The following is a 114152-nucleotide window of genomic DNA, read 5'->3' on the forward strand; positions in this document are numbered from 1 at the left end:
CGTCGACTCCGAAGCACAGCTGAGTGTGTTCCGAACGCACTTGCGTAGATTGGAGTCGGCATCACTCGACCCACGCCGGTCGCGTGACTTCATCCACAGGCTGACGAAGGAGCTGTGAGGCGCCCATGACCGACCTCGAAAACTGGCGCAAGTCGTCCTATTCCGGCGGCGGCGACGGCAACGCCTGCGTAGAGGTCGCCCCCCACCCCACCCACATATCCGTCCGCGACTCCAAGGCCCCCACCAGAGCCGTCCTCACCTTCCCCGCCGCCGCCTTCGCCGGTTTTCTCTCCGGAATCAAATCCGCGGCCTCCAGTCGAAGTTGATAGAAGCTCAAGAAGAAGGCCGTTCCTGACCCTGCGTTCAACATCGTGTGGCACACTGCCGCGGTGGTCGATCATTCGTACACGGATCTCTCGCTCGCCGCGCTCTACGAGAGCCTCAACCCGTGGGGACCGGGTGACGACTTCTACCTGGACCTGGTGATGTCCGCCGGGTCCGTGCTCGATGTCGGCTGCGGGACCGGACAGTTGCTGCGCGCGGCGCGGGCCGCAGGCCACGGCGGGCGGCTGACGGGGCTCGAGCCGGCCGCGGCGATGCTCGTGCAGGCGCGTCGAGCCGAACCCGGTGTCGAGTGGGTGCTCGGTGATCTGCGTACCCGTCGCTGGGACGACCACGGCTTCGATCTCGTCGTGATGACCGGTCACGCCTTTCAGGAGCTGGTCGGCGACGAGGATGTGCGCGACGCGCTGACCGCCGTGCGCACCGCTCTGTGCCCCACCGGTCGGTTCGTGTTCGAGACCCGGAACCCCGCCGCCCGCGCCTGGGAGACGTGGACGCCGGACCGGGTGCGCCGGCTCACCGACGCGGACGGGCGTCAGGTCCGGGTCTGGCACGAGGTCGAGGGATCACCGGTGGGAGACCGGGTGACCTTCACGGAGACGTACGAGGGCGAGGCCTGGGCGAGGCCTCAGGTGTGCCGCTCCACCCTGCGCTTTCTCGGCCCTGCCGCGCTGTCCGGTTTCCTGGGCGGTGCCGGTCTGGAGGTCGCCGAGCAGTACGGTGACTGGGCGCGCGGGCCGGTCACCTCGGGCAGCCCCGAGATCATCACCGTCGCACGGCAGGGCCGGCGGCACGGCCAGGTGTTCTGACCCGCGGCGTTGTTGACGCGGCCGATGGGTGGATCGCCGCCGAGTGCGGCAGGTCATGGCGCAGATGGATCAGCGTGGCCACCAGCCGGTCGACGAACACCAGCCGGTGCCGGGCGCCGGCACCCGCAGCCCGTCAGCGGACGCTCTGTCCGACCAGTTCGGTGGAGCGTTCCCACAGGCGGCGGGCGAGGTTGTCGTCGCCGGCTTGGGGGTGGGTGCGCTTGGCGGGCCGGTGCTTTTCGTAGTAGGTGCCGGAGACCCAGTCGGTGCCGGGCGTGGACTCGGCGAGCCACACCAGCTGTTCGGCGCCCTTTTCGGGGGACACCATGAAGGCGCGGCCGATGCGGTTGTTGTAGATGCGCTTCATGAAGCTGTCGCTTTCGGTGGCGAAGCCGGTTGCCACGGCGCCGGGGTGGAAGGCCGCGGTCGACAGGCCCCGGGCGTGGTAACGCCGGTGCAGTTCGCGGGTGAAGAGGATGTTCTCGAGCTTGGCCGTGCCGTAGGCCAGTTGAGGGGTGAAGTCCTTGTCGTGGTCGAGGTCGTCGATGGCGAGCCTGCCGAACAGCCGAGCTCCGGAGCTGGAGGTCTGGATCACGCTCGCGTGACTGGCGAGCAGCTTGTCCAGCAGGAGGCTCGTGAGCAGGAACGGGGCGAGGTGGTTGACCTGGAAGGTCTTCTCGAATCCGTCGGTGGTCCTGGTGCGGTCGCCGAAGATCCCGCCGGCGTTGTTGGCGAGCACGTCGATGCGCGGGTAGGCGCGGTCGAGGTCGGCGGCGAGGCGGCGGACGTCGCCGAGGTCGGCGAAGTCGGCGAGGAAGTGGTCGGCGCCCAGCTCATGGGCGACGGCCTGGGTTTTGCGTGGCGAACGGCCGACCACGACGACGTGGTGGTCCCTTGCGAGATGGCGGGCGGCGGCCGCACCGATCCCGCCGCTGGCGCCGGTGATGACGATGGTCTTGGGCATGGTTCCGGTCCGTCCTGACGTCTCGAGTGGTCGCGCCGGCAGGAGCCCGTCCTGAGCGTTTCGGGGGTTCCTCGCGCGTTCACACCTGCTCAACTCCATCAGTATGTGCCGAACCTGTCAGAGACTGTCAAGTTAGGCCTTCGATGTTATTCTGGGGGCCATGACTGACTCGCAGCCCGGCCTCAGGGAGCGCACCCGCCGTGCGGTCCAGAAGGAGATCACCGACGCCGCGAACGCCCTGTTCCTCGAGCGCGGCTACGAGGAGACGACGATCGGAGACATCGCCGCGGCGGTCGGCATGTCGCAGCGCAGCGTCTTCCGCTATTTCCCGACCAAGGAAGACCTCGTCGTCGGCAAGTTCGACTTCGTCGCCGACGACATGCTGCAGGCGCTGCGCGAGCGGCCCGCCGGCGAACCCGTGTGGGAGTCGATGCGCCGCATCTTCGATCTTCTCGTGCCCTACGTGGACGCACCGGGCAGACGCCAGGTGGCTGAACCGATGCAGCGCATCGTCTTCTCCACTCCGACACTCCTCGCGAGCTATCTGCAGAAGCTCCAGCTCCTCCAGGACACGGCCGACACCGCGCTGCGCGAACGCGCCGCCGCTGCGGGGGTGCCCTACCACGACAGCGACCCGACACCGCGCGCGATCGTCGGGGCCGCGTTCGCCTGTCTGCTCGCGGCCCAGCACGCCTGGCTCGCCGGCGGCGCCGAAGGCACGTTCGCCACAGCGATCGACCGCGCGATGGCCACCATCACCCCCCGGTCGGGCAACGGTGCGTGCTAGCGGGTGAGGCCGGGGAGCCCCGTTTCAAGGGTCCGGTTCAGATGGCCGCGGTGCGGTCGGACACCAGGCCGGCGATGGCGCGGTAGGTGTCGGGCAGGTTGCCACGCCGGTGGGTGAATCGGAGCCCGAGACCCTTGGGGGGATCGAACCCGTGGCCGGACCGCGCGGACCCGGTCGGCCCGGTAGGTGCGGATCGCGTCCGCGCGATGAGAATGGCACAGCAGCGCGCGGTGGGGCTGAGATCGTTCGGCACGGAGGCAGGCCAATCCACCAGCAGGCCGGTCCAGAAGCAGGTCGGTCGGCTCCGCCGGGTATCGGGGTTGAGGAACACCGGGACGAAGACCGGCGCCGAGCCGTCCTCGGCCCTGGTGGACGGCTGACGGGACGCCGGTCGCGGGACCGGTCCGAAGCCGTGCCCACGGACAACTCCCTGTCGCGGTCAGTGCCGCAGGGGTGACGCGTGCGATGCGGCTACGTCGCCGAGCACGCCGCCGGGGCGTTCTCGTACTCGGCGGAGAGGCGGATCAGCTCATCGAGCCGATCGTGCGCCCTGGTCAGGGCGTCGATCTGGTCCCTGATGCGGGCACGCTCGTCCATGAGCCGGCGTGTCATCTGCGGGGTCGCGACGAGGGTGTCCAGGAACGGAAGGATCTGCCGGATCGCCTTACTGGCCAGACCGGCCGCGTAGAGGAGCTGGATGAACCTCACCCGCTCGACGGCGGACTCCGGGTACCGCCGGTGGCCGCTGGGAGTGCGGTCGGCGATGACGAGCCCCTGCTCTTCGTAGTACCTCAGCGCACGGACGCTGACTCCAGCGCGTTCGGCCACCTCTCCGATACGCATGACACCTTCCGTCACTCCGGACTTGATCCTCACGTTGACGTGAGGTTCTAGCGTACGGCTCATGAACATCAACGGAGCCACCGCGCTCGTCACCGGAGCCAACCGCGGCATCGGCCGCCACCTCGCCGCCCAGCTCGTCGAGCGAGGCGCGAAGGTCTACGCGACCGCCCGTCGTCCCGAGTCCATCGATCTCGACGGCGTCGAGGTCCTCGCCCTGGACATCTCCGACCCGGACGCCGTCACGGCCGCGGCCCGCACCGCGGGCGATGTGAACCTGCTGGTCAACAACGCCGGTATCGGAGGCGGGCCCCTGCTCGGCGACCTGCGGGAGGTCCGTGCCGCACTGGACGTGAACTTCTGGGGCACGCTGTCGATGGCCCGCGCCTTCGCACCGGTCCTTGCCGCAAACGGCGGGGGCGCGATCGTGAACATGGCTTCTTCGGCATCATGGTTCGTCTTTCCCGGCAGCAGCGCCTACGCGGTCTCGAAGGCAGCCGTCTGGAGCATGGGTCAAGCGCTGCGCCAGGAGATGGCCGGTCAGGGCACGCTCGTCACCTCGGTGCATCTCGGGGCGGCCGACACCGACATGATGAAGGGCTACGACCTGCCCAAGATGGACCCGGCCGATGTCGCCCGGATCACCCTCGACGGCGTCGAGGCCGACGCCGTCGAGGTGGTGGTCGATGAGTTCACCGAAATGGTCAAGGCGTCGCTGAGCGGGGACCCGCGGGAGTTCGGCAAGCAGTTGCACCGGTTGCTGAATCCCTGACCGCCGTCCAGGAGCGGATCAAGGGCGGCGGCTTCCCGGAGCTCGCACGGGCCGGGCGCCTCGGCTTCGCCGACATCGACCCGGGCCAGCGGCCGATGGTGAGCCGGGCCGCCGAGCCGGCCCGGATCCCGGCCACGACGGCGGGCACGACGGCAGGCACGGCGGCGGGCACGGACTGACGGCCCGCCACCGTCCGGCATGAAGGGCTACTCCTCCTCCAGCGCCGCCAGCGCCGGGTCCAGGATGATGTCCTCGTCGCGGGCCTCCGTCGTCGGGTCCTCCGGGAAGTGGCAGGCCGTGAGGTGGCCCTCACGGTTGCCGGAGATCTGGATCAGCGGGGGTTCCTCCGCCGCGCACTTGTCCTGGGCCTTCCAGCAGCGCGTGCGGAAGCGGCAGCCCGAGGGCGGGGAGATGGGGGACGGGACGTCGCCGGCCAGGCGGATGCGTTCACGGCCGGCCGCGCCCGGCTCGTCCGTGAGGCTGACCTCGGGGACCGCCGACAGCAGGGCGTGGGTGTAGGGGTGGCGGGGGCGGGTGTAGATCGCCTCCCGGTCGCCGACCTCGATGATCTTGCCGAGGTACATGACCGCGACCCGTTGTGAGAAGTGCCGTACCACCGCCAGGTCGTGGGCGATGAAGAGGAACGCGATGTCCAGTTCGCGCTGGACTTCCTGGAGGAGGTTGACCACCTGGGCCTGGATGGAGACGTCGAGGGCGGAGACCGGTTCGTCGGCGACGATCAGCTTCGGCTCCAGGGCCAGGGCGCGGGCCACGCCGATGCGCTGGCGCTGGCCGCCGGAGAACTCGTGCGGGAAGCGGTTGTAGTGCTCGGGGTTGAGGCCGACGATCTCCAGCAGTTCCCGTACGCGCTTCTCGCGGCCGCCCTCCGGTTCGATCCTGTTGATCTCCATCGGACCAGAGATGATCTTGCCGACCGTCTGCCGCGGGTTCAGCGACGAGTACGGGTCCTGGAAGATCATCTGGATCTCGGAGCGGATCGGGGCCAGCTCCCGACGCGACGCGTGGCTGATGTCCTGGCCGCGGTAGCTGATCGTGCCGTCCGTCGGTTCCAGCAGGCGGGTGATCAGGCGGCCGGTGGTGGACTTGCCGCAGCCCGACTCGCCGACCAGGCCGAAGCTCTCTCCCACCCGTACCGTCAGGTCGATGCCGTCCACGGCCTGGACGTGCCCGATCGTCCGCCTGATCGGGAAGCCGCCCTTGACCGGGAAGTACTTGGTCAGGCCGGATACCTCCAGCAGCGGTTCGCCGGCAGCCGCCTCGCGCGGGGCGGGAAGGACCATGTCCTGGGTCATGACGTGTCGTCTCCTAGCCCAGACGGGGCTTGATCTCTTCGATGAAGATGGTGTGCTTCTGGTCCGCCGTGAGGTGGCAGGCCGAGGCCCGGTCGGGGCCGAGCAGCGGGCGTTCGGTGACACAGCGGTTGCCGCCGACCCGGTCCTGGAAGGTGCAGCGCGGGTGGAAGCGGCAGCCGGAGGGCGGGGTCAGCAGGGAGGGCGGGGCGCCGGGGATCGGGGTCAGCGGCATGGCCAGGTCCGAGTCCAGGCGTGGCATCGAGTTCAGCAGGCCCCAGGTGTACGGGTGCTGGGGCGCGCGCAGGACCTCGTCCGTCGTGCCGCGCTCCACCGCGCTGCCCGCGTACATCACCATGATGTCGTCGGCCATGTCGGCGATCACCCCCAGGTCGTGGGTGATGAAGATGATGCCCGATCCGAACTCCTGTTGCAGGTCCTTGAGCAGGTCCAGGATCTGCGCCTGGACGGTCACGTCCAGGGCGGTGGTCGGCTCGTCGGCGATGAGCAGGTCGGGGTCGCAGACCAGGGCCATGGCGATCATCGCGCGCTGGCGCATGCCGCCGGAGAACTGGTGCGGGTAGTCCTTGGCCCGTTCCTTCGGGTTGGGGATGCCGACCTTGGCGAGCATCTCGACCGCCCGGTCCCAGGCCGCCCGCTTGGAGGCGCCCCGGTGTTTCATGAACGGCTCGGCGATCTGGCGGCCCACCGTGTAGTACGGCGACAGCGCGGTGAGCGGGTCCTGGAAGATCATGGCGGCCTTGTTGCCGCGCACCTTCTCCAGCTCGGACTCGCGGGCGGTGATCAACTCCTGGCCGTCCAGGAGGATCTCGCCCTCGACCGTGGTGAACTGGGGATTGTGCAGGCCGAGGATGGTCAGGTTGGTGACCGACTTCCCGGACCCCGACTCGCCGACGATCCCGAGGGTCTTGCCTCGCGCCAGGTCGAACGACAGCCCGTCCACGGCCCGGACCACGCCGTCCTCGGTCTTGAAGCTGACGTGCAGGTCCCGCACGGAGAGGAAGGCACCCGCGTCGGCCGGTGCGGGGGTGCCGGCGTCCTTGGTCAGAGTGGTCACGACAGTTCTCCTCTTACCCGGCCTAGGCCAGCCGGACGCGCGGGTCGATGAACGCGTAGGCCGCGTCGACGATGATGTTGAACAGCAGGATCATGGCGGCTGAGAACAGCATCACGCCGAGGAGCAACGGCAGGTCGCTGAAGAACACGGACTGTACGGCGAGTTGGCCGAGACCCGGCAGACTGAAGGTGTACTCGGTGATGATGGCGCCGCCGAGCAGGGAGCCGAGGTCGATGCCGAAGATGGTGACGATCGGGATCAGCGAGCCGCGCCAGGCGTAACGGAAGAAGACGTACTGCCGGGACATGCCCTTCGCGCGGGCCGTGCGGACGTGCTCCTCCTGGAGCTGCTCGATCATCGACGAGCGCGCCATACGGGTGTACTGCGCTGCGAAGATCGTGGACAGCACCACCCAGGGGATGATCAGCCCGGTGAACCAGGTGACGGGGTCGCCGGTGAAGTTGTTGTACGCCGGTTTGTCGAACCAGTGGGTCTGGTAGACGAGGACGGCGAGCGCGAGCGGGCCCAGGAAGTAGATCTGCATGGAGCTGAGCACCATGGCTCCGCCCGTGGCGGTCTTGTCGATCAGCGTGCCGCGTTTCCAGGCGGCCAGGAGACCGGTGCCAAGGCCGATGATCAGAAAGCAGACCGCGCCGCCCAGGGTGAGGGAGACCGTGGTGGGCAGCCGGTCCATGAGCGTCTGCCAGACCAGGTCGTTGGTGTGGTACGAGTACCCGAAACACGGGGCGGGGCAGGGGCCCTGGTCGAACTGGTTGCTGCCCAGCACCAGGTTGTGCAGGAAGATCCAGTACTGCTCGGGAACCGGCTTGTCGAGCCCGAGCACATGGTGGATGTTCGCGAGCGACGTCGGGTTGCACGTCTTGCCGCACATCAGCAGGGCCGGGTCCCGGGGCATCCCGAAGAACAGCAGGAACGTGACGATGCTCAGCAGGAACAGGATGACGATCGCACCGAGGGTCCGGCGGACGAGGAAACGCAGCATGACAGGGGCAGCTCTCTCGCGTCTGCGGGCCGGGCGGTACCCGGTACGCCGTGACCCGCGCGGGGCGGGCGGACGTACCGGGTACCGGACCGATGGCGGCGGTTACTTGATGTAGAGGCGACGCGGGTCGATGCCGCCGATCACGTTGTCGTAGACGAGCCCGCCGACCTTGGAACCGGCGATCTGGACCTGCTTGTAGTACGCCGTCGGAACGACGTTGACGAGGTCGGTGAGCAGGTACTTGTCGATCTTCTCCCAGGCCGCGGCCGACTTCGCCGGGTCGGTGATCGCGTTGGCGGCGTCGATGTCGCTGTTGACCTTGGGGTCGTTCACGTGCGAGTAGTTCGGCGAACCGTCGGCGATCGCCCGGCCGTCGTACAGCGGCGGGATCACGGTCGAGGCGGACGGCCAGTCGGCACCCCACGCGGTGTGGTAGATGTCGTAGTTGTTGGTGACCTTGCCGATCTGGTCGTAGTACGTCTCGGCCGGGATCTCCTGGCGCTGAACGTCGAAGCCGGCCTTCTTCAGACCAGCGGCCATGGCCGTGGAGTACTGCTGGCCCTCGGGGGTGTTGATGTAACCGAAGGTCAGCTTCATGCCGACCTTGCCGGCCTCCTGGAGCAGCTTCTTGGCCTTGACCGGGTCACCGGCGGGCTTCGCCTTCTTGCCGAACGGGTCGAACGAGGAGTCGTAGCCGGTGACGGTCGGGGAGATCAGACCGCCGGCCACCTCCATGGCGTCGTTGCCGCCGTAGGCGCGGATGAACGGCGTGATGGGCAGCGCGTACGCGATGGCCTCGCGGATCTTCTTGTCCTTGATGTGGTTCATGTTGATGTTCATCTGGCCCACGTACGGCTGGTAGCCGGCGACCGTGCGGGACTTGAGGGTCGAGTCGCTGAGGACCTTGGACAGGTTGCCCGCGTCGACCTGGTTGTTGAAGCTGACGCCGGTCTGGTCGGCGCCGGTGTCCGCGAGCAGTGCCTTCGTGGACGTCTCGTACTGCTGGTTGAAGGTGAAGTCGAGCTCGTCCAGGTACTGGTGGCGGATCGGGTCCGTCTTCGGGTCCCAGTTGGTGTTCTTGACGAGGACCATCGACTTGCCGGACTTGAACGACTGGATCTTGTAGGGACCGCTCGTGACCGGGCTCTTGTCGTACTTCGCCTGGGTGTCGCCCTTCTTGGACACCACCGCGTAGCCCGCCATGGCGAGCGCGTACGGCAGGTCCGGGTGGGCGGTCTTGAAGTGGAAGACGACGGTCTTGGCGTCGGGCGTCTCAAGGACGCTGTCGGGCAGGTGCTTGCCCTTGTACGGGCCGTCCGGCAGCAGCTTGCGGTAGTCCGCGCCGGTGGTGTCGGCGAGCCACTGCTGGAGGTACGTCGGGCCCTGGTTGATGAACGGCGCGAAGAGCCGCTCGAAGGTCTGCCGGAAGTCCGCCGACGTGATGGGCGTGCCGTCCGCGAACTTGACGCCGTCCTTGAGGGTGTACTTCCAGGTCTTGCCGCCGTCCGTGGTGGTGCCGGAGTCGGTGGCGAGGTCACCGACGACCTCGTGGCCCTCGCCCTTGTCGTCGGTCGACTTGTACCCGGTCAGGCCTCTGTGGAGCAGGTTGGCCAGCGATCCCTCGTCGGAGACGTAGATCTGGGCCGGGTCGAGGTGCGCGTAGCTGTCCCGCTGGAGCACCTCCAGCTTGCCGCCGCTCTTGGCACCCGGCACCTCTTTCGCGGGCCCCGTGGAGTCCGCCGCGTCGCCGAACTTGATGGCCGCCTGCTGTGCCTTGGCGTTCTTCTGGTCCTGCTTGTTGTTGTCGCTCGCATCACTGCCCCCCTTGCTGCAACCGGTGAGCACGAGAGCTCCGGCCGCGAGCACTGAGACCGCCGTGTATACGTGGCGTTCGCCCCTACTCATCACTGAAATTTCCACCTATCTCCGTGTCACCGGTACACAAACGGGAATTGCCGTGCGGTATCCGGGCGAGGACGCCCACGATCAGTTGGTCAGCGCGCCGTCTTCGGGTCGAAGGCGTCGCGGACCGAGTCCCCGAGCAGGTTGAAGGCCACGATGAAGATGATCATCGAGACGCCGGGGAAGAACATGTAGGTGATGTCGTTCTGCAGAACGAGTTCGGTCGATGCCTTGGAGAACATCTGGCCCCAGTCAGGGGTCGGTTCGACCACGCCGACGCCCAGGTAGGACAGGCCCGCCTCGATGGTCACGAAGCTCGGCAGGAGGTAGGTGGCCTGCACCAGAAGGGGCGTGACGACGTTCGGCAGGATCTCCCTGCGGATGATCCGCCAGGGGGTGGCCCCGCTGACCCGGGCCGCCTCGATGAACTCCCGTTCCCTGATGGCCAGCGTCGTGCCGCGCAGGATGCGGGCGAGGCTCATCCAGCCGAGCACCCACTGGACGACGATCAGCGCGACCACGCGCACATAGGTCGGCGTCTCGTCACGCGGGCTGACGAAGAGGGAGACCACGACCGGCATGCTGGCGATGAAGAACAACTGCGAGGGGAAGGCGAGCAGGAAGTCGATCAGCCGGCCGATCCAGTAGTCGGTCCTGCCGCCGAGGTAGCCGGCCGTGACGCCGAGGAGGATGCCGGTGAGCACCACCGCGACGGTCACCGCGAGGGAGATGAACAGTGAGGTCCGGATGCCGTAGATCAGCTTGGTGAACACGTCGTAGCCGTTGCCGGGTTCGAGGCCGAACCAGAACTCGCTGCTGATGCCGCCGTTGGGCTGCACCGGGACACCCGCGCTGTCGAAGAGTTCGGGACGTTCGTCCGCGTACACGGTGTACGGGTTCTTGCCGTACACCTTCGCGATGAGCGGGGCGAACAGGGCGATCAGGAAGAAGAACCCCACGACGAACGCCGAGATGACGCCGGTGCGGTCGCGCTTGAAGCGTATCCACATCAGCTGGCCGGGTGAGCGGCCTTCGAGCTTCACCGTCCCGGTGTTCGTGTCGGGCTCCGGTCCGCCGTCCACGACGACCGACCGTCCGCCACCCTCAATGTCCGTAGGACTTGTCACAGTTCGTCCAATTCACAGGTGTGGGTGTGCCGAACCGGCGGCCGGCACGGGTGCGCGACCGCTGTGGCATGATCCGATGAGGCGTGATCCGATGAAGCGTCAGGGCGTCCCCGCGGTGCGCGGGAATGCCGCAGCCGGACGCGCGTAGGCGGGCGACGACGCTACGCGGCCGACCGCCGCTTCAGGACCAACCGCCGGACGGACAGGGGCAGTCGGACGCAACGGACGGCGTGGCCGACGATGGAACCCACCTCGTGCCTGTGACACTGCACATGGGACTTCTCCTCATGACTTCACGTGTTCACCAACAGGAGGTTTCCGTCCATACCCTCCGACACCCCTGACGGAGGGTCAGACACCCCCTGGTGCTCGTGAGTCGAGCGCTGTCCCCACAGCGCGAGACCCATTGACCCGAGCGCTACGCGGCTAACTATCTGCCATGAGCCAGGTGCCGACCACTGTCTTTAAATCTCAATTCAGTCACAGCTAGCGCGTAGTTCTTCCGAAAAATGGACAAAGCGTTCGACGGGAGAAGGCCGCGAAACGGACTTGTTACATGGGTATCGGGCGCGGATCTCCGCATGTCGGACACCGGCCCCAGGATGGCTGACTCTCGCCCACCCGAAAACGGGTTGCAAAAAGCCCGGGCACCCCCATCATGGGGGTGCCCGGGCTCGGCTGTCCTGCGGTCAGGCCCGATCAGCCGTGCTTGGCGCGGCTGGCGGCGCGCGCCCGCTCGCGGGCGTCCAGGTTCACCTTGCGGATGCGAACGGCCTCCGGGGTCACCTCGACGCACTCGTCGTCGCGGCAGAACTCCAGCGACTGCTCCAGCGAGAGCTTGCGCGGCGGCACGATCGCCTCGAACGAGTCGGCCGACGACGACCGCATGTTCGTGAGCTTCTTCTCCTTGGTGATGTTGACGTCCATGTCGTCGGACCGGGAGTTCTCGCCGACGATCATGCCCTCGTACACCTCGGTGCCGGGATCCACGAACAGCACGCCGCGCTCCTGGAGGTTCGTCATCGCGAACGCGGTGACGGCACCGGCGCGGTCGGCGACCAGCGAGCCGTTGTTACGGGTCTGCAGGGGTCCGAACCAGGGCTCGTGACCCTCGTGGATGGAGTGCCCGATGCCCGTGCCACGCGTCTGCGTCAGGAACTCGGTACGGAAGCCGATGAGGCCGCGGGAGGGCACCACGAACTCCATGCGGACCCAGCCGGATCCGTGGTTGGACATGTTGTCCATCCGGCCCTTGCGGACGCCCATGAGCTGCGTGACCGCGCCCATGTGCTCCTCGGGCACGTCGACCGTCATGCGCTCGACCGGCTCGTAGACCTTGCCGTCGACGAGCTTGGTGACGACCTGCGGCTTGCCGATGGTCAGCTCGAAGCCCTCGCGGCGCATCTGCTCGACCAGGATGGCGAGCGCCAGCTCACCACGGCCCTGGACCTCCCACGCGTCCGGACGCTCGGTGTCGAGCACCCGGAGGGAGACGTTACCGATCAGCTCGCGGTCGAGGCGGTCCTTGACCTGGCGGGCGGTGACCTTGCGGTCCTTGACCGCGGCCTTGTTGTCGGCGCCCTTGCCGGTACCGCCACGGCCGACCAGCGGCGAGGTGTTGGTGCCGATGGTCATCGAGATCGCGGGCTCGTCGACCGTGATCAGCGGCAGCGGGATCGGGTTCTCGGGGTCGGCGAGGGTCTCACCGATCATGATGTCCGCGATGCCGGCGACGGCGCAGATGTCGCCCGGGCCGGCCATCTCGGCGGGCTTGCGGGTGAGCGCCTCGGTCATCAGGAGCTCGGTGATGCGCACGTTGGACATCGTGCCGTCACGCCTGATCCACGTGACGGTCTGGCCCTTGCGCAGCTCGCCCTGCTCGACGCGGAGCAGTGCGATACGGCCGAGGAAGTTGTCGGCGTCCAGGTTGGTGACGTGCGCCTGGAGCGGGGCCTCCGCGTCGTACTCCGGAGCCGGGACGTGGGAGAGGATCGTGGAGAAGAACGGCTCCAGGCTGTCGCTGTCGGCCGGGACCGTGCCGTCCTCCGGCTTGGTCAGCGAGGCCACACCGTCACGCGCACAGGCGTAGACGATCGGGAACTCGATCTGGTCCTCGTCCGCGTCCAGGTCGAGGAAGAGGTCGTAGGTCTCGTTGACCACCTCGTCGATCCGGGAGTCCGGGCGGTCCGTCTTGTTGATGCACAGGATGACGGGCAGGCGCTGCTGGAGGGCCTTGCGCAGCACGAAGCGGGTCTGCGGCAGCGGGCCCTCGGAGGCGTCGACCAGCAGGACCACCGCGTCCACCATCGACAGACCGCGCTCGACCTCGCCACCGAAGTCGGCGTGGCCCGGGGTGTCGATGATGTTGATGGTGATGACGTCGCCGCCATCCTTCGGGTGGTATTTCACGGCCGTGTTCTTGGCCAGGATCGTGATGCCCTTCTCACGCTCCAGGTCGTTCGAGTCCATCATGCGGTCGTCGAGCGACTCGGCGGCGTGCGCCGCGAAGGCACCGGCCTGCTTCAGCATGGCGTCTACGAGGGTCGTCTTGCCATGGTCGACGTGGGCGACGATGGCGACGTTACGGATGTCGTGGCGCGTGGCCATAGTGCGGCGTACTCCCGGGGTGTTGAGAAGGCCCTCTGCGTACGTCCGTGTGACGCGGGCCTGCCGGGCAAACACGCCACGGCCTCACCCCATGGTACGGGGCCGCCGCCACTGGGGCGCGCCGGGATACGTCAGTGCACTTCAGCTTGGCTTCCGCGGACTCGGCGCGGCGGTCATCGACTGGGGCTCGGCGACGTCTTCGCCCCCTTCTTCAGGAACCCCATGTCCTGGTAGACCGGCGTCTGGAAGCCGAAGGCGCCCACGTTCACCAGGCCCTTCCGGGCGCCCACGATCTGCGGCCGCTGGTACAGCGGCAGCGACCCCGCAGACGCCCAGATCCTGGAGTCCGCCTTGCGCAGCAGCCCGTCCGCCTCGTCCTCGTCCAGGGTGCCCAGCGCCTGGTCGAAGAGCTGGTCCACCTGGTCGGTGCCGATCCGCGTGTAGTTCTGCTCGATGTTCAGCGACCCGTCGGCCGCCACCGCCGGCTTCGCGTAGATCGGCCGCGCGTCCGTCGCCGGGAACGCGGACGACGGCCACGAGTACAGCGCGAGGTCGTACTGCCCGGCCGCGATGTGGTCCTTGAAGTAGCTGTCGTCCGGCACCTTCTTGATCTCGGTCGCGATCCCCACCCGGTCCAGCATCTTCGAGATCTGGCCGGCCACCGACTGGAGCGTCTCCGAGCCCGGCCCCGAGGGCAGCACGAACCGCAGCGAGAGCGCCTTCCCGTCCTTGGCCAGCGGCCCGGCGGGCGCCCCCGCGCCCCTGGGCGCCGCCGTGCCCTTCGGCGCGTACGCCCCCGGCGCCCCGTGCGCGTGGTCCTTCTGGTGGTCGCGGGTGTCCTTGTCGTACGAGTCCTTCGAGTTCTTGTCGTCCTCTCCGACGATGAACTGCCCGTCGTGCCCGCCGTCCGACTCGTCGCCCTGCTCGCCGTCGTCCTTCTTCTTGTCGCCCTTCTTCTCGTCCTCCGCGCCGGCCGCCTTGCCCGGGTCCTTGACCGGCCCGCCGGCCACCCAGCCGGCGTCGGCGAGCAGCGCCTCGGCCTCGTGGGTGTCGAGGCCGCCGATCGCCCCGCTGCCGTCGGTGTAGGCGGTCTGCCCGGACAGGGCGACGTGGCTGCCGACCGGTACGGCGGGCAGCCCGAGCGGGGCGAGGACCAGTCTGGCGAGCGCCTGGCGGTCGAGGGCGCGGGCGACGGCCCGGCGTACCCGCTCGTCGGCGAGCGGGCCCTGGGAGCCGTTGAGGGCGAGCTGGGTGTAGGCGGGCTCCAGCGACTTGCGGACGTCGAAGTCGCGCAGCTCATGCTGCTGCTCCAGCCACTTTGCGATGCTCCTGCGGAGCTTCTTCGGGCCCTCGGGCAGCTTCTCCTCGTCCATGCCGAGGGTCAGCGCCCAGGACCTCAGCTTCTTGGCGGAGGTCTTTCCGGCGCCCTGCAGCGGCAGCTCGGTGCCCTTCTCGCGGCCGGCGACGTTGATCCGCTCGGCCTCGGCGGCGTCGATGTCGGCGACGTCGACCGTGCCGGCGGCGAGCGCGGACGCCCGCTTCTCGCGGTCCACGGCGTGCAGGTCGATCTCGTCGAGCTTGGCCGGGCGGCCCCACCAGCGCGGGTTGCGGGTGAGGACCACGTCCTTCGTGGCGGTGTCGACCTTGTCGACCCGGAAGGGGCCGGCGGTGACGGTGAGCTTGCGGCGGGCGCCGTCGTTGAAGGTGTCCGGGGTGCCCATGACGTCCATCGGGTACAGCGGCGAGAACAGCGACTTCCAGTCGGCGTACGGCCTCTCGAAGGTGACCCGGACCTCCAGGTCGTTGGCGCCGCGCTCGATCTGGGCGATGCGGTCGTAGCCGGCGTTGCGGGCGGTCCAGTAGGCGGAGTCCTTGCCGGACAGGGCGCGCCACTGGGCGGCGAAGTCGGCGGCGCCGATCTCCCGGCCGTCGCTCCAGACGGCCTGCTGGTTGAGCTTGTAGAGGACGACCTGGCGGGGCTCGGTCTCGATGACCTTGGCCGACTCCAGGTAGTCCGGGTTGCGGACCGGCCTGCCGGTCCGGTCGATGGTGAACATCGACGGCAGGACGGCCTGGGCGACCCGGGTGGTGCCCGCGTCGGCGTCGGCCTGGAAGGTGTTCAGGGTCTCCGGTACGGCGTCCACGGCCATCTTCAGGGTGCCGCCCTCGGCGACCGCGTCCCGGGCGACCGGCACGATGTCCTGGCCGGCCAGCGGCTTGCTGCCCTCGTCGTCGGAACCGCAGCCGGCGAGGAGGGGGACGGCGAGGGCGCCGGCGGCCAGGAGGGCGACGGCGTTTCGCTGGTGGCGCCGCGACGGGCCGTGCTTCGGCCGCGGCTCCGGCGTGGTTGCTCGCGCCCGCGCGGCGGCAGCGGCGGATCCAAGGGGGCCCCGCGCCCCTGCGGGGCGCTGCCCAGCGCCGACGCCGTGGTGAGACATCTCTGCTTACCTCCGGGAGTCCCCGTGACACGGGTGCGATCTGTTCACATTTGGGGGTATTTTGGAGTTGATCACATGTACGTCAGAAGTACGGACCCCACTGAAATGGACGAGGTCCGTCGGCCCGGGACGACACGGCGGCGGGGGCTCCCAAACGCCACCCGTGCGGCGCAATGTCGTGCTCTTCCCGGCGCACACAGAGCGCGTGCGGGCGTGCGGCGGAGGCGTGCGATCCGCCAATCGCTGCACATGCCTTCACATCGGCAGGTGTGACGCGCAACACTCGCAGGCGCATGAACGTTGCCGCCTTGGACCACCGAGTCCGCGGAAGTGAGGTCACGTCATGTCCGTGCACGACGACCTGACGTCAGTACAGCGTTGCCTAGAAGACCTGAACCGGTCCGTCAGCCGCCTGGAGCAGCAGCTCGGGGGCGGTGGACTGGAGATGCGCCGCGTCCGTGCCGACGCCGATCACCTGCGCGAGAGCGTGGCCCTGCTGCGGGAGGCGGCCAGCACCGGCGCCCCGGGCAAGCGCCCCGAGCTCGTCACCATCTCCGACGATCCGTACGACATCAACCTGTGGACGGACACGGACGACGAGGGTCTCGGCGCCCGGCACGCCCCCTAGGAGCGCTGACCGCAGGCCACCCACCCCCACCCCGACCGGAGTCATCCATTGGCCACTGGTACGGAACCACATCCGAACAGCGGCGGCGTACGCACCCGTACGCGCGCCGCGATCTCCGCCCCGCACCTGCGGACCGACCGCTGGTGGCTGGCGCCCGCCGTCACCGCGGCCGGTCTGTTCGCGTTCGTCGTCTACTCGACCTGGCGGGCCTTCGCGAACGCGCACTACTACTCGGCGCCGTACGTCTCGCCGTTCTACTCGCCGTGTCTGGCCGAGAACTGCAAGGCCATGCCGTCCGGCCCGAACGCCGACGTCTTCGGCAGCTGGTGGGCGATCTCCCCGGCGATCATCATCCTGGTCTTCCCGCTGGGCTTCCGCCTGACCTGCTACTACTACCGCAAGGCGTACTACCGCAGCTTCTGGGCCTCCCCGCCCGCCTGCGCGGTGGCCGAACCGCACGCGAAGTACACCGGTGAGACCCGCTTCCCGCTGATCCTGCAGAACCTCCACCGGTACTTCTTCTACTTCGCCCTATTGGTCGCCGGCGTGCTGACCTACGACACGGTGCTCTCCTTCCGGGACCCGCACGAGCGCTGGGGCCACATGGGCCTCGGCACCCTGGTCTTCCTGGTCAACATCGTGCTGATCTGGGTGTACACGCTGTCCTGCCACTCCTGCCGGCACATCGTCGGCGGCAAGCTCAAGCACTTCTCCAAACACCCCGTGCGCTACAAGGCATGGCAGTTCGTCGGCCGGCTCAACGCCTGGCACATGCAGCTCGCCTGGGCGTCGTTGGTGAGCGTGGCGCTCGCCGACTTCTACGTCTATCTGCTCGCGTCCGGTGTCTTCGACGATCCGCGATTCTTCTAATGAGTGGGGCTTGTGATGGCAGCGGTGGAGCGGCAGCAGTGGGACGTCGTGGTCGTCGGCGCCGGCGGGGCGGGCCTGCGCGCCGCGATCGAGGCGCGCGAGCGGGGCGCCCGTACGGCGGTGATCTGCAAGTCGCTGTTCGGCAAGGCGCACACGGTGATGGCCGAGGGCGGCATCGCGGCGGCGATGGCCAACGTCAACGAGCACGACAACTGGCAGGTGCACTTCCGCGACACCCTGCGCGGCGGCAAGTTCCTCAACCAGTGGCGGATGGCCGAGCTGCACGCCAAGGAGGCCCCGGACCGCGTCTGGGAGCTGGAGACCTGGGGCGCCCTCTTCGACCGCACGAAGGACGGGAAGATCTCCCAGCGCAACTTCGGCGGCCACGAGTACCCGCGCCTCGCCCACGTCGGCGACCGCACCGGTCTTGAGCTGATCCGGACCCTGCAACAGAAGATCGTCTCGCTCCAGCAGGAGGACCAGAAGGAGACCGGCGACTACGAGTCCCGGCTCAAGGTCTTCCAGGAGTGCACGGTCACCCGGATCCTCAAGACTGTGCCCGACAGCCGCTCCGCCGCGGGCTCACGGGTGAGCGGCGTCTTCGCGTACGAGCGGGAGACCGGCCGTTTCCTCGTCCTCGAAGCGCCCGCCGTGGTCGTCGCGACCGGGGGCATCGGCAAGTCCTTCAAGGTGACCTCGAACTCGTGGGAGTACACCGGCGACGGGCACGCGCTCGCGCTGCTGGCGGGGGCGCCGCTGCTCAACATGGAGTTCGTGCAGTTCCACCCGACCGGCATGGTCTGGCCGCCGTCGGTGAAGGGGATCCTGGTCACCGAGTCGGTGCGCGGCGACGGCGGGGTGCTCCGGAACTCCGAGGGCAAGCGGTTCATGTTCGACTACATCCCGGACGTCTTCAAGGAGAAGTACGCCGAGTCCGAGGAGGAGGGCGACCGCTGGTACGAGGACCCGGACCACAACCGGCGTCCCCCCGAGCTGCTCCCCCGCGACGAGGTCGCCCGCGCGATCAACTCCGAGGTGAAGGCGGGCCGCGGCTCCCCGCACGGCGGGGTCTTCCTGGACGTGTCGACGCGGATGCCGGCCGAGGTGATCCGGCGCCGGCTGCCCTCCATGTACCACCAGTTCAAGGAGCTGGCCGACGTCGACATCACGGCGGAGGCGATGGAGGTCGGGCCGACCTGCCACTACGTGATGGGCGGGGTCGCGGTGGACTCCGACACCGCCGCCGCCCGCGGGGTGCCGGGGCTGTTCGCGGCCGGCGAGGTGGCCGGCGGCATGCACGGCTCCAACCGGCTCGGCGGCAACTCGCTCTCCGACCTGCTGGTGTTCGGGCGCCGGGCGGGCTGGCACGCGGCCGACTACGCGGCGGACACGGACGCCCGGCCGGCCGTGGACGACCAGCAGGTCGACGCGGCGGCGGCCGAGGCGCTGCGGCCCTTCTCCGCGGAGAGCCAGCAGCCGGACGCCGGGCCGCCGGAGAACCCGTACACCCTCCACCAGGAGCTCCAGCAGTCCATGAACGACCTGGTCGGCATCATCCGCCGGGAGGGCGAGATGGAGCAGGCCCTGCAGCGGCTCGCCGAGCTGCGGGTGCGGGCGCGCCGGGCGGGGGTGGAGGGGCACCGGCAGTTCAACCCGGGCTGGCACCTCGCCCTGGACCTCAGGAACATGCTGCTGGTCAGCGAGTGCGTGGCCCGGTCGGCGCTGGAGCGCACCGAGTCGCGCGGCGGGCACACCCGCGAGGACCACCCGACGATGGACCGCCGGTGGCGCCCCGTGAACCTGCTCTGCCGGCTGGCCGACCCCACCGGCGGGCTCGCGGCCGCCGACCCGGTGCGCGGCCAGATCACTCTCACCCGCGAGACCACCGACCCCATCCGAGCCGACCTGCTCGCCCTCTTCGAGAAGGAGGAGCTGGTCAAGTACCTCGCCGAAGAGGAGCTGTACGAATGAGCGGCTACACGGCCCACTTCCGGGTGTGGCGGGGCGACGTCGAGGGCGGCGGCCTGGAGGACTTCAAGGTCGAGGTGAACGACGGCGAGGTGGTCCTGGACATCATCCACCGCATCCAGGCCACCCAGGCCGCCGATCTTGCCGTCCGCTGGAACTGCAAGGCGGGCAAGTGCGGTTCGTGCTCGGCCGAGATCAACGGCCGCCCGCGCCTGATGTGCATGACCCGCATGTCCGTCTTCGAACAGGGCGAGACCGTCACGGTCACCCCGCTGCGCGCCTTCCCGGTGATCCGCGACCTGGTCACGGACGTCGGCTTCAACTACCAGAAGGCCAGGGAGGTCCCGGCGTTCGTACCGCCGGCCGGCCTCGGCCCCGGCGAGTACCGGATGTTCCAGGAGGACGTGGACCGCTCGCAGGAGTTCCGCAAGTGCATCGAGTGCTTCCTGTGCCAGGACGTCTGCCATGTCGTGCGCGACCACGAGGAGAACAAGGCGGCGTACGCGGGCCCGCGTTTCCTCATGCGGGTCGCGGAGCTGGACATGCACCCGCTGGACGCGGCGGAGGCGGCCGGCCTGGACCGCAAGCGCGCGGCCCAGGACGAACACGGCCTCGGCTACTGCAACATCACCAAGTGCTGCACGGAGGTGTGCCCGGAGGGCATCCACATCACGGACAACGCCCTGATCCCCTTGAAGGAACGGGCGGCCGACCGCAAGTACGACCCCCTCGTCTGGCTCGGCTCGAAGATCAGGAGGCGCCCGGCAGGAGGCTGAGCACCCGCCGGAGGTTGGACTCGGCGATCTCCCGCATCGGTTCGCGCTCCGGGAAGTCGCCGTCGAGCAGCCTGAGCGGCCCTGCGACGAGGTTGAGGTGCATCGCCAGCCGGTACAGCTCCGTGCGGTCCTCGTCGAGGCCGGCGGCGCGCAGCACGTCGTAGGCGGGCCCGAAGCGCAGCTGGAGGAAGACGTGCTCCCATTCGGCGTCGAAGTACATCAGGCCTTCGACGTCGATGAGCGCGGGGTCGCCCTCCTCGGTCACCAGGACGTGGTCCGGGCCGAGTTCGCCGTGCACGAGGGAGGCGTGCTCGCGCGGTTCGACCGCGTCGTAGAGCTGCCGCACCCGCTCGGCCAGCGCCTGCCGCACCTCGCGCAGGCGAGGGTCGCGCTCGGCCACCTCGGCGATGTCACGCATCGCGCAGTCCGCGACGACCTGCTCGCAGGAGCTGCCGAGCGGCTTGCCGCCCTCCTCCACCAGGGCGGCCTTGCCGTATCCCGGCGAGACGCGCTCACGGAGCACGCCGAGCGTGGCCGCCAGGCGGGCCAGCGGCACCCGTGCGGCGCCCGGGTCGCTGCGCAGCAGCATCTCCAGGCTGCCGCCGCGGACGTCCTCGACGACAGCGGCGTAGGCGGGCAGGTGGGCGGCGTCCTCGTCGGCGAAGAGCAGGCGTGGGGTGCGCACGCCGAGTTCGGTCAGCAGGTCGTGGGCGGACAGGAAGAGGCCGAGACCGGACGCGTGCGCGAAGGGGTCGCGGATGTCGGCGTCGGCCGGCCCCCAGTAGTCCTCCTCCGGGGACCAGACGTACGCGATCGCGCTCCGGCCGTTGTCGAGGGCGAGCCGGTAGACGCCCTTCTTGCTCCCGCCGCGCAGGCGGGTGACGGCGGCGGGAGCACGGCCGAGGGCCTCGCGGGAGAGCGACGCGAGGTCGTCACGGGTGAGGTGGGCGCGAGCGGTTGTCATGACGTACGAACCCAGTCCTTCCGATAGAAAGTCCAGTCGTCCTCGGTGGCATGCTCCACCGCATCGACACCCGTCGCTCCGGTCAATGCCGACACCCCCGCCCTCGTCCGGCCCTCTGCCTGCGTTGTCGCGCGACTATATGGGCGAGACTCGCACACTCACACGTGACTTCCGGCGCAATCACCCTCACCAGTGATCCGGGGACACACGTTCGCCTTCTTGTCGGCGCCCGCGGGCCTGGTGCGCCGGGGCCCGACGGGCCTGAATCCTTCCGTCGCCGAGCCCTCCCCTGCCCCTCTGATCCCGTCATCACCCGCCTGTCCCCGCCCGGTCGCGAAGCCGGCCGGATGCCCATACGCTCCGAAATGTGACGTCATCCTTGATCCGGGGTCGGCCGAGACGTGCCACCGGGCACATAGGTGTGCGGGTGGGGCACGCGGTGCTGGGCGGGGTGACCGGGGTGGTCTGGCTGGTGCTGCCGGTGATGACGAGCACCGTTCGAGATCCGGTTCCGGTGGCCGAGGGCGGCACGGTCGCCGCGGCCGACGTGGCGGACGGGGTACCGGCCGTCGATTACGTGCTGCCGCTCGCGGTCGTGGCCGCGGCCGGCGCGCTGGGCGGCTACGGATACGTACGGCGGATACGGCGGGCCCGCTCGCGCACCACGCCGGGGATCGTCTCTCCCGCACCGCCGGTGCCGTCGGCCCTCGACGTCGAGCGGCAGGCCCGGTCCTCCCTGGTCCTCGCCGACGACTGTGTGCGCGCGAGCCGGGAGGCCCTCGGGTACGTCGACGGGGGCGAGCCCGTCGTACGGGCCCTCAGGGCGGCCGAGACCGAGCTGGCGGCCGCGTTCGCGATATGGCGCCGGAACGAGGAGGGGGTGCCCGGGGACGACGCCGGCCGGCGGCAGGCACTGGTGGGTGTGGTCGGGCGGTGCGCCGAGGCGGGACGGCAATTGGACGCGGCCGCGGCTGAGTTCGACGCCGCGTGGGAAGCGGGGGGTGCGCTGGCGGTGGCCGAGGGGCGGTTCCGGAAGCTGGCGGGGCGGACCGGCAGGGTGGCGGGCGCGCTGGCCGAGGCGGGTGCGCGGTACGGGCCGGCCGCCCTCGCCCCTGTGGTCGGGTACGTCGAACAGGCCAAGGACCGGCTGGTGTTCGCGACGTCCCGGCTCAACCAGGCCCGCCAGGCAGGGGATTCAGGTGACCGTGAGGGGTCCCGGCGGGGGGTGCGGGCCGCCGAGGGGGCCGTGGCGCAGGCCGGGGTGCTGCTGGGCGGGGCGGAGCGGCTGGCGCGGGAGCTGCGGACGGCGGCGGAGCTGGTGCCGGCCGCCCTGACGGGCGCGGAGGCGGAGCTCGCGGGGCTGCGGGGGACGACCCCGTCGCCGCGGCTGACGCATGCCGACGCCGTGCTGGCCGCCGTGAGGGAGGAGGTGACCGGCGGGCCGTACGACCCGTTGGACGCCCTGCGCCGGGTCGTGCGCGCGGTGGAGGGAACGGGGGGCGGGCGGTCCGGGGTGATCGCGGCGGGGGCGGAGCTGGTGGCGCGCGGCGCGCTGGAGGCGGCGGACGACTTCGTGGGGACGCATCGGGGGGCGGTGGGGGTACAGGCCCGCGCGTTGCTGGCGGGCGCGCGGGGCGTGGCGCCGGCGGACACGGACCGGCTCGCCCGGAAGGCGCGGGAACTGGCGGAGCGGGACGTACGGGTGCACGGGAACCCGTACGCGGGGGAGGCCGCCCATGGCAGCGGGGTGACGGGGGCGGTGCTCGGGGGTGTGCTGCTGGGCGAGGAGGGGGACGGGGGGCCGGTGGTGGCCTTCGGGGGGCCGGAGAGCAGGGGGAGGCTGGGGTGACGCCCACGGGGGTGCCACGACCGGCCGTCGTGCGACTGCGGGCGCACGGGGGCTGGCCGCGCAGTTCCCCGCGCCCCTTACGGGGCGCTTGAGCCGGGCGGGGTGACGAGTCACCGTCGCTGGTCGCGCCCACGCGGCGGAGCCGCACGTCAGACACAGCCCCGCGCCCCTTACGGGGCGCTGCCGCTGGCGCCTCTGAAAAGGAAGCGGGGCGGGTTAGCGTACGCCCAGCAGGGCGCCCCAAAGGGGCGCGGGGAACTGCGCGACCAGCCCCCACGGCGCCGCACCGGACGGACGGCCGGTACCACCCCTCCTCAGAACAGGCTGAGCAGAGCCTCCGCGGGGTCGGTCAGGCCCGTCTCGCCGTCCGGCAGCGGGAGTTCGAACCACACCGTCTTGCCCCGCGGCGTCCGGCGTGAGCCCCACGCCGCGCTGAGCAGCCCGACCAGTTGCAGCCCACGCCCGCCCTCGTCGGTGTCCCGCGCCCTGCGGCGCCTCGGCTGGACCAGACCGGAGTCCCAGACTTCGCACACCAGGGTGCGGTCGAGCAGGAGGCGCAGCCGTATCTCGCCCTCGCCGTACCGCAGCGCGTTGGTGACCAGCTCACTGACCAGGAGTTCCGTCGTGTCGACCAGCGGCTCCAGGTCCCATGTGAGCAGCTGGCCGCGCGCGTACTCGCGGGCGCGGCCCACACTGCGCGGCTCGCGCGGCAGCGTCCAGTCGCCGACCGACTCGGCCGGCAGCCCCTGGACCCGTGCCATCAGCAGCGCGATGTCGTCCTCGCCGTGATGCGTGTCGAGGGTGCTGAGGACGTGGTCGCAGACGTCCTCAAGCGGCTGGGACGGGTCGGTGAGGGCCCCGACGAACGCCTGGAGGCCCTCGTCCAGGGGGTGGTCGCGGGATTCGACCAGGCCGTCGGTGTAGAGAGCGAGAAGGGATCCCTCGGGAAGGTCCACCTCGACCTCCTCGAAGGGCTCGCCGCCGACGCCGAGCGGCATGCCGGGCGGCACGTCGAGCATCAGGGCGGCCTCGCCGGGTTCCACGAGGACGGGCGGCAGATGGCCGGCGTTGGCGAACGTACAGCGCCTGGTGACGGAGTCGTAGACGGCGTACACGCAGGTCGCCAGGTAGACCTCGGAGAGGTCGGCGTCGCGGGGCTGGCGGGCGGTGCGGGTGGCCTGCTGAACCCCGCCGGGGGTGCCGAGGCCGCGGGCGATCTCGTCCAGTGCGGAGAGCACTTCGGCCGGTTCGAGGTCGAGCAGGGCCAGCGTGCGCACGGCGGTGCGGAGTTCGCCCATCGCGACCGCCGCGCGAAGACCCCGTCCCATCACGTCGCCCACCACCAACGCCGTGCGGTGGCCGGGGAGTTCTATGACGTCGAACCAGTCGCCGCCGACCTCGGTGGCCGCGTTGCCGGGCAGGTAGCGGCAGGCGATGTCCAGGCCGGAGGCCTCCGGGTCGCCGGGCGGGAGCAGGGACCGTTGCAGTATCAACGCGCGTTCGTGCTCGCGCCGGTAGAGGCGGGCGTTGTCGATGCACACGGCGGCGCGCGCGGCCAGCTCGACGGCGAGGTCCCGGTCGCGGTCGCCGAACGGTTCGCTGCCCTTGGTGCGGGCGAACTGGGCGAGGCCGACGACCGTGTCGTGGGCGACCATGGGCACGGCCAGCGTGGACTGGACCAGGCCGCCCTCCGCCGCCGGCACACGCTGCGGGCGGGCGGTGCGCAGGGCGTCCGCGCAGGGGGAGTTGAAGGGGTAGTGGTGGACCGCGCCGACGGCGACGGCGGCCCCGCCGCCCACGAAGGGGGCGTCGGAGACCGCGCTGGCGAAGGCGACCCGGCGCAGCTCGGCGCTGCCGTCGGCAAGACCGGGCGGGGCCTCGTCGCCGGCCAGCAGGCCCTGGTAGAGGTCGACGGTGGCGAGGTCGCAGAAGCCGGGGACGACCACGTCGAGGAGTTCGCGGGCGGTGGTCTCCAGGTCGAGGGAGTTGCCTATGCGGGCGCCGGCCTCGTTGAGGAGGGCGAGATTACGCCGGGCGGCGGCGGCCTCACGGGCGGCGGCACGGCGGGCGGTGATGTCCAGGCCGAGCCAGGCGACGCCGATGGGGCGGCCGGTGCCGCTGTGCACCCGGTAGAGGTTGATGGACCAGTGGCGGCGCTCCTGGGAGCCTGGCACGAAGCCCGTGACGTGCATGTCCGTGATGGAGTTGCCGGTCTCCAGGACCCGCCGCAGGGTGGCCGCGACCCGCTCGGCCTCGGAGCGCGGCAGATAGTCGTGGACGCCCTTGCCGCGGTGGTCCTCGGGAGTGCCGCCGAAGACGGAGGAGAACTGCACGTTGGCGCGGCGGATCCGCAGGTCGGTGTCGATCAGCAGGAAGCCGAACGGAGATTGACCGAATATCGCCTGCGAGGCCGCGAGGTCGGTCTCGATGCTGCGTAGGGTACGGACGTCGACCACGATGCACACGGCCGCGTTCTCGCCCTCGGCGGTGCGGGTGGGCATGACGTAGACCTCGGCGAGGCCCTCCTCGCCGCGCTTGCCGTCCGCCGTGTCGGGCATCCGGAACGGGACCACGCCGGTCCACTCCCGCCCGTCCAGGATCTCGGCCATCTTCCGCTGGCCGCGCTCGCGCAGGTCGGGGTCGACGAACGCGTCGATGGGGTCCATGCCGACGGCGCGCTCGGCGGGGATACCGAAGATCTGCTCGGCGCGCAGGCTCCACTGGTCGACCAGGCCGCCGACGCCGATGGAGAACGAGGCCGCCTTGATGTAGTCGTAGATCGAGCCGGGCGGGCTGGTCTGCCACATGGCGTCGCCGGGGGCCGCGGCCGTCTCCGCCGTCCCCGCCCTCACGCCGTCCGACGGGTCCTCGGACTCCGTGGCCTTAGCTGGTATCTCGCTCACGCGAACCGTCCCCTCCAGCTCACCGCGCCCGGCACCGGTCACCGGGTGCGGCTGCCCGCAGTATCCAGCACTACGGCGCCGCCTGACACGGTGTTCACGATCACAGCACGGTCCCGACGATTTCCGGACCGGACCGTGACAACACTTTCAGTCTTCTAACCAGGGAACACGGCGTCGAACCACGTAGTCCGGCACGCGTTGATCAGCCACTCTCGCGGGTGGACCGCGTCGCCCCGCGTGTACACCCCGTTCACCCGGTTCACCCCGGTACGGCCAACTCGAACCAGACCGTCTTCCCGTTGGCGCCGGGCAGGGTGCCCCAGCTGCGCGAGGAGCCCGCCACCAGTTGCAGACCGCGGCCGCTCTCGTCGTCGGGGCTGGCGGCGCGTTCGCGTGGCGGGTCCGGGAGCGGGTCGGAGACCTCGACCCGCAGGGTGTCGCCGAGCTGTGGGGGGCGGACGAGGCGGACGCCGATGGGGCCGGTGGCGTGTCGTAGCGCGTTGGTGACGAGTTCGCTGACCAGCAGGGCGGTGACGTCGGCGAGGGTGTCCAGGCCCCAGCCGCGCAGTTGGTCACGGACCGCGGTCCGGGCGGCGCGCACGGCGCCCGGTTCCGCGGGAAAGGTCCACTCGACGGTGTCACCTTCGGTGTCGATCACACCGATCACTTCCCAGTCGCTTCCGTGGCTGCGAGCCCGGCCATGTCCGGTTTCATGGGGTTAATGGGCACATACCCGATTACCGGGGGGCAGTACCGCAGGCGAAGGCGCACTGTGGTGCGAACGGCTTACGCCGGGGGCCGTGCGCCTGGGAGCTCGGGGGTGCGCGTGCGGGGCGGGTGCGGGTGCGTCGTGGCTTGTCGCGCCCGCGCGGCGGTAGCCGCATATTCGGTACGGCCCCGCGCCCCCAGCCGTCGGGGCTTCGCCCCTGACCCCAGCGACTTGCCACCCCCGCGCGGCGCCGGCCGCGCACTCGGTACGGGCACATGCCCCTCTTCGTCGGCGCTTCACCCCCGACACAAGCCGCTCGTCACTCCCGCGCGGCGCCGGCCGCACATTCAGCACAGCCCCGCGCCCCTGCCCGCCGGCGCTTCACCCCTGCCTCAAGCCCCTTGGCGCACCCGCGCCGCGTGTTCAGTACGGCGCGCCCCTGTCCGTGGACGCTATGCCCCGCCTCAAGCCGCTTGCCACGCCCGCGCGGCGCCGGCCGCGTGTGCGGTACGGGCGGGGGCACGGGAGGGGCGGGGTTTCGGACCTACCCCCACCGGTCCGCCGTCGCGGTCACCTCGCGGACCGCCGGGACGTCCTGGTCCAGCCAGTTCACGTCCCAGATCTGCGCCGGGGCCAGCCAGCGCAGTTCGTCGTGGTCCTGGAGGGGCTTGGGGGCGGGGGAGGCGGGGTGGAGGCGGGCCGTCCACACCTGGAGGACGTACGGGGGGCGCAGCGGCCACTCCCCCGGCACCCGTGTCAGCGTCTCCGCCTCCACGCCCAGTTCCTCGCGCAGTTCGCGCACCAGGGCGTGCTCGGGGGTCTCGTCCGGCTCCACCTTGCCGCCGGGGAGTTCCCAGCGGCCGGCCAGGTCGGGGGGTGCGCTGCGGCGGGCCGCGAGGAGGCGGCCGGCGTCGAGCAGGGCGGCTCCGACCACCACGATCCGTTCGCTCATGGGCCGGAGCCTACGGGAGGCTCAGTTACGGGCGGCGCTCTCCCCGTTGCTGTGGCCGACGCGCTCGACCCAGTAGAGCTGCTTGTGCCCGCGGTCGTCGAGACTGTCGGCGATCTTCTGGGCCTCGGCCCGGGTCGCGTACCGGCCGACGCGGTAGCGATTGCCGTTGTCGTCCTGCCGTATGACCAGCCAGGGGAGAGAGACCGTGCCTTCCGTCATCGCGCCCCTCCGCATCTCCCGGCTCCCGCCCATCCCCGCCCCGCTAAGGAAACCGCACTCCGCATATGCCCGAGCGTACGCCTAACCTTTACGCAGCGAATACGCCTTTTCACAAAGAGGTACGCAACCAGCCAGAACGTCGGGGGCGCACGGCCACGAATGCGCCGTGCGCACGCCTCCCGTTTCGGGTTCGCGAGCTTGCCGCGGAGACCCCGGCCACCTGGGACAACGGCCGGATCGCTACGGTGGGGCACAGGTCCGGACCTGGGTCGTGAAGGCGTCAACCACCGCAAGGGTGTGCGCTACTTCACTCACAGGTGGTACGGACGCTACTTCACCGGCAGATGGTAGGACGCCCGGTAGCGGTCGGCCGGAATGACGACGTCCGCGGTCTCCACCGGGCGGCCCGAGGCGTAGTACGTCCGCTGGATGACGAGGACGACATGGCCCGGGACCCCGCCCAGGACGAGCAGTTCCTCGGCGAGGCCGGGGCGGGCACCGACCTCCTCGGTGACGTTGTCCACGACGACGTCGATGGCGCGCATCCGCTCGACCACGCCCATCCCGCCGAGCGGGCCCTCCTCGGGCAGCATCACGGGGGTGCGGCCGGTGACGGCGAGGGGCTCCCAGGAAGTGGAGAGCATCATCGGGTCACCCGCGTCCCGGAACAGGTACCGGGTGCGCATCACGCGGTCGCCGAGACGGATGCCGAGCCGGTCGGCGATCGCGGCGCCGGCCTCGGTCTGCTCGCTGCTGGACTCCCAGGTGCCGCGCGCGGCCGCGTCGGACTGCTCCTGCCGGAACGGGGTGGCGCCGCCGGCCGGGCGGAACCCGGAGCGGGCCACCCGCCGGGGCACGGGCCGCTCGCGCACGTAGGTCCCGGAGCCGGAGCGGCCCTCGACCAGCCCCTCGGCCATCAGCACCTTGCGGGCCTCCAGGGCGACCGTGTCCGAGACGCCGTACTCCTCGCGGATCCGGGCCTGGGAAGGCAGCCGGGTGTGCGGCGGCAGCGAACCGTCGACGATTTTCTTACGGAGATCACCCGCGACACGCAGATACGCCGGCTGCTCACCGAAAGTCACTGGCCGCTCCCATCAGGTTGTACAGACAGCAACAGCGTGGCAACCGTGGGTTGAGCCGTGCAAGCAAAGGCCAGAGAATCACTCGATGTGATGACATACGGCCCGGGGAGGCTTTACGCAGGCACTTTCTCCCCGCTATGGCTGTGATCACACCTCCAGGCCGGAGCCGGTTCCTCCGCTGCCGGAGCCGCCGCCTCCGCCGTCGTCCGAGGGCGGGGTGGTGGCGAGGCCCAGAGCCTTGCGCGCGGTGACGGTCCGCTTCGGGTCGAGCAGCGTCCAGCCCTTGTCGTAGTGGGCGTAGTACGTGTGCGCGTCCGTGGCCCGCGCGGCCTTCGCCCACTGCGTCTTCGCCTGGTCCAGGTCCGCGATCAGGTCACTCACCGGCCGCTTCGCGTCCGGACCCCAGCCGTACGCGCGCAGCATCGCGGTCTGCTTGCCGACGGCGGTGGTCACCCGGCCCGCCCACCGCCGGTAGCCGGGCAGGTCGTCCTCGACGTACTGCGCCTCGGGAACGGTGGCGAGGGCGGAGTTGAGGACGTGCGCGGCATCGAGGTAGGCGACCTGGTCCGCGTCCAGCACGCTCTCGTCGTTGCGCAGCGAACCGGACAGGGTCCTGCCCTCGGTCGTGTTGCCGAAGACGCAGGCGACCTCCCGGTCGCCGTACTTCCAGCTGTCCTCGCTGGGCGTGAAGTAGTACACGTCGACGTCGTCGGGGATCGCCCAGCCGTCCATCGCGTAGCCGTCCTCCAGCGCGTAGCAGCGCTCGTCGGCGGATGTGCCGACGCTGTCGTCGCCCGGGTAGGACGAGCCCTTGAGCCGGTAGGTGGCGAAGACCTCGCCGTCGTGCGTCTTCGCGCAGTCCACGACGTCGACGTCGGAGACCAGGTCGCCGGTGAGCGTGCCGTCGGGGGTGTCGAAGCAGTCGCCGGTGGACAGCGAGAGGCTGGAGCTGTCGCTCGCGCCCTCCTTGACGCCGTACCAGATCTCGCCCGCCCCGCCGGTGGCCAGCACCAGCACCCACAGGGCCAGCCCGGCCGACGACAACACCGACCCGATGACCGCCATCGCCTTGCCGCGCTCACCGCGCCGGCGGATCTGGCTCAGGCCGATCAGCCCCAGCAGCAGCCCGACCCCCGGCAGGAAGCACAGCAGCCCGAGCACGAGGGAGGCGATGGCGAGCCCGTTGACGGGCGGCTCGGGGACGTAGGGGCCGTAGCCCTGCCCCCAGGGCTGGTACGGCCCCGGGTACGGCTGGGGCGGCTGCTGCCCGTACGGTCCCTGCGGGTACTGCGGGTACTGCGGGTGGCCCGACTGGGGCGGCTGGTAGGGCCCTTGCGGCTGATGGGGGCCGGGGGGCGGAGGTATGGACACCGGTACCGTGCTCCTGAGGGGGCGTCTGGCCGCGGGGAAACGCACGGCTGAACTGACGTACGACTGCGCGCATCGTAAGCGCGCCGTGAACGGGGGCGGAATGAGGGTGGGGAAGGCGGCCGTGCGCGCGGTGAACGGGCCGGCCGCGCGCCGGCCGGCCGGGGCGCGGGACGGCACGGGGTGCTCGGCGGCCGGCGGCCGGCCGCTGCCGGCCTTCCTCGCCGACGGGGGGCCGGCGGCAGGGCACGCGGCGAGCCGGCGGACGCGCCGGGCTTCGGGACAGCCGCGGTGACGGCGTCCGGGACGGCGGGATCGGGCCCCCTGCCCGAGCGGCGTCACGTCACCGTCCGCAGCCGCGCCGCCTTCGACCGCCCCTTCGGCTTCCTCGCCCCGCAGCGCCACTCCCGGCTCGTCCCGGCGGCGGCCCGGGTGACGGAGCCGGCGCCCTTCCCCGACCACACCTGGGAGCACGACGAATGATCGACACCGTCCGCGCCGTCAACGCGCTCACCGCACGCTGGGGCCTGCAGACCAGACAGGGCACGGTCTTCTCGGCGGCCGGGGTCTGGCCGCTGCTGGCCTTCCTCGCCGACGGTGCCGCGGGCCCGGCCCGGGACGAGCTGACCCGGGCCGTGGGGCTGCAGGCGGACCAAGCCGCCGCGGGAGCACGGGAGTTGCTCACCGGGCTGGACTCGATGCCGGGCGTCGGGTCGGCCCTGGGGCTGTGGACCGACCGGGCGCTGGAGCTGCGCGAACAGTGGGCGGCGGGGCTGCCGGCCGACGCGCACGGGGTGCTCGGCGCCGACCCGGCGGCCTCCCGGGAGGCGCTGGACGCCTGGGCGGCGAAGCGCACCGAGGGGCTGGTCGAGCGGCTGCCGGTCCGGCTCGCCGAGGGCGCCCGGATGGTGCTGGCGACCGCGCTGGCGCTGCGCACGGACTGGCAGCAGCCGTTCCGGGAGACCCTGCTGCGGCCCGGCTCCGGGCCCTGGCGGGACCGTATGCTGGCCGGTCTGCACCGCAGCAGCGTCCGGCCGGACCGGATCGGCGTGACCGCGGGCCCGGACGGGCACGTCACCACGCTGAAGGTCCTCGGCGACAACGGCCTCGACGTGCACCTGGTGCTCGGCGCGGAGGGGATGGCCCCGGGGCAGGTGCTGCACACGGGCATCGGCGTCCTGGAGCGGGCCCTGCCGGTGACGACCGGCGGACAGCTCCCCTACGGGCCCGCGGGACCGGGTGTGGTCGTGGAGCGGCAGCCGTCCGTCACCCCGGACCCGGTCCGGCTCGACGTGACCACCCCCGGCTTCACGGTCCGCGCCGACCACGACCTCCTCCAGCACCACGGGCTGTTCGGGCTCTCCACGGCGGCGGACGCCCGCGAGGGGCACTTCCCCGGGATCAGCGCCGCGCCGCTCGCCATCGGGGCGGCCGGGCAGTCCGCGGTCGCGGAATTCGGGCCGCTGGGCTTCCGGGCCGCCGCGGTGACGGCGGTGGCGGCGGCGCCGGGCGGCGGCCCGCCCCAGCACCGGCACGAGTCCACGGTGGTGCGGGCCGTCTTCGACCGGCCGTTCGGCTTCCTCGCCGTGCACCGCGGGACCCGGCTGGTCCTGGCGGCGGGCTGGGTGACGGAGCCCACCGAGGCGGGCTGAGCGCCCGGTCGGCGGGGCCGCGACGCGCGCCGTCCGGCCGCGGCACCGTCGTCGCTGGTCACGCCCGCCTGGCGGCAGCCGCACCTTCCACACGGCGCCGCCCCTTCGGGGCGCCGCTGTTCGCGCCGGTGCTGAGCCAGATCCTGGTCATGTCCCGTCTCCCTGCTCTCCGCTGTCGCTCCAGCCAACCGCCTTCATCCGAAGCGGAGTTCACCTCCAACGGGTTCTGGAGCGGGTTCACCTCACCGGCGCACGGCGCAGCCGGACGGCAGGTACCTGCCCGCTCAGGCGCCTGCCCTGATGCGCAGCCTGAGGGTGCGGGCTTCGGGGCGCAGCGCGAACTCGGGCCACACGTCCGGCCCGCAGGCCCGGGAGCCGAGGCCGTGCTGGGCCGCGTCGACGATGAGGTGGCTGGTGGTGGACTCCGGGAGCTCGTAGGGGTGGGCGGCGCGGGCGAGCTGCTGCGGGGTGTGGCGGGTGAGGGTGAAGCCGGGGCGGCGCCCGCGGGTGTCGGGGAGGGCCTCGATCCGCAGGACGCCGGTGCCGCCGCTGGTCAGCGTCAGGTGGCGGACCTGGGAGCGGTGGCCGGTCTCCTGGGGACGCGCGTACGCCACCGGCAGGTCGTGGACGGTGGCCGAGAAGCGGCCGGTGCGGGCCGCCCGCATGCTGTCCGGGTAGGACTCCAGCGGGCCCGCGCCGAACCACTCGGCGCCGTCCACGGGGGCTGCCCCGTCGGGCAGTTCGAAGCGGACCCCGATCCGCGGCCACACCGTCGTCCAGCCGCGCGAGGGCTCGATCTCGACGCGCAGTTCCAGCTCGCCGTCCTCGACCGACCACACCGACTCCACCGTGACGAAGAGCGCGGAGTCCGCGGCGGCGACCCGGTCGACGGTGCGCAGGGCCCCCGTGGCCTGGGCCACGCCGACCCGCCGGGTGGTGAGGCGGTCGAGTCCGTCCCGGCGCCACAGTTCGGCGCTGGAGACCCCGGCGGCACTGGCGTCGCTGCCCTCCAGCCGGTCGGCCGTGCCCTCGTCGTTGTCGGTCGGCGCGCGGAACAGCTCCAGCCGCGGCCCGGTCACGGCCCGCCCGGCGAGGCGGGTGAGGGACCCGCCGGTGAACTCGGCGATGCCGAGCGAGCACGTCCCCTCGCCCGGCCGCCAGCCGGTCCGGGGCCGCACGGCGGGCACCGGCCGCCGTACCGAGCGGTCCAGCTGGGCGGTGGCGACCTCGTGTCCCGCGGGCGCCCAGGCCGTGTCGGCCGCCAGCACCGCCTCGACCGTCAGCCAGGTCTCGGCGTCCGCGGCCACCGCGGCCGGGGGCAGCGGGACCCGTCCCGACTCGCCCGCCGCGAGGAGCGGTACGGGCAGCTCCCCCGCCTCCACGGGGATGCCGTCGAACTCGGCGCGCCAGCGGAAGCGCAGGTCGGAGGTGTCGGCCGAGTGCCGCAGGTTGGTGAGCACGAGCTGGTCGCCGTCGAAGGCGAACCGGATGGGCTGGACCACCGCCTTGAACTCGTGGAGGCCGGGCGTCGGCACGTCGTCGCTGAGCACCATCCCGTCCATCACGAAGTTGCCGTCGTGCACGACCTCGCCGAAGTCGCCGCCGTAGGCGTAGTACGGCCTCCCGTCGGGGGCGGTGGCCAGGATGCCGTGGTCGCGCCACTCCCAGACGAATCCGCCGTGCAGCCGCGGGTACCGGTGCACGAGGGCCTCGTACTGGTCGAGGGCGCCCGGGCCGTTGCCCATCGCGTGGGCGTACTCGCAGAGCAGGAACGGCTTGGTGCGCTGCCGGGCGCCCTGGGCCGGGGTGCAGCCGAGCAGCGGCGCCCGGGAGCCGTCGGTGCCGATCTGCTCGGTCTCCGGCACGGTCGCGTACATCCGGGAGTAGACGTCGGTGTAGTCGCCCGTGTGGTCGCCCTCGTAGTGCACGGGACGCTCGGGGTCGCGGGCGTGCACCCAGGCGGACATGGCGGCGAGGTTGGCTCCGGTGCCGGCCTCGTTGCCCAGCGACCACATCACGACGGCGGGGTGGTTCTTGTCCCGCTCCACGGTGCGCTCGACGCGGTCCAGGCAGGCCGCGCGCCAGGCGGGGTCGTCGGTCGGGTTGCCGGTCCAGCCGACCTTGTCGAAGCCGTGGGTCTCCAGGTCGCATTCGAGGACGACCCAGAAGCCGAGTTCGTCGGCGAGGTCGAGCAGCCGGGGGTGCGGCGGATAGTGGCTGGTGCGGATGGCGTTCACGTTGAACCGCTTCATCCGCGCGAGGTCCGCGCGGGCGTGCGCCTCGTCGAAGACCCGGCCGCGCTCGGGGTGCGCCTCGTGCCGGTTCATGCCGTGGAAGACGACCCGGCGGCCGTTGACCAGGAACTGGTCGCCGCGGATCTCGACCGTGCGGAAGCCGACCCGGAGGGCGATGCTCTCGGCGGCCGAGGAGACGGTGGCGTCGTACAGCCGGGGCCGCTCGGCCGACCACGGCTCCACCTCCGCGACGTCGACGGGCGCCACGTCGGCCGGCGTCTCCCAGACCCGTTCCACACCCAGTTCGGGGATGCGCAGGGTGACCGGGAACGCCTCGGCGCCGGCGGTGACCTCCGTCTCGACGCGCCCGCGCCCGCCGTCGTAACCGGTGCGCAGCCAGACGTCCTCGATGCCCCCGGCCGGGCGGGCGAGCAGGGTGACGTCCCGGAAGATGCCGGGCAGCCACCACTGGTCCTGGTCCTCCAGGTAACTGGCCGCCGACCACTGGTGCACGCGGACGGCGACGACGTTGTCACCGGGGCGCACGGCGGAGGTCACGTCGAACTCGTGGGCCAGCCGGCTGCCGCTCGCGACGCCGGTCTCGACGCCGTTCACCCACACCTTGAACAGTGACTCGACGCCGTCGAACCGCAGGACGACCCGCTCGGCGTCCCGCCAGTGGGCGGGCAGCTCGAAGTGGCGGCGGTAGTCGCCGGTGGGGTTCTCGTCGGGGACGTGCGGCGGGTCGATCGGGAACGGGAACTGGATGTTGGTGTAGATCGGCCGGCCATGGGCGCCGTCGCCCTCCAGCACCCAGTGCGCGGGCACCGGGATGCCGTCCCAGCCCTGGTCGTCGAAGTCCTCGGCCGCGAAGTCCTCGGCCACGGCGGCCGTGGGCGACAGCCGGAAGCGCCAGGGGCCGTTCAGCGAGAGGGACGGGGCATCGGAATGCAGCCAGGAGCGGGCCGGGCGCAGGGCTCCGTGCCAGGGGGCGGGGTCCGATACGTACGCGGTGGGGTTGGAGAACAAGACGTCACAACTTTCTTTTCAGCGCCCCGAAGGGGCGCGGGGCTGTGCCAATATGCGGCTCCGCCGCGTGGGCGCGACCAGCCACGACGGCGCCGCAGTCGGACGACGGCGCATCGCGGCACGTCCCGCGGAGCGCTCAGCGGAGGACGACCGTGCGGATCTCCCAGGGGCCGAGGACGAGTTCGAGACCGTCCCGCACCGGTTCGGGGGCGAGCGGCCGGCCGAGCAGGTCGACCGTGGTCGCCTCGGTGAAGGCGCCGGTCACGCGGACGGCTGTCGCGGTGCCGCGCATCGCGGTCAGCCGGACCTCGGTGCCGGGCCCGTGCTCGGGGTCGCCGACGCGGCGGATGCCCGACACGTGCACGTCCCGGCCGTCGACCCGCACCCCGGCCGCGTCCGGGGGCAGCGGGCCGCCGCCGGGCGCGGTGCCGCGGGTGACCAGCACGTCGTTGCGGAACTCCTCGGCGAGGGCGACCGCGCCGGCGCCCTGCCAGCCGGCCGCCCACGGCAGCACGGCGAACCGGTTCTCGATGCGCATGCCCAGGTCCTGGGCGCCCGGGGCGGGGATCTCGCTCGCGGCGGGTTCGTCGCGCAGGGGGTGGATGTTGACGCTGATGGAACCGACGGCGCGCAGCAGGGTGAGGGCGAGTGCGCGGCCGCCGTCGACGAGTTCGTACTCGGTGGAGTGGTCGAGCAGGACGGTGGCCGGGCCCGCCGACACGAAGGTGCTCGCGGGGAAGGTCGGCAGGGGGTACTCGCCCCAGCCGCCCTCGGCGGTCAGGCCGCGCTCGGTGACGGCGAACTGCCCGGCCGACGCGGAGGTGGTGACGGGCAGGGGCAGCGGGACGTGCAGGCGCAGCCGGTGGTCGGCGGACCGGTTCAGGAACGTCGTGGAGACGCGGACGAAGGGTTCGCCCGCCCGGACTTCCACCAGCATGTCCACGAGGGCCGGGACGGTACGGCCGCCCCGCCGGTCCCGGTCGCCGGGGGCGAGCGCTTCCGGCCACTCGTAGCAGCGGGTGACGCGCAGCCGGGCCCGCAGCGGTCCGCTTTCGAGGAGTTCGACGCCGACCCGGACCGGCTCCGACACGAGGACGTCGTGGGCGGGAGGGGCGTAGTTGTAGCTGTCGCCGCGGTCACCGCCGTCGACCAGGCGGCCGACGCCCGACAGCACGGTGCCGTCGGCCCCGGTCACCTCCAGGGTGCCGTCGGCGGCCACGGCGACCGCGACCAGGCCGTTGGAGAGCGTGTCCGCCGTCGCCGTCGCGGCCGGCGCCGCCGGGGCGGCGGGCCCGGCGCCGGCCTCGACCCGGAAGGCGGCCAGTCCGGCGGCGGGGACGGGTACGGCCGCCAGCGCGGTGGCCCGGGCCTGGGCCAGGGTCCGTACCCGCCACTCCCCCGGATGTGCCGCGGCCGCGGCGGCGACCTCGCCGCGCAGGGTCATCAGGTCGAAGGGGCCGTCCGGTGCCTCGGCGAGGTGGAAGACCAGGGAGTTCGGGGTGAGTTCGTAGTCGTCGATCAGCAGGCCGAACAGCTCCCGGCGGTGGATACGGCGCAGGACGCGTTCGAGCCGGGACGCGTCCAGCCGCTCGTCGCTGAGGACGGTCGGGGCCTGGGAGACCGGCTGTACGGGGTGCGCCGCGCCGTCGGCGGTGACCGCGACCAGTGTGTTCTCCTCCGGGGCGGCCACGACGTCCACCTCGACCAGCGCGGTCCGCGCCACGGGCAGCGGGTTGGCGACCAGGTAGGCGTCGCCGGGCACCCCGGCGGCGGGCCCGGCGAGCGCCGCGTCGCGCACGGCGCGGGCGGTCTGCGCGGCCTCGGCGAGGCGGGCCGCGACCTGGTCGCAGGTCTCGTCGGTGCCGGAGCCGACGACCGAGTCGTGCGCCGTCGACTCGATGATCTTGTGCCAGGCGAGGGCGAGGAAGGCGGACTCGTCGCGGCCGGACCACAGGGCGTTCATCCGCTCGGCGTGGTCGACGGTCCGCTCGGCGGCGGCCATCCGCTGCTTGAGCCCGAGGCGCACCGACAGCACGCCCGGCAGGATGTTGCCCCGCACATGGCTGCGGAGTTCGCCGGTGACGACGGTGGTCACCTCGTCCCGCGCGTGCTCGCGGACGTACTCGTCGAGCGTCGCGATCGTGATCGGCCGGTCCTCCGCGGAGGCCTCGCGCAGCCAGTCGGCCAGCCGCGGGTCGGGCGCGTTGTGGTCGGTACCGGCCATGGCGAGCACCGGGTCGCCGCCCCACCGCCGGGCCGTCATCCCGGCGTACTCGCCGAGCGCGCGGCGGATCCGGTCCGGTACCAGCAGGACGTCGAGACCGTTGTCGTACCCGTCGAAGAGGAACTCGGTGCGCACCTCGGAGCCGTCGGGCGCCCGCCAGCGGAAGGCGTGTCCGTCGACCGTGCCGGGCACCCCCCGCCACAGCGCCGCGTGCTCGATCCCGGCGCGCGCCAGGATCTGCGGCATCTGCGCGATGTGGCCGAACATGTCCGGCAGATAGCCGATCGGCATGGCGCCGCCGAGCCGCTCGGCGGCCGCCCATCCCATCTGCAGGTTGCGGACGACGGTCTCGCCGGAGCAGAGGAACTCGTCGAGGAGGATCAGCCACGGCCCGACGGCCAGCCGGCCCTCGCGGACCAGGGCGGCGACCCGGTCACGGTTCTCCGGCCGCATCTCCAGGTAGTCCTCGACGGCGGCCATCTGCCCGTCGACGGTGAACCGGAAGTCCGGGTCGGCCTCGGCCGTCTCCAGCACGGTGTCCAGGGCGGCGACGAGGCGGTGCCGGAACACCTGGAACGGCTCGTACCACTCCCGGTCCCAGTGGAAGTGGGGCACGAAGACAGCCGAGTCGGGCATGGTGGAGAACACCTTCTGTGCGTGGGTCACTTGAGCGAGCCGGCGGCGAGGCCGGTGCGCCAGAACCGCTGGAGGAGGATGAAGACGACGATCACCGGCAGGATCGACACCAGCGAGCCGGTGATGACGGACTCCTGGAGCAGCGGGGCGCGCGCCGTCTGGCCGTTCCACTCGTACAGGCCGAGTGTGATCGGGAAGAGGGACTCCTTCTGGAGCATCACCATCGGCAGGAAGAAGTTGTTCCAGATGGCCACGAACTGGAACAGGAAGATGGTCACCAGGGCCGGTGTCATCAGCCGGAACGCCACCGAGAAGAACGTGCGGAACTCCCCGGCCCCGTCCAGCCGCGCCGACTCGATCAGCTCCTGCGGCACGGAGGCGCCCGCGAAGATCCGCGCGAGATAGACGCCGAACGGGCTGACGATGCTGGGCAGGAACACCGCGAGGTAGGTGTTGACGAGTCCGGTCGCCGAGAACAGCAGGAACAGCGGCAGCGCGAGCGCGGTGGTCGGCACCAGGACGCCGCCGAGGATGACGGAGAACAGGAACTCCCGGCCGCGGAACCGGAACTTGGCGAGGGCGTAGCCGCACAGCGCGGAGATCAGGGTCCCGGTGGCCGCGCCCAGCACCGCGTAGACGACGGTGTTGAGGGCCCAGCGGCCGAAGACGCCGTCGCTGCGGGTGAACAGGACATGGAGGTTCTCGAACAGGTCGAAGTGCGAGAAGACCAGCCCGTTGGTGGCGGCGAGGTCGCCCTGCGGCTTGGTCGCCGCGACGACCAGGAAGTACACCGGCAGCAGGAAGTACACGGCCAGGAGCAGCATCAGCCCCATGGCGGCGGTACGGCCGGCCCGGCTCTCGCGCGTGGTGGTCAGGTTGTTCACAGGCCCGCCTTCCTCGAGGTCAGTCGCATGAACCCGAAGCTCAGGACGAACGTGATGACGGCGATGACGACGGAAATGGCCGCGGCCTGCTGGTAGTTGTTCCCGGAGGCCACCGTGTACGCGAGCATGTTCGGGGTGAACGTGCTGGAGATGTTCGAGGAGATCTGCCGCAGCACCGCCGGTTCGGCGTACAGCTGAAGCGTGCCGATGATCGAGAAGACGGTGGTCAGGACGATCGACGGGGCGATGATCGGGACCTTGATCCGCCAGGCGGTCGTCCAGTCGGAGGCACCGTCGATCTTCGCGGCCTCGTAGAGCTCCTGCGGGATCGACTGCAGCGCCGAGAACATGATCAGCATGTTGTAGCCGGTCCACAGCCAGGTGGAGACGTTCGCGGCCGACCAGAGCACGGCACCCGGGCCGAGGAAGTCGGGGTGCAGCCCGACGCCGTTCAGCAGGTCGACGACGGGGCTGAGCTGGGGCGAGTAGAGGTACGACCACATGATCGCGGCGATCACGCCGGGCACCGCGTACGGCATGAACGCGACGATGCGGAAGAACCCCTTGGCCCGCAGCAGGGGCGTGTCGAGGAGCAGCGCGATGATCAGGGCCACGAACAGCATGACCGGCACCTGCACGATGCCGAACAGCCCGATGCGGCCGATGCTGGACCAGAACTCGGTGTTCCGCAGCACCTCCCCGTACTGCTCGAAGCCGCCGAAGGCGGTGTACGAGGTGCCGTACTGGCCGCCGGAGCGGCGCACGACGCGGAAGCTCTGCCAGAGGGCGTAGCCCACCGGTACCAGGTAGAACAGCAGGAACGGCAGGAAGAACGGGGTCACGAAGGCGGCGACGGTACCCGCCCGCGGGCCGCCGCCGTCGATGCGGCGGCGGCGCACGGGCGTGGCTGCCACGCCGGCCGTGCGGGTTGCGAGGTCGGTCATCGAACGGTCACTTGCCCGCCGTCGCCGGGATCGCCTGGTCCTTCATCGACTTCAGCGCGGCGGACTGGGCGGTGGCGAGCGCGTCGGTGAGGGAGCCGTCGCCGGCCGCGGCCTTGGCCATCGCGTCCTGGAGGGCCAGGTTCACGGTCTTCTGCGTGGGGCCCCAGGAGAAGCTGGTGTCGATCTTCCTGGAGGCGTCGGCGAAGACGTCGAAGATCTTCTCGTCGGCGTAGTACGGCACGCCCTGCTTGAGCGCGGGCAGCTCCAGGCCGGCGGTGGCCGCCGGGTAGAGGCCGCCCAGCTTGTTCTCCATCGCCAGGGCGTCCGGGTCGGTGTTCAGCCAGGTGTTGAACTCCACCGACTCGTAGAGGTGCCTGCCGCCCTTCATGAACGCGACGGTCGAGCCGCCCCAGTCACCGGAGGAGCCGTTCGCACCCCACGTCGGCATGGGGACGATGCTCCACTTCCCGGCCTGCTCGGGCAGGTTGTCGCGGAACATGCTGTAGCCCCAGGCGGCGCCGACGTAGGTGGCGAGCCGGTCCTTCTGGTACGCGGCGTACATCTGGGTCGAGCCGTGGGCGAGGTCGGTGCGCACGACCTTCTCGGAGATCAGCTTCTGCCAGTAGCCGGCGACCTGCCTGCTCTGCGCCGAGTCGACGGTGACCTGCCACTTGTCGCCGGAGTAGCCGTACATCCTGGCGTCGTTCTGCCAGAGGAGCCCGTTGAACCACTCGGCGTTGTTCGGGTCGAAGAACGTCATGTCCAGGTTCGGGTCCGCCTTGTGCAGCTTCTCGGCGGCCGTCGCGTACTCGTCCCAGGTCGTGGGAACGGCGACGCCGTACTTCTTGAAGAGGTCGCTGCGGACGTACAGGGCCATCGGGCCGGTGTCCTGCGGGATCGCGAACACGCCGGTGCCGCCGAAGCTGGTCTGCGACCAGGTCCACGGCACGAACTTCGACTTGGCCGCGCCGGCCGCCGTGCAGGCCGAGGCGTCCACGAAGGCGCTCTGGGTGCGCAGGTTGGGCAGTTCGTCGTAGCCGACCTGGGCGAGGTCCGGGGCCTTGCCCGCCTTGAGGGCGTTGCCGAGGGTGCCGTACTGGTCGTTGGAGATGTTCTTCGTCTCGACCTGGACGTCCGGATGCCGCTTGTTCCACAGGGCGACGACCTTGTCCATGCCCGGAACGGTGTTCCAGTACTGGAGGGTGACCTTGCCCTTCGTGGGCTCGCAGGAGGCTGCGGAGGCGTTGTCCGACGAGCCGGACGAGGAGCACCCGGCGAGTACGACGATGCCGGCCGTGGCCGCGGCGACGGCGACGCGGGTGCGCGTGACTGTGCTGCTCATATCTTCCGTTCCAGAGAACGCCTGGCGCGGGTGGACAGGCGGGTCGACGTTGACACCTGGAGGCGGCTGCCTTCTGGTTGGAATGAGGTTCCGTGAGCGGTACCGTGAGCGCTCACGAGAGCGGTAACGGGAAGCGATTGGGAGTGTGTGCTTCCGAACGCCGGAGTGTCAAGGTTTCTACGCATCGGGGCATACTCGGTGTCCCTGCGACGCTGCCGCGTCGGCAATTACGCGGAGGTGAGTGATGGCGTCGTCGGGGACCGGACCCCGTAGGGTCACGATCGACGATGTGGCCCAGGCCGCGGGCGTGTCCCGGCAGACCGTGTCGCGGGCGCTCAACGACAAGGGCGAGATCGGCGTCTCCACCAAGCAGCGCGTGCTCGACACCGCTCTCGCGCTCGGCTACCGGCCTAGCCGGTTCGCCCGGGGGCTGGTCCGGCAGGACACGGTCAGCGTCGGACTGGTGATCCCCGACCTGCTCAACCCGTTCTTCACCGAGGTCGCCGCGGGCGCGCTGGAGGCGGCCCGGGACCGGAGCTGGCACGTCGTCGTGTACGACACCGGCGACCGGGCCGAGGAGGAGCGGGCCACGCTGGAGGTGATCGCCTCCCAGGTCGACGCCGTCGTGGGCTATCTCAGCCTGCCCGAGGACGAGATCGACAAGCTGACCCGGGGACTGCCCGTGGTGCTCATCGACCGCGAGCACCGCACCCAGCGGTTCAGCTCGATCCGGATCGACGGCGAGAGCGGCGTGCACGCGGCAATCAGGCATCTGACCGAGGCGGGACACCGGCACATCGGCATGCTCGACCACGCCGAACGGTCCGAACCGAGCATCCGGCACCGGTGGTTCGACGCCGCGATGTCCGCGTGCGGACTGGACGCGAGCTCCGTGGCCCGCGCCGACCAGAGCGTGGAAGGCGGTGAGGACGCTCTCCAGGAACTCCTCGGCCGGTATCCCGGCATCACCGCCGTGTTCACGTTCAACGACATCATCGCCATCGGAGCCCTGCGCGCCGCCCGCCGGACCGGCCGGCAGGTCCCCCGGGACCTCGCCGTGATCGGCTTCGACGGTCTGCGGCTGGGCACCCTCGTCGAACCGCCGCTGACCACGGTGGCCCTGGACACCCGCCGCCTCGGCGCGCTCGCCGTCGAACAGGCGGCCCGGCTGCTGACCGGCGGCGGCCCGCCGCACGCCGACGAGCTGACGGTGCGGACGGAACTGCGGCTTCGCGAGTCGGCGTAGGGGACCGCGAGCCGGCGGTGCTCAAGGACAGGCAGGGGAAGCCTTGAGCACCGTTGGACGTCCGGGCCGTCGCTGGACGGTCGCGCAACTACGCGGCCGCTTCGGCCGCTTCGGCCGCCTCAGCGGTCACGCGGGCCGCGGCGCGGGCGGCCCGGCCGGTCACTCGCCAGGCGACCATGCGGAGAGCCGTGGGCGGGGCCGGCGGGAAGACGCCCAGTTGGCCGAGCATGGTGATGTCGTCGCGCACGGCCTCGTGACGGACCACCTTGCCGTCGCGGAGGCCGAGCACGTGGATCTGCTCGAAGTCGATCTCCCGGCCGGTGGGGGGTACGGCCTGGTCGAGCACGCCGTCGCGGTAGCGGACGAAGGGGCCGGTGTGACGGCCGCGCATGCGCAGCCGCACCCAGATCCCGTCGTCGTCGAGCGCGACGCCGAGGACCGGGAAGCGCAGGTCGCTGAAGGCGGAGCGCATCCAGGCGCCCGAGGCGAGCACCCCGGCCGGTCCGGGCACCGCACAGGCCGCCGGTGCCACGGCTGCCTCGCGGTTGTGGAACTCCTCGTGGACCACGTCGGCGGCGAGTGCCGGATCGCCCGTTTCGAGGACCCGGAAGAGCCCGTGGGCCAGTTCTGCGGGATCCATTCCCATGAGGTGCCTGCCTCTCGTCGGCTGGGATGCGCGGCAATGGCCTGCCGCCTGCCCGGACATATTGAGGTTACAGCACGCCTAATGAATTCATCTCGATAGCATGCGGTCATGTCGCCGAAGCGGTCCTACGTCTCCCCGTTGCGCGAGCAGGCTGCCGAACGAACCCGCGAACTGATCGTGCGGCACGCCACGGAGCTGTTCGCGGAGCGCGGCTACGGGCGGGTGACCGTCGCTGACATCGCCGCGGCCGCGGGCGTGGCCGCCAAGACCGTCTTCGCCAGCGCCGGGAGCAAGAGCGACATCCTGAACCGGATCGTCGACCAGGGCGTGAGCGCCTCCGGCTACGAGCAGGCGATGGCGGCGGTGCTCGCGGAGCGGACGCCGGAGTCGGTGCTGCGGACGCTGGCCCACGGCACACGCCGGGGCAACGAGGGCCAGTTCACCGTGCACGAGGCGATCCGCAAGGCGCTGCCCGTTCACGAGGACGGCGAGGCCCTGTGGGAGCGCGCCACCGCGGACTACCGGGAGGCACTGCACGCGGCCGCCCGCCACCTGCACACCCTGTCCCCGCCCCCCGTTTACCCGGTGCGGGAGACGGCCGACCTGCTCTGGCTCTGGTTCGGCCCCACCGGCTGGCGCACCCTCGTGACCGAGAGCGGCTGGACCTGGGACCGCGCCGAGGAGGTCCTGTACCGCACGGCACTCGCCAGCCTCCGCTGACCCCGCGCCGAGAACGGCGACCGGCTCCGTTCCCGGCCGGAGGACCGCATGAGCGTCACACCGTCCCGCGGACTCGTCCCGGCCGGCGCGGAACGCCCAGGACCGCGAGCCGCCGTCCGCTCACACCAGCGTTCTGAGGTCGGTCACCGAGTAGGACAGCTCGAAGCGGAAACCCGCCCCGGTCCGTGTCGGCGCCAGATCGTGGAGTTCCTCACCGGGGTGGGCAGTTGCGCACCGTGGTGACCTCCGGGGCGGCGGTGGCCCGGGGCGGCCCCGCGGTCATCGCACTGCCCGGGGACGTCGCGGCGGCGGGCGCGGTGAAGGACCGCTACGAGGTGCGGCTGCCCCGCCCGGTCCGGGCACCGGCCGGGGCGGAGGATCTCGCCGCCATGGCCGAGATGATCAAGGCCTCGGCCGCGAGAACGAGCGCGACCATCGCCTCGTCCGCGGTGCCGGCCGCCGGCACCGCGGACACGTCGGAGCGCTGGTGGTAGAGGGCCTGCGCCACCTCACCGGTCGTCACGTCGAGATTCCGCAGGGCACGCGGCACGGTCGCGATCGGCTTCATCGCGGCCCGGACCCGCAGCAGCTCGCCGGTGGACAGGCCGCCCTCGGTACCACCCGCCCGGCCGGAGAGGCGGCGGATGCCCTGCTTCGGGGCCACAGGACCGGGATGCCGTGCGTCTCGCGGGGTGGCTGATCAGCTGGTGACGCCGCCGTCGACGACGAGGTCGTGGCCGACGACGAAGCTCGACTCGTCAGACGCCAGCCACAGCACCGCGGCCACGATCTCGTCGGTCGTGGCGACGCGGGCGATCGGCACCGTTGTGGCCAGCCGGGCCGCGCGGTCGGCGTCGGTCTCCCCCGGACGCAGCGACATTCCGGTATCCGTGGCGCCGGGGCTCACCGCGTTGATGCGCACGTTGTCCTTGATGTGGTCCAGGGCGGCGACGCGGGTGAGGGTGCTCACGGCGGCCTTGGACGCGGCGTAGGCGGCCATTCCGGGGCGGCGCCCGTGGTAGCCGATGTTGGACGCGGTGTTGACGATGACGCCGCCGCCGTGCGCCCTCATGTGCGCGATCTCCTGCTGCATGCCGATCAGGACGCCGTTCAGGTTGACGTCGAGGACGGACTGCCACACGGCCAGGTCCAGGTCTCCGACCGGGGTGGGCTTGCCGAAGACGCCCGCGTTGTTGTGTGCGACGTGCAGGCCGCCATGACGCTCGACCGTGGTGCGCACCAGGCGCGCCATGTCCTCGGGCCGGGTGACGTCGGCCACGACGGCGTCGGCGGTGCCGCCGTCCTCGCCGACGAGTCGCACGGTCTCCTCGATGGACTCCGGCCGGGCTCCGGCGGCGACCACGGTGGCGCCCTCACGCGCGAAGGCCCTGGCGCTGGCCCGGCCGATGCCGGATCCGGCCCCGGTGACGATGACGACCTTGTCCTTGAATCGGGCGGTCATGGGGGGTGCTCCTTGCCATGTGTCGTTGTGGATGGAAATGCAGGGTGCCGCGAGGTGGCGGGGGGACCGGAGGGTTTCGGCCGCCGGGCTCAGGAGGCAGGAACTTCAGACGCGGCTCTCGGGGGAGCGAGGTCGCATCAGGAAGAGCGCACACACCGCTGCGGCGACCGTGAAGGCGAAGCCGTAGCCGGAGGTCAGGGCGGACGCGGAACCCGTGCCGGCGTGTTCCAGGTCCGCGGTGTGTCCAGCGGCCAGGGTGACCAGGACGGCGAGGTCAAGGGCGGGGCCGGCCTCCAGCGCGGTATCGACCACGGCGCGAGACCCGCCTGCTCCTGCGGGACGTCGGTGGTCGGGGAAACCGTGGATCCGGCGAAGACCAGCGCCGCCCCGGCGGGGAAGAGGACAAGACCGCCAGTACCGCGCCGACGTACGGCGTGTCCGTGCCGATCAGGCCCGGCGCGGCGAGCCCCAGACCGGCGAGCGTCAGTCCCGTGACCAGCACCACGCGCGGTCCGAAGTGCTGCGCCAGCCTGCCCACGAACCCGCCGTTGACGCGTCGGTTTCTGACTCGATCGGGTGGCGGCGGGCCTTGGCCAGGAGCCACGGCGTTCCAGGAGCCGGTGCGGGAAGCAGCTCCCGACCAGAGCTCGGGGATGGCCGGCTCGGCGGTGCCGGCGCGGGTGTCCCCCTCGCGCGCAAACCGTTGCGGTGGTTGACGCGTTCGTCGCTGACCTGCCCGCATTCCGCGTTGCAGAGGACGTCGGCCTCCGCGGACATGGGCGCGTCGGCGAACGTCTTCACCACCGTGCGCAGCACTCATCGTGCTGTTCTCTTTCAAAGACTTGGTCGTCTTGAAAGGTCAGCCAGTGGCCGTTCGTCTATGCCGGCCTCATCGCGATGCCGGAGCAAACCCCCGGATCAGGTGGAACCCGTACACCACTTCGCGGACGCAACCGGGATGGAACCCACCTACGACGACGAACGCCCAGATCTACCCGTACGTGTCGCGGCTGAGGAAGCACTTCGCCCCTCGCGTCCACCCTGTCCGCAGGCAGCCCGGTTACCAGCTGATCACCGCCGACGCGCAGGTCGACTGGGCGGCTCACTCAATGTCGATCACTCCCAGTGCAGCGTTCGGGCCACGGTGTCGAACAGCTCCACCATCTGATCCGCGAGCGGATCGACCGGGGTGGAGAAGTTCAGCATCAACCACCGCTCACTCGCTGGAATCGGTACGTAGTACGTGAGAGTCGTCGTAGGCATGGTGTTGCCCAGCTACGCCTGAGGGTCCGCCTCCTCCCTGCGCCGGGACCGTACCGCCTTGCCGGCCGCCGGAAGCTGTGCCACACCCACCTCGCCGTACCTGCCCTGGCCACCTCCGGCCAGGTGCTCCGCAAGCTCCTCGGCGTCGGAGGTGCGCGGCCATTCGTCCGGCGCCGGGACACTGACCAGCAATGAAGAGGCAAGCGGCACCGGGCCCACGGAGAGCGTGGACAGGTACAGCTCGGTTCCCCCGACCTTGCAGGCGTCCTTCGCCTTCCGCTGGATGTCCCGCATGAGCTGCTTCTTGAGGTGCGGCGCGTTGTCCACGCCGCGGAACGTCAGATCCGCGAGGGCCACGATGGCACGGTCGCGGTCCTCCGGTGGATCGAGCGGGATCTGGAACCAGCCGTCCGGCACGATGACGCGGTAGTCCTTGGGCGGCGAGGAGAACTGCTCTGCTGTCTTCATTCGGCCCCTCCGTCGGCCGGTGCCTTCGAGCCCCCTGTGGAGAGCGGAGTGATCCGCATGGAGCGGACGGCCTCGTCGGCCAGCTCCGTGATCTCTTCTGTGCGGGCGATCTTCTCCCAGGTCACTGTGACGACGATCAGGGTCTGCAGGTGGGGTGGAAAGACGGCGTAGCGAATGTATTCGGTCAGCTTCCGGCCGAACCCGAGCCTGCGCTTCACCTCCAGCATGGACTGGACCCGGACCGCCGGTCCGGCGGGCAGATCGAGTCGGGTGATCTGCGGCTCACCGGTGACCCGGGCATTCCCCCACTCCAGCAGCAGGGGGGTGACCTCCTCGGCGCTGGGCCGGGGGACGCCCTCATCGCGATAGCCGTCGACCATGAGGTCGGCGAGTGCCTCCCCCGTCTCCGTGTAGTACGCGGCCGCGAGGACCGGCACATCGTCGTTCAGGCGCACGGCCCGTCCGACCATGTCGTCGAAGACCGCGCTCTTCTCGATCTCCAGGCCGAGTGGATTGAGGCGATTCACCACCTCTGTGGCCAGGGCCTTGGCCTCGGCCTTCGTACCTTCCTGAAGCGTCAAGTCGATCCAGCCTGGCTGAAATTCGAAAACACACTCGTAGATTTCAGCCGGCGGGGCGCCCTTGCTCGATGCGGTCACGTCTCTCCCTTTCAGCGAAGCATGGTCGTCCGCTCAGCCCAGGAGCGGGTCGAGGTTTCCGTCCAGGCCCAGCCCGCCCAGCGTAATGCCGGCCCCGACAACCGACATACGGCTGGCGGTCCGCGAGATCCGATTCAACGCGTTGGCATCGAATTGTCCACCCAGCGCCGCCGTTCCCATTTTGACCGACTTCAGGTCGGACGCCACACCCGGATCGGCCATCGAGAAGGACTTGGAAATTCCCTTGAGCAGGCTTCCGCCACCCCGCGTGCGAAGCTCGTTCCAGGCCTGGTTGCAGTTCCCGCCTCCTGGCTTCAGAGCCTTGAGGTTGTCACTCCAAGCCCCCTTGGAGAACGGCTCGGTGAAAGGCTCCTTGAGAGAATTCCAGACATCACCCATGTCCAACTCGAACCGCTTCCCGGAGATTTTCCGAAGATTCTTTTCGGCCCGATTGACCTGACGGGCGGTGCGAGCAGCCCCAGCCCTGCCCAACCTGCCCAGCGCACCCTTGGCGAACTTTCCGGCGATCTTGGAGAAGCCTTTGCCGACACCCATCATCAGGAACCCGAGGGCGGCCATGCCCAGGTCCATCCACTCCGCGTTTCCCTGCAGCACCTCGACGAAGGTCGCAATGAAGTTGATGAGGGTCGCGATCATCGCGATGGCCCCCAGGACGCCGGCCAGCGCCTGCCCGATCACCGGGATCCAGCCGACGACGAGAGACAAGATTCCGCAGACTGTGGCGACCCAGGACGTGATGTCCGCAATATCCTTGACCAGCGTGTCCCAGAAACCGTCTTTCAGGGAGTCGTGGTTGATGATCGCGTCGACGGAGTCGGCGGCGCGCTTGGCCGCGTCATCACGGATCTTCTTGGCCTGGTTGATTTTCTCGCGGGCAGCCTCGATCTCGTCCCTGGCAGCGTCCCGCTTCGCCTCGTAATCCTTTCGGTCCTTGTCGGCACCGTCTTCCTTGCGCCCCTTGCCGGACAGGCCGTCCAGACTTTTCTGCGCGACTCCCTTGCGCTCCTCAGCGTCCTGGGCGTCCTTCAGGGCAGCGTCGGCGATCTCCTGGGCACGGTTGAGATCCGAGGCATAATTCCGGGGGCCGGCGTGCAGCTTGTCCTCATAGCCGCCACCCACTTCGACGACCGCGGAGCCGATGGCCGTAGCTGCGGTGTCGTACCGCTTGAAGGCGGCCTCCAGTTTCTTGACGTTTCCTCCCGCCTTCTCTCGAAACTCCTTTCCCGCTTTGCTGTCCCAGGCGTCAACCTAGGCTACCGCCTTCAGATTTTTGATCTGGCGCTCGAGCTCGTCGGCCGTCTTACGCAGAGTCTTGCCCAACGACGCCACCCCTCACGGCCTACTTCCCCTTCCCCTTCGGGTCCTGAGAATTCCGGATGGCCTCTGCCAGCTGATGATCGATGTCCTCGTAAGCCTTCGCAGCCGCCTTCGCGATACTCGCCAGCGCGTCGACTTCCCCGGTCAGCTTCTCTCTGCTGATCTCCCAGTTTTCGGCGAAGTCCTGGAACCTGTCGGCGAGATGCTCATTGCCGAAGTCGTCGGAGTAGTCGCCGAGTTTCCCGATCCCGTCAAACGCCTTCTTGATGCTGCTCAGCCCCCTGCCCATGCTCTCGATCACGTCGAGATCAAGCCGAGATCAAGCCGCTGGTGATCGCCTTCGCCAGCCACAGCGCCCCCAAGATGTCGATCCACCCACCGACCGCATGAGCAAAGATCTTAGGGGCGGGCTGTTGGGGACGGCCCACGCTCCGATGCCGCGACGGACGGTGGCCATGACAGCCCGTACCAGTCTGCGAAGGTCTCAGGTCCCGGGTCCGGGTGGAACCGCCAGGCCGTAGCTCCTGGCAGGATGGACCGGCCGGCGCGAGAGCACGCGCCGCGACCACGAAGCGAAGGAACACCCCGGCGCCCTCCCGGGATGCCCGTACGACCGACGAAGCGACGGACACGCCGGCCGCCGCGCCGCAGTCCCGTCTGGACTCAGCCACTCCGCACAGGAGGAGCAGTGCGGGGGCGGGCCCCGTTCGCAGTCCCGCGGGCAGGCGGCCGAGCGTTGACCGTCTCGTGGCCCGGGTCTCGCCGAGTGGCTACGGTTGAGCCATGACCGCACTGCCCGACTGGATGCGCCCGCCGCGCGAGGAAGGCTGGCTCGCGGAGGACCTGGACCGCCTCCCCGAGGCACCCCGCCACACCGAGCTGATCGACGGAGCCCTCGTCTTCATGATGTCGCCCCAACGGTCCTGGCACGGCCGCCTCGTCACTTCCCTGACCACCACGCTCATGGCGACCGCGCCCGCCGGTTTCGAGGTCGAGCGGGAAATGACGATCCGCCTCGACGAGCGCAACCGGCCAGAGCCGGATCTGCTCGTGACGACCGCCCCCTACAACCCGGACCGCACGTGGTACGCGCCGGAAGAGGTCCAGCTCGTCATCGAGGTCGTCTCGCCAGAGTCAGCCCACCGTGACCGCACAGTGAAGCTGCACAAGTACGCGGAGGCCAAGATCCCGCACTACTGGTGCATCGAGGACGAGGACGGGGCCCCCGTCGTGCACGTCTACGAACTCGACGAACCGACTGGCGTCTACGCACCCGCAGGCATCTTCCGAGGCACCCTCAAGCGTCCTGTGCCCTTCGAAATCAGTCTGGATCTCGACAAGCTCACCCCACCGCGGAACGACTGAAGTCAGCACCAAGTCAGCGCAGGCACACGGAAGGGGCCGGGCTTCCGACTTGGGTTCTTGGCGAATCGCCCAGCACACGGTGACGCGAGGGTCAGACGTTGAAGCGGAACTCCACTAGTCGGTGTAGGGGCACGGATCGCACCCCCAGAACGCCTCAGACTCGAGATTTACGCTGGCGAAGCCGCTTCGAGTCACAGGTTGAACCGGAACTGCAGACCTGGCGGCATCGTCCCGGAATATCCGGGAGATTCCCCGGCCCGAGGCCCGATGCGCCCCTGTGAGCATCACAGCCGCTCCGCTCTCGGGACGACTCGAACCGTCGCCGGGTCGACTCCGCGTCTGCCAGAAGGCTGCCGAAGGACCCGCACTTCGACGAGCGATTCGACGACCCGGCGCTGGAAGCCCACATCCACCTCGTCGAAGACGGCTCTTGGATCACGGCAGTCGATCAAGGATCCCAGCCCGGCGCGGCGCTCTTTCTCCAGCTCGGCGATGCCTGGTGCCTCGCGGCCACGAATGCGCGCGACGTCTACGCCGTGGACATAACCGAGCTCGAGGTCGCGCAAGGCGCGCTCCACTCTCCTGCGGCGCGTCCTAGTCAGCTCCACCACACCGGAGGTCTTCGCCGTGATCAAGCCCTGCGCGTGTCAACAACGCTCGTGGTCAATACAGCTAGGACCTGTTGGACGAGGCCCGCGCGACGGCCTTGGCGAGAACGTCGGCTACCTCGTCGGCATGGGAAAGGTGCGGGGAGTGCCCGGAAGGTACACGAACACTGTGTAGCTCGGCCTGCGCCCCGGAGCCTGACCGCCGGCCGGTGCCGCCCGGCCCCGCACTCCCCGTGCGATGGGCCGGCGGCCCGGCGATTCCCGGCCGCCTTACAGGCGACGGACAGACTCAGCGACTCCGGCCCTGCCGACGCTCCTCCCCGTCCTTCACCCCTGCCCGGTAACAGTGGCGCCTCTTGTCGCACCTCGACCCGGTTCCACTTCGATGTGCCCGGACAATGCCGTTGTTTGACTATTGAACGTGCCGGGGCTCGTGGCCGGCCCTTCGGCCGGTAGGAGTACAGCGAGCTGGGGCGTTTGAGGAACCGGTCCGCTTCTCGCAACCGGCGGACGCCGTTGTCGAGTTTCCGGCGGACTTTCGCGGCCGGCAAGGTCAGGAACTTCCGGATCTTCGAGGGGGTGTCGGTACGTTGGCGGACCACGCTGCGGCGGGCGTGTTTGAGGACTTTGACGAACGAGATGCGGTCCGGGTCGATGCCGTGGCCGTCGGCGAGCCGCATGATGATGTGGTTCAGGCAGTGGTGCACGATCAGGTGTGCCCACACTTCCTGGCGCACCAGCTGCGGGCCGGCCGACCGCAGGACTTCCTGGCGGCCACGCTGGAAGGTCTTGATCTGCCGGGAGGCAGATTCCGCTTCCCAGCGCTCGTGATACAAGGCCGCCAACTCCTCTGCATGGTTGGCGTCTTGGTCGACAAGGTCAGTCAACAATCGGATCGCCTCGCCGCCGTCGACGCGGTACTCGATCACGCGGACCAGCACACCGCCGGGATCGGCGCCCTTCTGGCCTGCGAGGTTCATCCGAGCCGGGTAGGTGCCGTCGGGCAGGTGCCGCACCGGACGGCGGGCGACACATGATCGGGCCCGCAGCGGCAGGTGGGCGCCGGATGGCGTTTCCACACCGTCTGCCAGGGCCCGAACGCCTCGCGTGGCAGGTCTCTCCACGGGATCCCGGTGCGATATCGATAGATGATCCCCTCGATGATGCGACGGTGGTCGGCGAACGGACGCCCTGCCTACCCCGTGTGGGAGGGGCGGCAGGGCGCCAGGCGCGCCCACTGCTCGTCGGTCAGCAGGCGGATGCGCCTGCTCGTGGTCACCGAGCCTGGTAGGCGGTGGCCAGCACGGAGACAGTGACCCGGTCGGGCAGGAGATCGTCAGCAGTCAGGTCTGCGCGGCTCACGTGGCGTGCGGTTGGCGTCATCCCGACCAGGTCAAGTGCGTTCTGCTGGGTCAGGGGCACGGTGTACTCGACCCGTTCGGTAACGGCGGCCCCGAAGAAGGGATCCAACGCCCGGTGCAGGCGTTGTTCCTTCGCCGGGTCGACCGTGACCATCGCCGGTACCCGGCCGCGCAACTCGGCCAGGTGCCGTCCGGTGGGACGGGCCACGACCAGTCGGCCGGCCGGACGCAGTACTCGGTGGAACTCGGCCGGGTTGCGTGGGGCGAATACGTTCAGCACGACATCGGCCGCTCCGTCGGCCAGCGGAAAGGGACGGAAGACGTCCCAGGCCGCCGCAGCGGCTCGTACGTGTGCACGGGCAGCCGAGCGCAGAGCGCGCACCGACGTGTCCAGCCCCAGACCACGGGCGCCGGGCAGGTGGTCGAGCAGACCGGCCAGGTAGTGGCCTGTGCCGCACCCGATGTCCACCACCGTGGCCTGTTCAGGTGCGGAGCCGGCCGCCAGGCGGACCACGACTTCGCGGATGGGCGTGTACGTACCGGTGGACAGAAAACGGTCCCTGGCCTGAGCCATGGCGGCGTCGTCACCGCTGGTGGCACGGGTGCCGGTCAGCAGAGCGGCGTAGCCGTGACGGGCGACGTCGAAGGCGTGGCCTGCCGGGCAGCGCAGCCCACCCCGGTCGGGGTGCAGCCGGTGTGTACAGCACGTCGGGCAGCGCAGCAGGTCGAGGATCTGTTCGAGGGCAGGGGGAAGCGACACAGGCACGAGGCACTCCTGGCAAGGGTGAAGGGAAGAGACCGTGCCTGCGCGCGCTCAGGACGCACTGCCTCCGAAAGGAACGGGCAGCGGCCAAGGCGTGGTTCACGCGGCAGGCACACCAAGGAGGGCGACGCCGTCCGGCGTCGCCCTCAACGTCTTCCGATCACAGGAAGCAGCAGTGCGGGGTGCTCATGAATGCCACCTCATGAGTCTACGAGCTGACGAAGTTCCTCATGCAGCCCGAGTTGGGAGACACGGCCTGGGGTATCAGGAGCAATCTGCCCACTTCAAACGCCCTCTCACAACGGCCAGGCGGTGAGCAAATCGCCGGGGCCATATGTGGCATCGAGGCCCGGAGAGTCCACCCCGCTCCGCGAGACCGCCACGACCGGAACGGGTTCGTCGGTGAGAGCGGCCCGGTGTCGATGAAGAGCTGCCAGGTCGTGCCGGTCGAAGGGAGACTGCTCCAGCCATTTGATGGAGCCGACGAAGAGCAGTTCCCTGGCGATGGGGGCGCGGTCCGCCCCGACGATGTCGATCTCGACGTCGTTGGTGCGGGTCCAGTAGCCGCCCACCGCGGGGGCCGCGGGGAGCCGGTCGTCGGGCAGTGTCCGGGCGAGTGCCTCGCGGATGAGCGGCTCGATCGCCCGGCCGCGCCAGCTGGTCCAGTTCTCCCGGATGCGCACCAAGGTCAGATCGCCCCGCCCTCGTTCGATCTCTTCCATGGACGGGCCGAGCAGATGCAGCCAGAACCGCAGGTATGGATCTGTCACCCGGTAACGGCGGTCCTTCGACGGCCGCAGAGATACGGGCAGCTCCGCGGCGACGATCCGCTTGTCCGTAAGCAACTCCAGCGCTCGCTGCAGTGGCGTGGCCCCGATCCCGCCGGCCGCACGGGCGATGTTGGTGAAGGTCCGCTCGCCACTGCCGATGGCCGCCAGCACCGTACGCGCCTGGGCCTGAGGCGGGAATTCGGCAGCCAGCGAGCGCTCGGCCGACACCAGCAGGGCCGAGACCGGATCGCTCAGCGCCTCGCCGAGGAAGTCCCACAGCCCTGCACCGCGCGGCCATTCCGCGCAGATCAGCGGCAGTCCGCCGGTGACCAGTGCAGCGTCGAAGGCTTCTGCCGGATCCAGCCCGAGCATCTGCCCCACCTCGGCGGGGTTGAGCGGTCCCAGCACCATCTCCCGGCCGCGCTGATGGAAGGGTCGCCCGTAGCTGTTCAGAGCCTCCATCATTGACAGGTCGGAGCCGATGAGGACGAGCAGCACCGGCTTGGTTTCCAGAACTCGGTCCCAGGCCCGCTGCAGCATCCCCTCAAAGGCGCCATCGGTGTCCATCAGGTATGGCACCTCGTCGATGACCAGCACGCTCGCTCGGTCGGCGGGCAGTGCCGCGGCCAGCACGTCGAACGCGGCATCCCAGCTCTCCGGCCGCGCGGCGGCCACCAGACCCGCCAACGGCAGCGTCGATGCCCGGGCGTCCCGGGCCAGCCGTGCCAGATCGTCTCTGGGAGACGCACCGGTCGCCGCGTAGAACAAGAACGGGGCTCCGGAGCGCTCCGCGAACCGCTCCACGAGTCGCGACTTCCCCACCCGGCGCCGCCCCCGCAACATCACGCACCGGCCGGGCCGCTCCCCGTCAACCCCTGCCGCCACCTTCTGCAGCTCTCGCTCCAGCGTCGCCAGCTCGTGCCGACGGCCTACAAAATCCACCATGCCTGCCGACCTCCACCCAGGACACTAACGACGTTGTTACTAACATAGACGTTAGTAACAAACCTCGCCCAGTCGTCGCTCGCGGTGGTCGTGGCGACGTCACCAGAGCCGTCCGCGGTGACTCTCCGGAGCGCCCCACCGCCAGCATCGAGATGGGTTGCGTCAGGGGTGACAGTGGCGTCGGCTCAGCACTCTGGGGTCCGTCTGTGGATCAGCTCGTGCTGCGCCAGGTCCTTGAAGTAGCGGTGTCGCGACCAGGCATCGAAGTCGCCGATGACGATGACGAGGCACCGACGGGCGCGGGGACCGCCGCGTTGAGGAGGTTGGGCTTTTGAGCGGCCCAGCTCAAGATGCCAGCGCAAACCGTGTGCTGCCGCGCGAGGCTCGGCCTGGACGGAGTCCGGCTGATCACGGAGTCGGGTTCCCAGGGCAAGTGGGCGATTCGGCCCCACAGCGAAGAGGTTCTTGCGCGGATTTACCGGGTCGGCCTTCGGCGGACCGAAGTACTCCACGGCGCGCCAGAAGCGCAGGATCTACGCTTGGCGTTGCCGCTCGGCCTTCGACCGATCGACCGCCCCCATCGGCCCCCTGTGATCGTCGATCACAGGGCACCGCAACAGAGGTCGGGGCTTGCCCCAGGACCTCTCCCCGGGCTTCGCCGAACACTTCCCCGGGGCGTACGAGAAGGCCAGCGGGCCGCTGCCGGGCCGGTGGCAGGAGATCAGCGAGGCGCTCGATCTGTTCGCGCTGCCGTACCTGCCCACCCGCTCACCGGGCCCCGCTGAGGCGTACCGCACCAGCTGTAACTGGAGACCCCCGGCGGCTACTTCTTGCCACTCCCAGAGGTTCCTCCGTGCCGGAACTCCACCACGTCCCCGTCCTGCATCACGTAGTCCTTGCCCTCCATGCGGGCCTTGCCCTTGGCACGGGCCTCGGCCACCGAGCCGGTTGCGACCAAGTCGGCGAAGGAGATGACCTCGGCCTTGATGAAGTTCTTCTGGAAGTCGGTGTGGATGACACCGGCCGCCTCGGGGGCCGTGGCGCCCTTCCTGATGGTCCAGGCGCGGGATTCCTTGGGGCCGGCCGTGAGGTAGGTCTGCAGTCCGAGGGTCTTGAAGCCGACGCGGGCGAGGGTGGCGAGGCCGGGCTCCTCGGCGCCGACCGACTCCAGGAGTTCCAGGGCGTCCTCCTCGTCGAGTTCGGCGAGGTCCGCCTCCAGCTTGGCGTTGAGGAAGATCGCCTCGGCGGGGGCGACCAGGGCGCGCTGCTCGGCCTTGAAGTCCTCGTCGACCAGTTCGTCCTCGTCGACGTTGAAGACGTAGAGGAACGGCTTGGTGGTGAGGAGGTGCAGGTCGTGCAGGAGCTCGGCGCGGTCCGAGCCCTGGACGATGCCGTGGGCGAAGAGCGTGTCGCCCTTCTCCAGGATCTCCTTGGCCTCCTCGACGGCCACGACCTTGGGGGCCACGTCCTTCTTGATGCGCGACTCCTTCTGGAGGCGCGGCAGGACCTTCTCGATGGTCTGCAGGTCGGCGAGGATCAGCTCGGTGTTGATCGTCTCGATGTCGTCCTTCGGCGAGACCTTGCCGTCGACGTGCACGACGTTCTCGTCCTTGAAGGCGCGGATGACCTGGCAGATCGCGTCGGACTCACGGATGTTCGCGAGGAACTTGTTGCCCAGGCCCTCACCCTCGGAGGCGCCGCGCACGATGCCCGCGATGTCCACGAAGTCGACCGTCGCGGGGAGGATGCGCTCCGACTTGAAGATCGACGCCAGCTTGGCCAGGCGGCCGTCGGGGACGCCGACGACACCCACGTTGGGCTCGATCGTGGCGAACGGGTAGTTGGCCGCCAGCACGTCGTTCTTGGTCAGGGCGTTGAACAGGGTCGACTTGCCGACATTGGGCAGGCCGACGATTCCGATCGTGAGCGACACGTTGCGACTTCCCGTAGTGAGAGGGTGAGCGGGCCAGGGGCTGCCCGTGCCGGCGGGCCGGCCGATCCACCAGTTTACGGGGTTCGGGCCGCCGGCCGGCGGCCGCGTCGAACACCTGGACACGCTCCGTTCTTCGGCTTGGTTTCGGCGTGTCTGGGCAGTGATCAGGCACATAAACCGACCTAGGTTGGTCCGATGGAGCAACGCAGGACCCGACCCCGTCAGCACGGCACGAGCCGCGGTGCCCCTCTCGGGCCGCTGCCGCCGCAGGCGAGACGGCGGCCGGCGACGGCCGAGCGCCGGCCCGCTCCGGGAAGGCCGCGTCCGGCACCCGCGGCGGGGCCCGCACGGCTGCCGAACCCACGGCTCACAGGGCTCGGCTGCGGCCTCTTCTGCATGGCCGTGATGTTCCTGCTCGGCTTCCTGGACGACCTGGTCCTCGGAGCGTCCCTGACCGTGTACGGCGTGCTGTTCCTGCCGGTGTCCGCGCTGACCGCGCTGTGGGTGCGCGGGGGCGATCTGCTGACCGCCCCCGTCGTCGTCCCGATCGCCTTCGCCGTCGGTCTGCCGGCCGTCGCCGACGGCGGTGGCGGTTTCCTGGGCATGGTGATGGGCCTGGTGACGGCCCTGTCCACACAGGCCGGCTGGCTCTACGGCGGGACGCTGATCGCCGGGGTGATCGTCATCGTCCGCCGGATGCGGCTGATCCGGCGCCGCCGCAGGGCCTGACCACGCCGGTCAGTTCGCGTGGTGCGCCGCGCGCATCGCCGCGCCCACGATCCCCGCGTTGTTCTGCAGCTGGGCCGGGACGATCTCGGCCTTGACGCCCTCGATGTACGGCAGGAACTTGTCGGCCTTGCGGCTCACCCCGCCGCCGATGATGAACAGGCTCGGGGTGAAGAGCATCTCGACGTGCGCCAGGTACTTGTTCACCCGGCGGCCCCAGTGCTCCCAGCTCAGGTCGCCGTCCTCCTTGGCCTTGCTGGAGGCCTTCTTCTCGGCGTCGTGGCCGTCCAGCTCCAGGTGGCCCAGCTCGGTGTTGGGGACCAGCTCGCCGTCGACGAACAGGGCGCTGCCGATGCCGGTGCCGAAGGTGAGCAGGATGACGACACCCTTGCGGTACCGGCCGGCGCCGAACTCCATCTCGGCCACGCCCGCCGCGTCCGCGTCGTTGACCAAGGTGACCGGGAGTCCGCCGAGCCGCTCGCTGAACAGCTTCCGCGCGTCGGTGTCGATCCAGCTCTTGTCGACGTTCGCCGCCGTACGGATGTGCGTGCCGTCGCTGATCACCCCGGGGAAGGTGAGGCCGACCGGGCCGCTCCACCCGAAGTGGTCGACGACCTGCTTGACCCCGTCGGCGACGCCGTCCGGCGTCGCCGGGTGCGGGGTGAGCACCTTGTACCGCTCCTGGGCCAGGTCGCCCTTGTCCAGGTCCACGGGAGCGCCCTTGATCCCGGAACCACCGATGTCCACGCCGAAGATCTGCATGGCTCCACGTTACGTCGTACGACTGACAGTCACGACGCCGGGCGATCCCGCGGTCACACAGCCGTACGGACGCGGTTCACGCCCCGGCGCCGCTGCCGCCGCGCTCGGCGACCAGGGTGGCCGCCTCTTCGCGCAGGTCACGGCGGAGTTCCTTGGGGAGCGAGAAGGTGATGGACTCCTCGGCCGCCTTGACGATCTCGACGTCGCCGTAGCCGCGCTCGGCGAGCCACTCCAGGACCTGCTCGACCAGCACCTCGGGCACGGAGGCGCCGGAGGTGACGCCGACGGTCGTCACGCCCTCCAGCCACGCCTCGTCGATCTCGGCGGCGAAGTCGACCAGGTAGGCCTCCCGGGAGCCGGCCAGCTTGGCGACCTCCACCAGCCGCTTGGAGTTGGAGGAGTTGCGGGAGCCGACCACGATGACCAGCTCGGCCTCGGCGCCCATCTGCTTCACGGCGAGCTGGCGGTTCTGGGTGGCGTAGCAGATGTCGTCGCTGGGCGGGGAGATGAGCTGGGGGAACTTCTCCTTGAGCGCGTCGACGGTCTCCATGGTCTCGTCGACGCTCAGCGTGGTCTGGGAGAGCCAGACGACCTTGGACTCGTCGCGGACCTCGACCTTGGCGACGTCCGCCGGGCCGTCGACCAGCTGGATGTGGTCGGGGGCCTCGCCGGAGGTGCCGATGACCTCCTCGTGGCCCTCGTGGCCGATCAGGAGGATGTCGTAGTCCTCCTTGGCGAAGCGGACGGCTTCCTTGTGGACCTTGGTGACCAGCGGGCAGGTCGCGTCGATGGTGGCGAGGCGGCCGCGCTCGGCCTCCTCGTGGACGACGGGGGCGACGCCGTGTGCGGAGAACATCACGATGTGCCCCGGCGGGACCTCCTCGGTCCGCTCGACGAAGATCGCGCCCTTCTTCTCCAGGGTCTGCACGACGTACTTGTTGTGGACGATCTCGTGCCGGACATAGATCGGGGCCCCGTACTGTTCCAGGGCCTTCTCGACGGCGATCACGGCGCGGTCCACACCCGCGCAGTAGCCACGGGGGGCGGCGAGCAGGACACGGCGGCCAGGCGAAGCGGTCATGGCACCCATCGTAAGGCCGGGTTCGGGGGGCGAAGATCGTGTCCGGGTGACGATCCGGGGGAGACCGGGGGCGGCGGGCACGCGCGCGGGGGTGTTCGCCCCCGCCGCCCCTACCCGTCCCGTCCTCCAAGGGGTGGGCCCCCTTCGACCGCCCGCTCCGGGGGCTGCCGCCCCCGAACCCCCGCATCGGCCTGAACGGCCTCGTCCTCAAACGCCGGACGGGCTGGTAGTGGAGGGCAAGGCCGACCTTCGTCCTCGGACGCCGGGCGGCCTGGGTGGTGGGGGTGCGGGCCGGTCTTCGTCCTCGGACGCCAGACGGACTGGGTAGTGGGGGTGCAGGCCGGTCTTCGTCCTCGGACGCCGGACGGACTGGTGGTGGGGGTGCAGGCCGGTCTTCGTCCTCGGACGCCAGACGGACTGGGTAGTGGGGGTGCAGGCCGGTCTTCGTCCTCGGACACCAGACGGACTGGGTAGTGGGGGTGCAGGCCGGTCTTCGTCCTCGGACACCAGACGGACTGGTGGTGGAGGTGCAGGCCGGTGTTCGTTCTCAAGCGTCGGGCGGGCTGGTGGGGCGTGGGGGCGGCTCGTCCTCGAACGCCCGACAGGCTGGTGGGGTGCCGGACGGACTGGTGGGGGGTGGCGGCCGCCGGGTGGGTTCAGGGGGCTGTCGGTCTGCGCCGTTACTCTCGCGGCATGGCTTTGAACACGTCCGCTGAGGCTCCCGTGCCCGTTGGTGAGGTTTCCCGGCTCATCGGTGGGTGGATCGACCGGCTCGGAGCCGTGTGGGTCGAGGGGCAGATCACGCAGCTCTCGCGACGGCCGGGGGCGGGGGTGGTGTTTCTGACGTTGCGGGATCCGTCGTACGACATCTCGATCGCGGTCACCTGCTACCGGCAGGTGTTCGACACCGTGGCCGACGTGGTCGGCGAGGGGGCGCGGGTCATCGTGCACGCGAGGCCGGAGTGGTACGCGCCGCGTGGGCAGTTGTCCTTGCGGGCGGCCGAGATAAGGCCGGTCGGCGTCGGGGAGCTGCTGGCGCGGCTGGAGATGCTCAAGAAGGCGCTGGCCGCGGAGGGGCTGTTCGCCGCCGGGCGGAAGAAGCCGTTGCCGTTTCTGCCTCAGTTGATCGGGCTGGTGTGCGGGCGGGCCTCGGCCGCCGAGCGGGACGTGCTGGAGAACGCCCGGCACCGGTGGCCGGCGGTGCGCTTCGAGGTGCGGAACGTGCCGGTGCAGGGCGTGCACGCGGTGCCGCAGGTGGTGCAGGCCGTCAAGGAGCTCGACGCGATGGAGGAGGTGGATGTGATCATCGTCGCGCGCGGCGGCGGCAGCGTGGAGGATCTGCTGCCGTTCTCCGACGAGCAACTGGTGCGGGCGGTCGCGGAGTGCCGTACGCCGGTCGTCTCCGCGATCGGGCACGAGCCCGACAATCCGCTGCTCGACTATGTCGCCGACCTGCGTGCGTCCACCCCTACCGACGCCGCCAAGAAGGTCGTCCCGGATGTGGGGGAAGAGGCGGAGCGGGTGCGGATGCTGCGGGACCGCGGGCGGCGGTGTGTGGAGACGCTGGTGGCGCGGGAGGAGCGGGGGCTGGCGCACGCGCTCGCCCGGCCGGCCATGGAGGATCCGCACCGGATGGTCGACGAACGGGCCGATCACGTCGCCTCGCTGGTCGATCGTTCGCGGCGCTGTCTCGGGCATCTGCTGGACCGAGCCGACTCCGAGCTGACGCACACGCACGCGCGCGTGGTGGCTCTCTCCCCCGCCGCCACGCTGCAACGCGGTTACGCCGTGCTGCAGAAGGGCGACGGCCATGTGGTGCGCGCCGGCGCGGAGGTCGAGCCGGGCGAGGTGCTGCGGGCGCGGGTCGCGGAGGGGGAGTTCACGGTGCGGGTGGACGGATAGAGCCAGCCATGCCCTACGGGCGGACGAGATGAGAGAGGCAAACGTATGAGCAGCAGCAAGGCGGAGGAAGCGCTCTCCTACGAGCAGGCGCGGGACGAGCTGATCGAGACCGTGCGGCGGCTGGAGGCCGGCGGGACGAGCCTGGAGGAGTCCCTCGCGCTCTGGGAGCGGGGAGAGGAGCTGGCCAAGGTATGCCGGCGCTGGCTGGAGGGGGCGCGGGCCCGGCTGGACGCGGCGCTGGCAGAGGAGGAGGAAGGGGGCGAAGAGGAGGACTGAGCGAGGCGGTCGGTGTGAGGGGGGTCACCGCGGCCGGGTTTTTGTTGAAGCTTGAACCTTCCCTGTCGTATGGTCGTGCCGTCAGCCTATCCGGACCGCGGTCCGGATTCGACGATGCGACCTCTAGGAAGATCAACCATGTCTCTCGTTCTCGACCCCACCGCTCAGGACCTGCTGTTCCGCGAGGCCCGCACCGCCAACACCTTCACCGACGAGCCGGTGACCGACGAGCAGGTGCAGGCCATCTACGACCTGGTCAAGTACGGCCCGACCTCCATGAACCAGTCGCCGCTGCGCGTGGTCCTGGTCCGCTCGCCCGAGGCCCGCGAGCGCCTGGTCCAGCACATGGCGGAGGGCAACCAGAAGAAGACCGCCACCGCCCCGCTGGTCGCGATCCTCGCCGCCGACAACGAGTTCCACGAGGAGCTGCCGCAGCTGTTCCCGCACTTCCCGCAGGCCAAGGACGCCGTCTTCGGCGACCGCGCGGCGCGCGAGGACAGCGCCGCCCTGAACGCCACCCTCCAGGCCGCGTACTTCATCATCGGCGTCCGCGCCGCCGGCCTCGCCGCCGGCCCGATGACCGGCGTCGACTTCGCGGGCATCCAGAAGGAGTTCCTGGACGACGACCACACCCCGCTGATGGTCGTCAACATCGGGCGCCCGGGTCCGGACGCCTGGTTCCCGCGCTCCCCGCGCCTGTCGTACGACGAGGTCGTCACGACCGTCTGAGCCACCCCGCGGAGAGGCCTCCGGCGACCGCGCGGCGCCGGCGGCCTCTCCCGCGTGCGCGTCGTGGCACGCGGGAGCACGCGGGCCCCGACACGCTCGCGGGACACGCGGGTCAGGACGTCTTCAGTGCCGCCGCCATCTTCGTCAGCTCGGCGAAGGAGGCCGTGCCGGCCACCACCGTGGTGGAGCCGGTGGTGGCGTCCAGCACCAGCGCGTCGTAGCGGCCGCCGGTGTAGTGCGTCCAGCTGCGGTCGCCGATCTTCTCGGTCGTCTTCGTGGCCGACGCGCCCTGGGTGGCGTCGTCGATGAAGTCGGCGCGCTTCTGAGTGGACTGCTCGACCTGGACGTACTGACCGTCGGGGGTCTGGTAGCCGAGGTGCCAGCGGTCGCCGTTCTCCCCCTGGAAGCGGACCGAGGTGGCCTTCCAGGTGCCGGGCAGGCCCTGCGGCGCGGCCACCGGGTAGCTCGCCGCGCGCCGTGCCGTCAGCAGTTCGACCCGGTAGTCGACCCGCTGGATGTCGGGAGCGTGATCGTCATGCGGTACGAGCAGGTAGATGAAACCCGCCGCGAGGCCGATCAGGGCCAGGGAGAGGATCATGTCCCGGACCGTCTTCTGCTTGCCGTTCGTGCCTGCCACGTCCTCTATCGTCGCAGGTGCCCCTCGTGCTCATCCGTGGGGTCCCCTGCTCATTTTGTCAGCCTGGCGATAGAGTCGACGGGAAAACCCTCATCCGGCCGTCGTCGTATCAGAAAGGTGCGCTCCGATGACCGAGCATCATCATCTGCCGTCCGAACTCGATGTTCCCTCCGAGGCCCCCGACCGTAACCTCGCCCTGGAGCTCGTCAGGGTGACCGAAGCCGCCGCGATGGCCGCGGGGCGCTGGGTGGGCCGCGGCGACAAGAACGGCGCCGACGGCGCCGCGGTGCGTGCCATGCGGACCCTCGTCTCCACCGTGTCGATGAACGGCGTGGTCGTCATCGGTGAGGGCGAGAAGGACGAGGCCCCGATGCTCTTCAACGGAGAGCGCATCGGGGACGGCACCGGGCCCGAGGTCGACATCGCCGTCGACCCGATCGACGGGACGACGCTCACCGCGAAGGGCATGCCCAACGCGATCGCCGTGCTGGCCGCGGCGGAACGCGGGGCGATGTTCGACCCGTCCGCCGTGTTCTACATGGACAAGCTGGTCACAGGACCGGAGGCGGCGGACTTCGTCGACATCGACGCGCCCGTCTCCGTGAACATCCGGCGGGTCGCCAAGGCGAAGCGGGCCACCCCGGAGGACGTGACCGTCGTCATCCTCGACCGGCCTCGCCACGAAGGGATCATCAAGGAGATCCGGGAGGCCGGCGCACGCATCAAGCTGATCTCCGACGGTGACGTCGCCGGGTCGATCTACGCGCTGCGCGAGGGCACGGGCGTCGACATGCTGCTCGGGATCGGCGGCACGCCCGAGGGCATCATCTCGGCGTGCGCGGTGAAGTGCCTGGGCGGGACCATCCAGGGCAAGCTGTGGCCCAAGGACGACGAGGAGCGGCAGCGGGCCATCGACGCCGGGCATGACCTGGACCGGGTGCTGACGACCGAGGACCTGGTGACCGGGGAGAACGTGTTCTTCGTCGCCACCGGGATCACGGACGGCGAACTGCTGCGGGGCGTGCGGTACCGGTCGGAGACCGCGCTGACCGAGTCCATCGTGATGCGGTCGAAGTCGGGGACGGTGCGGCGGATCGACTCCGAGCACCGGCTGCGCAAGCTGCGGGCTTACAGCACGGTCGACTTCGACAGGCCGAAGTAACGCCTGGGCCTCGGGAGCAGGGGCTGCGGGCCGTCGACGGCCGCGGATGCGTCGTGGCCGGCCGCGCGCATGCGGCGGAAGCCGCGCAGCGACTGCAGCCCCGCGCCCCTGGGGGGTTGCGCCTGCGGCGCCGCGAGATGCCGTCCGTCGCGCTCGCGTGGCGGCAGGCGCGCATCAGCGCGGTCCCCCGCCTCGAAGGGGCGCGGTGTCCCTCGGGTCGGTCAGAAAGGCGCCCTCGGTGCGGAGAGGGCGCCTTTTCGTCAGCCTGCCTGGGCTATGCGGTTCGCTGCCGCCGCCCTTGCCGCCTTCTTCAGTTCCATGTCGCGGCGCCTGCGGCGGGCCAGGACCACGCGGCGCTCCGCCGCGGTGAGGCCGCCCCAGACGCCGTAGGGTTCGGGCTGGAGCAGCGCGTGCTCGCGGCACTCGACCATCACGGGACAACGGGCGCAGACCCGTTTGGCCGCCTCCTCCCGGGACAGCCGGGCAGCGGTGGGTTCCTTGGAGGGTGCGAAGAACAGGCCTGCCTCGTCGCGCCGGCACACCGCCTCGGTGTGCCAGGGTGCGTCTTGGTCCCTGTCCCGCACTGGCACCCGCTGGGCCGGAACGGCAGCTACCTGCAGGGACGAACGCGGCGGTTGCAGCACGGGTCTACTCCTGACGACGGCTTCGCGAGCGAGAGACGATGCAGCAAGGCCTACCCGCTGTGCGCGGGCCTATGCACAGCGTCCTCAACAGCCGTACCACGGCGGCCAGTTCACGACTCCTGGTGCCGCTGGGCCGGGAGTGGTTCGCGACCGTCAACGGTCCAGGTGTTTGCGCAACTTCCGGTCGACCTTGTCCTGAACCCGGTCCAGGATGTCCTCGATGAGCTTTCCGCGCTTCGGCCGCGCCTCCACGTTGCCGAGGACGGCCCAGCCGTCGACGTAGACGACCGGGGCGTCGGAGTCGACCGAGTCCAGCGTGTCCGCCTCGAAGTTGCCGAGCACGCCACCGCCGGTGCCACGCAGCGACACGTTCTCCGGGACGCGGATCTGAACGTCGCCGAAGACCGAGACCGCCTTGATGACGACCTGCTGGTACTCGAAGATCGCCTCGGTGAGGTCGAGCTCGATGGAGCCGAAGACCGCGTAGGCGTGCAGCCGGCGGCCGGCCCGCCAGCGGCCCCGGCGGCGGGCGCTGCTGAAGACGGCCACCACGTTGCTGTCCGCCTCCACGGGGATCGCGCCGGGCGTCGGCCGGGGCGGCACCGGTGTATAGACCGGGCCCGCCGGGCGGGCGTGGGCCGCGGGCAGGTCCCGTATGAAGACCTCCAGCTCGCCCACCGTCTTGGCGTTCAGCACCCCCTCCACGCGCTCGGCGTGCTCGTCGGCGGTCAGGCGCCCCTCGGCGAGGGCCTCCCGCAGGATGTCGGCGATGCGGTCACGGTCGGCGTCCGAGGCGCGCAGCTCGGCCACCGGCGCTCCGGCGTGCTCCTGAGGGGTCTGCTTCTGAAGGTCCACGGCAGCAGGGTACCGAAACGCGATAGATCGCGACTACCCCCTCGTCGCGGCCTGTGGAAAACCCGGAAACCCGCACGCTTCCCGAACTGAGCCTTACCTCACAGGTTCCGTGTCGGTGGCAGGTTCTACGCTGGTGAGGCCCGCCAGCGTCGGCGGGCAGCCGTCCGTCAGAGTGAGGAATGGGCTGAGATGCCTGAGTTCGCGTACACCGATCTGCTCCCCCAGGGCGAGGACACCACCCCGTACCGGCTGGTGACCTCGGAGGGTGTGGCCACCGTCGAGGGACCGGACGGGCGGACGTTCCTCAAGGTGGAGCCGGAGGCGCTGCGCAAGCTGGCCGAGGAGGCGATCCACGACATCCAGCACTACCTGCGGCCCGCCCACCTCGCGCAACTGCGGCGCATCATCGACGATCCCGAGGCGTCGAACAACGACAAGTTCGTCGCGCTCGACCTGCTGAAGAACGCGAACATCGCGGCGGCCGGCGTGCTGCCCATGTGCCAGGACACCGGCACGGCGATCGTCATGGGCAAGCGCGGGCAGAACGTCCTCACGGAGGGCGGTGACGAGGCCGCCCTCTCCCGCGGCATCTACGACGCCTACCAGAACCTCAACCTGCGCTACTCGCAGATGGCTCCGCTCACGATGTGGGAGGAGAAGAACACCGGGTCGAACCTGCCGGCCCAGATCGAGCTCTACGCCACCGACGGCGGCGCCTACAAGTTCCTCTTCATGGCGAAGGGCGGCGGCTCGGCCAACAAGTCGTTCCTGTACCAGGAGACGAAGGCCGTCCTCAACGAGGCCTCCATGATGAAGTTCCTGGAGGAGAAGATCCGTTCGCTCGGCACGGCCGCCTGCCCGCCGTACCACCTGGCGATCGTCGTCGGCGGCACGAGTGCCGAGTACGCCCTGAAGACCGCCAAGTACGCCTCCGCGCACTACCTGGACGAGATCCCGGCCGAGGGCTCGGAACTCGGGCACGGGTTCCGGGACAAGGACCTGGAGCAGAAGGTCTTCGAGCTCACGCAGAAGATCGGCATCGGCGCGCAGTTCGGCGGCAAGTACTTCTGCCACGACGTGCGCGTGGTGCGGCTGCCGCGGCACGGCGCCTCCTGCCCGGTCGCCATCGCCGTGTCCTGCTCCGCGGACCGGCAGGCCGTCGCGAAGATCACCGCCGAGGGCGTCTTCCTGGAGCAGCTGGAGACGGACCCGGCGCGGTTCCTGCCGGAGACCACGGACGAGCACCTGACCGAATCTGACAGCGGCTCCGCCGCGGGGTCCTCGGACGTGGTGAAGATCGACCTGAACCAGCCGATGGACACGATCCTCGCCGAGCTGACCAAGTACCCGGTCAAGACCCGGCTCTCGCTCACCGGCCCGCTGGTCGTGGCCCGTGACATCGCGCACGCCAAGATCAAGGAGCGGCTGGACGCGGGCGAGGAGATGCCGCAGTACCTGAAGGACCACCCGGTGTACTACGCCGGTCCGGCGAAGACCCCCGAGGGGTACGCCTCCGGTTCCTTCGGACCGACCACGGCCGGCCGCATGGACTCCTACGTCGAGCAGTTCCAGGCCGCGGGCGGGTCCAAGGTGATGCTGGCCAAGGGCAACCGCAGCAGGCAGGTCACCGACGCGTGCGAGGCGCACGGCGGCTTCTACCTCGGTTCCATCGGCGGTCCGGCCGCGCGTCTCGCCCAGGACTGCATCAAGAAGGTGGAGGTCGTCGAGTACGAGGAGCTCGGCATGGAGGCCGTCTGGAAGATCGAGGTCGAGGACTTCCCGGCGTTCGTCGTCGTCGACGACAAGGGCAACGACTTCTTCAGCCCGCAGCAACTCTCTCAGCCTACCTTCACGACCATCCCGGTACGGGGCCCCGGCCTGGCCTGACCCAGGCAGCAACCCGCGCATATAGCCCCTGGCCCTCGGTCGGGGGCTCTTCGCGGTCGGGGCCGTCTCGTCCGCGAGCGGCCCGCACAGGGCCGCATAAGGCCTCGCATCGGGGCCAGGCCGCGACAGACGGCCGCACGGCCCCTCCTGACACCGGTTTATGCGACAACGCGCATAGTCGCGTGAACGCATAGACGTCCTGAGGTGCCCCCTCGTACCGTCGTACTGACGGCCCAACCGGGGCCATGCATCAGGGGGTTCGCAATGGCGCGCGAAGAACTGACTCGGCTCACCGGTAACGGGAACGGCGAGTGCGGTGAAGGCGACTGCCCGAACGTGTACGCCACGAAGCGGGGAACGTTCGTCGTACAGGGCGACGTGTCCAAAGCATTCCAGCCGCCTACGGGTGAGGGGCTGGTCGAGATTCCCGAGAGCGTGAGCGAGCGCGCGATGACGCGGAATCTGGCGGTAATACGGCACCTGAACCGACAGGCGATCCCGCCTAGGCGGTCCTCTTTATGCCATTCGTTCCGCTTAGGCTGCGCGGAACGCAACAAATCAAAAGCCCTCTCCCCAAGAAAAGGTCGCCATGCCGAAGTGGATAATCACCGCGCACACGTTTGACCCGCCGCCCATGATGCACACGATTTCAGAGATCGAAGGAGATGAGTCGGAAGCCCTCAAGGAGTTTCATACAAGCATAAGTACATACAGCCCCGTCATCAAAAAAGTCACCCATCGTGATATATACAGATATTCCGAACGCCAGTATTTGGTGCGTATTCACGGAAAGTGGAACATGGCTGAATACTTCATTCAATTGGGTGAACTATGTGATCGGCCGTGGTAGCCGGCCGAGCATTGCAGATAGAGCAGACAGGGTCGTCCGCGAGGATCGCGGCTCTAGCTTTCCGATATTGTGTGTTGTATCCCCGCGCCCAGGCCGAAGGGCGCGTGTACTTTCTCCTCTGCTCCCGCCGCTTCGCTCCGGACCGGGCGCACGGCTCACAGTGGGAGCCGAGCGGATAGAGCCGCTTACAGCGGCTGCACATAAATTTAGGCATAGCTACTCCAAGAGAGCGCCCCTACAGGGGGGCGCTTCTATATAGAAAGGGTTAGGGCACCCTCGGCGGGGTGCCGGTAGTGAGGTTGTCTTCACTGGCCTTTGTTACTCGGCCAAGGCGTGAAGCGAACGGTGGTGAGCTTCTATAGAGCAGCGCCCTTCGAGGGGCGCTGCCTCTCTAAGGCCATAACTTCTCCTGGCCTTGAACGGCCAGGGCATAGCTGCGTAGCGGAGCGCAGCAGCTAACGGCCCCCGAAGGGGCCTTACTAAGGCCATAAGTCGCCGAGGGCCGTTCAGGTCACCTCGGCGAACCACTCCGCATCATCGATCCACCCCAAGCATTCCGAGGACCGCTCACCGGGAAGGAGTCGGAACGTCGTCTTCGCTCCGCGCTTACTCCCGACCGTTTCAACTTCCAGCCACCCGGCATCGGTTAAAGCCTTTGCCCCGCGCTCCGTATAGCGGCGAAGGTTTCCCTGCCCGGTCGCGTACGCCGACGGCATCGGCAAGCGAACGCCACGGAAGGCTGACCTCGGAATCGTCGCCGCACAGGCGAGCAATCTGCCTGGCAACGGCCTGACCGCTACGCGGTACGCACTGAATCGCGTCGGCGTACCACAGGGCGGCTTGCCCGGTCGGTAGTGCCGTCTCAGCCGCGAGGGCAGAACCGCGATTCCGCAGCTTCGCTCTGCTCACTTCGATAGTTTCCGCGTACCGCTCTAGAAACGTCATTCACATAGCTCCACTTCAGGTGTGGGAATAAGGAAGGCCCCGACTTGACTGCTGAGCTGTGATCCGGTTGTACGCCAGGGAGGGTGGCGGAATCAAAGATGGTTGCGGCATAGCATCAAACGACCGGCGGTTTCAAGAAAGGGTGTTTAAACAGGAAGAGTGAGAGCGTGTAAACGCCCTCCCCGAGAGTGCAGACATGAGAAGGCCCCCGAAGCGTTTACACGCAACGGGGGCCAGGGGATCAGAGGGTTAGGTGACTATCCGCCGCTGTACGGACGACGCGCGGGCAAGACGAACTCCGCTTCGGGCTCGGTCATCCAATACCCTTCGGGGACGTGAAGCCCAGTCTCCTTAGCGATCTCCGCAAGCTCAAGCATCTTGCAAACGACTCGTCGATTTCCATCTTCGTTCTTCCCGACCGTGATCGTTACCCCATGACGCTGGAGGAACACCCGACGCTGTTCATCATCCTTCGTGGCCCATTCTTCCGCATAGTTGCGCCCCGTTTCCTTCCAGGCGGGTGCATCCTCCGCTTCCTTGATTTCGTTACGCAGTCGCTCAACCTTGGCCGATTGGGATTCGTGCTGCTTCCAGTAGCGTTCGATCTGAACTTCAGTCTTGATACGACCGGCCAGATAGTCCGCCTCCAGCCTGTCAAGCATGGCTTCGGCTTCCACCAGTTCCGTCTTCCCTTGGCTGATCGAATTGCCAACCCTCTCCATTACAGGTAGGGGGCCAAGGGTGACATTCACGAACTGGCCGACGACCATATCGAGATCTTCCCTCCTGATGCGCCCGGGATCGGAACAAGTCCCCGTGTTGATGTTATTGCACGCGTAGTAATGGAAAACTCTGCCGTTCTCCTTCGTTTTCTTGGACGAAGACATACGGGCGCTGCACACATCGCACACGGCCACCCCTCCCAACATGGAACGCGAGGGCGTAGCGCGCGAAACCGGACGGTTAGCCGTGATGCTGGCCACCAGTTCCGCCCACTCCCCGTATTCCATGAGCGGGTCATCCGTGATCCGTACCGGCTCACCATCGTCATCCGCGACAGTCTCACCCTTATAGGTGTAGATACCGCCGACCGTGGGATTAGTCACGATCGCTCGGATAGCGTTAGCGGTCCAAGCGACACCCTTCGGTTCGTCGCCACGATCAATGCGCAGGTGATCCCGCCACGTAGGAACGCCACGCTTGTTCAGATCAACGGCAATCTTGTAAGAGGACCAATCGCTCTTCAGCTTCTGCACAATGTCACGGAGAAGGTTCGCGTATTCGTCATCCTGAATGAGCTTCTTCCCCCCGTCCTCTTGGCGCTCAAATCGGTATCCGAACGGGAGTACACCGCCGATCCAAACGCCCTTCGCCTTCCGGGTCATCGAGCCGGACAGAGCGCGCGCACGAATGGTGTCCAACTCGCCTTCCGCGAACGCGGCGATGATCTGCGCGAACATCTTTCCCATGGGGGTGGACATGTCGATGCCCTCGGTCACGGACACGATCACCTTGCCGCGCTTCTGGCACCACTCGAAGACCTCGGCGAAGTGACCCGCCTTCCTGCTGAGGCGGTCGAGCTTCCAGACGGCCAACACATCCCACTCGTCGGCCCGCTCGTTGAACCAGCGACCGAGCCCCGGCCTCTTGAAGGGGTGCATAGCGCCGGACACGTCTACGTCCTCGGCCCACCCCACGATGCGTCCTTCTATAGAGGGGCCGTGCGCCCAGTGCTCGACGGCCGCGCGCTGCTTCTCCGGGCTGGTGGTGTCGTCCTTCATGACGGACAAGCGGACGTTGCCCAGCACCCTCGGGTTAGAGATCATGCGCGGATGCTACGGACAGTGCCACCAACGGAACAAGTCGATGACTTCTTCCAGGACCCTGCCCCGGCTCCGACGTTCACCACGATCCCGGTCCGGGGGCCGGGTCTCGGCTGATCCGACAGCAACCCCCGAAGAGCCCCTGGCGTCAGCCGGGGGCTCTCCGTTGCATAGGGCGAGATCGGCGTGCAGGGGGCCGTGCAAGCCACACAGGGAGCACAGACCAGGCCGCAGTCACCTCACCCCCGCTTCTGTGTACCCGACAACGCGAATACCGACCAGGCCGCGTAGACGGCTGCCAGCAACCTCGCGCTGTTGCTCGACGTGTTCTACGAAGCGGGCTCTGCGCGCAATCCTGCGCACCGGATTTTTACAGGAAGGGCCGCCCGTGCTCAGTTGGTGATGCACTGACCACGGGCTCTCGTCAGTCCGCGACGGACGGTCGACGGCGTCGGGCGGCCGGGCACTTCTCATGCCACCTTGATGACCACCTTGCCCGAGGTGTGACCGTTCTCAACGGCGGCGAGGGCGGCCGGGGCGTCGGAGAGCGGGTGGACCGCGGTAATCACGGGTGCGAGGACTCCGTCGAGGGCCAGCCGGGCAGACCGCTCCAGGTTCTCGCGGTCGAGGCGACGCTCGACGAAACGCCCACCGAGATCGGGCACAGACATGTCACCCACGGCAATGACGTTGCGGGGATCCCGGGCCAGCGGAGCGACCGTCCGCAGCGAGGCGCCTCCGACCAGGTCGACGATCCCGTCGAAACCGTCCCGAACCAGCTCGCGTGCCGCGGCGGTGACGTCCCCGGCGGCGTAGTCGATGAACCGCACCCCGACGGCTTCGGCGTGCTCGCGTTTGGCGGTACTCCCGGTACCGATCACACGCAACTCGCGCGCGGCGGCCAGCCGGGCGACGGCGAGGCCGACCCCGCCCCCGACCCCGTTGACCAGGACCGTGGCACCGGCCGGGAGGCCGAGCTGGTCGAGCGCATCCACCGCGGTCGTCCCGGCCACCGGCAGCGTTGCCGCCACGGTCGCGGACAGACCCGCCGGGATGCGCGCGGTGTTCGGCGCGGACAGCACCGTCGTCTCGGCGTAAGTGCCGCCACCGGTGAGTGCGAAGCCGAAGACCTCGTCACCCACCTCCAACCCGTCGCCGTCCTCGCCCCGGGCGAGAACGGTTCCCGCTGCCTCCATGCCCAGCACGCGGGGAAACGGACGCCCGCCGTCGAGCCCGGGGACCAGACCCGAACGCAGAAGGTGGTCGAGGGGGTTCACGCCGGCCACGGTGACCCGGATCAGCACCTCGCCGCGACCGGGGGCGGGATCGGGGCGATCGAAGAACTCCTGCACCTCGGGCCCACCATGCCTGCCGAAACCCCACGCCTGCCCCATCTTCCGACGCCTCCCGTACGACCGGCCCGGTGGTTCCGGGCGCTGTCGCCATCCTCACCTCTGACATCAACGTAAGAGGCAAGCGACTGTGGTGCAGGTCACAGCGTCAGGCCGACTGTGGCACCGGTTCCGGGGACGTGGACAGCTCCGCCCGGTGCCGGCTGTTGGCCTTGATCAGCACGTCGAGTGCATCCCGTGTCTCGGTCAGGTGCGCGATGTCGGCGTCGATCCGGTCGCGCTCGCGCATTATCGCCGTGTACGTCTCCTCGGCGACGCCCAGGTCGGCGTTCTTGCCCGCCAACGACCAGACCCGGCTGCGGACTTCGGACCGCGTGCGGCGCCGTCCTCATTCTTGCTGGTCAGAGGCACTTTCTGTGTTCCTGACCGTCTGCCGGACAACCCGCTTCATGAAAGCGCGAGGTGAAGAAGGCGCACCGCCCCCGAACCCCCGCATCGGCCTGAACGGCCTCGTCCTCGAACGCCGGACGGGCTGATGGGCGGGGGTACGGACCGGCCTTCACCCTCAAGCACCGGACGGGCCGCCGGAGGGGCACCGCCCGGCCTTCACCCCCGAACACCCCACGGGCTCGTGGAGGTGCAGGGCGTCGGATGGGGGGTGACGCGGTGAGGGTTCGTCAGTGGGGGATGCAGCCGAACCAGTCCAGGGTGTCTCCGTGGGCGATGTAGCCCATGCACCTGATGGTTCTTTTGTGCAGTTTCTCGGTCCGCTCCACCGGGCCGTTCAGGTACTCCGTCCTGTGCAGGGGCTGGACGAGGTCGTCGATCTCGACGTGGTACCAGTGGCGTCCGCCGGACGGCACGCTGCAGCCGTGGGCGGTCATGTTGCGGCTGGGGTCGCCGCTGAAGACGGGCCGTTCGGCGCGGTCGCAGTGGGCGCGGCCGGCCGCGACGGCGGTGCCGGTTCCCGCACCCAGCAGGGTCGTCGCACCTATGGAGACCGCCGCGACGGCGCCGAGTACACCTTTGGGAGTGAAGTTCATCGATTGGCCCTCCTGCCGGACTTGGTGACGGCGGGAGTCGCCCTGTCACCTTGGGTTCGGTTGATAGTCACATTTGTCTGCGATGTCCGGCTCGGTGGGGAGGGGTGTGGTCCCCCGTCCCGGTGACGTCGGTGGTGCCAATGCAGCAGGCGCCCGGAACAACCACCGCTCCCCGATCGCTGACAACGACATGAGCGACTACCGCATCGAACACGACTCCATGGGCGAGGTCCGGGTCCCCGCCCACGCCAAGTGGCGGGCCCAGACGCAGCGGGCCGTCGAGAACTTCCCCGTCTCCGGGCAGCGGATCGAGCGCGCGCACATCGAGGCGCTGGCCCGGATCAAGGGCGCGGCGGCCAAGGTGAACGCCGAGTTGGGGGTGGTCGACAAGGACATCGCCCAGGCGATCCAGGAGGCGGCCGAGGAGGTGGCCCGGGGCGACTGGGACGAGCACTTCCCCGTCGACGTGTTCCAGACCGGGTCCGGCACCTCGTCGAACATGAACACCAACGAGGTCGTCGCGACGCTGGCGACCGAGCGGCTCGGGCGGGACGTCCACCCCAACGACCACGTGAACGCCTCGCAGTCGTCCAACGACGTCTTTCCCTCCTCCATCCACATCGCCGCCACCGCCGCTGTCACCCACGACCTGATCCCCGCCCTCGAACACCTCGCCGCGGCCCTCACCCGCAAGGCCGAGGAGTTCGCCGACGTCGTGAAGTCCGGGCGGACGCATCTGATGGATGCCACGCCGGTGACGCTCGGGCAGGAGTTCGGCGGGTACGCGGCGCAGGTGCGGTACGGCGTCGAGCGGCTGCGGGCCGCGCTGCCCCGGCTCGCGGAGCTGCCGCTCGGCGGGACCGCCGTCGGGACCGGGATCAACACCCCGCCCGGGTTCTCCGCCGCCGTGATCGAGGAGGTCGCCCGGGTCACCGGGCTGCCGTTCACGGAGGCGCGCGACCACTTCGAGGCGCAGGGCGCCCGGGACGGGATCGTGGAGACCAGCGGGCAGCTGCGGACCATCGCGGTCGGGCTGACGAAGATCGCCAACGATCTGCGGTGGATGGCCTCCGGGCCGCGGACCGGGCTCGCCGAGATCGCGCTGCCGGATCTGCAGCCGGGGTCCTCGATCATGCCCGGGAAGGTCAACCCGGTCATCCCCGAGGCCGTGCTGATGGTGGCCGCGCAGGTGATCGGGAACGACCAGACCATCGCGGTGGCGGGCGCGGCCGGGAACTTCGAGCTCAACGTGATGCTGCCGGTCATCGGGAAGAACGTGCTGGAGTCCGTCCGGCTGCTCGCCAACGTCACGCGGCTGCTCGCCGACCGGACCGTGGACGGGATCACCGCGCACCGGGAGCGGGCGCGGGAGTACGCCGAGTCGTCGCCGTCCGTGGTCACGCCGCTCAACAAGTACATCGGGTACGAGGAGGCCGCCAAGGTCGCCAAGAAGGCGCTGGCCGAGCGGAAGACGATCCGCCAGGTGGTCCTGGAGGGCGGGTACGTCGAGCGGGGCGATCTGACCGTCGGGCAGCTGGACGAGGCGCTGGATGTCCTGCGGATGACACGGCCGTGACCGCCCGCGAACGTTTCGCGCCGCCGGCCAGAACCGTGACGTCCGCCGCAGCGTCGTATGCCTGTGGCACCTAATATCTGTGCATGGCAGACGGTGGAGCGATGAGACGCGTGAGGCGCGGGGAAACGGGCGGTGCGACCGGTGACGGGGCCGGTTTCTGGGCACCGGGGAGCCAGATCCTGTGGCGCTACCGGGAGAACGCCGGGAACGGCTTCCACATCGCGCGCCCCGTCACCGTCGTCCGCGACGACGAGGAGCTGCTGGCCGTCTGGCTGGCCCCCGGCACCGAGTGCGTCAGGCCGGTGCTCGCCGACGGCTCGTCGGTCGGCGAGGAGCCGCTGGAGTCCCGCTACACCAAGCCCCGGTCCGTCACCCGCGGCCACTGGCGCGGCACGGGCGTGCTGAAGCTGGCCCGGCCTGGTCAGCCCTGGTCGGTGTGGCTGTTCTGGGAGCCGGGCTGGCGGTTCAAGAACTGGTACGTCAACCTTGAACACCCGCTGGTCCGCTGGGGTGGCGGAGTGGACTCGGAGGACCACTTTCTGGACATCTCCGTGCACCCGGACCGGCGTTGGCACTGGCTCGACGAGGACGAGTTCGCGCAGGCCCAGCGGGACGGGCTGATGGACGCGGGGACGGCCGCCGCGGTGCGGACGGCCGGCCTGGCCGCGGTGGCCGCCGTCGAGGCCTGGGAGCCGCCTTTCTCGGACGGCTGGCAGCACTGGCGCCCCGACCCGTCCTGGGGAGTACCGTCGCTGCCGGAGGACTGGGACCGTACGCCCGCGCACGTCTCCTCGTGAGATCCTTGATACGCCCCCGGTCCACAACCGTAGGATCGTCCTCCGCAAGGAAGCGTGCGCACAACTCCCGGAGCATGCGCCGGGCTTGATCGAACGTCACCGAAGGGGCGGCAGGACGTGAGCGAGGGGTACGAGGGCAACACCGGCGAGCGGTGCGCGGGCCGCAGACCGTTCGCCGGGGGCACGGGAACAGCCTCCAGCCACGCCGGAATTCCGTTCCTGGGGCACGTAATCCGGGTATCGGGACTTCGGCGGGACCACCTGCGCGCCCGGCGCGCAGCCCCGGACGGACGGATTCGACACGCGTGACGGAGCACCCCACCTCCTACGAGCGCCCACAGCCGGGCGCCGACCCCGCGGAGGACCGCGGGGCACTCATGCGTTCCCCGCAACCCCAGTCACAGCCGCAGGCACAGAACCAGCCGCAGCCCTGTCCGCGCGGCGGCACCGCCTTACCGGCACAGGCCCGCGCGGGCGAGACGCCCTCCGGTCCCGGTACCAGCACGTCCGAGGAGCACTCCGTCAACGGCCCCGAGCACGCCCAGCCCACCAGCGCTGAGCCCGATCCGCACCGGCCGCGCCCCACCCCGGAGGGCATCCCGCCGCAGCCCGGCGCCGAGCCGGAGCGGACGGTGGGCGCCCAGGAGCGCCGCACCGGACGCGGTGTGCCGCCGGGCCGGCCGATGCCGATGCGGCGCGACGGCGACCGGCTGCGCTTCGTGGGCGCCGCGACCCGGCGGATCGCCCGGGGCATCGACCTGGACGAGATCGTGATGGGGCTGTGCCGGGCGACCGTGCCGACCTTCTCCGACGCGATCCTGGTCTATCTGCGCGACCCGCTGCCGGTCGGCGACGAGCGGCCCGTCGGCCCGGTGCTGCTGCGGCTGCGCCGCACCGACCGGATCCCGGAGGAGCGGGACACCGAGGGCGGCTTCCTGCCGGTGCCGGTCCCGGAGCCGGATCCGGCGGACATCGGCCTGGCCGCGCTCACCGCGGAGCTGTGCGAGGTACGGCCGGGCGGTGCGCTCAACGAGGTGCTGCGGGGCGTACGACCGGTCTTCGCCGATGCCCCCGCCGCCCGCGCCGCCCTGCCCGAACTCCTCGGTGAGGGCGCCGAATCGCTCGTCCCCGGCGACCAGCGCGCGATCCTCGCCCCGCTGCGCGGCCGGCGCCGGGTGATCGGCGCGGCCCTGTTCCTGCGCCGCCCGGAGCGGCTGGCGTTCGAGGCCGACGACCTGCTGGTCGCCGCCCAGCTGGCCACGCACAGCGCGCTCGGCATCGACAAGGCGGTGCTGTACGGCCGGGAGGCCTACATCGCCGACGAGCTGCAGCGGACCATGCTGCCGGAGAACCTGCCGAGCGCCACGGGTGTGCGGCTGGCCTCCCGCTACCTGCCGGCCGCCGAGACCGCGCGGGTCGGCGGCGACTGGTACGACGCCATTCCGCTGCCCGGCAGCCGGGTGGCGCTGGTCGTCGGCGACGTCATGGGCCACTCGATGACGTCGGCGGCCATCATGGGCCAGCTGCGCACGACCGCCCAGACGCTGGCGGGCCTCGACCTGCCGCCCCAGGAGGTCCTGCACCACCTCGACGAGCAGGCCCAGCGGCTGGGCACCGACCGCATGGCGACCTGCCTGTACGCCGTCTACGACCCGGTGTCGCACCGCATCACCATCGCCAACGCCGGCCATCCGCCGCCGGTGCTGCTGCATCTGGGCGGCCACGCCGAGGTGCTGCGGGTGCCGGCCGGGGCGCCGATCGGCGTCGGCGGGGTCGACTTCGAGGCGGTGGAGCTGGACGCGCCGGCCGGGGCGACGCTGCTGCTGTACACCGACGGGCTGGTGGAGTCCCGGCTGCGCGACGTGTGGACCGGTATAGAGCAGCTGCGCGAGAAGCTCGCCGCGACCGCGCAGTTGACCGGGCCGGACCACCCGCCGCCGCTGGAGGCGTTGTGCGACGAGGTGCTCGACATGCTCGGGCCGGGTGACCGGGACGACGACATCGCGCTGCTCGCGGCCCGGTTCGACGGGATCGCGCCGAGCGATGTGGCGTTCTGGTTCCTGGAGCCGGAGGACGCGGCGCCGGGCCGGGCCCGGCGGCTGGCGCGCAGGGCGCTGGCCCGCTGGGGGCTCGAGGAACTGACCGACTCCGTCGAGCTGCTGGTCAGCGAGGTCGTCACGAACGCGGTGCGGTACGCGTCGCGGCCGGTGACGCTGCGGCTGCTGCGCACCGACGTGCTGCGGTGCGAGGTGGGGGACGACGTGCCCCAGCTGCCGCGCCTGCGGCAGGCCCGGGCGACGGACGAGGGCGGCCGGGGGCTGTACCTGGTGAACCGGCTGGCCCGACGGTGGGGAGCGACCCGGCTCAGCACCGGGAAGGTCGTCTGGTTCGAGCTCAACAGGTAGCGCCGCGGGGCTGCGCCGTAGGGCTTGAGGTGGTCGGGAAGCTGCGGGCCGGTGGGGGCCGGTCGCGCAGTTCCCCGCGCCCCTGCGCGGCGCTGCCGCCAGCCCTCCTCGCCAACACACGAAACCACCGGAAACGGTCGCGCCCACGCGGCGGAGCCGCACATCAGATACAGCCCCGCGCCCCTTTCAGGGGCGTCAGCCGTAGCGCCCCGACAGGGGCGCGGGGAACTGCGCGAGCGGCCACGACGAGCCCGCACCGTACGAAGCACCGGTGCGGGCGTTCGCTGTCGGCTACCCCCCGGACCCCGGGTCCAGCGGGTTGTTCGTGATGCCGCCCGTCGGGCTCTGCTGCGGGGTCGACGGGGCGCTGCTGGTCGGGGTGGCGGAATTCGTGGGGGTCGAGCTCGGGGTCTGGGACGGAGTCCGGGACGGGGTCGCGGACCTCGTCGGGGTCGAGCTCGGGGTCTCGGAGGGGGTCTGGGACGGGGTCGCGCTGGGGGTCGGCGACACCGTCGGCTGGACGGCCGCGCCCAGCTCGGTGTTCAGGTCGAACTTGGCCTTCTTCGTGACGCCGAAGGTGTACGCCGCCCAGATCTGCGCCGGGTAACCGCCACCGTTGATGCGGCCGGTGCCGGGGATCAGGCCCGTGGCGCCGGTCAGCGGGACCTGGTTGTGGGTCTTGGCGTCCTCGCCGAACAGCCCGACCGAGGTGACCAGGTCCGGCGTGTAACCGGTGAACCAGGCCGACCTGTTGTAGTCGGACGTACCCGTCTTGCCCGCCACCTGCTGGCCCTTGCGCAGCGGGTTCTGGGCCACCGACACCTTGGCCGTACCGTCGTCGACCACACCGGTCAGCACCGACGTCACCTGGTCGGCCGCCTCACGGCTGATCACCTGCTCGCCGATCGGGTCCGGCAGGTCCACCTTGCGGCCGGTCTTCTCCGCCGACGCGAGGATCGACGGGGTGACCTTCTGACCGTGGTTGTCGAAGGTGGCGTACACCGAGGCCATCTCCAGCGGGCTCGCGCCCATGCTGCCCAGGGTCATCGCGGGCACCGCCTGGAGTTTCTCGGTGTCCAGGCCGAGGTCGTCAGCGGTCTTCAGCACGTTCTTCATGCCGACGTCCACACCCATCTGTGCGAACACCGAGTTGACGGACTTGTTCATCGCCGTCTGCACGGTGATGTTGCCGTAGTCCGCGTCGTCCTCGTTCGGCGGCGAGAAGGCGATGTCGCTGCCCTTGACCGCACGGCCGCTGGTGCCGTCGTAGATGGTGTTGGCGTTGATGTCCTTGCCGTCCTGCGTCTTGGCGTCCTGGTCCAGCGCGGCGGCGAGGATGATCGGCTTGAAGGTGGACGCCGGCTGGTAGTCGGCGCGGGTGGCGTTGTCGGTGTAGTGCTTGTAGTAGTCCACGCCGCCGTACATGGCGAGGATCTTGCCGGTCCTGGGGTCGACGGAGACGGCGCCGGCCTGGACGTTCTTGTCGACCTTGCGCTTCTTGCCGTCGAGCTTGCTGGTGAGCTGGCTCTTGACGGCCGTCTCCAGCTTCGCCTGCTTCTTCGGGTCGATGTTCAGGGTGATCGTCCAGCCCTGGTCGACCACGAGGGCCTCCGCTTCGGACCGGGTGATGTTCTGCTGCTTCATCAGCTGGTTCTCCAGCTGGGTGTTGGCCAGTTCGACCAGGTAGCCCTTCTGGCCCTCCAGACCGGAGGCGGCCTTCGGCGGCTTGGGCACCGGGAACTTCATGGCGTCACGCCTGGACTTGTCCAGCCAGCCCTGCTTGACCATGTTGTCCAGGACGTAGTTCCAGCGTTCCTGCACCAGCTTCTTGCCGATGGGCCCCGCCACCGCCCAGTCGTACTGGCTGGGCGCCTGGAGCAGCGCGGCCAGGTAGGCGCCCTGCTGGACCGAGAGCTTCTCGGCGTCGACACGGTAGTAGGCCTGGGCGGCGGCCTGGATGCCGTAGGCGCCGCGGCCGTAGTAGCTGGTGTTGATGTAGCCCGCGAGGATGTCGTCCTTGGACTTCTCGCGGTCCACCTTCAGCGAGATGACCAGTTCCTTCAGCTTGCGGGTGACCGTCTGGTTCTGGTCGAGGTAGTAGTTCTTGACGTACTGCTGGGTGATGGTCGACCCGCCCTGGGTGCCGCGGCCGCGCGCCGTGTTGTAGAGGCCGCGGGCCATGCCCCTGAGGTCGATGCCGTTGTCGGTGTAGAAGGTCTTGTTCTCCGCGGCGACGAAGGTGTGCTGGACCTCCTTCGGGACTTTGGAGAGGTCGACGATCTCACGGTTGACGGTGCCCTTGCGGGCCAGCAGCGAGCCGTCGCTGTACTTGTAGACGTTGCTCTGCGTCTGCGCGAGCGCGTTGCCCTCGGGGATGCTCACCATCATGTACAGCGCGATGAAGGAGCCGATGCCCAGCAGACAGAGGGTGAAGAACGCGCCGAGCATCTTCTTCCAGGTGAACAACCTGCGTATCCGGCCCTTGGCGGGCTTCCCCGGCGGGCCGGGTCTGCCCGGCTTCCTGGCGGCGGCCCGGCGGCGCTCCGCGCGGGTGGCGCCCTCGGCGGCACCGGCGGCCGGGTCGGCCGGCGACCCGAGGGTCGTGGTGGTGCCGCCCTCCGCCGTCGTCTGCGTCTCGGTCTCGGACGGCTCGGACGTGCGGTACCGGGGCTCGGCGCGGCGGCCGCCACGCTGTCGCGCTCTTCTCTCGTCCGCTCGTCCCATGAGTCCGTCTGCTCCGCTTCGTCTCGACTGTCACACGTGTGTACGGGTGTCACACAAGTACGTGGCTCAGGTCAGTCCAGAAAGCTAACACCGCTCTCTATGACAAAGGGCGCACGATCTGCCCTTTTTCGGACGTGACAATCAGCACCCCGCCCAACGGAACGGACGAGCGGAGGAGACGGAGGGTTGCCCAGGGCCGTAAGTGATATCACTTTGATATAACAAACCCGGTCAACATATGGACAATCGGCGCGGTCAGGTGTCACCCCGGCCGGAGCTCACGCCAGCTCCTCCTTGAAGCCCTGCCGCCAGGAGGAGTACCGCGGCTCCCAGCCCAGCTCCCGTCTGGCCTTGGCGTTGGAGAAGCCACGGCCCTGGGTCATCATGACGACAGCCTGCTCGCCGGCCAGGAGGCGGGCCAGCCACACCGGCACCCGCGGCGGCCGCTTCGCCCCGGCGCACTCGGCCAGGTACGGCAGCCACTCGGCGGCCGGCGCGGGATCGTCGTCGACGATGTTGAACACGCCCCGCGCCCGTCGCTCCACCGCGAGGACGGTCGCGCTCGCCGCGTCGTCGAGGTGGATCCAGCTGCTGTACCCGGTGGCCCGGCCGACCAGCGGGTACTGGCGTCTGCGGATCAGTTCCACCTGGTCGTCGATGGCGCCCGGGCCGTAGAAGGCGCCGTAACGCAGTGCCGCGCCGCCGGCCCGCAGGACCGCGTCCTCCAGGTGGCGCAGGGCCAGCATCCCGCCGTGCGCGGGCGTCCCCTCCATCAGGTCCAGCGGGTCCTCCTCCGTCTTCACCCAGCCGCCCTCACGGACGCCGTTCCAGCTGGCGTGGCTCTGCGCGACGACGTGGGGCACGCCGGCCGCCTCGGCGGCGGCGAGCAGATGGTCCGTGCCCTCGGTGCGCAGCCGGTTGGTGCGGGCGAACCAGCGGTCCGGGTGCCTGATGTCGGGCTTGCCGGCGTGCGCCACGGAGATCGCGGTCAGCTGATGGACGATCACGTCCGGGCGGGCCCCGGCGACCGCCGCGCCGACCGACAGCGCGTCCAGGCCGTCCATCACGACCGCGTCCGCGCCCAGTTCCCCCAGCAGCGCGAGCCCGGCCGCGCCGGTCGTGGTCGCCGTCACCTGATGCCCCCGCGCCACCAGCCGCCGCCCCAGAACCCCACTGCCACCAGCCACGAAGACCCGCACGGCCATCACCTTCCTGATCCGGGAGACCCATGTCGCAGCAGAGACGAGAGGGACCCCCGCCGCTGTGACATCGCGCTGTCGCAGAACCGTGACAATCGGCCCCCACCTGCGCCTGAGCACAGCGGGCGCACAGCGGGCCATGATCTGCACACGGCATGTATACATACCGCGTATACACCGTGTGTAGAGTGCTCGGCATGTCCATCGGTCACACCCTCCTGGGACTCCTGGAGTCCGGTCCGCGCCACGGTTACGACCTGAAGCGGGCCTTCGACGAGAAGTTCGGTCACGACCGGCCGCTGCACTACGGCCAGGTCTACTCGACGATGTCCCGGCTGCTGAAGAACGGGCTCGTGGAAGTCGACGGCATCGAGGCCGGCGGCGGTCCCGAGCGGAAGCGGTACGCCATCACCGACGCCGGGATCACCGACGTCGAGCACTGGCTGGCGACCCCCGAGAAGCCGGCGGAGTACCTCCAGTCGACTCTGTACACCAAGGTCGTGCTCGCCCTGCTGACGCACCGCGACGCCGGCGACATCCTCGACAGCCAGCGCTCCGAGCATCTGCGCAGCATGCGCATCCTCACCGACCGCAAGCGCCACGGCGACCTCGCGGACCAGCTCATCTGCGACCACGCCCTGTTCCATCTGGAGGCCGACCTGCGGTGGCTGGAACTGACCGCGGCGCGGCTCGACAAGCTCCGGGCGGTGGTGGCCAAGTGAACGCCCCCGCTGGTTCGCTGCTCACGGCCGAGGGCCTGCGCAAGGCGTACGGCCCGACCGTCGCCCTCGACGGAGCCGACTTCTCCATTCACCCGGGCGAGGTCGTCGCCGTGATGGGCCCCTCCGGGTCCGGCAAGTCGACGCTGCTGCACTGCCTCGCCGGGATCGTGCCGCCCGACGCCGGTTCGATCATGTACGCCGGCCGGGAGCTGGCGACCATGAACGACGCCGAGCGCAGCGCGCTGCGGCGCAGCGAGTTCGGGTTCGTCTTCCAGTTCGGGCAGCTGGTGCCCGAACTGACCTGCGTGGAGAACGTCGCGCTGCCGCTGCGGCTGAACGGCACCTCACGCAAGGAGGCCGAGAGGACCGCGCTGGACTGGATGGGGCGCCTGGAGGTCGACGACCTCGCCGGGAAGCGGCCCGGAGAGGTCTCCGGCGGTCAGGGCCAGCGGGTCGCGGTGGCACGCGCGCTGGTGACCGGGCCGCGGGTGCTGTTCGCGGACGAGCCGACCGGCGCGCTGGACTCGCTCAACGGCGAGCGGGTGATGGAACTGCTGACGGACGCCGCCCGCTCCACCAACGCGGCCGTCGTCCTCGTCACGCACGAGGCCCGGGTGGCCGCCTACTCCGACCGCGAGATCGTCGTACGCGACGGCAAGTCCCGGGACATGGAGCGGGCGGTATGAACGCCGGCACGGGGCACCGCCCACGCGAGCGAAACCGGGCGTGGGGCACGTCGAGGGATCTGGCCATGGGGGTCCGGTTCGCCTTCGCTGGCGGCCGCGAGGGCTGGTTCCGGGCCGCGATGACGGCGGTCGGCGTGGGCCTGGGGGTGGCGCTGCTGCTGCTCACCACGGCCATCCCGAACGCGCTGGCCGTGCGCCATGAGCGCGATGTGGCGCGGGCGGACTACACGTACGTCTTCGGCCACCCCCTGAAGGCCGGCGAGAAGACGTTCGTCATCGCGGACATCGACACTCCCTACCGCGGCGACGACATACGCGGCCGGATGGTCCAGCGGGAGGGCGCGAAGGCGCCGGTGCCGCCCGGGCTCACCACGTATCCGGCACCCGGCGAGATGGCCGTCTCGCCCGCGCTGAAGCGGCTGCTCGACTCCCCCGACGGAGCGCTCCTGCGGGCCCGGCTGCCGTACCGGATCACCGCCACCATCGCGGAGAGCGGGCTGACCGGCTCCCAGGAACTCGCCTACTACGCGGGCTCCGCCGACCTCGCCGACCACATCCACCCGCCGGACGTGGCCCGGATCGACCACTTCGGCAGCCCCCGGTCGCCGGACGCGGAGAGCGACCCGGTCCTCATGCTGCTTGTCCTCGTGGTGTTCGTGGTTCTGCTGATGCCGGTCGCCGTGTTCGTCGCGGCCGCCGTCCGCTTCGGCGGCGAGCGCCGCGACCGGCGGCTGGCCGCGCTGCGGCTGGTCGGTGCCGACGGCCGGATGGTACGGCGGATCGCGGCCGGCGAGGCGATGGCGGGCGCGCTGCTCGGCCTTGTCCTCGGCGGCGGCTTCTTCCTGATCGGCCGTCAGCTCATGGGCAGCGTCGAGGCGTTCGGCATCAGCGTGTTCCCGAGCTATCTCAACCCCTCGCCCGCGCTGGCCCTGCTGGTGGCGGTCCTCGTTCCGGCGGCGGCCGTGCTGGTGACCATGTTCACGCTGCGCGGGGTGGTCATCGAGCCGCTCGGCGTGGTGCGTACCGCGAAGCCCGCCCGCCGTCGGTTGTGGTGGCGGCTGCTGCTCCCGGTGGCCGGTCTGGCGGCGCTCTACCCGATGGTCGGGCAGGGCCGCAACGGCGGCGGCTTCAACCAGTACCTGGTGACCGGCGGCGTCCTGCTCCTCCTGGTCGGCATCACGGCACTGCTCCCGTGGGTCGTGGAGAGGGTCGTCGGCCGGCTCGGGCAGGGCGCGGTGGCCTGGCAACTGGCGGTCAGACGACTCCAGTTGAGCAGCGGTACGGCGGCCCGCATGGTCAACGGCATCGCGGTGGCGGTGGCCGGGGCGATCGCGCTCCAGATGGTCTTCGCCGGTGTCGAGGCCGACTACACCAAGCCGACCGGCAACGACCTCGACCGCGCGCAGATGTCGGTCCAGGTGCCGAACGGCGTCCCGGTGTCCAAGGTGGCCCGGGCCATGACGGCCACCAAGGGCGTGCGGAAGGTGGTCTCGATCGCCGACGGCGAGGCCGGCGACCGGGCCGAGGACCCGCAGCGGACCGCCACGGTGAGCGTGGGCGACTGCGCCTCGCTGCGGGAGATCGCGGCCCTGCCGTCCTGCCACGACGGCGACGCCTTCGTGGTGAAGGGGTCCGATTCCGACTCCGAGACGACGAAGCTGCTCACGGCCGGGAAGAAGCACGGCCGGACGCTGTACCTCGACCCGGCCTACAGCGGGGACGACGACGGCCCCGCGAGCCGCTGGACGGTACCGGCGAAGCTGAAGCAGGCACAGTCCCGCGAGGATCCCACCGGCTACAAGCGCGGCGGTTTCCTGCTCACCCCCGGCGCGCTGCCTGCCGGCGCCAGTACGGCGGTGCAGGGCGTGGTCTATCTGTCCATCGACTCCGCGGTGCCCGACGTCCATGAGTACGTGATCAACACGGCGGTCCGGATCGACCCGCTGATGCTCGCGGGAACGCTGACCGCGAGAGAGCTGAACAGCAAGTTCGCGTCCATCCGCACCGGGCTGCTGGTCGGCGCGGCCGCCGTGCTGGCGTTGATCGGCGCGAGTCTGCTGGTCGGCCAGTTGGAGCAGTTGCGCGAGCGCAAGAAGCTGCTGTCGGTCCTGGTCGCCTTCGGCACCCGGCGCCGCACGCTGAGCCTGTCGGTGCTGTGGCAGACCGCGATCCCGATCGGGCTCGGCCTGCTGCTGGCCGGGGTGGTGGGGCTGGCGCTGGGCTCGGTGCTGCTGAAGATGGTCGGCTCCACGGTGCGCGTGGACTGGCTGGGCGTGCTGGCGATGACCGGCTTCGGCGCGGCGGTCGTCCTGGCGGTGACCCTGCTCAGCCTCCCGCCGCTGCTGCGTCTGATGCGCCCGGACGGCCTGCGCACCGAATAGCCGCCGGGCGGATGGCGTCCGAGCGGACGGCGTCGCCCCGCGGGCCCCGCTCACCCCTGGTGGGCGGGGCCTTCCGCGTTCGCGGGGGCCATGCCCCCGGACCCCGCTTCGGCCTGAACGGCCTCGTCCTCCAACTCGCCCGGAGCGGGTGCCGCCGGACGGGCTGAGCCGGGTGGCTGATCGGCGTCGTCGGGTTCGGTGCCCTCGTACCGTTCGTGCGAGTACTGGCGGAGATAGCCGACCACCGTGTTCGTCACCGCCACCAGCGGGACGGCCACCACCGCGCCGCCGATGCCCGCGACCATTCCGCCGGCCGCGACCGTGAGGACCACCCCGAGGGGGTGGACCCGGACCGCACGGCCGAGGATGAACGGCTGGAGGATGTGGCCCTCGATCTGCTGGACCGCGAGGACGACGGCCAGGGTCATGACCGCGGCGAAGACGCCCTGGGTGACCAGCGCCACGATCACGGCGAGCGCACCCGAGGCGACGGCGCCGACGAGCGGGATGAAGGAGAACAGGAAGATGAAGACGGCCAGCGGCACGGCCATCGGGACGTTCAGGAAGTAGATGCCGATGCCGATGAAGATGGCGTCGATGAGGGCGACAAGGACCGTGCCCCGGACGTAGGCCGTGAGCGTGCGCCAGGCCCGCGGGCCGGCCCCGGCCACTCCCTCACGGGCGGCGGAGGGCACGAGCTTCAGGAACCACTGCCAGATGCGCGCGCCGTCGTACAGCAGGAAGAGTGTCGAGAAGAAGACCAGCAGGATGCCGGTCAGGGCCTCCACGATCACCTGGACGCCTTCCAGACCGAACGACGTGATCTGGTCGGTGTTGGCGCCGATCGCCTCGCGGAGGTTCTTGGCGATCTGGTTGATCTGTTTGTCGGTGACGTGGAAGGGGCTCTTCAGCAGCCAGTTGCGCAGATCGTCGATGCCGTGCTGGACCTGGTCGGAGAGCGTGTCGATGTTCTCCATGACCTGCCAGGTCACGAACCAGCCCATCAGACCGATCACCACGAAGCCCAGGATGGCGGTGAGCGCGGTGGCCGGGCCGCGGGGCATGCCGTAGCGGCACAGCCGGGCGACCGTCGGCTGGAGCAGTGCGGTGATCAGCAGCGCGATGACGAAGGCGAACACGACGAGTTGTACGGCGCTGATGACCCGCATCAGGACCCAGACCGTGCCGGCCAGCACCAGCAGCCGCCAGCCCGCCTCGGCCGCGACCCGCACGCCCCAGGGGATGGCGGTCACCGGGTCGGGACGCGGCACCGGCTTGCGTACGGGCGCGGGGGTCCGTGGGGCCGACGGCGGGGCGGGCGCCGGAACCGACAGGGCCGGAGCGGGTGGCTCCGGCTCGGCGTTCTCCCGCTCCACCTCGGCCCGGCGCTCGTCCAACCGCTCGCTCATCTCGGTCAGTCCGGCACCGATACGGCCGAGCCACTCAGGCACGCGCGACATGATTCGCTCTCTCCCCACCACTCCCCCGGAGTCGTCCCCAACGACCGTACAGGCAACAGCCCCTCCCCCTAGGACGGGGAGGGGCTGCGAATGGTTGAGAAGGGCCGGCTACAGCGCCCCGTCAGGGGCGCGGGACTGTGTCCGACCTGCGGCTCCGCCGCGCGGGCGCGAGAAGCCACATCGGACCCGCGGAGGCGTACGAACCGCACACACCCACGAACCGCAGCGCCGTTTGTCGGCCGGACCCCGGCGGAGCGCCTAGTACCAGTGGTTGGCCTGCCAGAACGACCAGGCCTGACAGGGGCTGCCGTACCGGGAGTTCATGTAGTTCAGGCCCCACTTGATCTGCGTGGCCGGGTTGGTCTGCCAGTCGGCGCCCACGGAGGACATCTTGGAGCCGGGCAGGGCCTGGAAGAGACCGTAGGCACCGGAGGAGGCGTTGACCGCCTGGTAGTTCCAGCTGGACTCGTGGTCCACGATGTTGCTGAAGCACTGGAACTGGCCGCCGGCCACCATCTGCTGCGCCATCGCCTGGATCTGCGCCACGGTGTACGAGCTCTGGACCGGGAAGCTGGACGCGGAGGAACGGCTGGCCGCTTCCTTCGCGTCGGCGCGCGCCTTGGCCTCCTTCGCGGCCTTCTCCGCCTGGGCCTTCTTGGCCTCGGCGGTCTTGGCCGCGGCCACCCGGGCGGCCTGCTCGGCGTCCTTCTTGGCGGACGCGTCCGCCTGGATCGCCACGGCGTCGGCCTGCTGCGTCAGGGACGCGGTCTGCACCTGGGCCTGCTGGCCCGCGGGCAGGTCAGCGAGGAGCGTGGTGTCGGCTGCCGTAGCCTCAGCGTCGTTGTTCGGCTGGGCGACACTGCCCGAGGCGACGCCTACGACGCTTCCGACGGCGGTGACCGCGGTGGCCGAGGCCACTGCGAATCCCCGGACCGAGATCCGGCTCACACGGTTTCCTTCCAGCATCGCCCGCTTCGGTGACCCTGGCGGACGCAATCTTGCCCCTGACACTGGTCTCCTCACTACTGGGTCACGGGAGACACGGGCCCGGTGGGCAACTCCCAGCTGGGAGCGCCGCGTGGTGCTCGGGCGGCATACGACGTCGTTATGGAATTAGCAGTGATGCTTCTGTTGTTCCGTACCGCTGGGGGTACAGGTGTGTCGTATGCGGGGCCTGACAGGACTGAGACTTTGCCGTAACCCGACGCCGGGTGGCAATTCAGAGTTGCGTGTGAAAGCTCACACCCGGTTTCTCCCAGGGAGTTTCAGGAAACCGCCACGCACGAAGACGCCGCCCGGCTAGGCTCGGGGCCTTTGCCGGACGGCGCCAACGAGTGAGCGATCAGCTCAGGTTGGACACTCCGATCAGATGGTTCAGATGTGTCCGTCCTCCAGCATTTCGGTCACAAGGGCGGCGATCTGGGACCTCTCGGACCGGGTGAGGGTGACATGCGCGAAAAGCGGATGCCCCTTCAGCTTCTCCACGACGGCGACCACACCGTCGTACCGTCCCACTCGCAGATTGTCCCTTTGTGCCACATCGTGGGTCAGAACCACCCGTGAGTTCGCACCGATCCGGGACAGAACGGTCAGCAGGACGTTCCGCTCCAGTGACTGGGCCTCGTCCACGATCACGAACGCGTCGTGCAGGGAGCGGCCGCGGATGTGGGTGAGCGGCAGCACCTCCAGCATCCCTCGGGCGGTGACCTCCTCGATGACCTCGCGGCTGGTGACCGCCGAGAGGGTGTCGAAGACCGCCTGCGCCCAGGGGCTCATCTTCTCGGCCTCGGAGCCCGGCAGATAGCCGAGTTCCTGCCCGCCGACCGCGTACAGCGGGCGGAAGACCATCACCTTCTGGTGCTGGCGGCGCTCCAGGACCGCCTCCAGGCCCGCGCACAGGGCCAGCGCGCTCTTGCCGGTGCCGGCCCGGCCGCCCATCGACACGATCCCGACGTCCGGGTCGAGCAGCAGGTCGAGCGCGATGCGCTGCTCGGCACTGCGGCCCTTGATGCCGAACGCCTCCCGGTCACCGCGCACCAGGCGGATGTTGCCCTCCGCCGTCACCCGGCCGAGCGCCTTGCCGCGCTCCGACTGGATGGTCAGGCCGGTGTGCACGGGGAGGTCGGCGGCCTCCGGGACGTACACGTGGCCCTCCTCGAAGAGGATGTCCACCTGTTCGCCGGGCAGGGTCAGTTCGGACATCCCCGTCCAGCCGGAGGAGTCCGTGATGGCGAGTTCGGCGCGGTACTCCTCGGCGAGGAGGCCGACCGACGAGGCCTTGATCCTGAGCGGCAGATCCTTCGAGACGACGGTGACGTCGTACCCCTCGGCCTGCAGGTTGCGGGCGACCGCGAGGATGCGGGAGTCGTTGTCCCCCAGGCGGTAGCCGGTGGGCAGCACGCTGGGGTCCGAGTGATTGAGCTCGACACGGATGGTGCCGCCGAGGTCGCCGATCGGGATGGGGGCATCGAGGCGGCCGTGCCGGACCCGGTAGTCGTCGAGCAGGCGCAGCGCCTGCCGGGCGAAGTAACCGAGCTCGGGATGGTGCCGCTTGGCCTCCAGTTCCGTGACCACGACGATCGGAAGCACGACCTCGTGCTCCTCGAAGCGGGCCATGGCGTTCGGGTCGGCCAGCAGGACGCTGGTGTCGAGAACATAGGTGCGCCGGTCGGACTTGCGGCGCGTTGTGCTGGTCACCACGGAAGGACGTACCCCCTCGGATGAGGTCGGGGAGCGACGAAGGCGAGCTGGACCGGTTGCCGGCCGCTCTGCACGGGCCGAAAACCGGCCCCCCGCTGCTTCTTCCGTGCCGTGACCGCACGGTCGGGCTGGTGCAAAGGGCCTCCCGGGCGGACGGCCCCGAGCCGCCCGCTGAGAACCGATGCCCGTGGTTCGGGCATCGACCTGCTTGGCTTATGCCCTCGAAGATGCGCCGCCATGCCACGGTCCGCAACGGCGCGCAGGTGAACTCCGCGTTACTCGCGCCCCAATATGGGTGATTTACGCCTCATGGGCGGGGTGGGGTCATCCACCGTGACGACGGGGTTATCCAGCGTGGCGACGGCGGCGGGGGCATATGCCGTGTTGACGTCCGCCGTCAGGATGACGTCACCCGCCGTAGCGGCGGTGCCGGGCCGCGTAGTCACGCAGGGCGCGCAGGAAGTCGACCTTGCGGAACGCGGGCCAGAAGACCTCGCAGAAGTAGTACTCCGAGTGGGCGGTCTGCCAGAGCATGAATCCGGACAGCCGCTGCTCACCGCTGGTGCGGATCACCAGGTCGGGATCGGGCTGGGCGCCGGTGTAGAGGTGCCGCCCGATCATGTCGACGTCGACGGAGTCGGCGAGGTCCTCCATGGAGACGCCCTTGTCGTTGGCGTCCAGGAGCATCGAGCGGACGGCGTCGGCGATCTCCTGGCGGCCGCCGTAGCCGATGGCGACGTTCACCAGTATTCCGTCGACGTGCGCGGTGGCCTCCTCGGCCTCCTTCAACGCGGTCTGCATCGGGGAGGGCAGCAGGTCGGGGGTGCCGACGTGGTGGACGCGCCAGCGGCCGTCGGCGGCGAGGGTGCGGACGACGTCCTCGATGATGCCGAGGAGGGGGACCAGCTCCTCCTGGGCGCGGTCGAAGTTGTCCGTGGACAGCAGCCAGAGGGTGACGACCTCGACATCGGTCTCGGAGCACCAGCCGAGGAACTCCTCGATCTTCTCGGCGCCGGCGCGGTGACCGTGCACCGTGCTGGAGCCCGCGGCCTTCGCCCAGCGGCGGTTGCCATCCATGATGACGCCGATGTGCTTGGGCACCTGAGCGTGGTCCAGGTGGCCTTCCACCCGGCGCGCGTAGAGCCTGACGAGCAGGCCGCGCAGCTTGTCGCGCAGGTTCACTTGAAGTCCGCCCCTCGTGATTCGGATGCGGGAGTCCGCGTGGAGTCCGCGCGCTTGGGGATGCGGGAGTCCGCTCTCGCAGCCTACCCCGCTGGGAGTTGACGGAGGCTCGGCAGGGAGGGCGCGCCCCACGGGGTGGCGACCGGGGCCGCCGGGCGCCCCGCGGACGGTCGCGTCCCGCGGCGGAGCCGCGTACCGGCACGGCCCCGGCCCCTTCGCGACGCGGCCTCGACGGCGCTTGAGAAGCGGCGGGGGAACCGTGGACAAAAAACGGGCCGGTCCGTGGGGGGGAGACGGACCGGCCCGAGGGGGGGCTTCCACCATAACCCTTCGTAAGTGATGCTGCGCGCATCAGCACGCATCAACTACTCTCCGGAGTCGCCCGGCGACGCCCCGGTGGGCCTGAATCACCGGATCCAAGGGCCTTGAATGGCCGATTCACAGCGGAATCCCAGGAGAAGTGGCCGCCTACGGGGAGATCAAGAGGGTTTGGGCCGTCTTGGTGATGCCTCGGCGAGTTGTGCGCCCGTCCCCCCGACGGGCTACTCCGAGCGCGAACGAAGACGTGACGGGAGCGAGCGGGGCGTCGCGGCACCGCGCAGCCCCCTCCACCGCGCGGTACCGCCCGCGCAGCTTTGCTTACGCGAATTGACTTGGTCTGAACTTACGTGAGCCAACCGGGTGACACGAAGCGAAAGAGGTAACGATGTGAGAACACCGTGAAAGCGAGAGCCGAACAAGGAGCACCCGACTTCACTTATGCACAGTTTCACTCCCTAAAGGGCGAGTTGACCGTATTGATGGAGCACGTCAGGACATGCACCGTCTTGATCGTTTGACTGCCGCTACGGCCGGGCGGGTGTTCCGGAACCCGGACGGCGGTTCTTGGCCATTCTTCGCCGCCTTGCATTGCAAGGCGGGTGGATCAGGTCCGGCGCACCGTTTTACGGGCGTCGAAGAGGTGCCGGGAGCTGTGCGCGACGAACGGGCCCTCCGTCTCGATCCGCCGGTGCAGGGCGCGGAGTTGGGGTTCGTACTCCTCGACCGTGAAGCCGGGGACCAGCCACACGACCTTGCGCAGGAAGTGCACGACGGCCGCGATGTCGTGGAACTCCATCCGCAGCCGCTCCGCCCGCAGATCGACGACCTCCAGCCCGGCCGCCTCGGCCGCGGCGCGCTCGCCGTCGGGGTGGCGGACGCCGCGGACGGCCTCCGGCTGCGGGCCGAGGAAGAACTCGACGAGCTCGAAGACGCTGGCGGGCCCGACGTGCTGCGCGAAGTACGTGCCACCGGGCCGCAGCACGCGCGCGATCTCGGACCAGTGGGCCCGCACCGGGTGCCGGCTGAGCACCAGGTCGAAGGTCTCGTCGGCGAACGGCAGCGGGGCGTCCTCCGGCGAGGCGACCACCACGACACCGCGGGCACTCAGCAGGGCGCTCGCCCTCGTGACGTTCGGCGGCCAGCCCTCGGTGGCCGCGAGCGTCCGGAGCCGGTCCGGGGCCACCCTGCCGAGCGCGAAGTCGAACACCTCGCCGCCGCCGGTCTGGATGTCGAGCGCGGCGGTGGCACCGGAAAGACGCCCGCCCGCCGCACGGGCGTACCCCCAGGAGGGACGGGCCTCGGTCGCCCGCCCCGCGAACCAGGAGAAGTCCCACCCCTCGGTCGGCACGGCGGCGCCCTCGGCGACGAGGTCCTCGAAGGTGCGGTGCGTCTGCTCTGCCATGGCCCGCATAATCGCAGCGGTCGCTCGGAGCCCGCTGCTAATTTCGCCCACCATGACGACTGACATGAAGTACGCCGCCGGCGAGAAGGAAACCCTGCACGCGGGCCTGGACCGGCACCGGGACGTGGTGCTGTGGAAGCTGCGGGGCCTCGACGACGAACAACTGCGCCGCCCGATGACCCCGTCGGGGACGAACCTGCTGGGGCTGGTGAAGCATCTGGCGTCGGTGGAGTACGGCTGGTTCGTCTCGGCCTTCGGCGAGAAGGTGGAGCCGCTGTGGTTCGACCCCTACACCGACGAGGACATGACCGTCGGCCCCGGCGAGACGACCCAGCAGATCATCGACTTCTACGGCCGTGCGCGCGCCGCGGCCGACGCGGTGATCACCGGACGCCCACTGGACGCGCTGGGCCGCCCCGACTGGCGGGACCACCCGGTCTCGCTCCGCTGGGTCCTCGTCCACATGATCGAGGAGACGGCACGGCACGCCGGACACATGGACATCGTGCGGGAACTGATCGACGGGACGACGGGAGACCAGCCGCGCCGCACCGAGACGGCGTGACGAGGGCGTAGGGCCGGCTAGGGCCGAGGCGGCGCGGGCGCCCCGGTGGCGCCGTCGCGCAGGACGAGCAGCACATACCCCTCGTCCACGGGGTGCTCCGGGTCGTCGTACCGCACGAAGCCGCTCCTCTCCAGCAGGCGGACGGAGGCGGTGTTCTCGGCGGAGGTGTCGGCGAACAGGGGCCGTACGGTCTCCTCCCGGAGGAAGAGGGCGAGGGCGCGGCTGCCGACGCCTCTGCCCCAGTAGGCCCGCCCGAGCCAGTACCCGGTGAACCGGCGCTCGCCCTCCCACCAGGCGACGATGCTCCCCGCGACCTCCCCGGCCACGACGACGGTCCGCACCAGACCGCTCGGATTCCCGAGCACGCGCTCCCTCCAGTGCCGCAGGAAGGCCTCCCGCGGCCGGGGGGTGAACCCCGACCGCCGGACGGCTTCCGGATCGTGCTCGTAGGCGAGGAAGAACTCGAGGTCGTCGTCCTGGACGGGACGCAGCCGGACGTCGTTGGTCGTCATACCGGCGAGTGTGGCAGCCGCCACTGACAACGCCGGGCGGCCGGCTTTCGCGGACGCCCTTACGGCACCAGCGGCCGGACCTCCTCCGCGGTGAACCGTACGAAGCCCTCGGGGTCGGGTTCGTCCGCCGTCGGCTGGAGGATGACGGTGTCGGCACCGGCCTCCGCGAGCCGCCGCACGGCCTCGGCGACGGCGCCCGCGTCGCCCGCGACACCGAGACCGGGGACCGACTCCAGGCCCTCCGCGGCGAGTTCGGCGCGGAGCCGGGCGGGGGCGGCGGGCCCGGTGGCGGTGAGCAGATAGACGACCACGTGGTGCGGATCGCCGTCCCCCCGACCGGCAGCGGCCCGCCCCTCCGCGATGAGCTGCCGCGCCCGGCGGACGCCGGCGGGCGGGGTGGCGGCGGTGAGGACGGTCCCGTCGGCGGCCTCGCCGGTCAGCCGCAGGGTGCGGGGGCCTTCGGCGCCGGCGAACACCGGGACGGGCCCGGCGGGCGGCCAGTCGAGCGCGACATCGTCGAGCCGGACGTACCGCCCGCTGACGGTGAGCCGCTCCCCTCGCAGCAATGCCCGCAGGGCGTCGAGGTACTCACGCAGCAGGGTCACCGGGGACTGGGCGCGAGCGCCGACCTGCCCCATCCAGTCCTGCACACCGTGTCCGACACCGAGGACGGCACGCCCCGGGAACATCCGGTGCAGCGCGGCCGCCTCCATGGCCGTGACGGCGACGTTCCGCAACGGCACGGGCAACAGCCCGACGCCGACCCGCACCCGCTCACTCCACGCGAGTGCGGCGGCGGCGGTCGAGATCCCACCCTCCCGGAAACAGTCCTCCCACAGCCACAGCTCTTCGAGCCCCACGGCGTCAGCGAGCCGAACGACAGCTTGCAGCCGCTCGGGGGGCAGTTGGGGGCGGAACACAGCGCCGAGTGCAGTCACGGGGAACGTCCTACCCCGCGGCCGCGGCCGGCACAACCACATTGCGCCGCCGGAGCGGTCGGCGGCTCTTCCCGGCGGTACCGTCGCTGCGGAGGTGACGCGGAGATGGCGCGTTGGCGGGACGGGCGGGGGACGTTGGTCGTACACGGGGGTGGCGGTGGAGCGACTGCCGTTCCACTGGAGATCGCCACGTCGTATCGAGCCCGCACCAGAGGGCTGTTGGGGCGGGACGGTCTGGAGGGCGCGATCCTGCTCTCCCCCGCGAACGGCATCCACACCTTCCGTATGCGGATACCGATCGATGTGGCCTATCTGGACCGCCGCCTGAACGTCATCGCCGTGCGGACGATGCCACCGGGCCGTCTCGGCCGCCCCCGCCTGCGCTCCCGGCACGTACTGGAGGCGGAGGCGGGGGCCATGGCCGAGTGGGGTGTGGAGGTCGGCACTCGGGTGACGGTGGAGGCGGCGGACGGCCGGCCGTGACCCGCGCCGGACGGTCCGGAGCCACTTCGGTTCACGGGCCGGGTCACCGCACCCGGTCTACGTCACGAGGGGCGGCGTCGGCCCGGCCGACGGACGAGGTCCGGTGCGCCTTTGCGCCCCACCGGTCACCCATTGTGATGACGAGCGTCGTTTTCGCCGGTTACGGTGGACAGGCAGGACGAGAATCCCGCCCATGGGAGGAATCATGACCGCCGAGCCCCTCGCCAAGCCGAACGCCGCGCCCGGCCGCCGCTGGCCGGTGCCGCCCCGGGACGGATACACCGTGGACGACCTGTTCACGCTGCCCGACCTCCCGCCGCACACCGAGCTGATCGACGGGAGCCTGGTTTTCGTGAGTCCGCAGCGGGATTTCCACAGCACCATGATCGACCTTCTGGTGGCCGGACTGCGCCGGACCGCACCCAGGGCGTTCAAGGTCCGCCGCGAGATGACTGTCGTCCTGGACCGCCGCAACGGCCCCGAGCCCGACCTCTCCGTCATCCGCGCCGAAGCCGTCACCGGGCTGGAGCAGACCCGGTTCCAGGCTGCCGACGTCATGCTCGCCGTCGAAGTCGTCTCGCCGGACTCGGAGGCCCGGGACCGCGACACCAAGCCACACAAGTACGCCGCCGCGGGCATCCCGCACTTCTGGCTGGTCGAGATGACGGGCGAGGGCAAACACCCGGTCGTACGGGTCTACGAACTCGACCCCGTGACCAAGGCCTACGCCCTGACCGGCACCCACCGGGAGCAGCTCAAGATCGGTGACCCGTTCGACATCGACGTCGACATCTCACTGGACGCGCTCCAGGAGCTGTGACCACCCCTCGGTCCTCCGTCAGCGGTTCAGGTCCATGGCCGCGCCCCCCGAGACCCGCACAGGCCTCTGGCGCGACCGTCGCCGCCGGCACCCTCTCGGGGAGCATCGGGTCCGGCGGGACGCCTCCGCCACGGCGGTGAGCCGGTCGCGGCCTCGGCGGGCACGCGGATGACCGCGCTCAGCTCTCCGTCCGTGGGAACGTGACCTCCACCCGGCGGTTCTTCTTCCTTCCCTCTTCCGTCGAGTTGTCGGCGATCGGGAACTGCTCGCCGTAGCCGCGGACGTCGAAGGTGATGTTCGGATCGTTCAGGTCCTGGTCCAGGACGCCCTGTACGGCGTTGGCGCGCTGACGGGAGAGGACGTCGCCGTGCGCCGAGGAGCCCAGGTTGTCGGTGAAGCCGAAGACGCGGACCTGGGTCGCGTTCTGCTTCCTGACCTCGTCCGCGATCGCCCCGATCCGCGCCTTCGCCGCCTCGCTCAGCTTCGCGCTGTCCTTGCTGAACAGCACCTCGGCCTGGAGGGCGAACGTCACGTCCGCGTTGGTGTCCGTACGGCGTTCGTCACCGCTCTGGTCCTCCACGACCGACTTGATGTCCAGCACCTTCGGCGCGGCGAGGGTGGCGCCTTCCGGGAGCTTCAGGTCGGGGTCGGTGGGGTCGATCTTCACGGGGGCACTGGCGGAGGGTGCGGTGCCCGGCGGGACGCTCGGGTCGCCGTCGTCGGCACGGGCTGCCGTCGCGCCGTAGAGATTCGCGGCGAGCAGGAGCGTGGCGGCGCCCAGGGTCACGGGGAGGCGGGGTGTGGTCACGTCGCCCTCACCCGGAGATCTTGATGGTGCCGCTGGAGAAGGTGGGGAGCTGGAGGGTCACCTCGGTGGTGTCCGCCGGTGGGGCGGGGAACTGCATGAAGACGGGGATGGTCTGGCCGGCCTGGATCGAGGAGAGATCAGTCGTGGTGAGCGGCCGCCCTTCCGTGTCCCGCAGCACGTAGTACCGCTTCTTCCCCTTGGAGTCCACAAGCGTGGCGCCACCGAACGACGTGCCGTGTTGGACGATTTCCGTCTCGTCGCCCCGCAGCGCCACGGGAACCACGACCATTTGCGAGCCGTCGTTCTTCAGGTTCGCGTTGACGGTAAGGAAGCCGCCCGAGTCCCGGATGGCGGAGGTTACTTGAAGAACCAGCCCGGAGGGCCCCGAGAGTTCGGCGAGGGGAGCCTCGGACTTCCCCTGCTGCGCACTCGGCTGGGACCCACCGCTCGGGGAAGCAGACGACGCGCCGGGCTTCTTGTCGCCATCTCCACCGCTGCCGCATCCGGCCGCACCGAAGGCCAGACCGGCTGCGACAGCCAATGCGACCATCCCCCTGCGAGCCTTCGCAGTGAACCGAATGCTCATCGCACCGCTTCCTTCTTCACTCGTCGATTCGCTTGTCAGTCGGCCAGGTGCACATCGAAGAGGTCCTCGGGTCCCGGAAGATTCGTGAGATCGCCCGGGTTCAGGGTCCATTTCCTATCCCTGCAGGTGAGTTCGGGCAGTACACCGCCCGCCCCGGACAGTGTGAACGTGCAGAGCGGCTCGATCACGGCCGTGGCGTGCGCTGTGGACTTCGTGTTCTCCGTGCCGGGGACGACGGAGCGACCGACGGTCTTGTTCGTCTGGGCGTCAACCTTGTAGCTCAGAGGCGGCTCGGGATCGCACTGTGCTGTCGCGTCGTTCTGAGCCGCCAGTTGATAGGCCCGCCAGCAGGAGTTCGTGACATTTACATTGCCGTGGAAGATGTCCTGCCACTTGGTCGGGTCCAGCACGTCCTTCACCCACTGGTCCGCAAGCTCGTCGCGCGTGTTCATGGCGGCGGCGAGTGCCGCCGCGTCCGCGGCCGTCTGGGCACCGTTCCGGTTCACCGCGGCCTGGCCGACCGCGAAGTACGCGAACGCGAGAAAGAGCAGGCCTCCCACTACCGTGATGTAGATAGGGAAGGCCTGCCCAGTGTCGCCATAACGGCGGACAGAGATCACGTGATTTTGCCGATTTGCGTCAGAATGGCCTGCAAAATCGTGTTTCCGATACTGGTCCCCGTAACCGCCAGCACGATAGCCACCACCACCGCGATGATCCCGAGATACTCGACCGCGGTCTGGCCCCGGTCGTCGGCACGGCGCTGCATTGCGACAAGCATCCTCAGCATCAGGTTGCTCATGGTGCTCCCCTCCGGGTTCGGTTTCGATCCTGGCACCGTATGCCGGAACATACCCATCGGCGGAGGGTCCCAGGACCCAAATCCGGACCCAGTTCACCCTGTTCATCCTCAGGCCACCCCCAGCCACTTGGCCGTCGCCTGGGCGCGGGTGGTGGTGTGGAGCTTGGCGAAGATGCGGTTGATGTGGTTCTTGACCGTCTTCTCGCTGATGAAGCAGACGGCGGCGATCTGCTGGTTGTTCATGCCGGACGCGATGAGGTTCATGATCTCCGCCTCTCTGCTGCTCAGTTGAAACCGGGACTGGGGTGAATGTCCCATGGATGGTTGCAGTTGCGAAAGCCCCTTGAGGGAAAATTTCCTTGGGAGAGCGCGTAGTTCCCACGCTTCGTGTGCAGTTGCGTCGCCTCTGACGTGGGCCAGCAACGCGTTCGTCGCCGTCGGCGTGAAGTGGGGGCGGCCCCGGCCCACGTCCCGTACCGCCTGGATCAGCTGCTGTGTCGTGAACTCGCCGTGGACCAGGTAGCCCCCGGCGCCCAGCCGGACCGCCTCCTGTACGAGGCCGGTCTCGTCGCTGTACGTCAGCATCATGACCGGGGCGACGCGGACCAGGCGGGGCAGTGCCGCCATGCCGTCCACGCCGGGCATGCGGACGTCCAGGAGGATGACGTCGGGGCGGTGCCGCAAGGCCGCCTCGCAGGCCGCGTGGCCGTCCTCGGCCTCCGCCACCACGGTGAGGTCGTCCGCCGCGGAGAGGACGGTCGTCAGGCCCGCGCGGATCACCGGGTTGTCGTCGGCAACCAGGACGCGCAGGTCTCGCGGGTCGCGTGTCTCCTCGGTCATGTCAGTGGCACCTCCACTCGGACCTCCGTGCCCTTGTCGGTGGTCAGTTCGAGGCGGGCGCCCACCGCCGCCGCCCGTTCCGTCATGCCGAGCAGGCCGAAGTGGCCGGTGCGGCGCAGGTCTTCGAGTGAAGTGTCCGGGGGGAGGCCCCGGCCGTCGTCGTGGATCGTCACCACCAGGTGGGTGGGGGTGGCGGCGGCCCGTACGTCGACCCGCGTCGCCCGCGCGTGACGGTGCGCGTTCTCCAGGGCCTCCGCCGCGATGCCCAGCAGCTGCCGGGCGGTGGGGGGCGGGAGCGGGACCGGGGTGGCGGGACCGTCGTAGCGGGCGGGGAGGGCGGTGCGCGCGGTGAAGCCGGTCGTCAGCGATTCCAGCTGGGACAGTACGTCGGTCTCGGTTCCGCCACGCAGGTCCGTCAGGAGGTCGCGGGACTCCGCCGCCGCTCTGCGGGCCGCGCTCGCCAGCAGTCGGGCCTGCTGTCTGATCAGGTCCGGGTCCAGGCGGTCCGGGGGCGCGGCCGCCGACTGCGCGAGGCCGTCGGCGACCAGTGCCACGCCGTACAGCGTCTTGGTCACCGAGTCGTGCATCTCGCGGGCCAGCCGGGCGCGTTCGGCGCTCGCCGCCTCGGTCGCGGCCAGGCGGGCCCGGGTCTCGGTCAGGGCCTCGGTGGCGGTGCCGAAGCGGAGCATCAGGTTGCGCAGGGTCGAGCCCATCGCGCCGGTGATGACGCAGAGGCCGGGCAGGAGCAGGGACTCGGCCGGCAGTGCGTGGTGCTTCAGCGTCTCCTGGACCACCAGGAGGATCAGTGACTGGAGGGAGGCGAAGACGGCAGCTCCGCGCCAGCTGTAGAGGAGGCCGGCGAGGAGGGGTGTGCAGACGCTGACGTACGCGAGGGTGGTGTCGGGACCTGCCGAGATCAGGAGCAGGGAGCCGAAGAGGGTGTCGGCGGCCAGGAGGGTCGGGTGGCGGAGCAGGAGGGGGCCGAAGCGCTGCCAGTCGCGGAAGAGGACGTACGAGATCATGAACGTGACGACCACCGCCGAGCCGACCAGGCGGACGCCGAGGCCGGGTGTGGCGTTGAGGAGGGCGGTGGGGGCCGCCACGGCGATCATCGCCAGGCGGAAGCCGAAGACCTGGCGGCCCATCGCCTGAAGGGCCCGGATCTCGACCTTCTCGCCGACGTCTTGGCCGACGTCGCCGACATCGCCGGCCTGGTCGACAGGGCCGACAGGGCCGGGTTCTCCGGCCCTCCTGGTCGTCACGTCGTCACCTCCGCCTACTTTCCCGTGACCGACCCGAAGTCGATCCCCGAGCCCAGCAGCAGGCCCGCGGCCAGCAGCAGCATCGTCGCCGGGACCATGAACGTGGTGATCATCAGGGTGGCCTTCGGCACCGCCCGGGCCGCCTTGCGCCGCGCGTTCTGGGCGTCGGTGCGGCGCATGTCCCTGGCCAGGGCGACCAGGGTGTCGACGATCGGCGCGCCCAGTTCCTCGCCCTGCTGCAACGCCGTCACGAACATGGCGACCTGTTCGGAGTCGTTGCGGCGGCGGAGTTCCGTGAAGGCCTGGCGGCGGCTCATGCCGAGGTCCATCTGGCGCAGGGTGATGCGGAGTTCGTCGGCCCAGGGGCCCTCGTAGTGCGTGGCTACCCGGTCCAGGGCCTGCCGGAAGCCGAGGCCGGCGCCGACCACCACCGCGAGGACGTCGAGGAAGTCCGGCAGGGTGCGCTCGATGACGTCCTTGCGGATGCGGATCGCCGACCAGATGCCGACCTCCGTCCAGAACGCGCCGAAGAGGAGGAGCAGGACGGCGACCAGCCACTGGCCGCGCAGCAGGAAGACCAGGAAGCCGGTGCCGCCGAGTGCGCCGTAGACCGCGCGGCGGGCCGCATAGCGGTCGATGGTCAGGCCGCCGGGGTTGCCCGCCAGGTCGATCTTGCGGCGGTACCTGGCCACCTGGCGCGGGCCCATCAGGCGGAGCACGGCGGGGGCGTACCGCATGCCCATGCGGTCGATGAGGGAGTTGGCGGCGCCGGTGCGGGTGGCGCCCACCTCCAGGGCGATCGCCAGGTCGGAGGGGAGCTTCGCGTCGGCACGGTACATGCGGACGCCCGCGAAGACGCCGTAGACGGCGAGGGCCATGAGGAGGGCCAGCAGGAGTGTCATGCGACATACCACCTCTACCTATCTATACGTCGATGCGGCTGAGGCGGCGGATGAGGACGAACCCGATGACGTACAGCCCGAAGGCGACGACCACGGCACCCTGGCCGAGACCGGTGCCCGTCATGCGTTCCAGCGTGCCGCTCTTGACGCTGTTCATCAGCAGCAGGGCTCCGATGCCGAGCACCGGGACGGCGTACGAGGTCATCGTCACCTGGGAGAGCTGGGTGCGGATCTCCCGGCGGGTCTCCTTGCGCTCCTCCAGGGTCTCGGTCAGGTTGCGCAGCGCTGACACCACCTGGCCGCCCGCCCGGTTGGCGAGGACGAGCGTGGTGACGAGGACGACCAGCTCACGGGAGGGGAGCCGGTCGGCGAGCTCGCCGAGGGCGTCGTCCATGGAGTGGCCGATCGCCAACTGGTCGGCGACCTTGGACAGTTCCTCGCCCGCCGGGGCCTCCAGCTCCTCCGCGGCCATGCCGATCGCGGTGCGCAGGGCGAGACCGGCATGCGTGGCGTTGGCCAGGATGCGGGCCAGTTCGGGGAGTTGGCCGATGAACCGCTCGATGCGTTTCTGCCGCTGCCAGTTGAGGAACTGGACGGCGGCGAAGACGCCGAGCAGGCCGGCGATCGGGCCGAAGAAGGGGGCGAGGGCGGCCTGGCCGATGAGCCAGAGGGCCACGACGGCGGCGAACATGTAGACGAAGAACTCACCGGGGGTGACGTCCAGGCCGGTTGCCGCGAGGCGCAGTTCCAGGCGGCGGCCGATCGCCGTGCCGCGCAGGCGCCGGTCCAGGTTGCGGAACCGGCGCCGGCGGCCGGTGACCGGGGCCTGTCCGGTGTAGGAGAGGCGGTCCACCAGGGCGGCGCGCTGGGCCCGGCCGGAGGCGTAGGTGTGCAGGCCCACCACGGCCAGGAGGCAGGCCAGCAGGGTGATGCCGGTGGTGAGGGTGACGAGGTCGTGGAGGGGCATGGCCTACCTCGCTTCTCGGGTGGTGAGCTGGTCGAAGTGCTGGGCCACGCCGAAGGCCTGCGGGATCGGCTGGCTCGCCATGTAGAGGCGGTCCGCGGTGCGGCGCGGGAGCGGGAAGTACTGGAAGGCGCCGTGGACCCGGCCGTCGTGGGTCATGGGCTGGGCGTCGAAGCGGGCCACGGTCGCCAGCCGGTACGGCTCGCTGCCGTGGCTGTCGAGTATCGCGATCTCGGTGATCCGGCGGGCGCCGTCGGCGAACCGGGTCAGCTGGACGATCACCTCGACGGCGCTGTTGATCTGGTCGTGCAGGGCGACGAAGGGGACCTCGACGTCCGACATGGAGGCCAGGGTCTGGAGCCGGGTCAGGGCGTCCTCGGCGCTGTTCGCGTGGACGGTGGCGAGCGAGCCGTCGTGGCCCGTGGACATCGCCTGGAGCATGTCGAGGGACTCGCCGCCGCGGACCTCACCGACCACGATCCGGTCGGGGCGCATCCGCAGCGAGTTGCGGACCAGGTCGCGGATGGTGATCTGGCCCTTGCCCTCGACGTTCGCCGGGCGGGACTCCAGACGGACCACGTGGGTCTGCTGGAGCTGGAGTTCGGCGGAGTCCTCGATGGTGATGATGCGTTCGTGCGCCGGGATCAGTCCGGAGAGGGCGTTGAGCAGGGTGGTCTTCCCGGTGCCGGTGGCGCCGGAGACGATGATGTTGAACTTCGCCTGCACCAGGCCCGCCAGCAGGAACACCATGTGCTCGTCGAGCGAACCGAGGCCGATCAGCTCCTGGAGGGTGAAGGAGCGCGGGAAGCGGCGGATGGTGAGGGTGGGGCCGGTCAGGGAGAGCGGCGGGATGATGACGTTGACGCGCTCGCCGGAGGGGAGGCGGGCGTCGACCATCGGGTTCGACTCGTCGACCCGGCGGTTGACCGTGGAGACGATGCGTTCGATGGTCTGCATCAGCTGGTCCGCCGAGACGAAGCGGAGCGGCAGCTGTTCGACGCGGCCGCCGCGTTCGACGAAGATCGCGTCGGGGCCGTTCACCATGATTTCGGTGATCGAGGCGTCTTCGAGGAGCGGTTCCAGGATGCCGAGGCCGAGGGCCTCGTCGACGACCCGGCGGATCAGCTGGGAGCGTTCGACGGTCGACAGGACCGGGCCCTCGCGGCTGATGATGTGGCCGAGGACGCGTTCGAGACGGGCCCGGCGCTCGGCGGCGGCCAGCGCGCTCATCTCCGCGAGGTCGATCTCCTCCAGCAGCTTGGCCCGGTACGAGGAGACCAGGTGGCCGTCCTCGCCCCGGCTGCCGTGCTCCTCGGGGGAGTTGATGCGTGCCCGCAGGCTCATGGTTGCCGTGCTCCTCGTTCAGTGGTCGACGGGCATCGTGGCGGACTTGGTGGCGTTGCCGAGGTCCCAGAGGATCTTCGGGATGTGGACCGTGGCGGTGACCGTGACCGAGTCGCCGCCGCCGGAGGACACGCAGCTCACGTCCATCCCGCTGCTGACCGCGGACGAGCAGGCGGCGCCGACGTCCTGCGCCAGCGAGGCGGCGCGTGCCCCCGCGCGGGCCGCCGTCCCGGCCTGCTCCGCGGCGTAGGCGACGGCGCCGAGCTGGATGCCGGCCAGGCCGACGACGAGGAGGACCGGGAGGAAGCCGAGGTACTCGACGGCGACCTGGCCGCGGTCGCGGGGCTGCCGGCGGGAGCGCATCTCAGTTCTTCACCTCCTCCACCGTGCCGGCGTGGCCGTGCACGGTGACGGGGAAGTCGATCGAGCCGGGGAAGAGGACCGGGACGCGCAGGGAGACGTCCGCGGTCACCATGCCGGTGCCGCCGCACTGGTCCACCTTGGCCCCCTCCCGCCAGGCGCCGGAGAGGTCCTCCAGCGCGGCGCGCTCGCAGACGCCGGAGCGTTCCCCCCGGGGGACGGCCGTGCCCGCCCGTACGCCCTCGTCGGCAGCGTTCCCCGCGAGGGTGAAGGCGTACCCCACGAGGACGGCCTGCCACATGAGGACGAGGGTGAGGATGATGACCGGGGTCATGCCGAGGAGTTCTATGGATACCTGGCCGCGGTCGCGGAGGAAGGGGGCGGCGGGCTGTCGGTCGGCGGCGGCCCGGTGGGGGCCGAGCGCGCAGTTGCCCGCGCCCCTTGGGCGCGCTGTTGTGAGGCGCGTCTTCGAAACGCTCCGCGGGGAAGCGCCCCGAAGGGGCGCGGGGAACTGCGCGACCAGCCCCCACCGGCCCGCACCGGACCGGCCACCCGATGCCCCCGAGCCCACCCGACCTCGCCTCATGGGAGTTCCCTCCGCCGTCTGAACCCCACCGACGTCCGCTCCGCGCCCCTCGCACGCCGCGCCGGTGTCGGTCCGCCCTCTGCCGTCCGCACCAGCCCCAGCTCCCCGGCCAGCCCCCACAGCGCCTGCTTCACGGTGCTCCGCGAGTCCAGCTCGTGCATCCGTCCCGCGTCCACCGCGCCCTGAAGTTCCTTGAAATTGGCCGGAATCGGTGTCCGCGCCATGGCTGTCCCGGTGATGCGGGCGATCAGCGCCGGCTGGATCTCCGTACCGCGCGTGTACCGGTTGACCACCACCGTCGTCTCCTCGGCCTTGCGGATCTGCAGCCGGTCCCACATCCGCACCGTCCGCTTCGCCGCCCGCACGGCGACCACGTCCGGCGTGGTGACCAGCAGGGCCGTGTCGGCGGTCTCCACGGCCGCCGCGCCCGCTCCGCCGAGCTGCGCGCCGCAGTCGACGACGACCACCTCGTAGCGGGAGCGGAGGGCGCTGAGGATCTGGCGGGCGACGCGGTCGGTGACCTCCTCGCCGCGTTCGCCCTCGGCCGGCGCCAGCAGCAGCGCCAGCCCGGAGTCGTGCCGGAAGACGGCCTCGGCCAGGACCCGCGGGGAGATGTCGCCGACCGCGGCGAGGTCGGCGACCGAGCGGCGGAACTGGACGTCCAGGTAGGAGGCGACGTCCCCGGTCTGCAGGTCGAGGTCGACGAGGGCCGTGGACTGGCCGGAGGCCTGCGCGGCGAGGGCGATCTGGACCGCGACGAGGGTCGCGCCGGTGCCGCCCTTCGCGCCGCTGACGGTGACGACGGTGCCGCCGACGCCGGCGAACACGTCGGCGCCCTGGCCGAGATGGCGTCGTACGCCGGTGGACCACTGGGCGACGGCCTGGACCCGGCCGGCCAGCTCCTCGTAGCTCAGCGGGAGCCCGACCAGGCCGCGGGCGCCGGAGTCCATCGCGGCGGCGAACAGGCCGGGGCTGGTGTCGGTGGTGACCAGGACGACGCCGACGGCGGGGAAGCGCAGGGCGACCTCGCGGATCAGTTCGAGGGCCGGGACGGGGCCGATGCGTTCGTGGACGACGACGACCTCGGGGAGTTCGTCGACGGACTCGGCGGCGGCCCGGGCGAGGGCGTCGACGAGTCCGGTGGAGTCGACGACGGGGGCCAGCGGTTCGGCGTCCGGGAGCTGGCTGAGCAGGGAGACCAGGGAGCGGGCGGCGTCCGCGTCACTGACGGCGGGGAGGATCCTGATGGGCATGGAAGGCGCCTCTCACTTGTCCGTCGCGAGTTCGTAGGTGCGGTCCCTGTCCGGCACGGTGGTCGTCGTACCGGGGGCGACCAGGGCGAGCCGGACCCGCTGGGCGAAGGACTCCGCGTAGGTGAGGCGCTGGGCGTCGAGCGTGGACAGCGCGAAGGTGATCGGGACGGCGTCGGTGGGCTGCTGGTTCTTGTTGTCCGGTTCCAGCGAGGTGAGTTGGCCGACGTCCAGGACCTGGGCGTTGGTGACGATGATCTTCGACTGGTCGGGGTCGCTCTGCTGCTTGCCCTCGAAGGTGGCGTAGACGTTGACCCGCGAGCCCGGGGTGATCTTGCCGGCCACCCCGGTGGCCGCGTCGATCATGATCGCGACCTCCTGCTCGCCCGGCTTCAGCTCGGGCTGGTCGACGATCATGTCGGTCTGGAGCAGCGACCCCTTCTTCAGCGTGGTGACCGCGATCTTGCCCTGGATCTGGCTGAGGCTGGTGACGGCGTTGGCGGACAGCCACCGCTCGGGCATCGAGATCTTCTTGAACTGGCTCGCGCTCAACGTGGTGTACGGCGTGACATCGGACCGCAGTTCGTACGCGGTGACCTTGGGGCCGACCTCGGACTTCGCGTTGTCGATGACCGAGAGCACGCCGGCGAACGCGGCGAGCGCGCAGACCACCGACAGGATCAGGAGTATCACGCCGCGGCGCTGACGGGAGTTCATGGACCGTGCGACCTCATCGGGGAAGCGGGGAGAGTGGGGGAACCGAGCAATGGTGCGAGGTACGGGTCAGGCGGGCGTCCGCCGTTCCAGCGCGCGGGGCGCCGGCGGGTCGTAGTCGGGCGGGGTGGCGGAGCAGAAGACGCAACGGTCGCCGATGACGTCGACGCCGCACCAGTGGCAGCTGGTCTGTCGTACCGAGGTGACCAGTTGGTAGAGGACCGACAGGTCGGCGAGGTAGCTGGTGAACTCGATCATCCGGCTGGTGCCCCACCACACGGCCGACTCGGCGGGCAGCGGGGTCTCGCGCAGGCCGTGCGCGCCCCAGGCCTTGGCGAGGCCGCCGATCCAGTCCGACTGCAGCTGGCCCCTGGCGACCAGCGTCCAGGTGCTGAACTCGGGGCCGTTCAGGACGGCCTCGGGTGCGACCCGGACCAGTTGCGGCTCGGGGTGGGCGAGGACCGCGAACTGGGTGCCGGGCATCCAGGACTTGGCGTGCGCCTTGAGGCCGACCGGGACGCGGTCCAGTTTGGCGACGGAGCCGAGGACGGCGCCGGAGTGGATGTAGTGGGTGAGCAGCCGGCCGGCCGACGCGAGCACGCCGGGGCTGAGGTCGCAGGAGGCCAGCTGCCGCAACTGGCGGGCCAGCACGGCGATGCCGAGCGGCGGCAGGTCGGGGCGGAAGAGCGCGATCCGGTCGCTCTCCAGGAGGGAGCGCAGGGTGTGCAGCCGCCGGACCACGGCGTCCGGTACGGCGTCCGAGTACACGACGATCACATGTCCGTGCTGCTCGATGAGGGCCACGAACTCGGCGAGGGTCTGCTCCAGCGGGCGCCGGTCGAGGTCCCGGAGCACGACCGCGGGCATGGTCCGCTCGTCCTGGATCGGCAGCGCCATGTCGGCACTGGTCACGGCAATGGCAGTTGGCACGCGCAGCTCCCCGCTCTTCACACCCGGCGGCCCACCGGTGTTACTCCAATGAGCCGGGACGATTTCATTGCGTGACTTCCTCAGCACTGTATCCACGCCTCTGTGACCGGAGAACAGCGTTTGTGTAGCTGTCTGGGATCCGTGACCGCACAAGTGACGCCAAACCGGGACAGGTTGAGCATATGACCGGGGCTTGTTCAGCCCTCAGGAGGCTGCCGCGAACCCTCGGATTTGGTCTGGACCTATTGACAGGTGAATTGGTCTGGACCACCTTGATTGTCATGCCCAGACTCATCCCCCGGCTCGTGTCCCGGCATGCCGGACAGCGACGCATCCGCACCTGGTCGGCCGTGGCCACCCTCGCCACGGCACTCGCGATGACGGGCCTGGCCTCCGCGCCGGCCTCCGCCGCCGACGTCAACAACGCGAAGAACCCCGGCTTCGAGTCGGGCCTGAGCAACTGGACCTGCTCCGCGAGCAGCGGAACGACGGTCTCCTCCCCCGTCCACTCGGGCGCCGCCGCGCTGCGGGCGACCCCGGCCGGGCAGGACTACGCCCAGTGCGGCCAGACGGTGGCGGTCCAGGCCAACTCGACCTACACGCTGAGCGCCTGGGTGCAGGGCGCCTACACCTACCTCGGGGTCACCGGCACCGGCACCACGGACGTCTCGACCTGGACCCCGAACACGTCCTGGACGCAGCTGTCGACGACCTTCACCACCGGCCCCTCGACCACCTCGGTGACGGTCTGGACCCACGGCTGGTACGGCCAGCCCGCCTACTACGCCGACGACTTCTCGGTGTACGGCCCCGACGGCGGTGGCGGCTCCGACCCGGGCCCGACCGTCCCCGCGACCCCCACCGGCCTCGCGGTCTCCGGTACGACGTCGTCCTCCGCGTCCCTGTCCTGGTCCGCGGTGTCGGGCGCGACCGGCTACAACGTCTACCAGAACGGCAGCAAGGTCTCGGCGGTCACCGGCGCCTCGGCCACCGTCACCGGGCTCGCGGCCTCGACGTCGTACTCCTTCCAGGTCACCGCGACCAACTCGGCGGGCGAGTCGGCGAAGTCGTCGGCGGTGACGGCGACCACGACCGCCTCCGGCGGCAACGGCGGCGGGTCGCTGCCCAAGCACGCGGTGACGGGCTACTGGCAGAACTTCAACAACGGCGCCACCGTCCAGAAGATCTCGGACGTGCCCTCCTCGTACGACATCATCGCCGTCGCCTTCGCGGACGCGACCGGCACACCCGGCGCGGTGAGCTTCACCCTCGACTCCGCCGGGCTCGGCGGATACACGGTCGACCAGTTCAAGGCCGACATCAAGGCCAAGCAGGCGGCCGGCAAGAAGGTCATCATCTCGATCGGCGGCCAGAACGGCACGATCTCGGTGAGCGACCCGGCGTCCGCGACGAACTTCGCCGACTCCGTCTACTCGCTGATGCAGACGTACGGCTTCGACGGCGTCGACATCGACCTGGAGAACGGCATCAACGCCACCTACATGACCCAGGCGCTGCGCTCGCTGTCGGCGAAGGCGGGCTCGTCGCTGATCCTCACCATGGCCCCGCAGACCATCGACATGCAGTCGACGTCCAACGCGTACTTCCAGACGGCCCTGAACGTGAAGGACATCCTCACGGTCGTCAACATGCAGTACTACAACAGCGGTTCGATGCTGGGCTGCGACGGCAAGGTGTACAGCCAGGGCTCGGTGGACTTCCTCACCGCGCTCGCCTGCATCCAGCTCCAGGGCGGCCTGAGCCCCTCCCAGGTGGGCCTCGGCCTGCCGGCGTCGACCAGCGCGGCCGGCAGCGGCTACGTCTCGCCGACCGTGGTGAACAACGCCCTGGACTGCCTGACCAAGGCCGCCAACTGCGGCTCCTTCAAGCCGTCGACGACGTATCCCGGCCTGCGGGGCGCGATGACCTGGTCGACGAACTGGGACGCGGCGGCCGGGAACGCGTGGTCGTCCTCGGTGGGCGCCCACGTGCACGCGCTGCCGTAACGGCACCGACAGCCGTGACGGCTCCTGAACGGTGGACTCCGGCGGCCGGGCAGGCCGCCGGAGTCCGGGCCGTGGGCCGGCCGCACCGCGAACGGGCCGGACTACCGGGCGTCGAGGCCCTCGGCCTTGCCCTCGGCATCGGACTTGTCCTCGGCTGCGGCCCCGGCGTCCGACTGCGCCTCCAGGGCGTCGTCCTCCGCTTTCTCGCCGTCGTCGAAGTACGCGTCGAGGACCGCGTCCAGTTGCTCCTCCCACTCCTTGAAGCGGGAGCGGGACGTCGCCTCGATCTCGATCGGGTACCAGCGGCGGTCCGGGGTGTGGACGGTGATCGTGAAGCGCTTGCCGAAACGCGGGGTCTCGGTCTCGACCGCGCCGATCTCGTCCCAGCGGAACTCGCACTTCTCCTCGTCGAGGCTGAGGCGCACGCCCTGGTGGTCGGCGACTATCCGGGCGCGGCGGTCGGCGGCCTCGAAGGCGGGACCCTCGGGGGTCCGCTCGTCGTCCTCGGCCACGGTGTCCTCGACCTCGACCTCGGCCTCCGCCACCGGTTCCGCCGCCGCCTCCGCGTCCTCGGCCTTCTCCGGCCGGGCGTCCTGTGGCCGGGCGGACGCGGGTGAGGTGAGCCCGGGGATGAAGGCCGGGTCGAATCCGGCGCCTTCCAGGGGCTGGCTGTTGGCTCCTATGCGCTGCTCCACAGCGGGCAGTATGGTCCAAGAACCTGTGCCGGACACAGCCAGCCCCGGACTTCGTTATCAGACGCCTACACGAAGACGCCGAGCACACCCGCCGCCCCGGACCCCGCCACCGACCGCACCGGCCTCACGGGTTCGAGTCCCGAGCGTTCACCCGAGTACCGCGAGGGCGTCGATCTCGATCAGCAGGCCCTGGGGAAGGCCGACGTACACCGTGGTCCGGGCAGCCGGGGCCTGCCTGAGCCCCTGCCCCTCGAAATAGCGGTCGTACGTTTCGTTCATCTCGGCGAAGTGGTCCACGTCCGTCAGATAGACGCGGATCATCATGACGTCGTCCCAGGAGGCGCCGCCCTCCTCCAGGATCGCCTTGACGTTGGCGAGGGTCTGCAGGGTCTGCTCGCGCAGGGTGGGACCGGCGGGGGTCGGGGGCCTGCCCTCCTCGGCGGGCAGGAAGCCCACCTGGCCCGCGACCTGGAGGATGTTGCCCTTGCGGACGCCGTGCGAGAACCTGGCGGGCGGGGTGGTGTGGGTCGTGGGGGTGAGCGCGGTCTTCTCGGTCATCGGTTGCCGGCTTCCTTGATCGGTGTTCTGCCTGAGTACTCGCCGCTGATCGCGTCCGCCGTGCGGCGCACCTGCGGGAGCAGGGTGAGCAGTTCGTCGGCGGTGACGACGACGTTGGGCGCGGAGACCGACATCGCGGCGACGACGCGCCCGTCGGCACCGCGGATCGGTGCGGCCACGCAGTTGATGGACTCCTCGTGGCCGCCGAGGTCGGTGGCCCAGCCCTGTTCGCGCACCTTGGCCAGTTCCCTGCGGAACGCCTCCGCGTTCGGTGTCGAACGGGCCGTGTACATGGGGTAGTCGAGCTTGTCGGCGAGGGCCCGGCGCTCGGGCTCGGGCAGGTCGGCGAGGAGCAGCTTGGCGACGGCGGCGACGGTGATGGCGACGGGCTTGCCGATCCGCGAGTACATGCGCACCGGGTAGCGGCTCTCGACCTTGTCGATGTAGAGGACCTCGCCCTCCTCGAACACGGCGAGGTGCACGGTGTGGCCGCAGGCCGCGTTGAGGCGGGCCAGGTGCGGGTGGGCGATCTCGCGGACGTCGAGGTTCTCCATCGCCTCCTGGGCGAGGGCGAAGAGGCGGGCGCCGAGGCGGTAGCGCTGGTCGGACTGGCGGTAGACGAGTCCGTGTTCGTGGAGGGTGCGCAGCAGCCGCAGCGCGGTCGACTTGTGCACACCGAGGCGGTCGGCGACCTGGCCGAGGTCGGCGGGGCCCTCGGCGAGCAGGGGCAGGATGCTGAGCGCTCGGTCGACGGTCTGGCTCATGGGGTGCGTGCCTCCTCTTCGGCCGCGTCGGCTTGCGTCCAACCGGGGCCGAGTCGAAGTCTCTCCCACCCGGTGGAGTCGAGGGCGGTCAGGCGGTCGGTGGTGTCGCGGCCGGGGGGCGGTGCGAAGTCGGCGGGGGTGGTGAGGGCGGCGGCGGCGAAGAGGTGGCCGACCCTGAGCGAACGCCTGACCGGCAGCCCGCGCAGGGTGCCGGAGAGGAAACCCGCGGCGAAGGCGTCCCCTGCGCCGACACTCGCCACGACGCCGACGGCGGGGGCGGGTTCGAAAGCGGCGGGGGCGGCGGCCGGGGCGGGCCTTTCGCCTGCCGGCGCCGACACGAAAGCCGTCGCCCCCTTCGCACCCTGCTTCACCACCAGCACCTCCGGCTCCGGCAGCAGCTCCCGGATCGCCGCCGGTCCGCCCCCCACCCCCCACGCCTGCTCCGCCTCGTCCTCCCCCACGAAAACGATGTCGGCCCGCCGCGCCAGCTCCAGCAGCACCTCCGCGCCGCCGGAGCCGATCCACAGGCGGGGCCGGTAGTTGACGTCGAACGACACCAGCGGCGGCCGCTCCCCGGCGGAAGCCGTCAGCTCGCGCAGCAGCCCCAGACAGCCCTCCGACAGCGCGGCCGTGATCCCCGACAGGTGCAGGATCCGCCCGGCACGCACCGCCGCCAGGTCCACCGTCCGCGCCGACATCGCGGACGCCGCCGACCCCGCCCGGTAGTAGGCGACCTCGTGCGCGTCGGTCGCCCGGTCCGCCGCCGTGCGGAAGTAGACCCCCGTCGGCCGCGCCGGATCCCGGACCACGCACGAGACGTCCACGCCGTACGAGGCGACGGTCTCCACCAGGTGGTCGCCGAACCCGTCCGCCCCGACCCGGCTGACCCACCGCACGGTGTGCCCGGCGGCGGCCAGCGCACCCGCCACGTTGGACTCCGCGCCGCCGATCGCGCGGTCGAAGGACGGTACGTCCGCGAGCCGCCCCGGCCGGGTGGGCAGGAACGTCACCATGGACTCGCCGAGCGCGACGACGTCAACGGCTGCGGCGGCGTCCGTGGCGTTCACGATGGTGGTGGCTCCTCGTCGTCCCGGGGCGCTGCGGGCTCCATTGACCCGGCGCTGGCGTGGATGTTAGACAGCGGTAAGCGATATACGCAATGGACGTTGCACATAATGCAACTCGCCTGATCAGGGAGGCTCCGTGTCGCTCGACATCGGCACCGAAGCGTTCGCCCGCCTCGCGGAGGAACGCGTCGACCACCGTTTCAAGGGCCTCCCCCCGGACGCCGAGGGCCTCACCGTCGGCGAACTGGCCGCCCAGCGCCGCAACCTCTTCGAAGACGGTTTCGCGACCCCGGTACTGGCCCTGTCCGCCGAGCGCCTGGAGCACAACCTCGCGCTGATGGAGACGTACGCCGAACGGCACGGCCTCGCCTTCGCCCCGCACGGCAAGACCTCCATGGCGCCGCAGTTGTTCAGGCGGCAGACCGAGCGCGGGGCATGGGGCATCACCCTGGCCGTGCCGCATCAGGTGCGAGTGGCGCGGGCCTTCGGCACCCGGCGGGTCTTCCTCGCGAACGAACTCGTCGACGCCCCGGCGCTGCGCTGGATCGCCGCCGAGCTGGAGCGCGACGCGGACTTCCGGTTCGTCTGTTACGTCGACTCGGTGCGCGGGGTCGAGCTGATGGACGCGGCGCTGCGGCCGACGGGGGCCTCGCGCCCCGTGGACGTGGTGGTCGAGCTCGCCGCCGGGGAGGGCGCCCGTACCGGCGTGCGTACGGAGGCGGAGTGCGCGGCGGTCGCGGACGCGGTGGCCGGGACGGGGACCCTGCGGCTGGTGGGGGTGGCCGGGTACGAGGGCGAGGTCCCGCGGGCGGACCCGGACCGGGTGCGGGCCTATCTGCGCCGGCTGGCCGCCCTCGCCGCCGAGTTCGACAAGGCGGGCCGGTTCGCGGGCCTGACGGAGATCGTGGTGAGCGCGGGCGGCAGCGCCTGGTTCGACGCGGTCGCGGACGTGTTCGCCGGCCTCCCCGAACTCTCGCTCCCGGTACTGAGGTTGCTGCGCTCGGGGGCGTACGTCTCGCACGACGACGGCCGCTACCGGGCGGTCACCCCCTTCAACCGGATCCCCGAGGAGGGCGCCCTGGAACCCGCCTTCCGGCTCTGGGCGCAGATCGTCTCCCGGCCCTCCCCCGAGCAGGCGTTCGCCAACGCGGGCAAGCGCGACGCGGCCTACGACCTGGACCTCCCCTTCGCCCAGGTGATCCGCCGGGCGGGCACCGAGCGCCCGGCGACCGGGGTCTCGGTCACCGGCCTGTCCGACCAGCACGCCTGGCTGCGCACCGGTCCCGACGCGGACCTGGAGGTCGGGGACTGGATCGGCCTCGGCCTCTCGCACCCGTGCACGTCGTTCGACAAGTGGCAGCTGATCCCGGTCGCCGAGGCGGACGGGACAGTCGTCGACTACATCCGC

The 114152-nt window shown here is 70.3% G+C and carries 101 protein-coding genes and 5 pseudogenes (2 of these 106 running past the window's edge); 34 read left to right on the top strand and 72 right to left on the bottom strand.

The features are described 5' to 3' along the window. The 3 genes from LQ326_RS10530 to LQ326_RS10540 all read left to right on the top strand — a co-directional run. Positions 1–118, top strand: partial view of a helix-turn-helix domain-containing protein gene (locus LQ326_RS10530; RefSeq protein WP_234534988.1) — the 3' end only. It extends 734 nt beyond the left edge of the window; 118 of the gene's 852 nt are visible here — the last part of the coding sequence; its start codon lies beyond the left edge, outside the window; its stop codon occupies positions 116–118. Between the two features lie 7 nt (positions 119–125). Further along, on the top strand, positions 126–326 hold the full coding sequence (locus LQ326_RS10535) for a DUF397 domain-containing protein (protein ID WP_234534990.1): 201 nt from the start codon (positions 126–128) through the stop codon (positions 324–326). 63 nt (positions 327–389) lie between these two features. Next, complete coding sequence (locus LQ326_RS10540; RefSeq protein WP_234534992.1) at positions 390–1151, top strand: class I SAM-dependent methyltransferase; 762 nt, start codon at positions 390–392, stop codon at positions 1149–1151. A 40-nt stretch (positions 1152–1191) separates the two neighbouring features. Here LQ326_RS10540 and LQ326_RS10545 read toward each other — a convergent pair. Both LQ326_RS10545 and LQ326_RS10550 read right to left on the bottom strand, forming a co-directional pair. After that, a pseudogene (locus tag LQ326_RS10545) lies at positions 1192–1284 on the bottom strand (transposase family protein); the annotation flags it as partial. Then, a complete protein-coding gene (locus LQ326_RS10550) occupies positions 1285–2115 on the bottom strand; it encodes an SDR family NAD(P)-dependent oxidoreductase (protein WP_372496803.1) in 831 nt (276 codons plus the stop codon). It abuts the pseudogene before it with no gap. A gap of 160 nt (positions 2116–2275) precedes the next feature. On the opposite strand from LQ326_RS10550, the gene LQ326_RS10555 reads away from it, so the two are divergent. Then, positions 2276–2902 carry a TetR/AcrR family transcriptional regulator gene (locus LQ326_RS10555; RefSeq protein WP_234534994.1) on the top strand — a complete coding sequence of 209 codons (627 nt, stop codon included), beginning with the start codon at positions 2276–2278 and terminating at the stop codon, positions 2900–2902. 471 nt (positions 2903–3373) lie between these two features. Here the strand turns inward: LQ326_RS10555 and LQ326_RS10560 are convergent, their stop codons facing one another. Beyond that, on the bottom strand, positions 3374–3745 hold the full coding sequence (locus tag LQ326_RS10560; protein ID WP_234534995.1) for a MerR family transcriptional regulator: 372 nt from the start codon (positions 3743–3745) through the stop codon (positions 3374–3376). 61 nt (positions 3746–3806) lie between these two features. Between LQ326_RS10560 and LQ326_RS10565 the strand changes: the two genes are divergently transcribed. After that, positions 3807–4514, top strand: coding sequence for an SDR family oxidoreductase (locus LQ326_RS10565; protein WP_234534997.1), 708 nt, complete (start codon positions 3807–3809; stop codon positions 4512–4514). A gap of 206 nt (positions 4515–4720) precedes the next feature. On the opposite strand, the gene LQ326_RS10570 is transcribed toward LQ326_RS10565, so the two are convergent. The 7 genes from LQ326_RS10570 to LQ326_RS10600 form a co-directional block, all read right to left on the bottom strand. Continuing rightward, complete coding sequence (locus LQ326_RS10570; protein ID WP_234534999.1) at positions 4721–5827, bottom strand: ABC transporter ATP-binding protein; 1107 nt, start codon at positions 5825–5827, stop codon at positions 4721–4723. Positions 5828–5840: 13 nt separating this feature from the next. Further along, a complete protein-coding gene (locus LQ326_RS10575) occupies positions 5841–6902 on the bottom strand; it encodes an ABC transporter ATP-binding protein (RefSeq protein ID WP_234535001.1) in 1062 nt (353 codons plus the stop codon). 22 nt (positions 6903–6924) lie between these two features. Further along, the gene (locus tag LQ326_RS10580; RefSeq protein ID WP_234535003.1) at positions 6925–7905 is read right to left on the bottom strand and encodes an ABC transporter permease; all 981 of its coding nucleotides are present in this window, start codon (positions 7903–7905) and stop codon (positions 6925–6927) included. A 102-nt stretch (positions 7906–8007) separates the two neighbouring features. Further along, positions 8008–9810 (bottom strand): ABC transporter substrate-binding protein, encoded by a 1803-nt coding sequence (locus LQ326_RS10585; protein ID WP_234535005.1) that lies wholly within the window; start codon positions 9808–9810, stop codon positions 8008–8010. Between the two features lie 89 nt (positions 9811–9899). Next, positions 9900–10934 carry an ABC transporter permease gene (locus LQ326_RS10590; protein ID WP_234535006.1) on the bottom strand — a complete coding sequence of 345 codons (1035 nt, stop codon included), beginning with the start codon at positions 10932–10934 and terminating at the stop codon, positions 9900–9902. Between the two features lie 699 nt (positions 10935–11633). Then, positions 11634–13541, bottom strand: a complete 1908-nt coding sequence (typA, locus tag LQ326_RS10595; protein ID WP_234535008.1) for a translational GTPase TypA — start codon at positions 13539–13541, stop codon at positions 11634–11636. 173 nt (positions 13542–13714) lie between these two features. Then, a complete protein-coding gene (locus LQ326_RS10600; protein ID WP_234535010.1) occupies positions 13715–15979 on the bottom strand; it encodes an ABC transporter family substrate-binding protein in 2265 nt (754 codons plus the stop codon). 343 nt (positions 15980–16322) lie between these two features. Here LQ326_RS10600 and LQ326_RS10605 point away from each other — a divergent pair, with 343 nt between their 5' ends. From LQ326_RS10605 to LQ326_RS10620, 4 genes are read left to right on the top strand one after another with little or no spacing between them, the layout of a single operon-like run. Continuing rightward, positions 16323–16607: an Rv0250c family protein gene (locus LQ326_RS10605; RefSeq protein WP_234535012.1), complete on the top strand. Its 285-nt coding sequence runs from the start codon at positions 16323–16325 to the stop codon at positions 16605–16607. A 48-nt stretch (positions 16608–16655) separates the two neighbouring features. After that, positions 16656–17477: a succinate dehydrogenase subunit SdhC gene (gene sdhC / locus LQ326_RS10610; RefSeq protein WP_234535014.1), complete on the top strand. Its 822-nt coding sequence runs from the start codon at positions 16656–16658 to the stop codon at positions 17475–17477. A 15-nt stretch (positions 17478–17492) separates the two neighbouring features. Next, positions 17493–19448 carry a fumarate reductase/succinate dehydrogenase flavoprotein subunit gene (locus LQ326_RS10615; protein ID WP_234535015.1) on the top strand — a complete coding sequence of 652 codons (1956 nt, stop codon included), beginning with the start codon at positions 17493–17495 and terminating at the stop codon, positions 19446–19448. Then, entirely contained in the window at positions 19445–20221 is a 777-nt protein-coding gene (locus LQ326_RS10620) for a succinate dehydrogenase/fumarate reductase iron-sulfur subunit (protein WP_234535017.1), read from the top strand. The genes LQ326_RS10615 and LQ326_RS10620 overlap by 4 nt, the downstream gene beginning before the upstream one ends. Here LQ326_RS10620 and LQ326_RS10625 read toward each other — a convergent pair. Further along, the gene (locus LQ326_RS10625) at positions 20196–21185 is read right to left on the bottom strand and encodes a phosphotransferase family protein (RefSeq protein ID WP_234535019.1); all 990 of its coding nucleotides are present in this window, start codon (positions 21183–21185) and stop codon (positions 20196–20198) included. The genes LQ326_RS10620 and LQ326_RS10625 overlap by 26 nt on opposite strands. 427 nt (positions 21186–21612) lie before the next feature. On the opposite strand from LQ326_RS10625, the gene LQ326_RS10630 reads away from it, so the two are divergent. Continuing rightward, the gene (locus LQ326_RS10630; RefSeq protein ID WP_308401889.1) at positions 21613–23034 is read left to right on the top strand and encodes a hypothetical protein; all 1422 of its coding nucleotides are present in this window, start codon (positions 21613–21615) and stop codon (positions 23032–23034) included. A gap of 314 nt (positions 23035–23348) precedes the next feature. Here the strand turns inward: LQ326_RS10630 and LQ326_RS10635 are convergent, their stop codons facing one another. The 6 genes from LQ326_RS10635 to LQ326_RS10660 form a co-directional block, all read right to left on the bottom strand. Next, entirely contained in the window at positions 23349–25937 is a 2589-nt protein-coding gene (locus LQ326_RS10635) for a SpoIIE family protein phosphatase (protein WP_234535022.1), read from the bottom strand. Between the two features lie 259 nt (positions 25938–26196). Beyond that, entirely contained in the window at positions 26197–26604 is a 408-nt protein-coding gene (locus tag LQ326_RS10640) for an ATP-binding protein (RefSeq protein WP_234535024.1), read from the bottom strand. A gap of 586 nt (positions 26605–27190) precedes the next feature. Continuing rightward, entirely contained in the window at positions 27191–27598 is a 408-nt protein-coding gene (locus LQ326_RS10645; RefSeq protein WP_234535025.1) for a (deoxy)nucleoside triphosphate pyrophosphohydrolase, read from the bottom strand. A 21-nt stretch (positions 27599–27619) separates the two neighbouring features. Continuing rightward, positions 27620–27817 carry an SPOR domain-containing protein gene (locus LQ326_RS10650; RefSeq protein WP_234535028.1) on the bottom strand — a complete coding sequence of 66 codons (198 nt, stop codon included), beginning with the start codon at positions 27815–27817 and terminating at the stop codon, positions 27620–27622. A gap of 329 nt (positions 27818–28146) precedes the next feature. Beyond that, positions 28147–28899 (bottom strand): GntR family transcriptional regulator, encoded by a 753-nt coding sequence (locus LQ326_RS10655; protein WP_234535029.1) that lies wholly within the window; start codon positions 28897–28899, stop codon positions 28147–28149. Positions 28900–29046: 147 nt separating this feature from the next. Then, positions 29047–30270: a DUF4190 domain-containing protein gene (locus LQ326_RS10660; protein ID WP_234535030.1), complete on the bottom strand. Its 1224-nt coding sequence runs from the start codon at positions 30268–30270 to the stop codon at positions 29047–29049. Positions 30271–30558: 288 nt separating this feature from the next. Here LQ326_RS10660 and LQ326_RS10665 point away from each other — a divergent pair, with 288 nt between their 5' ends. Both LQ326_RS10665 and LQ326_RS10670 read left to right on the top strand, forming a co-directional pair. Then, positions 30559–30750 (top strand): hypothetical protein, encoded by a 192-nt coding sequence (locus LQ326_RS10665; protein ID WP_234535032.1) that lies wholly within the window; start codon positions 30559–30561, stop codon positions 30748–30750. After that, positions 30747–31919, top strand: coding sequence for a serpin family protein (locus LQ326_RS10670; protein ID WP_234535034.1), 1173 nt, complete (start codon positions 30747–30749; stop codon positions 31917–31919). Before LQ326_RS10665 ends, LQ326_RS10670 begins: the two co-directional genes overlap by 4 nt. Positions 31920–32203: 284 nt before the next feature. Here the strand turns inward: LQ326_RS10670 and LQ326_RS10675 are convergent, their stop codons facing one another. The 5 genes from LQ326_RS10675 to LQ326_RS10695 form a co-directional block, all read right to left on the bottom strand. Next, positions 32204–35182 (bottom strand): glycoside hydrolase family 2 TIM barrel-domain containing protein, encoded by a 2979-nt coding sequence (locus LQ326_RS10675; RefSeq protein ID WP_234535035.1) that lies wholly within the window; start codon positions 35180–35182, stop codon positions 32204–32206. 136 nt (positions 35183–35318) lie between these two features. Next, positions 35319–38042 carry a glycoside hydrolase family 38 N-terminal domain-containing protein gene (locus LQ326_RS10680; RefSeq protein ID WP_234535037.1) on the bottom strand — a complete coding sequence of 908 codons (2724 nt, stop codon included), beginning with the start codon at positions 38040–38042 and terminating at the stop codon, positions 35319–35321. Between the two features lie 26 nt (positions 38043–38068). Then, positions 38069–38875: a carbohydrate ABC transporter permease gene (locus LQ326_RS10685; RefSeq protein ID WP_268206927.1), complete on the bottom strand. Its 807-nt coding sequence runs from the start codon at positions 38873–38875 to the stop codon at positions 38069–38071. Positions 38876–38922: 47 nt separating this feature from the next. Continuing rightward, entirely contained in the window at positions 38923–39870 is a 948-nt protein-coding gene (locus tag LQ326_RS10690; protein ID WP_234535042.1) for a carbohydrate ABC transporter permease, read from the bottom strand. A 7-nt stretch (positions 39871–39877) separates the two neighbouring features. Further along, a complete protein-coding gene (locus tag LQ326_RS10695; RefSeq protein ID WP_234535044.1) occupies positions 39878–41212 on the bottom strand; it encodes a type 2 periplasmic-binding domain-containing protein in 1335 nt (444 codons plus the stop codon). Positions 41213–41456: 244 nt separating this feature from the next. Between LQ326_RS10695 and LQ326_RS10700 the strand changes: the two genes are divergently transcribed. Beyond that, complete coding sequence (locus LQ326_RS10700; protein ID WP_234535046.1) at positions 41457–42458, top strand: LacI family DNA-binding transcriptional regulator; 1002 nt, start codon at positions 41457–41459, stop codon at positions 42456–42458. 88 nt (positions 42459–42546) lie between these two features. Here LQ326_RS10700 and LQ326_RS10705 read toward each other — a convergent pair whose 3' ends face one another. Continuing rightward, positions 42547–43098 carry an ester cyclase gene (locus LQ326_RS10705; RefSeq protein ID WP_234535048.1) on the bottom strand — a complete coding sequence of 184 codons (552 nt, stop codon included), beginning with the start codon at positions 43096–43098 and terminating at the stop codon, positions 42547–42549. A gap of 114 nt (positions 43099–43212) precedes the next feature. Here LQ326_RS10705 and LQ326_RS10710 point away from each other — a divergent pair, with 114 nt between their 5' ends. Further along, positions 43213–43824, top strand: coding sequence for a TetR/AcrR family transcriptional regulator (locus LQ326_RS10710; protein ID WP_234535049.1), 612 nt, complete (start codon positions 43213–43215; stop codon positions 43822–43824). Between the two features lie 415 nt (positions 43825–44239). Here the strand turns inward: LQ326_RS10710 and LQ326_RS10715 are convergent. The 8 genes and pseudogenes from LQ326_RS10715 to LQ326_RS10745 form a co-directional block, all read right to left on the bottom strand. Beyond that, positions 44240–44479 (bottom strand): annotated as a pseudogene (locus tag LQ326_RS10715) (chorismate synthase); the annotation flags it as partial. A gap of 45 nt (positions 44480–44524) precedes the next feature. After that, positions 44525–45286, bottom strand: a complete 762-nt coding sequence (locus LQ326_RS10720) for an SDR family NAD(P)-dependent oxidoreductase (RefSeq protein WP_234535051.1) — start codon at positions 45284–45286, stop codon at positions 44525–44527. 105 nt (positions 45287–45391) lie between these two features. Then, positions 45392–45598, bottom strand: a complete 207-nt coding sequence (locus LQ326_RS10725; RefSeq protein ID WP_234535052.1) for a hypothetical protein — start codon at positions 45596–45598, stop codon at positions 45392–45394. 290 nt (positions 45599–45888) lie between these two features. Then, a pseudogene (locus LQ326_RS49125) lies at positions 45889–46102 on the bottom strand (transposase); the annotation flags it as partial. 459 nt (positions 46103–46561) lie between these two features. Further along, a complete protein-coding gene (locus LQ326_RS10730) occupies positions 46562–47017 on the bottom strand; it encodes a hypothetical protein (protein WP_234535054.1) in 456 nt (151 codons plus the stop codon). Continuing rightward, positions 47014–47676: a hypothetical protein gene (locus LQ326_RS10735; protein WP_234535056.1), complete on the bottom strand. Its 663-nt coding sequence runs from the start codon at positions 47674–47676 to the stop codon at positions 47014–47016. The genes LQ326_RS10730 and LQ326_RS10735 overlap by 4 nt, the downstream gene beginning before the upstream one ends. A gap of 33 nt (positions 47677–47709) precedes the next feature. Then, positions 47710–48816, bottom strand: a complete 1107-nt coding sequence (locus tag LQ326_RS10740) for a hypothetical protein (protein WP_234535058.1) — start codon at positions 48814–48816, stop codon at positions 47710–47712. A 220-nt stretch (positions 48817–49036) separates the two neighbouring features. Further along, the gene (locus tag LQ326_RS10745; protein WP_234535060.1) at positions 49037–49315 is read right to left on the bottom strand and encodes a hypothetical protein; all 279 of its coding nucleotides are present in this window, start codon (positions 49313–49315) and stop codon (positions 49037–49039) included. A gap of 482 nt (positions 49316–49797) precedes the next feature. Here LQ326_RS10745 and LQ326_RS10750 point away from each other — a divergent pair, with 482 nt between their 5' ends. Continuing rightward, positions 49798–50379 (top strand): Uma2 family endonuclease, encoded by a 582-nt coding sequence (locus tag LQ326_RS10750; RefSeq protein WP_234535061.1) that lies wholly within the window; start codon positions 49798–49800, stop codon positions 50377–50379. Between the two features lie 284 nt (positions 50380–50663). Here LQ326_RS10750 and LQ326_RS10755 read toward each other — a convergent pair whose 3' ends face one another. Beyond that, positions 50664–50945 carry a hypothetical protein gene (locus tag LQ326_RS10755; protein ID WP_234535063.1) on the bottom strand — a complete coding sequence of 94 codons (282 nt, stop codon included), beginning with the start codon at positions 50943–50945 and terminating at the stop codon, positions 50664–50666. A gap of 632 nt (positions 50946–51577) precedes the next feature. On the opposite strand from LQ326_RS10755, the gene LQ326_RS10760 reads away from it, so the two are divergent. Then, positions 51578–52024, top strand: coding sequence for a hypothetical protein (locus LQ326_RS10760; protein ID WP_234535065.1), 447 nt, complete (start codon positions 51578–51580; stop codon positions 52022–52024). 29 nt (positions 52025–52053) lie between these two features. On the opposite strand, the pseudogene LQ326_RS10765 reads toward LQ326_RS10760, so the two are convergent. The 4 genes and pseudogenes from LQ326_RS10765 to ychF all read right to left on the bottom strand — a co-directional run. After that, a pseudogene (locus LQ326_RS10765) lies at positions 52054–52215 on the bottom strand (transposase); the annotation flags it as partial. A 47-nt stretch (positions 52216–52262) separates the two neighbouring features. Further along, positions 52263–53114, bottom strand: coding sequence for a methyltransferase domain-containing protein (locus tag LQ326_RS10770; protein ID WP_234535067.1), 852 nt, complete (start codon positions 53112–53114; stop codon positions 52263–52265). A 293-nt stretch (positions 53115–53407) separates the two neighbouring features. After that, positions 53408–54826 (bottom strand): ATP-binding protein, encoded by a 1419-nt coding sequence (locus LQ326_RS10775; protein WP_234535069.1) that lies wholly within the window; start codon positions 54824–54826, stop codon positions 53408–53410. Positions 54827–55649: 823 nt separating this feature from the next. Beyond that, the gene (gene ychF, locus LQ326_RS10780) at positions 55650–56759 is read right to left on the bottom strand and encodes a redox-regulated ATPase YchF (protein ID WP_234535071.1); all 1110 of its coding nucleotides are present in this window, start codon (positions 56757–56759) and stop codon (positions 55650–55652) included. 195 nt (positions 56760–56954) lie between these two features. On the opposite strand from ychF, the gene LQ326_RS10785 reads away from it, so the two are divergent. Further along, positions 56955–57488: a DUF6542 domain-containing protein gene (locus LQ326_RS10785; protein WP_234535073.1), complete on the top strand. Its 534-nt coding sequence runs from the start codon at positions 56955–56957 to the stop codon at positions 57486–57488. A gap of 9 nt (positions 57489–57497) precedes the next feature. Here LQ326_RS10785 and ppgK read toward each other — a convergent pair whose 3' ends face one another. Together ppgK and LQ326_RS10795 are read right to left on the bottom strand one after the other, a co-directional pair. Then, entirely contained in the window at positions 57498–58247 is a 750-nt protein-coding gene (gene ppgK / locus LQ326_RS10790) for a polyphosphate--glucose phosphotransferase (protein ID WP_234535075.1), read from the bottom strand. A gap of 76 nt (positions 58248–58323) precedes the next feature. Then, positions 58324–59337 (bottom strand): 4-hydroxy-3-methylbut-2-enyl diphosphate reductase, encoded by a 1014-nt coding sequence (locus tag LQ326_RS10795; RefSeq protein ID WP_234535077.1) that lies wholly within the window; start codon positions 59335–59337, stop codon positions 58324–58326. A 684-nt stretch (positions 59338–60021) separates the two neighbouring features. Between LQ326_RS10795 and xseA the strand changes: the two genes are divergently transcribed. From xseA to LQ326_RS10810, 3 genes are all read left to right on the top strand, one after another. Beyond that, positions 60022–61230, top strand: coding sequence for an exodeoxyribonuclease VII large subunit (xseA, locus tag LQ326_RS10800; protein WP_234535079.1), 1209 nt, complete (start codon positions 60022–60024; stop codon positions 61228–61230). Positions 61231–61275: 45 nt separating this feature from the next. Then, on the top strand, positions 61276–61506 hold the full coding sequence (locus LQ326_RS10805) for an exodeoxyribonuclease VII small subunit (protein WP_234535081.1): 231 nt from the start codon (positions 61276–61278) through the stop codon (positions 61504–61506). A gap of 138 nt (positions 61507–61644) precedes the next feature. Next, positions 61645–62235 carry a malonic semialdehyde reductase gene (locus tag LQ326_RS10810; RefSeq protein ID WP_234535083.1) on the top strand — a complete coding sequence of 197 codons (591 nt, stop codon included), beginning with the start codon at positions 61645–61647 and terminating at the stop codon, positions 62233–62235. Positions 62236–62347: 112 nt separating this feature from the next. Here LQ326_RS10810 and LQ326_RS10815 read toward each other — a convergent pair whose 3' ends face one another. Further along, a complete protein-coding gene (locus tag LQ326_RS10815; protein WP_234535085.1) occupies positions 62348–62872 on the bottom strand; it encodes a DUF4245 domain-containing protein in 525 nt (174 codons plus the stop codon). Between the two features lie 127 nt (positions 62873–62999). Here LQ326_RS10815 and glpX point away from each other — a divergent pair, with 127 nt between their 5' ends. After that, entirely contained in the window at positions 63000–64034 is a 1035-nt protein-coding gene (gene glpX, locus LQ326_RS10820) for a class II fructose-bisphosphatase (RefSeq protein ID WP_234535087.1), read from the top strand. 260 nt (positions 64035–64294) lie between these two features. On the opposite strand, the gene LQ326_RS10825 is transcribed toward glpX, so the two are convergent. Together LQ326_RS10825 and LQ326_RS10830 are read right to left on the bottom strand one after the other, a co-directional pair. After that, a complete protein-coding gene (locus tag LQ326_RS10825) occupies positions 64295–64678 on the bottom strand; it encodes a WhiB family transcriptional regulator (protein WP_234535089.1) in 384 nt (127 codons plus the stop codon). Positions 64679–64831: 153 nt separating this feature from the next. Then, a complete protein-coding gene (locus LQ326_RS10830) occupies positions 64832–65533 on the bottom strand; it encodes a DUF1707 SHOCT-like domain-containing protein (RefSeq protein WP_234535091.1) in 702 nt (233 codons plus the stop codon). Positions 65534–65722: 189 nt separating this feature from the next. On the opposite strand from LQ326_RS10830, the gene LQ326_RS10835 reads away from it, so the two are divergent. Beyond that, a complete protein-coding gene (locus tag LQ326_RS10835) occupies positions 65723–67420 on the top strand; it encodes a fumarate hydratase (protein WP_234535092.1) in 1698 nt (565 codons plus the stop codon). 264 nt (positions 67421–67684) lie between these two features. Beyond that, a pseudogene (locus LQ326_RS48655) lies at positions 67685–67873 on the top strand (hypothetical protein); the annotation flags it as partial. 1599 nt (positions 67874–69472) lie between these two features. Here the strand turns inward: LQ326_RS48655 and LQ326_RS10840 are convergent. The 4 genes from LQ326_RS10840 to LQ326_RS10855 form a co-directional block, all read right to left on the bottom strand. Next, positions 69473–71041, bottom strand: coding sequence for a recombinase family protein (locus tag LQ326_RS10840; RefSeq protein ID WP_234535094.1), 1569 nt, complete (start codon positions 71039–71041; stop codon positions 69473–69475). Positions 71042–71508: 467 nt separating this feature from the next. Continuing rightward, on the bottom strand, positions 71509–72390 hold the full coding sequence (locus LQ326_RS10845) for an NADP-dependent oxidoreductase (RefSeq protein WP_234535096.1): 882 nt from the start codon (positions 72388–72390) through the stop codon (positions 71509–71511). A 148-nt stretch (positions 72391–72538) separates the two neighbouring features. After that, positions 72539–72733: a hypothetical protein gene (locus LQ326_RS10850; protein ID WP_234535098.1), complete on the bottom strand. Its 195-nt coding sequence runs from the start codon at positions 72731–72733 to the stop codon at positions 72539–72541. 334 nt (positions 72734–73067) lie between these two features. Beyond that, entirely contained in the window at positions 73068–73433 is a 366-nt protein-coding gene (locus LQ326_RS10855) for a hypothetical protein (protein ID WP_234535100.1), read from the bottom strand. Positions 73434–73623: 190 nt separating this feature from the next. Here LQ326_RS10855 and LQ326_RS10860 point away from each other — a divergent pair, with 190 nt between their 5' ends. The 3 genes from LQ326_RS10860 (at position 73624) to LQ326_RS10870 (ending at position 78211) form a co-directional block, all read left to right on the top strand. Continuing rightward, on the top strand, positions 73624–75009 hold the full coding sequence (locus LQ326_RS10860; RefSeq protein WP_234535102.1) for a class II fumarate hydratase: 1386 nt from the start codon (positions 73624–73626) through the stop codon (positions 75007–75009). Between the two features lie 83 nt (positions 75010–75092). After that, positions 75093–75806, top strand: a complete 714-nt coding sequence (gene fomD / locus LQ326_RS10865) for a cytidylyl-2-hydroxypropylphosphonate hydrolase (protein ID WP_372496808.1) — start codon at positions 75093–75095, stop codon at positions 75804–75806. 305 nt (positions 75807–76111) lie between these two features. Further along, positions 76112–78211: a SpoIIE family protein phosphatase gene (locus LQ326_RS10870; RefSeq protein WP_234535107.1), complete on the top strand. Its 2100-nt coding sequence runs from the start codon at positions 76112–76114 to the stop codon at positions 78209–78211. A 291-nt stretch (positions 78212–78502) separates the two neighbouring features. On the opposite strand, the gene LQ326_RS10875 is transcribed toward LQ326_RS10870, so the two are convergent. Further along, positions 78503–80935 (bottom strand): transglycosylase domain-containing protein, encoded by a 2433-nt coding sequence (locus LQ326_RS10875; RefSeq protein ID WP_234535109.1) that lies wholly within the window; start codon positions 80933–80935, stop codon positions 78503–78505. Between the two features lie 278 nt (positions 80936–81213). Further along, the gene (locus tag LQ326_RS10880) at positions 81214–82140 is read right to left on the bottom strand and encodes an NAD-dependent epimerase/dehydratase family protein (protein WP_234535111.1); all 927 of its coding nucleotides are present in this window, start codon (positions 82138–82140) and stop codon (positions 81214–81216) included. Between the two features lie 191 nt (positions 82141–82331). On the opposite strand from LQ326_RS10880, the gene LQ326_RS10885 reads away from it, so the two are divergent. Genes LQ326_RS10885 through LQ326_RS10895 form a run of 3 tightly spaced genes read left to right on the top strand, consistent with a single transcriptional unit; the run spans position 82332 to position 85923 of the window. After that, positions 82332–82856, top strand: a complete 525-nt coding sequence (locus LQ326_RS10885) for a PadR family transcriptional regulator (RefSeq protein ID WP_181806640.1) — start codon at positions 82332–82334, stop codon at positions 82854–82856. Then, positions 82853–83542 carry an ABC transporter ATP-binding protein gene (locus tag LQ326_RS10890; protein ID WP_181806639.1) on the top strand — a complete coding sequence of 230 codons (690 nt, stop codon included), beginning with the start codon at positions 82853–82855 and terminating at the stop codon, positions 83540–83542. Before LQ326_RS10885 ends, LQ326_RS10890 begins: the two co-directional genes overlap by 4 nt. Next, positions 83539–85923 (top strand): ABC transporter permease, encoded by a 2385-nt coding sequence (locus LQ326_RS10895; RefSeq protein ID WP_234535112.1) that lies wholly within the window; start codon positions 83539–83541, stop codon positions 85921–85923. Before LQ326_RS10890 ends, LQ326_RS10895 begins: the two co-directional genes overlap by 4 nt. 50 nt (positions 85924–85973) lie before the next feature. On the opposite strand, the gene LQ326_RS10900 is transcribed toward LQ326_RS10895, so the two are convergent. From LQ326_RS10900 to LQ326_RS10920, 5 genes are all read right to left on the bottom strand, one after another. Beyond that, complete coding sequence (locus LQ326_RS10900; RefSeq protein ID WP_234535114.1) at positions 85974–87383, bottom strand: AI-2E family transporter; 1410 nt, start codon at positions 87381–87383, stop codon at positions 85974–85976. Between the two features lie 258 nt (positions 87384–87641). Then, the gene (locus LQ326_RS10905) at positions 87642–88331 is read right to left on the bottom strand and encodes an aggregation-promoting factor C-terminal-like domain-containing protein (protein ID WP_491074086.1); all 690 of its coding nucleotides are present in this window, start codon (positions 88329–88331) and stop codon (positions 87642–87644) included. A gap of 426 nt (positions 88332–88757) precedes the next feature. Continuing rightward, entirely contained in the window at positions 88758–90083 is a 1326-nt protein-coding gene (gene phoH2, locus LQ326_RS10910; RefSeq protein ID WP_181808154.1) for an RNA 5'-3' helicase PhoH2, read from the bottom strand. 408 nt (positions 90084–90491) lie between these two features. Next, the gene (locus LQ326_RS10915; protein WP_234535118.1) at positions 90492–91265 is read right to left on the bottom strand and encodes an isoprenyl transferase; all 774 of its coding nucleotides are present in this window, start codon (positions 91263–91265) and stop codon (positions 90492–90494) included. Between the two features lie 925 nt (positions 91266–92190). Then, on the bottom strand, positions 92191–92988 hold the full coding sequence (locus tag LQ326_RS10920; RefSeq protein ID WP_234535120.1) for a class I SAM-dependent methyltransferase: 798 nt from the start codon (positions 92986–92988) through the stop codon (positions 92191–92193). 52 nt (positions 92989–93040) lie between these two features. On the opposite strand from LQ326_RS10920, the gene LQ326_RS10925 reads away from it, so the two are divergent. After that, positions 93041–93553: a DinB family protein gene (locus tag LQ326_RS10925; RefSeq protein ID WP_234535122.1), complete on the top strand. Its 513-nt coding sequence runs from the start codon at positions 93041–93043 to the stop codon at positions 93551–93553. 17 nt (positions 93554–93570) lie between these two features. Here the strand turns inward: LQ326_RS10925 and LQ326_RS10930 are convergent, their stop codons facing one another. Then, positions 93571–94065 (bottom strand): GNAT family N-acetyltransferase, encoded by a 495-nt coding sequence (locus LQ326_RS10930; protein ID WP_234535124.1) that lies wholly within the window; start codon positions 94063–94065, stop codon positions 93571–93573. 59 nt (positions 94066–94124) lie between these two features. Next, the gene (locus tag LQ326_RS10935; protein ID WP_234535126.1) at positions 94125–95003 is read right to left on the bottom strand and encodes an LLM class flavin-dependent oxidoreductase; all 879 of its coding nucleotides are present in this window, start codon (positions 95001–95003) and stop codon (positions 94125–94127) included. 105 nt (positions 95004–95108) lie between these two features. On the opposite strand from LQ326_RS10935, the gene LQ326_RS10940 reads away from it, so the two are divergent. Beyond that, positions 95109–95486, top strand: coding sequence for a DUF192 domain-containing protein (locus LQ326_RS10940; protein WP_234535128.1), 378 nt, complete (start codon positions 95109–95111; stop codon positions 95484–95486). Between the two features lie 205 nt (positions 95487–95691). Then, entirely contained in the window at positions 95692–96306 is a 615-nt protein-coding gene (locus LQ326_RS10945; RefSeq protein ID WP_234535130.1) for a Uma2 family endonuclease, read from the top strand. A 178-nt stretch (positions 96307–96484) separates the two neighbouring features. On the opposite strand, the gene LQ326_RS10950 is transcribed toward LQ326_RS10945, so the two are convergent. The 14 genes from LQ326_RS10950 to LQ326_RS11015 all read right to left on the bottom strand — a co-directional run bounded on the left by LQ326_RS10950 (position 96485) and on the right by LQ326_RS11015 (position 107621). Next, on the bottom strand, positions 96485–97114 hold the full coding sequence (locus tag LQ326_RS10950) for an OmpA family protein (protein ID WP_234535132.1): 630 nt from the start codon (positions 97112–97114) through the stop codon (positions 96485–96487). A gap of 7 nt (positions 97115–97121) precedes the next feature. Continuing rightward, positions 97122–97700: a hypothetical protein gene (locus LQ326_RS10955; protein WP_234535134.1), complete on the bottom strand. Its 579-nt coding sequence runs from the start codon at positions 97698–97700 to the stop codon at positions 97122–97124. A 35-nt stretch (positions 97701–97735) separates the two neighbouring features. After that, positions 97736–98320 (bottom strand): pilus assembly protein TadG-related protein, encoded by a 585-nt coding sequence (locus LQ326_RS10960; protein WP_234535137.1) that lies wholly within the window; start codon positions 98318–98320, stop codon positions 97736–97738. Beyond that, positions 98317–98502, bottom strand: a complete 186-nt coding sequence (locus LQ326_RS10965) for a hypothetical protein (protein ID WP_234535138.1) — start codon at positions 98500–98502, stop codon at positions 98317–98319. Before LQ326_RS10965 ends, LQ326_RS10960 begins: the two co-directional genes overlap by 4 nt. Positions 98503–98610: 108 nt before the next feature. After that, complete coding sequence (locus LQ326_RS10970; protein WP_234535141.1) at positions 98611–99342, bottom strand: response regulator; 732 nt, start codon at positions 99340–99342, stop codon at positions 98611–98613. After that, positions 99339–100487, bottom strand: coding sequence for a sensor histidine kinase (locus LQ326_RS10975; protein WP_234535474.1), 1149 nt, complete (start codon positions 100485–100487; stop codon positions 99339–99341). The genes LQ326_RS10970 and LQ326_RS10975 overlap by 4 nt, the downstream gene beginning before the upstream one ends. 131 nt (positions 100488–100618) lie before the next feature. Next, positions 100619–101506, bottom strand: coding sequence for a DUF5936 domain-containing protein (locus LQ326_RS10980; RefSeq protein ID WP_234535143.1), 888 nt, complete (start codon positions 101504–101506; stop codon positions 100619–100621). 22 nt (positions 101507–101528) lie between these two features. Further along, complete coding sequence (locus tag LQ326_RS10985) at positions 101529–102473, bottom strand: type II secretion system F family protein (RefSeq protein WP_234535145.1); 945 nt, start codon at positions 102471–102473, stop codon at positions 101529–101531. A 3-nt stretch (positions 102474–102476) separates the two neighbouring features. After that, complete coding sequence (locus LQ326_RS10990) at positions 102477–103814, bottom strand: TadA family conjugal transfer-associated ATPase (protein ID WP_234535147.1); 1338 nt, start codon at positions 103812–103814, stop codon at positions 102477–102479. Between the two features lie 18 nt (positions 103815–103832). Then, positions 103833–104177: a TadE/TadG family type IV pilus assembly protein gene (locus tag LQ326_RS10995; protein ID WP_234535149.1), complete on the bottom strand. Its 345-nt coding sequence runs from the start codon at positions 104175–104177 to the stop codon at positions 103833–103835. A 1-nt stretch (position 104178) separates the two neighbouring features. Continuing rightward, on the bottom strand, positions 104179–104508 hold the full coding sequence (locus LQ326_RS11000; RefSeq protein WP_181804255.1) for a pilus assembly protein: 330 nt from the start codon (positions 104506–104508) through the stop codon (positions 104179–104181). A 248-nt stretch (positions 104509–104756) separates the two neighbouring features. Further along, positions 104757–106013: a CpaE/TadZ family protein gene (locus tag LQ326_RS11005; protein WP_234535151.1), complete on the bottom strand. Its 1257-nt coding sequence runs from the start codon at positions 106011–106013 to the stop codon at positions 104757–104759. Between the two features lie 12 nt (positions 106014–106025). Beyond that, a complete protein-coding gene (cpaB, locus tag LQ326_RS11010; RefSeq protein WP_234535153.1) occupies positions 106026–106727 on the bottom strand; it encodes a Flp pilus assembly protein CpaB in 702 nt (233 codons plus the stop codon). 66 nt (positions 106728–106793) lie between these two features. Then, the gene (locus LQ326_RS11015) at positions 106794–107621 is read right to left on the bottom strand and encodes a hypothetical protein (protein ID WP_234535476.1); all 828 of its coding nucleotides are present in this window, start codon (positions 107619–107621) and stop codon (positions 106794–106796) included. Positions 107622–107935: 314 nt separating this feature from the next. Here LQ326_RS11015 and LQ326_RS11020 point away from each other — a divergent pair, with 314 nt between their 5' ends. After that, positions 107936–109660 carry a chitinase gene (locus LQ326_RS11020; RefSeq protein WP_308401891.1) on the top strand — a complete coding sequence of 575 codons (1725 nt, stop codon included), beginning with the start codon at positions 107936–107938 and terminating at the stop codon, positions 109658–109660. Between the two features lie 101 nt (positions 109661–109761). Here LQ326_RS11020 and LQ326_RS11025 read toward each other — a convergent pair whose 3' ends face one another. The 4 genes from LQ326_RS11025 to LQ326_RS11040 all read right to left on the bottom strand — a co-directional run bounded on the left by LQ326_RS11025 (position 109762) and on the right by LQ326_RS11040 (position 112744). Continuing rightward, positions 109762–110355 carry a hypothetical protein gene (locus tag LQ326_RS11025; protein ID WP_234535155.1) on the bottom strand — a complete coding sequence of 198 codons (594 nt, stop codon included), beginning with the start codon at positions 110353–110355 and terminating at the stop codon, positions 109762–109764. Positions 110356–110502: 147 nt separating this feature from the next. Continuing rightward, positions 110503–110913, bottom strand: coding sequence for a RidA family protein (locus LQ326_RS11030; protein WP_234535157.1), 411 nt, complete (start codon positions 110911–110913; stop codon positions 110503–110505). Continuing rightward, complete coding sequence (locus LQ326_RS11035) at positions 110910–111677, bottom strand: IclR family transcriptional regulator (RefSeq protein ID WP_217551285.1); 768 nt, start codon at positions 111675–111677, stop codon at positions 110910–110912. The genes LQ326_RS11030 and LQ326_RS11035 overlap by 4 nt, the downstream gene beginning before the upstream one ends. Next, a complete protein-coding gene (locus tag LQ326_RS11040) occupies positions 111674–112744 on the bottom strand; it encodes a sugar kinase (protein ID WP_308401892.1) in 1071 nt (356 codons plus the stop codon). Before LQ326_RS11040 ends, LQ326_RS11035 begins: the two co-directional genes overlap by 4 nt. A 136-nt stretch (positions 112745–112880) precedes the next feature. Here LQ326_RS11040 and LQ326_RS11045 point away from each other — a divergent pair, with 136 nt between their 5' ends. Further along, positions 112881–114152, top strand: the 5' portion of a protein-coding gene (locus LQ326_RS11045) for an amino acid deaminase (RefSeq protein ID WP_234535158.1). 12 nt of this gene lie beyond the right edge of the window; the window shows 1272 of its 1284 coding nt (coding positions 1–1272); it begins with the start codon at positions 112881–112883; the stop codon falls past the right edge of the window.

The sequence above is a fragment of the Streptomyces shenzhenensis genome, from assembly GCF_021462265.1.
GTDB lineage: Bacteria > Actinomycetota > Actinomycetes > Streptomycetales > Streptomycetaceae > Streptomyces > Streptomyces shenzhenensis.

Excerpts from the sequence above, each read along its gene's own strand:
- LQ326_RS10720 (WP_234535051.1), bottom strand. The coding sequence starts at position 45,286 with ATGACCGCCCGATTCAAGGACAAGGTCGTCATCGTCACCGGGGCCGGA.
- LQ326_RS10880 (WP_234535111.1), bottom strand. The coding sequence starts at position 82,140 with ATGGCCGTGCGGGTCTTCGTGGCTGGTGGCAGTGGGGTTCTGGGGCGG.
- LQ326_RS10700 (WP_234535046.1), top strand. The coding sequence starts at position 41,457 with ATGGCGTCGTCGGGGACCGGACCCCGTAGGGTCACGATCGACGATGTG.
- LQ326_RS10805 (WP_234535081.1), top strand. The coding sequence starts at position 61,276 with ATGAGCAGCAGCAAGGCGGAGGAAGCGCTCTCCTACGAGCAGGCGCGG.
- LQ326_RS10560 (WP_234534995.1), bottom strand. The coding sequence starts at position 3,745 with ATGCGTATCGGAGAGGTGGCCGAACGCGCTGGAGTCAGCGTCCGTGCG.
- LQ326_RS10810 (WP_234535083.1), top strand. The coding sequence starts at position 61,645 with ATGTCTCTCGTTCTCGACCCCACCGCTCAGGACCTGCTGTTCCGCGAG.
- LQ326_RS11000 (WP_181804255.1), bottom strand. The coding sequence starts at position 104,508 with ATGACCCCGGTCATCATCCTCACCCTCGTCCTCATGTGGCAGGCCGTC.
- typA (WP_234535008.1), bottom strand. The coding sequence starts at position 13,541 with ATGGCCACGCGCCACGACATCCGTAACGTCGCCATCGTCGCCCACGTC.
- LQ326_RS10995 (WP_234535149.1), bottom strand. The coding sequence starts at position 104,177 with ATGCGCTCCCGCCGGCAGCCCCGCGACCGCGGCCAGGTCGCCGTCGAG.
- LQ326_RS10920 (WP_234535120.1), bottom strand. The coding sequence starts at position 92,988 with ATGGCAGAGCAGACGCACCGCACCTTCGAGGACCTCGTCGCCGAGGGC.
- LQ326_RS10860 (WP_234535102.1), top strand. The coding sequence starts at position 73,624 with ATGAGCGACTACCGCATCGAACACGACTCCATGGGCGAGGTCCGGGTC.
- LQ326_RS10955 (WP_234535134.1), bottom strand. The coding sequence starts at position 97,700 with ATGAGCATTCGGTTCACTGCGAAGGCTCGCAGGGGGATGGTCGCATTG.
- LQ326_RS10670 (WP_234535034.1), top strand. The coding sequence starts at position 30,747 with ATGATCGACACCGTCCGCGCCGTCAACGCGCTCACCGCACGCTGGGGC.
- LQ326_RS10990 (WP_234535147.1), bottom strand. The coding sequence starts at position 103,814 with ATGAGCCTGCGGGCACGCATCAACTCCCCCGAGGAGCACGGCAGCCGG.
- LQ326_RS10775 (WP_234535069.1), bottom strand. The coding sequence starts at position 54,826 with ATGGTGGATTTTGTAGGCCGTCGGCACGAGCTGGCGACGCTGGAGCGA.
- LQ326_RS10620 (WP_234535017.1), top strand. The coding sequence starts at position 19,445 with ATGAGCGGCTACACGGCCCACTTCCGGGTGTGGCGGGGCGACGTCGAG.
- LQ326_RS10550 (WP_372496803.1), bottom strand. The coding sequence starts at position 2,115 with ATGCCCAAGACCATCGTCATCACCGGCGCCAGCGGCGGGATCGGTGCG.
- LQ326_RS10855 (WP_234535100.1), bottom strand. The coding sequence starts at position 73,433 with ATGAACTTCACTCCCAAAGGTGTACTCGGCGCCGTCGCGGCGGTCTCC.
- LQ326_RS10580 (WP_234535003.1), bottom strand. The coding sequence starts at position 7,905 with ATGCTGCGTTTCCTCGTCCGCCGGACCCTCGGTGCGATCGTCATCCTG.
- LQ326_RS10605 (WP_234535012.1), top strand. The coding sequence starts at position 16,323 with ATGTCCGTGCACGACGACCTGACGTCAGTACAGCGTTGCCTAGAAGAC.
- LQ326_RS10730 (WP_234535054.1), bottom strand. The coding sequence starts at position 47,017 with ATGAAGACAGCAGAGCAGTTCTCCTCGCCGCCCAAGGACTACCGCGTC.
- LQ326_RS10900 (WP_234535114.1), bottom strand. The coding sequence starts at position 87,383 with ATGTCGCGCGTGCCTGAGTGGCTCGGCCGTATCGGTGCCGGACTGACC.
- LQ326_RS11035 (WP_217551285.1), bottom strand. The coding sequence starts at position 111,677 with ATGAGCCAGACCGTCGACCGAGCGCTCAGCATCCTGCCCCTGCTCGCC.
- LQ326_RS10625 (WP_234535019.1), bottom strand. The coding sequence starts at position 21,185 with ATGACAACCGCTCGCGCCCACCTCACCCGTGACGACCTCGCGTCGCTC.
- LQ326_RS10965 (WP_234535138.1), bottom strand. The coding sequence starts at position 98,502 with ATGAGCAACCTGATGCTGAGGATGCTTGTCGCAATGCAGCGCCGTGCC.
- LQ326_RS10885 (WP_181806640.1), top strand. The coding sequence starts at position 82,332 with ATGTCCATCGGTCACACCCTCCTGGGACTCCTGGAGTCCGGTCCGCGC.
- LQ326_RS10680 (WP_234535037.1), bottom strand. The coding sequence starts at position 38,042 with ATGCCCGACTCGGCTGTCTTCGTGCCCCACTTCCACTGGGACCGGGAG.
- LQ326_RS10710 (WP_234535049.1), top strand. The coding sequence starts at position 43,213 with ATGTCGCCGAAGCGGTCCTACGTCTCCCCGTTGCGCGAGCAGGCTGCC.
- LQ326_RS10585 (WP_234535005.1), bottom strand. The coding sequence starts at position 9,810 with ATGAGTAGGGGCGAACGCCACGTATACACGGCGGTCTCAGTGCTCGCG.
- LQ326_RS10970 (WP_234535141.1), bottom strand. The coding sequence starts at position 99,342 with ATGACCGAGGAGACACGCGACCCGCGAGACCTGCGCGTCCTGGTTGCC.
- LQ326_RS10615 (WP_234535015.1), top strand. The coding sequence starts at position 17,493 with ATGGCAGCGGTGGAGCGGCAGCAGTGGGACGTCGTGGTCGTCGGCGCC.
- glpX (WP_234535087.1), top strand. The coding sequence starts at position 63,000 with ATGACCGAGCATCATCATCTGCCGTCCGAACTCGATGTTCCCTCCGAG.
- cpaB (WP_234535153.1), bottom strand. The coding sequence starts at position 106,727 with ATGAACTCCCGTCAGCGCCGCGGCGTGATACTCCTGATCCTGTCGGTG.
- LQ326_RS10895 (WP_234535112.1), top strand. The coding sequence starts at position 83,539 with ATGAACGCCGGCACGGGGCACCGCCCACGCGAGCGAAACCGGGCGTGG.
- LQ326_RS10925 (WP_234535122.1), top strand. The coding sequence starts at position 93,041 with ATGACGACTGACATGAAGTACGCCGCCGGCGAGAAGGAAACCCTGCAC.
- LQ326_RS10645 (WP_234535025.1), bottom strand. The coding sequence starts at position 27,598 with ATGAGCGAACGGATCGTGGTGGTCGGAGCCGCCCTGCTCGACGCCGGC.
- LQ326_RS10705 (WP_234535048.1), bottom strand. The coding sequence starts at position 43,098 with ATGGATCCCGCAGAACTGGCCCACGGGCTCTTCCGGGTCCTCGAAACG.
- LQ326_RS10875 (WP_234535109.1), bottom strand. The coding sequence starts at position 80,935 with ATGGGACGAGCGGACGAGAGAAGAGCGCGACAGCGTGGCGGCCGCCGC.
- LQ326_RS10930 (WP_234535124.1), bottom strand. The coding sequence starts at position 94,065 with ATGACGACCAACGACGTCCGGCTGCGTCCCGTCCAGGACGACGACCTC.
- xseA (WP_234535079.1), top strand. The coding sequence starts at position 60,022 with ATGGCTTTGAACACGTCCGCTGAGGCTCCCGTGCCCGTTGGTGAGGTT.
- LQ326_RS11005 (WP_234535151.1), bottom strand. The coding sequence starts at position 106,013 with ATGCCCATCAGGATCCTCCCCGCCGTCAGTGACGCGGACGCCGCCCGC.
- LQ326_RS10980 (WP_234535143.1), bottom strand. The coding sequence starts at position 101,506 with ATGACACTCCTGCTGGCCCTCCTCATGGCCCTCGCCGTCTACGGCGTC.
- LQ326_RS10695 (WP_234535044.1), bottom strand. The coding sequence starts at position 41,212 with ATGAGCAGCACAGTCACGCGCACCCGCGTCGCCGTCGCCGCGGCCACG.
- LQ326_RS10690 (WP_234535042.1), bottom strand. The coding sequence starts at position 39,870 with ATGACCGACCTCGCAACCCGCACGGCCGGCGTGGCAGCCACGCCCGTG.
- LQ326_RS10535 (WP_234534990.1), top strand. The coding sequence starts at position 126 with ATGACCGACCTCGAAAACTGGCGCAAGTCGTCCTATTCCGGCGGCGGC.
- fomD (WP_372496808.1), top strand. The coding sequence starts at position 75,093 with ATGGCAGACGGTGGAGCGATGAGACGCGTGAGGCGCGGGGAAACGGGC.
- LQ326_RS10685 (WP_268206927.1), bottom strand. The coding sequence starts at position 38,875 with ATGGGGCTGATGCTGCTCCTGGCCGTGTACTTCCTGCTGCCGGTGTAC.
- LQ326_RS11030 (WP_234535157.1), bottom strand. The coding sequence starts at position 110,913 with ATGACCGAGAAGACCGCGCTCACCCCCACGACCCACACCACCCCGCCC.
- ppgK (WP_234535075.1), bottom strand. The coding sequence starts at position 58,247 with ATGCAGATCTTCGGCGTGGACATCGGTGGTTCCGGGATCAAGGGCGCT.
- LQ326_RS10565 (WP_234534997.1), top strand. The coding sequence starts at position 3,807 with ATGAACATCAACGGAGCCACCGCGCTCGTCACCGGAGCCAACCGCGGC.
- LQ326_RS11015 (WP_234535476.1), bottom strand. The coding sequence starts at position 107,621 with ATGGCGCTGCCGATCCAGGACGAGCGGACCATGCCCGCGGTCGTGCTC.
- LQ326_RS10835 (WP_234535092.1), top strand. The coding sequence starts at position 65,723 with ATGCCTGAGTTCGCGTACACCGATCTGCTCCCCCAGGGCGAGGACACC.
- LQ326_RS10985 (WP_234535145.1), bottom strand. The coding sequence starts at position 102,473 with ATGCCCCTCCACGACCTCGTCACCCTCACCACCGGCATCACCCTGCTG.
- LQ326_RS10600 (WP_234535010.1), bottom strand. The coding sequence starts at position 15,979 with ATGTCTCACCACGGCGTCGGCGCTGGGCAGCGCCCCGCAGGGGCGCGG.
- LQ326_RS10945 (WP_234535130.1), top strand. The coding sequence starts at position 95,692 with ATGACCGCCGAGCCCCTCGCCAAGCCGAACGCCGCGCCCGGCCGCCGC.
- LQ326_RS10840 (WP_234535094.1), bottom strand. The coding sequence starts at position 71,041 with ATGATCTCTAACCCGAGGGTGCTGGGCAACGTCCGCTTGTCCGTCATG.
- LQ326_RS10750 (WP_234535061.1), top strand. The coding sequence starts at position 49,798 with ATGACCGCACTGCCCGACTGGATGCGCCCGCCGCGCGAGGAAGGCTGG.
- LQ326_RS10570 (WP_234534999.1), bottom strand. The coding sequence starts at position 5,827 with ATGACCCAGGACATGGTCCTTCCCGCCCCGCGCGAGGCGGCTGCCGGC.
- LQ326_RS10785 (WP_234535073.1), top strand. The coding sequence starts at position 56,955 with ATGGAGCAACGCAGGACCCGACCCCGTCAGCACGGCACGAGCCGCGGT.
- LQ326_RS11020 (WP_308401891.1), top strand. The coding sequence starts at position 107,936 with ATGCCCAGACTCATCCCCCGGCTCGTGTCCCGGCATGCCGGACAGCGA.
- LQ326_RS10940 (WP_234535128.1), top strand. The coding sequence starts at position 95,109 with ATGGCGCGTTGGCGGGACGGGCGGGGGACGTTGGTCGTACACGGGGGT.
- LQ326_RS10975 (WP_234535474.1), bottom strand. The coding sequence starts at position 100,487 with ATGGGCCGCCAGGTCTTCGGCTTCCGCCTGGCGATGATCGCCGTGGCG.
- LQ326_RS10795 (WP_234535077.1), bottom strand. The coding sequence starts at position 59,337 with ATGGGTGCCATGACCGCTTCGCCTGGCCGCCGTGTCCTGCTCGCCGCC.
- LQ326_RS10555 (WP_234534994.1), top strand. The coding sequence starts at position 2,276 with ATGACTGACTCGCAGCCCGGCCTCAGGGAGCGCACCCGCCGTGCGGTC.
- LQ326_RS10650 (WP_234535028.1), bottom strand. The coding sequence starts at position 27,817 with ATGACGGAAGGCACGGTCTCTCTCCCCTGGCTGGTCATACGGCAGGAC.